Source organism: Massilia sp. LXY-5, assembly GCF_059801075.1.
Map to the genome: position 1 here is coordinate 1 of NZ_JBNNEH010000009.1, position 114,743 is coordinate 114,743.

Consider the following 114,743-nt stretch of genomic DNA (forward strand, 5'->3'; position numbering starts at 1 on the left):
CCGTGAAACGACTTTGCGCCGATGATAGTGCTGCAACCAGTGTGAAAGTAGGTTATCGTCAGGCTAGTTATAAAGAAAAAACCCGCTCAGTAATCTGAGCGGGTTTTTTTTTTGCCCGCAAAATCGCGCAATCCGGGCAGATTTTCGGCACCGCCCCACGGCAATGGACAGCTCGTCTTACAATAGCCCCATGCGCATTCTCATCGTCGAAGACCATCCCGACATCCTGGCCAACCTGTACGGTTTCCTCGAGGCGAAAGGCCATGTCCTCGACTCGGCCCGCAATGGCTATGCGGCACTCGCACTCGCCTCGGAAAACGAATACGACGTCATCGTGCTCGATATCGGCCTGCCCGGTTTGAATGGACTTGAACTGTGCGAAAAGCTGCGCGGCGAGCTGTCGATCGCCACGCCGGTCCTGATGCTGACCGCGCGCGACAGCCTCTCGGACAAGGTCGCCGGCTTCGACAGCGGCGCCGACGATTACCTGGTCAAGCCGTTTTCCCTGGTCGAACTCGACGTGCGCCTGAAGGCGCTGGTGCGGCGTTCGGAAGGGCGCAACGCGGGCAGCAGCAAACTGCGCTTCGGCGAACTCGTGTTCGATCCCGATACCCAGCAGGCCAGCCGTGCCGGCCAGGCGTTCAACCTCACCCGCACCGGCTACATCCTGCTGCACGCTTTATTGAAAGCGGCACCGCGCATCGTCCCGCGCGAGGCCCTCGAGCAGGCGGTGTGGGGCGAAGACCGTCCCGACAGCGACGCGCTGCGCACCCATATCCACGCGCTGCGCCAGGCAATCGACAAACCGTTTACCTACCCCATGCTGCTCACCGTCCCCGGCGTCGGCTACCGCCTGGCGCTCCCCGATGCGGCCCGCTGATTCCCTGCGCCGGCGCATCGTCGTCGCCTTTGTCTCCTTCGGCATCGTGCTGTCGCTGTTCTTTGCCCTGATTGCCGCGGTGGCGGTCGAAGGGGTGGAGGTGCACCTGGTCGACAACCGCCTGGCCGAGGTGGCGAAATGGGCGCTGCCGCGCCAGGCGGCCGGGCTGGCGGTCGACCTGCCGTCGGGATTGCGGTTTCAACGCGGCGAAGCGATTCCCCTGTCGCTGCGCGGCCTGCCGGAGGGCGTGTCCGAAGTCGACGTCGATGGCGTCGGCCTGCACGTGCTTTCGGGTGCCGATGCGGCCGGCCCGTATGTCGTCGTCGACCATGAAAGCGATTACGAGAAGGTCGAGCTCGTCGTGTATTCGATGTTCGCCGTCTTCTTCCTCGGCTTTCTGGTACTGGCGGGCAGCCTGGGCCGCTTCGTCGCGCGCCGGGTCGTCAACCCGATCAGCGAGCTGGCCGACGCCGTCGCCCGCGGCGGCTCGCCGCTCCCCGGGCTCGAGCGCAAGGACGAACTCGGTATCCTGGCGCGCGCACTCGAAGCGCACACCACCGAACTGCGCGCCTTCCTCGACCGCGAACGCTTCTTCACGGGCGACGTCAGCCACGAACTGCGCAGTCCGCTGACCGTGATCATGGGCGCGGCCGAGATCCTGATGGCGAATGCCGCGAACGAGGCGATGCGCGCCCCGGCCGAACGGATCTACCGCGCTGCCCACGAGGCGGCCGAATGCGTCACGGTGCTGCTGTTGCTGGCGCGCTCGCCCGAGCTCGGCCGGCTGCCGCCTGTACCCGTCGAAGCGATCGCCGCACGCGAAGTCGAACGGTACCGGCCCCTGGTGGCGGATAAGCCCGTCGAGCTCGACTACTACGACGGCCCCGTCTTCGCGATCCAGGCCCCGGCCGAACTATGCGCCGCCGCCATCGGCAACCTGGTGCGCAACGCCTGCCAGTACACGGAGCAGGGCGCCGTCACGGTCGCCCTGGCCCCGGGGCGCGTCGTGGTCGAGGACACCGGTCCCGGACTGCCGGCCGCCGTGCGCGATACCCTGGCCCGTACCGGCGCCTCCGCCGCCGGCATTCCCTCGCGCGGCTCGGCCGGCACCGGGCTCGGCCTGTCGCTCGTGCTGCGGATCTGCGAATACCTCGGCGCCACGCTCGGCTACGAAGACCGTCCCGGCGGCGGCAGCCGCTTCACCATCGATTTCGCCGGCGATTTCACGCACTCTTAACGTCCAGCTGACCGCAGCCTGACGCGTCCTTCGCTATTCTTGATGGATACGTGGCCAAGCCTGGCCGCGATGCTTCGACGGATGACCTTGGACAAATTCTTCGCCCGGCGCATCAGCGCGCCCCTTCTGACCCTGGCCGTGGCCTTGCTGCTGGCGTCCGCCGGCAACCTCACGTTCTGGTCGACCCTGACCCGCGCGACGGGCGGCCTGACGCTGAACAACCTGCCGCTGCTGCTGGGTTGCTTCGTCATCATCGTGTTGTTCTTTAACGCCTTCCTGACCCTGGCCAGTTTTCGCTTCATTGCCAAACCGGTCCTGATCGCCCTCGTCCTGATCGCCGCCAGCGCCAGCTATTTCATCGCCGCCTATGGCATCGTCATCGACAAGGCAATGATCCAGAATGTGTTCGAAACCGATACGCGCGAGGCGCTCGAACTCTTCAGCTGGAAAATGGTCCTGACCGTCGGCCTGCTCGGTTTGCTCCCTTCGTTCCTGATCGCGCGCGCGAATGTCGGCTTTCCGCAAGGCGTAAAAGGCCTGCTCAAGCGCCTGGGCATTGCCGGCGGCTCGCTGCTGGTGGCCGTGCTGCTGCTGGTGCTGTTTTTCAAAAGCCTGGCGCCGACCGTGCGCGAACACCGCGAACTGCGCTTCCTGCTGACCCCCACCAATACCATCCAGGCCGTGCATGGCTACTTGCGCGGCAGGTGGAGCACCCCGGTCGTCATCGCGCCGCTCGGCCGCGACGCCATGAAAGGGCAGACCTGGGTCGGACAAACACGCCGCACGGTAACGATCCTGGTGGTCGGCGAAACGGCGCGCGCCAAGAATTTTTCGCTCAACGGCTACCAACGCAACACCAATCCGCTGCTGGCGCGCCAGGCTGGCCTGATCAATTTCTCGCAAGTGTCATCCTGCGGGACCGCAACCGCCGTCTCGGTTCCCTGCGTGTTTTCCGCGATGGGGCGCGAGAACTATTCGGAAGCGAAGGCATCCAGCCAGGAAGGCCTGCTCGATGTCCTGGCCCATGCCGGCTTCCAGGTCCTCTGGCGCGACAACAACTCCGGCTGCAAGGGCGTGTGCGCCCGGGTCGGCTTCGAAGACCTGTCGCAAGCCAAGCCGGGCGATCCTCACTGCGCCGGCGACGAATGCTATGACGAACGCCTGCTGGCTGGCTTGCCCGAACTGATCCGCAAGAGCACCGGCAACCTGGTGGTCGTGCTGCACCAGAAGGGCAGCCACGGTCCCGCCTATTCGCGGCGCTATCCCGCAGCCTTCGGACGCTTCGGCCCGGTCTGCAATACCAACGAATTCGAAAAGTGTACGCGCGAATCGATCGAGGCCGCCTACGACAACACCATCCTGTACACCGATTATTTCCTCAGCAAGACGATCGACCTGCTGCGCCAGACCGCCTCGAACGAAGGCATCGACACGGCGATGCTGTATTTTTCCGACCACGGCGAGTCGCTGGGCGAGAACAACATGTACCTGCACGGCGCGCCCTACATGTTCGCGCCGAGCGAGCAGACCCACGTGCCGATGATGCTGTGGATGTCCGACGGGTTCAGTTCGCGCTTCCACATCGACCGCACCTGCGTGGCGGCGCGCCGCGACCAGCCGATGTCGCACGATAACGTATTCCACTCTGTGCTCGGCATGCTCGACGTGAACACGGCGGTGCTGAACCCGAAACTCGACCTGTTCCGCGCTTGTACCCGGGGCAGCTGATGAAGCGCGTGCATGCCGACATCGCACCGGCCCTGCTCGGTGCGCGCCAAATCATGTTCCTGTGCGCCGGGCTGCTGGCGACGGCATTGCTGATATTCTGGATCGGCCGCGCCACCAATGTCGACCTGATGCTCGCCGACACCATGTTCGATGCCGGCGCCAAGGTTTTCAAATGGCGCCACGCCTGGCTCACCGAGACCTTCAGCCACACCATCCTGAAAAGCCTGCTGACGCTGGCCGCCGCCTGGTTCATCGTTGCCGCAGTCTGGGATACCTGGCGCCCGCGCGCCGGACGCGCTGCCCTCGACCGGCTGCGCCTGCGCATCGTCGGATTGTCGGCTGTGCTGGTGCCCCTCGTGATCAGCATGCTCAAGCAGGCCAGCATCGCCCATTGTCCCTGGGACCTGACGCGCTATGGCGGCACGGAACCGTATTTGCGCCTGTTCGACGCCTTGCCGCTCGGCGTCCCCGCCGGGCATTGCCTGCCCGCCGGCCATGCCTCGAGCGCCCTGTGGCTGGTGTCGCTCTGCGTCTACTGGCTGCCGGGCCGGCCGCGGGGCGCGCGCCTGGTGGCCTTGTGTGCGCTGTTGCTCGGCGGCCTGGTCGGATGGATGCAGCAACTGCGCGGTGCGCACTTCCTCACCCATACGCTGTGGTCGATCTGGCTGGCCTGCGCGGTGGTGTTGACGCTTGTCGTCGTGCTGCAACGCAAACCGCGGCGCCAGGAGGAACCGGCGCCCGATTACCTGGCCGAGGCGGTCGAAGACGCAGGCTGATTGCTTCAGCTCAGCGCGGCATATTTTCCATGCGGCAAACTTCCCAGGTGATGAACACCTGGAGATGACGATGCACGCTGCGCCCGAACCATCCGCCCTGGCCGACAAGCTGGCCGCCCCCCTGAATGCGATCGTGTCACGCCACCGGGCCTCGCTGATGCCGATGCTGGGCGGCAGCGAGGCCGCGGCGCGGGCGGCGCTGGCGAACGACGAGGCCGTGCGCAAGGTCGCCGTCTTCTGCTATCCGCTGCTGCCCGGCATCCTGCGCCTGGCGGTCAAGGAGCCGGCCTTCGTCGGCTTCGTCATGCACAACCGCGAAAGGGTGCTGGCGCGGCTGACGGTTGCCCCGGCGCCCGCCACCGGTACCTGAATAAGAGCGCCTAACAAAACTGCCATGGCGGCGTTGCGCCTTGCCCTGGCGGGTTTGTTAGGCGCTCTAACGCTACTGCGCCACCGGCTCGGCCTCTTTGGCGACGGCACGGCCGCGGCTGATGCTGTCGCCATCCTTGCGGCGCAAGCGCCAGAAAATCGCCGCCGACAGTACCGTCATGACGGCCAGGGCCCAGAAGGCGTGGTGCAGGGCGCCGGTCACGAGCACCTGGTTGGTCTGCGGCACGCGGCCCAGGAACCAGGCCGTCACCAGCGATCCCGCCGCCAGGCCGAAACTCATCGACAATTGCTGGAACGAGCTCGAGATGGTACTTGCCATGCTCGTGTCGCCGGCCTCGATGTCGGCATAGGCCAGCGTGTTCATGCTGGAAAACTGCAGCGAATTGAAGAAGCCCTGCATCAGGCTGATGCAGACGATGGCGGCCAGCGGCGTTTCCCGCCCGACCAGGCCGTACAGGGCAATCGTCAGGCCGATAAACAAGGTATTGAATACCAGCACCTGGCGGTAGCCGAAGCGCGCCAGCACTTTCGGCGCGATCAGTTTCATGCCCATCGCCGCCGCTGCCGACGGCATCATCAGCAAGCCCGACTGCCAGGCCGGCAAGCCCAGGCCCAACTGGTAGAGCAGGGGCAGCAGGAAGGGCAGGCCGCCCACGCCGAGGCGGGTCACGAAGCCGCCGACCACCGAGATCCGGAAGGTGCGCACCTTGAGCAGGGCCAGGCGCAGCAGCGGGAACTTGATGCGGCTCGCATGCCAGGCATAGGCGGCAAGCAGGCCGACCGAGACCGCCAGCAGCAAGATCATCGTCGGGACGCTCTGGGTATGCTCGCCGAAGATTTCCAGCAGCCAGGACAGGATGGCGGTACCGGAACTGAACAAGATCAGGCCGAGGACGTCGAGCGGACGGCGCTCGTCGCCGTGGTAGTCCGGCATGTGGCGCCAGACCAGATACATCGCAATCAGGCCGAACGGCACGTTGATGAAGAAGATCGCGCGCCAGGAGGTCCAGTGCACCATCAGGCCGCCCACGGTCGGGCCCAGCAGGGGGCCGATCAGGGCCGGGATGATGACGAAATTCATGGCCCCGAGCAGTTCCGATTTCGGGAAGGTGCGCACGATCGCCAGGCGCCCGACCGGCATCATCATCGCTCCGCCCAGCCCCTGCAGCAGGCGCGCGGCCGTCATCATCTGCGCATTCGGCGCCAGGCCGCACAGGACCGAGGCAAGGGTAAAGATGCCGATCGCGATGAGAAACACGCGGCGCGTGCCGAAACGGTCGGCCATCCAGCCACTGACGGGAATGCCGACCGCAAGGCCGAGGATATAACTGGTGACGACCGATTTCAGGCTCAGCGGCGTGACCCCGAGGCTGAGCGCGATGCTGGGAATGGCGGTATTGACGACGGTGGCGTCGAGCTGCTCCATGAACAGGGCAGTGGCGACCAGCCAGGGCAAATAGGTTTTGACGGTGGAACTGTTCAAACGGGCCTCATCCGGTGGGTGCGCATGCCTCTCCGGATTGTCACATAAATCATGAGATGCCGATTTCAAGCGGACGCCGTCTTGACGGCATCCGCCTGTGACTGGCTGGTCAGAACTGGTAGCGGGCGCTCGCTACCAGCAAGTTGACGCCGCTGTTCGGGCGCTTGATGCTGGCGTTCGAATAATGCTGGAACTTCAGGCCGAGATCCCATTTGTTCGCGGTGACATAGCCGATGCCGATGTGGTCGCCGAACTGGAAGGCGGTCGACAGCCGGTTGTCGCTGTTGTTGTACAGCTCGGAGAACAGGTTGGCGCCGATGCCGCCTTCGGCATACCAGCCGAGCTTGTCGTCGCGCTGGTAACGCAGCACCGGCGTGATCCCGACCACGGCCAGGTTCTGGTGCTGGCCGTCCACGTTGCGGTAAGCCGTGCCGCGCCAGTAGGCAGCCGACAGGTCCCAGTAGCCCGACAGGTGGCGCCCGTTCGAGGCGAACCACTGCGCATCCCAGTTCTTCTGGACCGCCAGGCGGCCGATGCGCACTTTCGAGCCGGAGCCGAACTCGACCGAAGCAGAATCGATCCAGCCGTTGTCGGCAGCGCTTGCACGGCCCGCGAGCAGGGCGATGGCGAGTCCGGCAAGGGTGGCAATTTTTTTATTAGAGGCCATAATTGCTTTCGTAAAGGTATACGCCAGTCCACGCTGGCGAATCCAAATATTGTACTAGCGCGAACAAAAGCACGTAGCGCACATCATGAATTCGAAAGGAACCGCATGCCGCATCCCCTTGTCGCCGTCCTCGGCATTGGCCTGATGGGCCGCCCGATGGCCGCCCGCCTGGCCGAAGCCGGCTTCGCCCCGCGCGTCTGGAACCGGACCGCCGCCAAGGCGCAGCTGCTGGCCGGACTCGGCGCCGTTCCCTGTGCTTCGGTGGAAGAAGCCGTGGCCGGCGCCGCCATCGTGATCTCGATGCTGGAAGCGGGGCCCGCCGTCGGCGCGACCATCGAGGCGGCCCTGCCGGCGCTGGCGCCGGGCGCCCTCTGGATCGACATGAGTTCGACGCGCCACGACGAGGCCCTGGGCTTCCATGCGCGCCTGGGGGCCCACGGCATGCGCTTCCTGGACGCGCCGGTGTCGGGCGGCGTCGGCGGCGCCGAGGCGGGCACGCTGGCGATCATGGCCGGCGGCAGCCTGCACGATTTTCAGGAGGCCGCGCCCGTGCTCGCCGTCCTCGGCAGCGCCCAACTCGTCGGTCCGAACGGCAGCGGCCAGGTCGCCAAGCTGTGCAATCAACTGATCGTCGGCGCCACCATCAACGTCGTCGCCGAGGCCCTGCTGCTGGCGCAGGCGGCCGGCGCCGATCCGGCGGCCGTGCGCGATGCGATCCGCGGCGGCTTCGCCGGCAGCCGCATCCTCGAGGTACACGGCCAGCGCATGCTGGACCGCAATTTCATGCCCGGCGGGCAGGTGAAAAGCCAGTTAAAGGATATGCACAATGTGCTGGCGGCAGCAGCGGAGGCGGGGTTGGTGTTGCCGCTGACGAGTGCGGCGGCACGCAGTTACGAGTCGATCGAAGGAGAGTTCGGCAGTGCCGATCACGCGGCGGCTTTGTTGGCGCTGGAGCGGATCAATCCGGGGCAGCGCGTTGGCAGCGGGCCGGATTTGTTGCCGTAGCGGGTGAGCAGAGGTACAACGCGTGGGCTCGAGAGCCCACCCTACGTTACGCTGAACCCCGTGGCTGCGGTGCACCGTACGGGGTCATTGATGCCAATGGCATCAATGACGGGTTCACCGGGCTCTCGAGCCCACGCGTTTTCATCATTCGCACATCGGCGCCCCTACACCTGGCGGCAACATCAACCGACCGGCAACCCCGTCTCGACCAACTTCACCCAATAACTCGCCCCGATCGGCAGCAACTGGTCATTGAAATCATAACTCCCGTTATGCAGCTGGCACGGTCCTAAGCCATGCCCGCCCGACCGGTGCTCGCCATCGCCGTTGCCAATAAAGACATAGCACCCCGGCTTCGCCTGCAGCATGAAGGCGAAATCTTCCGCCCCCATGGTCGGTTCGACCTTGACGTTCACATTGGCGTCGCCCACCACGGCGCGCATCGCCTCGACGGCGAACGCGGTCTGCTCCGGATGGTTGACCAGCGGCGGATAGTTGCGCTTGAAGCCGAAATCGACGCCCGCATTGAAGCCGGCCGCGATCCCCTTCGCCATTTGCTCCATGCGCTGCTGGATCAAATCGAGCACCTCGGTCGAGAAGGTGCGCACGGTGCCGATCATCACGGCTTCGTCGGGAATGACATTGGTGGCGCTGCCCGCGTGGATCTGCGTGATCGACAGCACCGCGGTGTCCAGCGGATTCTTTTCGCGCGAGACGATCGTCTGCCAGGCTTGCGCAATCTGCACCGCCACCATCACCGGATCGATGCCGCGATGCGGTTGCGCCGCATGCGCGCCTTTCCCTTTGACCACCACGCGAAACTCGTTACTGGACGCCATCATCGGCCCCGGGATCACGCCGAAGCTGCCCGCCGGCAGGCCCGGCCAGTTGTGCATGCCGTAGACCGCCTCCATCGGGAATTGTTCGAACAGGCCGTCCTCGATCATGCGCCGGGCGCCGGCGCCGCCTTCTTCGGCCGGCTGGAAAATCAGGTACACCGTACCGTCAAAGTTGCGGTGACGCGACAAATAGTGGGCTGCACCCAGCAACATCGATGTATGACCGTCATGGCCGCACGCATGCATCTTGCCGGGGTGGCGCGACGCATGGTCAAATGTGTTGAGTTCCTGCATCGGCAGCGCATCCATGTCGGCGCGCAGGCCGATCGCACGGCTTGAGCTGCCGTTCTTGATGATGCCGACCACGCCGGTGCCGCCGAGCCCGCGCACGACGGGGATGCCCCAGTCGGCCAGGCGCGCGGCGACGACGTCGGAGGTGCGGTGCTCTTCGTAGCAGAGTTCCGGATGGGCGTGCAGGTCGCGGCGGATTGCTTCCAGCTCGGCCTGGAACGCGAGGATGGGTTCCACGAGTCTCATCTTGTTCTCCCTGTGTACATGGACGTAATTGCAAGGTCTGTGAACCATTGTAGCCCGCCTCAACGTGGGAAATCCATCCCCCGTCACCAGCCCCGGCGGAATCAGATAAAGTATTGGTTTATCGACGTTTTTCCCGAGAATAGTCCCCGATGTCCATCACCCAAGTCCGCGCCGCCTGTCCCCACGATTGCCCCGATACCTGCGCCTTGCTGGTCACCGTCGAAGACGGTGTCGCGACCGAGGTGCGCGGCGATCCGGAGCATCCGACCACGGCGGGCGTGCTGTGTACGAAAGTGTCGCGCTACGTCGAGCGCACCTATTCGCCGGACCGGGTGTTGTATCCGATGCGCCGCGTCGGCAAGAAGGGAGAGGGACGTTTCGAGCGCATCAGCTGGGACCAGGCGCTCGACGAGATCGCTGCGCGCCTGAAACCGATCGCGGAGCGCGATCCGGAAGCGATCCTGCCCTACAGCTATTGCGGCACCATGGGCCTGGTGCAAGGCGAGGCGATGTCGATGCGCTTCTTTAACAAGATCGGCGCTTCGCTGCTCGATCGCACGATTTGCGCCACCGCCGGTTTTACAGGCTACAAATACACGGTCGGCGCCTCGATCGGCATCGACATGGAGCAGTTCCAGGACGCGAAACTGATCATCATCTGGGGCGGCAATCCGATCGCCTCGAACCTGCACTTCTGGATGCGCGCCCAGGAAGCGAAACGCCGCGGCGCGAAACTGATCGCGATCGATCCCTACCGCTCGCTGACGGCCGAGAAGTGCCACCAGCACATCGCGCTGCTGCCCGGCACCGACGCCGCCTTTGCGCTCGGCCTGATGCACGTGCTGATCGAGGAAAACCTGATCGACCACGATTACATTGCCCGCCACACCCTCGGCTTCGAGGAACTGAAAGAGCGCGCCGCCGAGTGGACGCCGGAGCGCACTGCCGAGACCTGCGGCGTCACGGCGGCCGAGGTGGTCGACCTGGCGCGCCTGTACGGAAATACGGCGCTGCGCGGCGAACCGGTCGCGATCCGCTGCAACTATGGCGTGCAGCGTGCGCGCGGTGGCGGCATGGCGGTGCGCAACATGAGCTGCCTGCCGGCCCTGGTCGGCGCCTGGCGCCATGCGGCCGGCGGTATCCAGCTCTCGACCTCGGGTTCCTTCCCGGCGAATAAAGCCAAGTTACAGCGCCCCGATCTGCTGGCCGGCCGCAACCCGCGCACGATCAACATGACGACCATCGGCGACGATCTGTTAAAACCTGCATCGGCCGAATTCGGGCCGCAGGTCGAAGCCGTCATCGTCTACAACGCCAACCCGCTGGCGATCGCACCCGATTCGGCCAAGGTGCAGCAAGGTTTCGAGCGCGAGGATTTGTTCACTGTCGTGCTGGAACAGTTCCAGACCGACAGCGCCGACTATGCCGACATCCTGCTGCCGGCCACGACCCAACTCGAACACGTCGATGCGCACCTGGCGTATGGCCACCTGTACATGATGGCGAATAACGCGGCAATCGCGCCGATGGGCGAGGCCAAGCCGAACAGCGAAATTTTCAGGTTGCTTGCGGCACGTATGGGGCTGACGGATCCCTGCTTCCTCGAATCCGACGACGAACTCGCCGCGCAAGCCTTCGACAAGACGCATACGCGCGCGATCCACTTCGATTGGGAGTCGCTGAAACAGAAGGGCTGGCAAAAGCTGAACATGCCGGACGCGCCGTTCGCCGAAGGCGGTTTTCCTACGCCTTCGGGCAAGTGCGAATTCTATTCCGCGACGATGGCGAACGATGGCCTCGATCCGCTGCCGACCTATATTCCGCCTTACGAATCGGTGGCCTCGAATCCGGCGCTGGCCAAAAAATATCCGCTGGCGATGATTTCTCCGCCGGCCCGGAACTTCCTGAACTCAACCTTTGTCAATGTTCAGAGCCTACGTGCAACCGAGGGCGAGCCGCACCTCGACATCCACCCGAACGACGCCGCCCCACGCGGCCTCAAGCACGGTGACATGGCGCGTATTTTTAACGACCGCGGCTCTTTTGTTGCCAAGGCGCGCGTGACCGAGAAAGCGCGACCGGGCCTCGTGGTGGGCCTGTCGATCTGGTGGAAGAAGCTTTCCAAAGACGGCAAGAACGCCAATGAAGTGACCAGCCAGCGCCTGACCGACATGGGTCGGGCGCCCACTTTCTACGACACCCTGGTGCAGGTTGAAAAGGCCGCGCTCCAACCCGGACATGAAGAAACTACCCCGTAAACTCTCCCCGTTTTTCCGGCGCGCGCTCCTCGTGAGCGCCGGCGCCGGCGCCGTCTCCTTACTTGCCAGTTGTTCTACTCTGAATTACTACACCCAGGCCGCCCAGGGCCAACTCGAACTCCTCTCCGACGCACGACCCATCGATGACTGGCTGGCCGACCCGGCCACCAACACCTCCCTCCGGCACCGCCTGGAAACGGCGCGCCAGATCCGCCGCTTCGCGGTCCAGCAAATGGGCCTGCCCGACAACGACAGCTATAAAAACTACGCCGCCCTGAAACGCCAGTATGTGCTGTGGAACGTCGTCGCCACGCCCGAGCTGTCGATGAAACCGCTGCAGTGGTGCTTCCCGGTGGCCGGCTGCGTCAACTATCGCGGCTACTACAGCAAGGACGACGCCCAGGCCTATGCCAGACAATTGCGGGCCGAAGGCCGCGACGTCGAAGTCGGCGGCGTCAGCGCCTATTCGACCCTCGGCTGGTTCAGCGATCCCCTGATCTCGACTTTTATTAACTATCCCGATGCGGAACTGGCACGCCTGATTTTCCACGAGCTGGCGCACCAGGTGACTTATGTCGCGGGCGACTCGCGTTTCAATGAATCCTTCGCCAGCGCGGTGGAAGAGGCCGGCGTCGAGTTGTGGCTGGAACGCTTCGGGAACCCGGCCATGCGCGAGGGCTATGCGCGCTACACGGTGCGCAGAAAAGATTTTCTGGCGCTGCTGCTGAAGTACCGGAAAGAGCTGGAACGCACCTATGCCTCGATCGTGCCCGACGAGGATAAACGCATCGCCAAGGCGCGCCTGTTCATCGCGCTGAAGGAGGAATACCAGGTTTTAAAAGCGAACTGGGGCGGCTACGCCGGCTACGACCGCTTCTTCGCCGAGCCGCTGTCGAACGCCCACCTGGCCTCGATTGCCACCTACAACGACTACGTGCCGGCCTTCCGCGCGATGCTCAAAGGCGAAAAGGATTTCAGCGCGTTTTACCGCAAGGTGAACCGCCTGGCGAAACTCGATAAAACCGAGCGCACCCATGCCCTCAAGCTGATCGACGTCGCTGCGCCGCCGGCGAATTACATGGTGCAGCGCACCAATGCAGCCATGCCGTAGAGTGCCTGTTCCAATCGTGCCAAAAGCGCTTGCGTATGCAGGCGCTGCCCGATAGCATCACATTCAATAGCAAAGGCATAATGCACGCCAGGGTGGCTTTCGCTAGTACGCGGCGCCGTGGACGATAACGACCTATTGAGACAGAGGGCACCTGATGGACAAAATTTGGCTGAAGTCGTACCCCCCCGGCGTCCCCGCCGAGATCAATCCCGACCAGTACACCTCGCTCGTCCACTTGCTGGAAGAGTCCTTCCAGAAGTACGCACAGAACAACGCGTATGTCTGCATGGACCGCTTCCTGACTTACGCCGAGCTCGACGAGTGCTCGAAGCGCATGGCCGCCTGGCTGCAAAGCCGCGGCATGAGCAAGGGCGCGCGCGTGGCGGTGATGATGCCGAACGTGTTGCAATACCCGATCGCGATCGCCGCCATCCTGCGCGCCGGCTACACGGTGGTGAACGTCAATCCCCTGTACACCGCGCGCGAACTCGAGCACCAGTTGAAGGACTCGGGCAGCGAAGCGATCATCGTGCTCGAGAACTTCGCGCACACGGTCGAGCAGGTGCTGAAAAACACCGCGGTGCGCCACGTCGTCGTCGCCAGCATGGGAGAACTGCTCGGCGGCGCCAAGGGCATGCTGGTCAACTTCGTCGTGCGTAACGTGAAAAAGATGGTGCCGGACTTCGCGCTGCCGAACATGGTGCGCTTCAAGGACGCCCTGTCCCAGGGCGGCAAGATGCCCTTCGATAAGCCCACGATCAGCGCGTCCGACGTCGCCTTCCTGCAGTACACGGGCGGCACCACGGGCGTCTCGAAGGGCGCCACGCTCACCCACCGCAACGTGATCGCCAACGTGCTGCAGGCCGAAGCCTGGGCCGAACCGGCAAACTCGCAGCCGCCGCACGTGGAGTTCCCGACCATCGTCTGCGCGCTGCCGCTGTACCACATCTTCGCGCTGACCGCGTGTGCCATGTGGGGCATGCGCGTCGGCGCCCTGAACATCCTGATCCCGAACCCGCGCGACATCCCTGGCTTCATCAAGGAACTGGGCAAGTACAAGATCACCACGCTGCCGGCGGTGAACACGCTGTATAACGCGCTGGTCAACCATCCGGACTTCGCCAGCCTCGACTTTTCGATGCTGAAGACGGCCAATGGCGGCGGCATGGCCGTGCAGCAGGCGGTGAACGACAAGTTCAGGCAAGCGACGGGCAAGAGCATCATCGAGGGTTACGGCTTGTCGGAAACCTCGCCGGTGGCCACCTGCAACCGCGCCGACGAGCAGGGTTTTACCGGTACGATCGGCCTGCCGGTGCCCTCGACCGACATCGCCATCCTCGACGACGACGGCAATCCGGTACCGCTCGGCCAGCCGGGCGAGATCGCGATCCGCGGACCGCAGGTGATGGCCGGCTACTGGAACCGTCCGGACGAAACGGCCAAGGTCATGACGGCCGACGGCTTCTTCAAGTCGGGCGACATCGGCACCATGGACGAACGCGGCTACGTGAAAATCGTCGACCGCAAGAAGGACATGATCCTGGTCTCGGGTTTCAATGTGTACCCGAACGAACTCGAAGGCGTGATCGCCGGCCACCCGGGCGTGCTCGAATGCGCGGTCGTCGGCGTGCCGGACGAGCACTCGGGCGAGGCGGTGAAAGTGTTCGTGGTGCGCCGCGATCCGAACCTGACGGAAGCGGCGCTGATGGACTACTGCAAGCAGCAGTTCACCGGCTACAAGAAACCGAAATACATCGAATTCCGCGACGAACTGCCGAAGACCAACGTCGGCAAGATCCTGCGGCGCGCGCTGCGCGACGAACAGCAGACAACGCAAAAGCAAGCAGCCTGACACGCCGGTGTAGTTACCAGCGTGTCGGTTGGCAAAGCCGCCCGCCAAATCGGGCGGCTTTGCATTTATTGGACACACAGCATTCAAGAAGGCGAGGCATCAATGGACAAGTTTTGGCTCAAGTCGTACCAGGCGGGGGTGGCGGCGGAGATCGACCCGACGCAATACCGCTCCCTGACCCATTTGCTGGAAGAGTCCTTCCGCAAGTACGCGGCCCAGAACGCCTTCGCCTGCATGGACAAGGCCATCACCTACGCCGAGCTCGATCGCATGTCGGCCAACATGGCCGCCTGGTTCCAGAGCCGCGGCCTGCAGCCGGGCGCGCGCGTGGCGATCATGCTGCCCAACGTCCTGCAATACCCGGTGGCGATGGCCGCGGCCCTGCGCGGCGGCTACACCATCGTCAACGTCAACCCGCTGTACACCCCGCGCGAACTGCAGCACCAGTTGAAGGATTCGGGCGCCGAGGCCCTGGTGGTGCTCGAGAACTTCGCGCACACGGTGGAGCAGGTGATTGCGAATACACCCGTCAAACACGTCATCGTCGGCACCATGGGCGATTTGCTGGGCGGCGTAAAGGGAACCATCGTCAACTTCGTCGTCCGTAAAGTGAAAAAGATGGTGCCGGGCTGGTCGCTGCCGGGTTCGATCGGTTTCAACAAGGTGCTGGCCGAGGGCGCGCGCCTGACCTTCAAGCCGGTGAAACTCGGGCATGACGACATCGCCTTCCTGCAGTACACGGGCGGCACCACGGGCGTCTCGAAGGGCGCGGTCCTGCTGCACAAGAACGTGCTGGCCAACGTGCTGCAGAACGAAGCCTGGTTCGGTCCTTCTCTCGGCCGCGCACCGAGCGGCCAGCAGCTGCAGTTCATGTGCGCGCTGCCGCTGTACCACATCTATGCGCTCACCGTCTGCGCCCTGCTCGGCATGCGCCTGGGCGGAATGAACGTCCTGATCCCGAACCCGCGCGACATGGACGGTTTTATCAAGGAACTGGGCAAGTACCGCATCAACGTGTTCCCGGCCGTGAACACCCTGTATAACGGCCTGGTCAACCAGCCGGCCTTTGCGAACCTCGACCACTCGAGCTACCTGGTGTGCCCGGGCGGCGGCATGGCGGTGCAGCAGGCGGTGGCCGACAAATGGCTCAAGATTACCGGCACCCCTATCGTCGAAGGATATGGTTTGTCCGAGACGTCTCCGGTCGTCACCGCGAACCGCTGCGACATCACCGATTTCACCGGCACCATCGGCCTGCCGCTGCCCTCGACCGAAGTGGTGATCCTCGACGAAGCGGACAAACCCGTCCCCTTCGGCCAGTCCGGAGAAATCGCCGTGCGCGGCCCGCAGGTGATGGCCGGCTACTGGAAACGCGACGACGAAACGGCCAAGGTCATGACGGCGGACGGCTTCCTGAAAACGGGCGACATCGGCATCATGGACGAACGAGGCTACACCCGCATCGTCGACCGCAAGAAGGACATGATCCTGGTCTCGGGTTTCAACGTGTACCCGAACGAAGTCGAGAACGTCGTCGCTTCGCACCCGGGCGTGCTGGAAGTGGCCTGCGTCGGCGTGCCGGACAAGCATTCGGGCGAGGCGGTCAAGCTGTACGTGGTCAAAAAGGACCCGGCACTGACCGTCGAGACGCTGATGGAGTTCTGCAAGGAAGAGCTGACCGGTTATAAACGCCCGCGCCTGATCGAATTCCGCGAGACCCTGCCGAAGACCAACGTTGGCAAGATCCTGCGGCGCGAGCTACGCGACGAGAAGCAGTCGGCCTGATGGCGTAGGCATCCGTTCTGCCGAGGCACAGGCAGATCATCTTGTGAAACGCGTGGGCTCGAGAGCCCGGTGAACCCGTCATTGATGCCATTGGCATCAATGACCCCGTACGGTGCACATCAGCCAACACGTTTGTCGCAGTCCGCGGCCAGCGTGTAACGTAGGGTGGGCACTTGTGCCCACGCGTTCGCTCCACTCGCACGGAGCTAAAACCGTTTCGACCGCAACGGTCGAATCCCACGGTCAGGCGCGCGCGATCCGCGTCGTCGGACTCCCAAGGGCAAACGACGCCAGTACCGACTGCCCCGACCCCGCATCGCGCACGTCGTCGAGCGCCATGAAGCGCGCATTCGCCGCCCCCGGCGTCAGCTCGATCAGCATGTAGCCGCGCCGGTCGCTGCGCCCGTACAGCATGTGCGGATTGCGCTCGACATTCTCCTGCGTGCGCTGTTGCGGCCGAGAACTCGAGGTAACCGAAGTACCGCACAGCTCCGCCGCCGCCACCGGATTCGCCTTCGACACCGGCCGCGAAAAATCGCGGCGCAGTTCGCTCGCATAAAAGGTGTGCACGTCCCCCGCCAGCACCAGTGGATTTCTCGCGCCGCTGCTCGCCAGCGTATCGAGCAATCGTCTCCGCGCCAGCGGATAGCCATCCCAGCCATCGGTCCAGAAGCGCCCATCCTCGGGAGACTGGATCGGCACGCCGCTCGACTGCGCCATCGGCGTCTGCTGGGCCAGGATGTTCCACTGCGCGCGCGAGGACAACAAACCCTGCGCCAGCCAGGCTTCCTGCTCGGCCCCCAGCATCGTGCGGCTCGGGTCGCGCAGCGCGTCGCAGGCGCGCGCCAGCACCACGTTCGAACCGCCGCGTCCCGGCTTCGAACAGGGCAATGGAGAACGGTACTGGCGGTCGTCGAGCACGTGGAAGCGCGCCAGGCGGCCCCAGTCGTAGCGCTGGAACATGCGGATGGCGCCGAAGCGCCCGTCGCGCGGGACAGGAAGGCGCAGCGGCATGTGCTCGTAAAAGGCTTGATACGCCGCGGCCCGCCGCGCGGCGAAGTCGGGCGAGAGCCGCTCGTCGACGTCGCCGGCGTAGTCGTTGGCCACTTCGTGGTCGTCCCAGGTCACGATCCAGGGCGCGGCCAGGTGCGCCGCTTGTAAATCGCGGTCGCTCTTGTATTGCGCATAGCGCGCGCGGTACTGCGCCAGCGTGAACGATTCGTCGCTGCGGGTCGCCCGGTCCGGATGGCGCAGCCGGTAGGGCCCCCACTCGTAGATGTAGTCGCCGAGGAAGGCGACCAGGTCGGGCGCGGCAGCGGCAATATGGCGGTGCGCGGCGTAGTGTCCGAATTCCCAGTGCTGGCAGGAGGCGACGGCAAGCTTCAGTTTCGACGGCAACGCAGCGCCTGCGGGCGCCGTGCGCGTTCTCCCGACCGGACTGACGGCATCGCCCAGCATGAAGCGGTACCAGTACCAGCGGTCCGGGCGCAAGCCGGCCGGCTCGACATGGACGCTGTGCGCGAGTTCGGGAGCGGCCACGGCGCTGCCCCGCGCGACGATATTGCGGAAGGCCTCGTCCTCGGCCACTTCCCAGCGCACGCTCAAGGCCAGCGGCGGGCTTGACGCCGCATTCAGCGGATCGGGCAGGATACGGGTCCAGAGGATGACCGACTCGGGCAGCGGCGAGCCGGAGGCAACGCCGAGCGAAAACGGATACATCGCGCCCGCCGCACCGGCGCTGCTGGCGACGCCGAGACCGGTGGCGCCGGCCGCCGCCAGCCGCGCCGCATCGAGTAGAAAACCGCGGCGCGCGTTGTTCACTGCTTATGGATGCGAGATCAGCGACTCGATCGGCGGCAGCTGGCGCGGCTTGCGGTCGGGGCCGGTGGCGACATAGGTCAGCGTCGCCTCGGTCACCTTGACGATGTTCGACTGCAGGCGGTTGCGCTCGGCATAGACCTCGACATAGACCGTGATCGAGGTGTTGCCTACCTTGACGATGTCGGCGTAAAACGACAGCAGGTCGCCGACGAACACCGGGTTCTTGAACAGGAAGGAGTTGACGGCAATCGTCGCGACGCGGCCGTTGGCGCGGCGCGTGGCCGGCAGCGAACCGGCGATGTCGACCTGCGCCATGATCCAGCCGCCGAAGACGTCGCCATACACGTTCGCGTCGGGCGGGCCCGGCATCACACGCAGCTGCGGCATCTTTCCTTCCGGCAGGCGGTTGGTATGGACAGGAGCGGTGTTTTCTGGCGTGGTCATCTTGTTTTCTCGTGAAAAGCTACAATCGTCCCGAATTGAACCATAAATCCCGGACCCCTGCCATGCGACGCCATTCCACGAATCCCCCTCCGCCTCCAGACGCGAAAGGCCGACAGCGCAGCGACTGGGCGACCCTGAAAACCCTGTTCCCCTACCTGTGGGTCTATAAATGGCGCGTGATCGCCGCCCTCGGCGCGTTGATCGGCGCGAAAATGGCCAACGTCGGTGTGCCGCTGGTGCTGAAAAAGCTCATCGACCAACTCGCGATCGATCCTGCCCATCCGCAGGCACTGCTCGTTCTGCCGCTGGGCGCGCTGGTCGCCTACGGCCTGTTGCGCCTGTCGACCACGGTGTTTACGGAACTGCGCGAATTCCTGTTCGCGCGCGTGACGCAGCGCGCGGTGCGCACGATTGCCTTAAAAGTGTTCCGCCACCTGCACGCGCTGTCGCTGCGTTTTCATTTGAACCGCCAGACCGGCGGCATGACGCGAGACATTGAACGCGGCACGCGCGGCGTGAATTCGCTGATCTCGTATTCGCTCTTCAACGTGCTGCCGACCCTGGTCGAGATCACGCTGGTGCTGGGCTACCTGGTCATCAACTACGACAAGTGGTTCAGCATCATCACCGCCGTCGCGCTGGCGACCTACATCACCTTTACGGTCGTGGTCACCGAATGGCGCACCCACTTCCGGCGCACGATGAACGACCTCGATTCGAAGGCGAACACCAAGGCGATCGATTCGCTGATCAACTACGAAACGGTGAAATACTTCGGCAACGAGGATTACGAGGCCAAGCGCTACGACCAGGGTTTACAAAGCTACGAGAACGCCGCGGTGCGCTCGCAGACCTCCCTGTCCGTGCTGAACACGGGGCAGTCGCTGATCATCGCCACCGCCGTCACCCTGATCCTGTGGCGCGCGACCGAGGGCGTGATCGCCGGCACGATGTCGCTGGGCGACCTGGTGCTGGTGAACTCGTTCATGATCCAGCTGTACATCCCGCTGAATTTTTTGGGCGTGATCTACCGCGAGATCAAGCAGGCGTTGGCCGACATGGAGCGTTTATTCGGCCTGCTCGACCAGAACCGCGAAGTGGCCGATACGCCGGGCGCGCAGCCACTGGTCGCGCGCGGCGCACGTGTCGAGTTCTCGCACGTCGAATTCAGCTACGAGACCAAGCGGCAAATCCTGTTCGACGTCGACTTCGCCATCCCCGCAGGGACCACGACCGCCGTGGTCGGCCACAGCGGCTCGGGCAAATCGACGCTGTCGCGCCTGCTGTTCCGCTTCTACGACGTGAACCGCGGCGCGATCAGCATCGACGGCCAGGACATCCGCAACATCACGCAAGCCTCGCTGCGTGCGGCGATCGGCATCGTGCCGCAGGATACGGTGCTGTTCAACGACACGATCGAATACAACATCGCCTATGGTCGGCCGGGCGCAAGCAAGGAAGACATCGTCGCCGCGGCGCGTGCCGCATCGATCCACGATTTCATCGAGAGCCTGCCGGACGGCTATGCAACGATGGTCGGCGAGCGTGGCCTGAAACTGTCGGGCGGGGAGAAGCAGCGGGTGGCGATTGCACGGACCTTGCTGAAGAATCCGGCCATTTTGATTTTCGACGAGGCGACGTCGGCGCTCGATTCGAAGTCGGAGCAGGCGATCCAGGCGCAGTTAAAAGAGATCGCGAAGCACCGCACCACGCTGGTGATCGCGCACAGGTTGTCGACGATCGCGGACGCGCAGCAGATCATCGTGCTCGATCATGGGAAGATCGTCGAGCGCGGCACGCATCAGAGCTTGCTCGCGGCGCGCGGTTTATACGCGCAGATGTGGGAGCGGCAGCTGGCGCGGCCGGATGAGGAATTGGCGAGTCCGCCTTTGGAGTTGCAGGGGGAGTGATCGGCGCTGTTGCGTGAGGTGTTATCGGTATTTTTAATCCGCGTGGGCTCGAGAGCCCACCCTACGGTTACCGATAACAGCCAGATCACACGCAACCCGGATCGTTAACCTGTCCCGTAGGGTGGGCTCTCCGAGCCCACGCGGATCAAGCAAACCGGCAGCGCTTCACGCAATAGCGCCACATTCGCATAAACGCATCAATACGTATAAAACATCCGCTGGATATCGCGCGTATTGGTCGTCCTGGTCAAGGCCAGCATCAGCAGGATGCGCGCCTTCTGCGGCGACAGGTTATCCCCCGCCACGAAATCGAGCTCGTCATCGTTCGCCTCGCCATTCCTCGCCACGATGCCCTGGCCGACCCGCGACGAACGCACGATGAGCACGCCCTTTTTGCGCGCGCTCGACAATGCCGGACGCACCTTCGCCGGCAGCGAGCCGTCGCCCACGCCCGCATGCACCAGCCCCTTGGCGCCCGAAGCCACCAGCGCCTCGATCGCCACCGGCCCCACGTTCGCATGCGCGTAGGCGATCTCCACTTGCGGCAGCGCCGACAAATTCATCACGTCGAATTCGGTCTCGACCGTGTGCTTGCGGGCCGACGCCCGATAGAAGAAGGGCTTGCCGCCGACGATGTAGCCGAGCATGCCCAGCTCCGGCGTCTTGAACGTATCGAGGGAGGTCGTGTTCGTCTTGGTGACGTCGCGTGCGCCGTTGATCTGGTCGTTCAGGACGACCAGCACGCCGCGTCCCACGGCGTCCGGCGCGCCGGCCAGCAGCACCGCGTTGTACAGGTTGGCCGGGCCGTCGGCCGACATGGCGGTCGATGGACGCATCGAGCCCACCAGCACCACGGGCTTCCTGCTCTTGACCACCAGGTTCAGGAAGTATGCCGTCTCTTCCAGCGTGTCGGTGCCGTGGGTGATGACGATGCCGTCCACATTCGATTGGGCCAACAAGGTGTTGACGCGCTTGGCCAGGGTCAGCCAGTGCTCGTTGCCCATGTTTTCGCTGGCGATCTGGAACACCTGCTCGCCGCTGACGTTGGCGATCTTCGTCATCTCGGGCACGGCCTGGATCAGCGCCTGCACGCCGACGGTCGCCGCCGTGTAGCCGACGGTGGTGGTGCTGGTGGCGCCGGTGCCGGCGATGGTGCCGCCGGTGGCGAGGATGGTCACGTTCGGCAGTTTGACGGAAGCGGTCTGGGCCTGCGCCGCGAATGCAAGGCAGAACAGGAATCCGAACAGCGCGGCGGCCGAGCGGGCGGTTTGACGGAACAGCATATACATCTCCTTAAATAGGGCGTCGCAAAACTTACAGCTTCTTGTAGACGACGCCGTCCTTCATCACGAATTTCACTTGTTCGAGCAGCTTGACGTCACGCAGCGGATCGCCGTCGACCGCGACGATGTCGGCTGCGAAGCCCGGCTCGACGCGGCCGAGGCGCTGCGCCTGGTCGAGCAGGGTGGCGGCGTGCACGGTGGCGGCGCGGATCGCCTCGAGCGGCGTCATGCCCGCTTCCACCATGTAGCCGAATTCCTTGGCGTTCTCTCCGTGGGGGAAGACGCCGGCATCGGTACCAAAGGCGATTTTCACGCCGGCCTTGTGCGCGCGCGCGAACGTCGCCTGCAGCTGCGGGCCGATCGCGGCGGCCTTTGGGCGCACCAGGGCCGAGTAATAATTCGGGTCCTTCGCCTTGTCCGCGACATAGCGTCCGGCCGAAATGGTGGGAACGTACCAGCCGCCGGTCTTCCTGAACAGGGCCAGGCTCTCGTCATCCATCAGCGTGCCGTGCTCGATCGAGTCGACGCCGGCGCGCAAGGCGCGTTTGATGCCTTCGGCGCCGTGCGCGTGCGCGGCAACCCGGAAACCGTAGTCTTTCGCGGTGCTGACGATGGCGCGCAGCTCGTCCTCGGTGTACTGCGAATTCTGGCCATTCGCCGCCTGGCTCAGCACGCCGCCGGTGGCGGTAATCTTGATCAGGTCCGCGCCTTCCTTGTAGCGGGCACGCACGGCTTGCCGGCCCTGTTCGGGGCTGTCGATCACGCCTTCGACGGGTCCTGGCGTACCGATGGCCTCGCCCAGGAAGTGCGACAGGTTGTTGGTCGGGTCGGCATGGCCGCCTGTGGTGGCAATCGCTTTCCCGGCCGTGAACATGCGCGGTCCGGGAATCGATCCGGCCGCGATCGCGCGCTTCAGCGACACGTTCAGCGCCTGCTCGGCGCCGAGGTCGCGCACCGTGGTGAAACCGGCCAGCAGCGTGCGCTCGGCGTATTTCACCGAGCGGTAGGCCATGTCGGCCGGGTCGGCGGTGAGACGGTCGCGGTAGGCGTCGACGGCCGGCTGGGTCTCGCTAGTGAGATGGACGTGCATGTCGATCAGCCCCGGCAGGCAGGATTTGCCGGACAAATCGATATGGTCCGCCGCTTGCGCCATCGGGCCGACCGATTGAATGGCGCCGTTCTCGATCACGATGCTGACGCGCTCGCGCCAGGTGCCGCTTTTTACGTCGAGCAGACGGCCGCAATCGACCGTCTGCGTGGCGCCCTGGGCGCCGTTCAGTGCAAGCAGCAATCCTGCCGCGGCCAGCTGTTTCATACGCTTGTCTCCCGTCTTCTCATGATGAAAAAAAGGCCTCCCATCGCTGGAAGGCCTCATGTGCGTGCTATCTGCCGATCAGCGCAGCGGAGCGGTGGCGACATCCTTCTGCGGCACCATTTCCTCGAGGTCGCCTTCCCATTTCGCGACGACGGCGGTAGCGATGCCGTTGCCGATGACGTTGGTCGCCGAGCGCGCCATGTCGAGGAAGTGGTCGATGCCCAGCAGGAGCAGGAGGCCGGCTTCCGGGATGTTGAACTGGGCCAGCGTGGCGGCGATCACGACCAGCGAGGCGCGCGGCACGCCGGCCATGCCCTTCGAGGTCAGCATCAGCACCAGCATCATCGTGATCTGGGTCGACAGCGGCAGGTCGATGCCGTAGGCCTGGGCGATGAAGACGGCGGCGAAGGTGCAGTACATCATCGAGCCGTCCAGGTTGAACGAGTAACCGATCGGCAGCACGAAGGCGGCCAGGCGGTTCTTGACGCCGAAGCGCTCCAGGCCCTCCAGGGTTTTCGGGAAGGCCGCTTCCGACGAGGCGGTCGAGAAGGCCAGCAGGGTCGGCTCCTTCAGCAGGCCGATCAGGCGCAGCACGCGCGGGCCGAGGAAGGCCATGCCGATCAGGATCAGGATCACCCACAGCAGCACGATACCGAGGTAGAACTCGGCCATGAAGATGCCGTAGGTCTGCAGCACGCCCAGGCCGCTCTTGGCGACGATGCCGGCCACCGCCGCGAACACGGCGATCGGCGCGAAGTTCATCACATAGCCGGTCACTTTCAGCATGATGTGGGCGACGCCGTCGACCGCGTCGATCAGCGGCGTGGCGCGCGCGCCGACGGCGGCGGCGGCCGTGCCGAAGAAGATCGAGAACACGACGATTTGCAGGATCTCGTTCTTGGCCATGCCGTCGACGATCGAGGACGGCACCAGGTGGGTGATGAATTCCTTGAGGGTCAGGCCCGAAGTGACGATGTCGGTCTTGGTGCCGATTGCCGGCAGGTGGCCCGAGAGCGCCATCGCGTCGCCCGGACGGAACAGGTTCACCAGGACCAGGCCCAGCGACAGCGAAAGGATCGAGGCGATCACGAACCAGCCCAGCGCCTTGACGCCGATACGGCCGACTTCCTTGGCGTCGCCCATCTTGGCGATGCCGACCACCAGGGTCGAGAAGACCAGCGGCGCGATGATCATTTTAATCAGGCGCAGGAACAGGGTCGTCACCAGCGCCATCGTGTCGGCGAAGCCTTTCGGGTCGGCGGTGTTCGCGTTGACGAAGTAGCCGACGACGACGCCCAGCACGAGGCCGATCAGGATATAAGTGGTGAGACGGTTTCGATTGTTCATGGGCTGATTCCTGTTGTCGGCCTGCGCGTTCGGCCCGGCATGCAGGATGGGTCCTGTGCGTGCCGGGGGATCAAAATGGTGGTGGTTCCAAGAGCGAACGGGGGTTCGTTCTGAGTATATTGGCAAGTTCCGCAGTATCCTAGGGGCTGTTAGTGCTGTCAAGCACGCTTAGAGGTATGGCAGGAATGTTGAAACATGATTGAAATCGACAGGGTCAGCAAATGGTATGGCGAGGTCCAGGTGCTCGCCGATTGCAGCACGCAGGTGGCCCGGGGCGACGTCGTCGTGGTCTGTGGGCCGTCCGGTTCCGGCAAGTCGACCCTGATCAAGACCGTCAACGGTCTGGAACCGGTGCAGCAGGGCCTCATTCGGGTCGACGGCGTGACGGTCACGGACCGCAAGACCGACCTGCCGCAGCTGCGCGCGAAGATCGGCATGGTGTTCCAGAACTTCGAATTGTTCCCGCACCTGTCGGTGCGCGACAACCTGACGCTGGCGCAGATAAAAGTGCTGGGACGGACGAAAGGGGAGGCGACCGAACGCGGTTTGCGCTACCTGGACCGCGTCGGCCTGCTGGCGCACCAGGACAAGTTCCCGGCCCAGTTATCGGGCGGCCAGCAGCAGCGCGTGGCAATCGCACGGGCGCTGGCGATGGACCCGGTGGCGATGCTCTTCGACGAACCGACCTCCGCACTCGACCCGGAAATGATCGGCGAGGTGCTCGACGTGATGGTGGGTCTGGCCCAGGACGGCATGACGATGATGGTCGTGACCCACGAAATGGGCTTTGCGCGCAAGGTGGCGGACCGGATCGTCTTCATGGACCACGGCCGCATCGTGGAGGACAGTCTGGCGGACGCCTTCTTCAGCGCGCCGCGCTCGGAGCGGGCGCGGGAATTTTTGGCGAAAATTATCCACTGAATGCGATGGGCGTCACGACCCTACAAACAAGGATCGTCGCGCTGATGCCGCACCGTCGAGATTGTCGGATGGTCGAGGTTTTCATGGAAACGCCAGAAGCACATGGCCATTGCGATGCAATCTCCGATGTTCCAGGCTTGCTGCGAGTTCATACGCCATAGTTTTCGATGGCAAACCAGACGAAGGCTGCGAAAGCAACAATGAAAAGCAGCTGTTGAAGTGCGAGCAGCAGGCGCGCCATCGGAGTGTCGACATCGAACTGGCCGTGCAGATGGGCCACTGCCGCCAGCGCGCCCAGGGCAAGCAAACCCGTCAAGATACTGGCCAGGAACATGATCCAGGACGCGATTACCAGCCAGAAGCCATGAAGGGCGGAAGGGGCATCGCCTCCAATAAAGTCCATGAATGAGATCGACAGAACCAGGGCGCCGCTTGCCAGGGTAATGAGCTGTTTGGCAACTTCGACCATCAGGTCGACAGCGAATTTCTTCGGATTGTCGTCGGGCATGGTCAGCACCAGGGCCGGGGGCAGGGCCACCTGCGGAACGTCCGCACAAGAACGGCGTTCGATATTTCGGTCTCGTTTCGTTGCTCGCTTCGTACTTGGGTGATCACCTTTTCCAAAGCATCCATCACCTGCTCCCGCGTGAGATCGTCGAGTTTTTCCGTCTCGATTGCGCCGAACATGTACTCGAGCGCACGCTTCGACCAGCGTAGCGAATGTTCCTGCGCATGCATACCGAGCCGCGCTGCGACCTCGTCCTGCACCTGGTTGAGCGGTGCATGCGCGGTTTCGACATACTGTGCAATCTTTCTGGACCTGATGAAGCGTTGACGCCTACCCATGGCAGTCCCTTTCCGTATGTAGATAGAAGCCGAAAACAACAATTCCTTTCAATTTGATCGGCAAATGCCCTGGCAGTGCCCTGCACCCCGTTTTTTCAGCCGATTCCTAGTCGCTGAGGCAGACTCATGCGCCCAGGCGCCGCAGTGCTCGTGTGCGCGTCCGGAATGGGTGCAGGTACAATATCGGGGTCCGCAATCCGAGAGCCGCCATGTCCACCATCGAGACCCCCAACTCCATCACCATCACCCGTCCAGACGACTGGCACCTGCACCTGCGCGACGGCGCGGCGCTGGCCAGCGTGCTGCCGCATACGGCGCGCCAGTTCGCGCGCGCGATCGTGATGCCGAACCTGAAACCGCCGGTCACCACCGCCGCGGACGCGCTGGCCTACCGCGAGCGCATCCTGGCCGCGCTTCCTGCGGGCATGCAATTTGAGCCGCTGATGACGCTCTATCTCACCGATAACACCGACCCGGACGAGATCCGCCGCGCCCAGGACACCGGGTTCATCCATGCAGTAAAGCTGTACCCGGCAGGCGCCACCACGAATTCGGACGCCGGCGTCACCGACCTGCGCAAGTGCTACAAGACCCTGGAAGTGATGCAGGAGGTCGGCATGCCGCTGCTGGTGCATGGCGAAGTCACCGACCACGACATCGACCTGTTCGACCGCGAGGCCGTCTTCATCGAGCGCGTGATGCGTCCGCTGCGCCGCGACCTGCCGGCGCTGTCGATCGTCTTCGAGCACATCACGACCAAGGATGCGGCGCAATATGTGGCCGAAGCCGAAGGCCCGATCGCCGCGACCATCACCGCGCACCACCTGCTCTACAACCGCAACGAGATCTTCCGCGGCGGGATTCGTCCGCACTATTACTGCCTGCCGGTGCTCAAGCGCGAGGAACACCGCCTGGCGCTGGTGACGGCCGCCACCAGCGGCGACGAGCGCTTCTTCCTCGGCACCGATTCGGCGCCGCACGCGATCGGCGCGAAAGAGTCGAGCTGCGGCTGCGCCGGCTGCTACACGGCCTTGCACGCGATGGAGCTCTACACGCAGGCCTTTGCCGACGCCGGTGCGCTCGACAAGCTCGAAGCCTTCGCCAGCTTCAACGGCCCGGCCTTCTACGGCCTGCCACGTAATGAAGGCACCGTCACCCTGACGCGCGAATCGTGGACGCTGCCGGCCACCGTGCCGATGGGGGACAACGCACTGGTGCCGCTGAACGCCGGTGAGCGCATCGACTGGAAGATGCTGTAAGTGTCCGCTTTGCCGTCCGAACTTGCCCAGATCGACTGGGCGCGGCCGTGGTACGACGCCGTGCGTCCCGCCTGGGAGGCCCTGGGCCTCGAGGGCGAGGAGTTCGCCGGCGCTTTTAATCGCCACGCCGCCCTGCTGGCGCTGCGCAACCACCGGGATTTGCCGATCAGTTTCGTGCCCCAGGAGTCGCTGCCCGAGGGGATTGCGTACGAAGAGTTCATCAGCGCCACGGGGAAGGTGCCGACGCGCGACAACCTGCACGACTTTTTCAATGGCCTGGTGTGGCAGACTTTTCCGCTCATAAAACGCGAGCTGAACGCCCTGCAGGCGGCGCAGATCGCGGCGGCCGGCGGCAATAAGGCACGTGGTCCGGCGCGCGACGCCGCCACCATTTTTGATGAGAACGCGGCACTGCTGGTGGTGCGCGCATCGAGCGAGGGGCGGGCGCTGGTCGACGAACTGCGCGCGCACTGCTGGGACGCTGCGCTGTTCGAAAAGCGCGCCATGTTCGGCCCCGACGCCCAGCTGTGGCTGTTCGGCCACGCGTTGATGGAAAAGCTGGTCGCTCCGCGCAAGGCGATCACGGCGCATGTGCGCATCGTGTTCGCGCCGGATGCCTGGTTCAGCTTTGACGCCGCCGGCCAGCGCGCCTGGATCGACGACACGGTGGCGCAGCTACTGCGCGCGGAAGGGCTGACTACCTCCAGCTTTACGCCGCTGCCGGTGCTGGGCGTACCGGGCTGGTGGCCGGAGCAGGACCAGGCCTTTTATCTCGACACGACCGTATTCCGCCCAAAACGGGCGGCGTAAATAAACATAAAGGGAGTAGCCATGGTGGACACGGTTCGTTGGGGGATCCTCGGCACCGGCAAGATCGCGCGTGCGTTCGCGACCGCGCTGCAGGATGTCCCGGGCGCGGTCCTGGCCGGCGTCGCCTCGCGCAGTATCGACAAGGCCGAGGCCTTCGCCGCGGAATTCCGCGCCGCCGCCTTCGGCTCCTACGAGGCGCTTGCCGAGGCAGACGGCATCGACCTGGTCTACGTCGCCACACCCCACCCGCAGCACGCCGGGAATGCGATGCTGGCGCTGGGCGCCGGCAAGGGTGTGCTGGTCGAAAAACCGTTCACGATGAACCGGTTTGAGGCCGGGCAGGTCGTCGCCCTCGCGCGTTCCAGGCGCCTGTTCCTGATGGAGGCGATGTGGACCCGCTTCATGCCGGCCCTGGCGCAAGTAAAACGCCTGATCGCGGCGGGCGAGATCGGTTCCGTGCACCAGGTCGTCGCCGACTTCGGGTTTACCGCCACCTTCGGCCCCGAGCACCGCGTCTTCAATCCGGCGCTGGGTGGCGGCGCGCTGCTCGACCTCGGCATCTATCCGCTGTCGATCGCCGCCAGCCTGCTCGGTCCCGTGCGCGAGGTCAAGGCGCAGGCCGAGATGGGACCGACCGGCGTCGACGTGCAGACCGCGTTCACCATGAAGCACGAGGGCGGCGGCATGTCGGTCTGCAGCTGTTCCTTCCAGGCGCGCACGCCGGGCGAGCTGACGGTCTCGGGATCGCGCGGGCACATCCGCATGAACACCATGTTCCACCGCGCGCGTTCGATTACCGTGGCGCTGGAAGACGGCAGCGTGCGCACGATCGACACGCCCTATCTCGGCAATGGCTATGTGCACGAAGCGATCGAGGCGCAGCGCTGCTGGCGCGCGGGCCTTGTCGAAAGCCCCGGCATGACGCACGACGAAACGCTGGCGCTGATGGAAGTGATGGACGAAATCCGGCGCCAGATCGGGCTGCGCTACGCAGCCGACGACGCCGGCTAGGCTCCGCCGCGCCGCGCCGCGGCGTATGCATGTTGACAACATATCGCGATCGGCGAGTAGCGTAGGGTGGGCGGAGAACCCGCCCACCCTACGAACCCCGTTCAGACCTTCAGGAACTCCTCGCGTCCGCCCAGCCAGCGCGCCAGGTGCGCATCGACGATCTCCACATTCGGCCCGGTCTCGCTCTCCAATAAACTCGCCGCGATATCGCGCGCATGTTCGACTAACCACTGGTCGGTCTCCAGGTCGGCAAAACGCAGCATCGCCTGCCCCGACTGGCGCGCGCCCAGGAATTCGCCCGGTCCGCGGATCTCCAGGTCGCGCCGCGCAATTTCAAAACCGTCGGTCGTCTCGCGCATCGTCAGCAAGCGCTGTTTCGCCACCTGGCCCAGCGGGCTCTGATACAGCAGCAGGCAGACGCTGGCCGCCGATCCACGCCCGACGCGCCCGCGCAGCTGGTGCAGCTGCGACAAGCCGAAACGCTCGGCATGTTCAATGACCATCAGCGAGGCGTTCGGCACGTCGACCCCGACCTCGATCACCGTGGTCGCCACCAGCACGTGCACCTCGGCAGCCGTAAACGCATCCATCACCGCCTGCTTCTCGGCCGGCTTCATGCGTCCGTGCACCAGGCCGACCTGCAAATCGGGCAGGGCTTCGGCCAGGGTCTCGTAGGTCTCCGTCGCCGTCTGCAGCTGCAGCGCTTCCGATTCTTCGATGAGCGGACACACCCAGTACACCTGCCGCCCTTCGAGCGCGGCCGCGTGCACGCGCTCGATGACCTCGTCCCGCCGGTTCTGGTCGATGGCGCGGGTGACGATCGGGCTGCGGCCCGGCGGCAGCTCGTCGATCACCGACACCTCGAGATCGGCGTAATAGGTCATGGCCAGCGTGCGCGGGATCGGCGTGGCCGACATCATCAACTGGTGCGGCACCAGGCCCTCGCTGCCCTTGTTGCGCAGCGTGAGGCGCTGGCCGACGCCGAAGCGGTGCTGCTCGTCGACGATCACCAGGCCCAGTTTGGCGAACTGCACCGTGTCCTGGATCAGCGCGTGGGTGCCGACCACCAGCCGCGCTTCGCCCGACTCGACCATCTCGTTGGCCGCCGTCTTGTCCTTCTTTTTGAGGCTGCCGGTCAGCCAGGCGACCTTGACGCCGAGCGGCTCCATCCATGCCGCGATTTTACGAAAATGCTGTTCGGCGAGGATCTCGGTCGGCGCCATCAAGGCCGCCTGGTAGCCGGAGTCGATCGCCTGCGCGGCGGCCAGGGCCGCAACGACCGTCTTGCCGCTGCCGACGTCGCCCTGCAGCAGGCGCTGCATCGGATAGCCCTCGCGCAGGTCGGCGCGGATCTCCTGCAGGACCCGTTGCTGGGCGCCGGTGAGGGAAAACGGCAGGGCGCCCAGCAGTCCCTCGGTCATCTGGCCCAGCGCGCGCAGGTGCGGCGCGCCCTTGTCGCGGCGCGCGCGCTGGGCGCGTTTCAGCGACAGCTGCTGCGCCAGCAGTTCGTCGAACTTCATGCGCGTCCAGGCCGGATGCGACTTTTCCATCAGCGCGTATTCGTCGACATCGACCGGCGGATAGTGCAGCAGTTTCACGGCCGGCTGGAAATCCATCAGGTCCATCTGGCGGCGAATGGCCGGCGGCACGGTGTCGGTCCAGTCCACGCGCCGCATCGCCTCGGCAATCGCACGGCGCAGGATCGGCTGCGACAGGCCTTCTCCCGACGGGTACACCGGCGTCAGGGAAGTCGGCAGCGGCGCATTCTCGTTGACGACTTTATAGGTCGGATGCACCATCTCGGCGCCGAAGAAGCCGTGCTTGATTTCGGTGCGCGCGCGCACGCGCACGCCTTCGGCCAGCTGTTTCACCTGGCTGCCGTAGAAATTCATGAAGCGCAGCAGCAATTCTCCGCTGTCGTCGGCGATGGTCACCAGCAGCTGGCGCCGCGGTTTCAGCGCGATCTCGTTCTTGATGACGACGCCCTCGACCTGCGACACATGGCCGCCGCGCAGGCAGGCCTCGCGGATCGGCACGATTTTCGTCTCGTCCTCGTAGCGCAGCGGCAGGTGCAGGATCAGGTCCATGTCGCTGCGCAGGCCGAGCTTGGCGAGCCTGGTTTGTGTCGTTTTCGGAGCGGGAGGAGTCTTGGGAGCGGGCATAGATGCAGCAGTTTGGCCGTGGTCAGCGTAAAATAGAGGGTTCGCCGCACGTACTTGGGGCCATATTGTAAGGCTGCCAGCACTTATTTTCCCAGAATTGAAGACAATGTACTCGCTTTCCGATTTCGATTTCGACCTGCCGCCCGAGCGCATCGCGCAATTGCCCCTGCCTGACCGCAGCGCTTCACGCCTCCTGCAACTCGATGGCGAGCACATCACCGACCGCCATTTCGCCGACATCGTCGACCAGTTGCAAGCCGGCGACCTGCTCGTGATGAACAACACGCGCGTATTAAAAGCGCGCTTCTTCGGCGTGAAGGAGAGCGGCGGGCAAGTGGAGGTGCTGGTCGAGCGCGTGCTGGACAACCGCACCGTGCTGGCCCAGGTGCGTGCCTCGAAGTCGCCGAAGCCCGGCAACCGCATCCGCCTGGCCGACGCCTTCGACGTCACCGCCGGCGAGCGCGCCGGCGAATTCTTTACGCTTCATTTCGAGGGCGACGTGTTCGAGCTGATCGAAGCACACGGCCGCCTGCCGCTGCCGCCCTATATCGAACACACGGCCGACGAATTCGATGAGCAGCGTTACCAGACCGTGTATTCGAAGGAGCCGGGGGCGGTCGCCGCGCCGACCGCCGGCCTGCATTTCGACCAGCCGCTGCTCGATAAACTGGCGGCCAAGGGCGTGAACTTCGCCTACGTCACCCTGCACGTGGGCGCCGGAACCTTCCAACCGGTGCGCGTGGAGGACCTCTCGCAGCACAACATGCACACCGAGTGGTACACCATCGGGCAAGAGACGGTCGACGCCGTGCGCGCTGCGAAAGCGGCCGGGCGCGATGTGGTCGCCGTCGGCACCACGAGTCTGCGCGCGCTGGAATCGGCCTCGCAATCGGGTGAACTCGTCGCCGGCAGCGCCGACACGGCGCTGTTCATCACGCCGGGCTACAAGTTCAGGACGGTGACGCGCCTGATCACCAATTTTCACCTGCCGAAGTCGACCCTGCTGATGCTGGTGTCGGCCTTTGCCGGTTACGCCGAGATCCGCAAGGCCTATGCCCATGCGATCGCCAACGAATACCGTTTCTTCAGCTACGGCGACGCCATGCTGCTGACAACCCAATCACGTCTATAACACCCGATGCTCGAATTTACGCTCCTCAAAAAAGACACCAGCGGCCTGTCGCACGCGCGCCGCGGCCGTTTGAAAGTCAACCACGGCACCATCGAGACGCCGATCTTCATGCCGGTCGGGACCTACGGTTCCGTCAAGGCCATGGACCCGGTCGAGCTGAAAGAAGTCGGCTCCCAGATCATCCTCGGCAACACTTTTCACTTGTGGCTGCGTCCCGGCACGGAAGTGCTGAACAAGTTCGGCGGGCTGCATGGCTTCATGGGCTGGGATAAACCGATCCTGACCGACTCGGGCGGCTTCCAGGTGTTTTCGCTGGGCGCGATGCGCAAGATCACGGAAGAGGGCGTTACCTTCGCCTCGCCGATCGACGGTTCGCGTAAATTCCTGTCTCCGGAAGTGTCGATGCAGATCCAGCGCGCGCTCAATTCGGACATCGTGATGCAGTTCGACGAATGCACGCCCTACGAGATCGACGGCCGCGCCGCCACCGCAGAGGAAGCGGCGAAATCGATGCGCATGTCGCTGCGCTGGGCCCAGCGCTCGATGAACGAATTCAAGGGCGGAGAAAATCCGAACGCGCTGTTCGGCATCGTCCAGGGCGGCATGTACGAGCACCTGCGCGACGAATCGCTGGCGGGCTTGCAGGACATCGACTTCCCGGGCCTGGCCATCGGCGGCCTGTCGGTGGGCGAGCCGAAGGAAGACATGAAGCGCATCCTGGCCCACGTCGGCCCGCGCCTGCCGGAAAACAAGCCGCATTACCTGATGGGCGTCGGCACGCCGGAAGACCTGGTCGAAGGCGTGGCCAACGGCGTCGACATGTTCGACTGCGTGATGCCAACCCGGAATGCCCGTAACGGCTGGCTGTTCACGCGCTTCGGCGACGTCAAGATCAAGAACGCGCGTTATAAAGAAGACACGGGGCCGCTGGACGAGTCCTGCGACTGCTACTGCTGCAAGAATTTTTCGCGCGCGTATTTGCACCACCTGCACCGTTCGAACGAAATCCTGGGCGCGCGGCTGAATACGATTCACAACCTGCACTATTACCTGAAACTGATGCAGGAGATCCGCGACGCGATCGACGCCGATGGCTTCCACGGCTTCCGCCTGAAGTTCGCAGCCGATCGCGCCCGCGGGGTGTGATGTTGTAGGGTGGGCACTCCGTGCCCACGCGGTCATGCCGGGGCGGACCGTACAAAATGATCTCGCCCCCAATTTCCACCTTGCAATTTATGAATGTCATTCCCACATGGTGCGGAATGGCCGCTGGCAGTTCGCCGGTGCTAGAATACAGCGCTGTTTTTTTTATCTCACAATCGGAGTCCTTGTGTTCATTTCCAACGCGTACGCGCAAACCACCACCGCTGCCGACCCTGGCCTGATGGGCAACCTGACGACCTTCGCTCCGCTGCTCATCATGTTCGTGGTCATGTACTTCCTGATGATCCGTCCCCAGCAGAAGCGCCAGAAGGAAATGAAGTCGATGATGGAAGCGCTGGCCAAGGGCGACGAAGTCGTCACCGCCGGCGGCATCCTGGGCCGCGTGGTGCAGGTGAAAGACGCCTACGTCACCCTGGAAGTGGCGACCGGTACCGAAATGGTCGTGCAGAAGAACGCAGTCACCACGCTGCTGCCGAAGGGTACCCTGAAGTCCCTGTAAGCCTGCGCCGCGGCCCCCGGGCCGCTGTCGCTCAACACCCAACGCTGGAACACTATGAATCGCTATCCCGTCTGGAAATACATACTGATCGCTGTCGCGCTCCTGCTGGGTGCGCTGTACACGGCGCCTAATTACTTCGGCGAATCGCCGGCGTTGCAGGTTACGACCGGCAAGACCGCGGTCAAGATCACGAGCGACACCACGGCCCGCGTCGCGGATGTGCTCACACGCGAAGGTGTTCCGGCTAAACAAGTGTCTCTGGAAGGCACCGGCAACTCGACGGCCGTGCGTGCACGCTTCGACACGACCGACGCCCAGTTCAAGGCCAAGCTCGCGCTCGAGCGCCAGCTCAACCGCGACCAGGCCGACCCCGATTACATCGTCACCGTCAACCTGGTGAAGAATACCCCCGCCTGGATGCAGAAACTGCGTGCGCTGCCGATGAACCTCGGCCTCGACTTGCGCGGCGGCGTCCACTTCCTGCTGCAGGTCGATGCCAAGGCCGTGCTGGAAACCAAGATGAAGGGCACGCAAGCGAGCGTGCGCAGCATCCTGCGCGACAAGAACGTGCGCCACGCCGGCATCGAGCGTAGCGGCAACACCGTGGAAGTGACCTTCCGCGATGCCGAAACCCGCGCCGCCGCCCGCAGCGTGCTGTCGAGCCAGGTTCAGGACCTGCAACTGGCGGACGCCGCCGACGGCAGCGACCTCAAGCTCCTGGTGACGCTGAAGCCGGAAGCGCTCAAGCGCACCGTGGAAGAGGGCGTGAACCAGAACATCACGACGCTGTCCAAACGTATCAATGAACTGGGCGTGACCGAACCGGTCATCCAGCGCCAGGGCGCCGACCGTATCGTCGTGCAATTGCCGGGCGTGCAGGACGTGGCCCGCGCGAAAGACATCATCGGCCGCACCGCGACCCTGGAAATGCGCATGGTCGATCCGACCGTGACGCCAGGCACCGAACTGTCGGCCGCAGTGCCGCTGAACTCGGAACTGTTCACCGAAGGCCGCGGTGCCCCGGTCGTGGTCTCGAAAGACATTATTTTGACCGGCGACTATATCTCCAGCGCGGTCGCCACCTTTGACCAGAACCAGCAGCCTGCCGTGTCGATCGACCTGAACGGCGACGGCGGCCGCAAGATCCGCCTCGTGACCCGGGAGAACATCGGCAAGCGCATGGCGGTCCTGTTGAAAGAAAAAGGCAAGTACACCGTGCCGACGGCGCCGACCATCCAGGGCGAACTGGGCTCGACTTTCCAGATCACCGGCATCGGCAGCATCGAAGACGCGAATGAGCTGGCGCTGCTGCTGCGCTCGGGCGCCCTGTCGGCGCCGATGGAATTCATCGAAGAACGCGTGGTCGGCCCGCAGCTGGGTGCCGAAAACATCAGCCGCGGCCTGCACTCGACGGTCTGGGGCTTCCTGGCCATTACCGTCTTCATGATCATCTACTACAACATGTTCGGCGTCTTCAGTGCACTGGCGCTGGCGGCCAACGTACTGTTCCTGCTGGCGCTGCTGTCGATGCTCCAGGCCACGCTGACCCTGCCGGGTATCGCGGCAATTGCGCTGGCGCTCGGTATGGCGATCGACGCGAACGTGCTGATCAACGAGCGCATCCGTGAAGAGCTGCGTGGCGGCGCCACGCCGCAACAGGCGATCACGCATGGCTTCAGCCACGCCTGGGACACGATTTTCGACTCGAACGTCACCACCCTGATCGTCGGCCTGGCGCTGCTGATCTTCGGTTCGGGCGCCGTGCGCGGCTTTGCCGTCGTGCACACCCTGGGCATCCTGACCTCGATGTTCTCGGCCGTGTTCGTCATGCGCGGTATCGTCAACCTGTGGTACGGCCGTCGCGGCAAGAAGGTCACGAAGCTGTCCGTGGGCACCGTCTGGACCCCGGGCCTGCCCGCTGAAAAGAAATAAGGACTAGGGAATCGTCATGGAATTTTTCAAAATCAAACGGGACATCCCGTTCATGCGCCACGCCTTGATCTTCAACGTGATCTCGGCGCTGACCTTCGTTGCGGCGGTGTTCTTCCTGGTGACCAAGCACCTGAATTTCTCGGTCGAATTCACCGGCGGTACCGTGATGGAGCTGCGTTATCCGCATGCGGCCGACCAGGAAAAGATCCGCGGCACGCTGCGCGGCATCGGCTATGAAGCGCCCGAGGTGGCCAGCTTCGGTACCGCGCAGGACATCATGCTGCGCCTGCCGCCAGTCAAGAACGCCAGCGGCGCGACCGCCTCGAACCAGGCTTTCGCTGCCGTCTGCGCGTCCGAAGGCGGCACGCCCAAGCAGATCACGGTGCTCGAGAAGGGCCAGCAAGTGGCACGCACCAGCTGCGCGAATGCCGCCGGCGCAGAAGTGGTCACGCTGCAGCGCGTCGACTTCGTCGGTCCCCAGGTCGGCGACGAACTGGCCCACGACGGCTTGAACGCGCTGCTCATGGTCGTGATCGGCGTGGTGGTCTATCTCGCCGTGCGCTTCGAATGGAAATTCGCGGTCGCCGCCATCCTGGCGAACCTGCACGACGTCGTCATCATCCTGGGCTTCTTCGCCTTCTTCCAGTGGGAATTCTCGCTGACGGTCCTGGCGGCCGTGCTCGCCGTGCTGGGTTACTCGGTCAACGAATCGGTCGTCATCTTCGACCGGATCCGCGAAACCTTCCGCAAGCAGCGCAAGATGAGCGTGACCGAGGTCATCGACCACGCCATCACCAGCACCATCTCGCGGACCATCATCACCCACGCATCGACCCAGATGATGGTGCTGTCGATGCTGTTCTTCGGCGGTCCATCGCTGCACCATTTCGCGCTGGCGCTGACGATCGGTATCTGCTTCGGTATCTATTCGTCGGTGTTCGTGGCCGCGGCACTGGCCATGTGGTTCGGCGTGAAGCGCGAAGACCTGATCAAGCCGGTCAAGGAAAAGGACGAAACGGACGGCGCCGTCGTCTGATCGTCAAGGGCATGCGTGCATGCCCCGGCCAAAAAAAATGCCGCCTGACTTCAATCAGGCGGCATTTTTCATTCTCGTTGTGGCTTTTTTCACCATTTTGCCCAGTCTGCATATCGATTTTCGCAACGAAGTAGGCGAAATGTGAAATACCGGTCTCATGTGTGAGTTGTCGCACAGAGAGCCGAGATAGCGAAACCGTATAGTGGAACTGTCTCTTTCAGGACATCCCTAGTTTTGGACTTCACCCGCTCCCCCTCGGAGCGGGTTTTTTTTTGCCCCTGATGGTTTTTTCGCAACGGCCGAGAAAACGTTAAATGTGTGAAGTGGCGCACAGAGCGTGCGGGAATCGGGAACTAATATGGAGCTGTCTCTTTCAGGACATCCCTAGTTTTGGACTTTGCCCGCTCCCTGAGCGGGCATTTTTTTTAGGGAAATGAGATCCCGGGTGGTCGGGAAATATCGACGCAAATCGATTACAACGCGATTACAACAACGCCGACGTCAAACTCTGCACCTCGTGCGCCGACTCTTCCATGATGCGCGCCAGCGTCCCGTCGCCCACCGCGAAATCGATGGTCGCCGCCGCCTGCACCGTCGTCGCACCCGGACGCTCGAGCAGGGGAGAGGCCACCGGCGACAAATCGTTCGCCAGCAATAAGGTGTCACCGAGGGTTTCCGGCGGCAGGGCGCGCATGCCGTTCCACATGGCCTCGATCGCCCCCATCACCGGCGCCGGCACGCCCAGCCGCAGCAACACGCCGCGTCCGACCGCGACTTCGCCATGTTCCAGCCATTCTTCGGCATCGCCATCGAGCAAGCCCGGATACGCCTGCGCCTTCGAGAGCATATAAAAGCCGCCGACCTCGTGCACGATGCCGGCAAACATCGCCGTTTCCGGATCGACAAACGACACCCGGCGTGCGATCACCTGCGCCAGCGCGGCCACGTGGGCCGAGTGGCGCCACAGGGCATCGGCGCGCGCGCGCAGGGCGGGATCGGTAATTTCGCTGCTCAGCTGGCGCACGATGACGCTCGCCGCCAGCGCGCCCAGGGTGCGGAAACCCACGCGCTGCACGGCCGCGCGTACATTGGTCACATCGTTGCCGGAGCGGTTATAGGTAACGGAATTGGCGATCGCCACGGTGCGCGCCGCCAGCAGCGGCTCGGCCTGGACCAGGCGGGCCGCCATATCGGCGTGGCATTCGGGATCGTTCAGGGCTTGCTGCAGCCTGAGGGTGGCGTCGACATTCGTCGGGAAGCTGAGTTCGCCGCGAATGGCCTGGGCCGCGATACTTTTAAGGGCGTCGAGTCTGTCCATCGAAAAATTATACTCTGATGTACAGACGTGCCCCAGTCAATATTTGCCCGGCGGCACTTTTACAACGGCGCCGGCCTGCGCGCGGCGGGTGCTTACTCTTCGCTGAAAATCGCGTCGCAGCCGTCGCGCAGCTCTTCGGTGTCCTGCAGCTCGTCGACCAGGCCGAGGTCGATCAGCTCTTCGACGGCGTTCATGAAATTGTTCAATTTCGCTGCGCCGATCAGGCGGTAGATTTCGCCGGCTTCGTTGCGCACGCCGATCAGCATCTTGTGCTGGCGGACTTCTTCCTCGGTCGCCACGTCGAGCAGGATATTGCCAATGATGTGCTTGTCGAAATGGGCGGGCGTTTTGCCCTCGAGCAGGGTGGTTTTCAAGATTCTTCCTTTTGTTGTAGAGATAAGAGGGACGGGCGCCCGGCGTTACCAATGCGCTCACGCAGCTTCTTCAACGCGCCATCCATCTCGTCGAATTCGGCGTCGCTGTAATCGGCAAATAACTGCCTGCCGTGGGCAACTACCTTCGGGAACACTTCGCGGAACACGCTTTCTCCCGCATCGGTCAGGCGCACCTGGAACGAACGCTTGTCGTCGCTGCTGCGTTCGCGCAGCACGATGCCCTTCTGTTCGAGGCGTTCGATGACGCCCGTCAGCGTACCCTTTGTGATCAGGGTGCGCTCGCCGAGTTCCTTGTAGCTCATCCCATCCGTGTTGCCCAGCGTGGCGATGATGTCGAATTGCGCGTGCGTCAAACCGTATTGCCGCACCGTTTCGCCCGAATACCGCTCGAAGCCTTGCAGGCATTCGGCCAGCAAGCGGACGCTTGTTAAATATCGTTCCCCCATGTACTGGAATTATAGCCGTCCATGGAGTTCACTGGCCCACGGTTCGCCTTTTACTGCCGAGGCGCGTACCATAGTCGCTTTTGCCGATTTGCCACATTTATGACCCGCCACCTCCACGGCATCCTCGCCTTGCTGCTCGTCACCCTGGTCTGGGGCACGACTTTCCCGGCCATGAAAGATTTAACGGGGCATTTCTCGGCGGTGTGGATCATCCTGGTGCGCTTCGCCCTGGCAGCCTTGCTGTTGTCGCCCTTCCTGTGGCGCGCCAGGGCCCACGACCTGCGCTCGGGCGCGCTGCTGGGCGTCTTGTTATTCTTCTGCTTTATTTTCCAGGTCGAGGGCCTGGCGCTGACCAGTTCCAATCGCAACGCGTTTATTTGCGGCCTGAACGTGCTGGTCGTGCCGCTGCTGGGCGTGCTGGCCGGACGCCTGCCCGAGCGCCGCATCGTGCTGGCGCTGGCCATGTCGCTCGCCGGACTGGCCGCCCTGTGCTGGGATGGCGGCGGCTGGGGCCTCGGCGACTCGCTCGCGCTGATGTGTGCGCTCTGCTTCGGCGTGTACATCAAGGTCATGGAAGTGCACACCCAGCGTGCGACGAACCTGCTTACCGTCACTGCGGGCCAAATCACCACCGTCGCCGTCTGCGCCGCGCTCTGGCTGCTGGCGCGCGAGGTGCCGGGCGACGCCGCCGCACGCAGCGCCTGGTTCGGCGGTGTCGTGACTGCCATCGGCCAGCACGCCTGGAACTTCGCCTACCTCGGCGTGGTAGCGACTGCCGCCATTATTTCGCTGCAGACCTGGGGCCAGTCGCGCACCACGGCCAACGAGGCGGCCGTCGTCTACGCCTTCGAGCCGGCGGCTGCCGCCTTCTTCGGCTATTTCTGGCTGGGAGAAGCGATGACGGGACGCGGCTGGCTGGGCGGCTTGCTGTTGATCTCCGGTATGATAGTCAGTCAATGGAATTCCGAACGCCGGCCCGCCGCCGCGCTTGCCCCCGAGTGATGACGCCCCCAATCTGCCCCGATGCCGCAAGCTGAACTGTCCGTCATGGCGCAGGAACGGCCGCTGCGCATCCTGTTGATCAACGCGGGCGAACCGGATTCCTTGACCTGGTCCGGCCTGGTCCAGCCCTTGCGCCAGGCCGCCAAGATCCTCGGCCCCGAGCGCCTGCACGTCGACGTGCGCAGCCCCGACAAATTTACCAGCGACGCCCAGCGCCACTGGCACCTGGTGCTGCTGGCCGCCGACGAAGCGCAGGCAGGATTAAAACCCGCGAACTTCCGCGCCCTGGTCGAGCGCTGCCGCGCCGCGCCCTTCTGGGGCGGCGTCGGTGCCGGCGTGCTGTGGCTGGCGGAAGCCGGCGCCCTGAACGGCGTGCGCACCGCATTTCCGTGGTCGCTGTACGCCGACGCCGACAGCCGCGCCGACCAGGCCATCTTTACCCCGCACCTGTACGAGATCGACGGCAACCGTCTGACCTGCTGCGGCGGCGCCGCCTCCGTCGATTTTGCACTGACCCTGATCGACATGATTTTTGGATCCAACGTGCAGGCTCCCGTCAAAGAGCTGCTGTGCGTCGACCGCGTGCGCGGCCGCGAGGAGCGCCAGCGCGTGGCCCTGCAGGCGCGCTTCGGAACGCTGCAGCCGAAACTGACGGAAGCGGTGACCTTGATGGAAGCGAATATCGAAGAGCCGTTGTCGACCGACGAGATTGCCCAGCTGGCGGGCGTGTCGCGGCGGCAGCTGGAGCGCTTGTTCAAGCAGTATCTCGGCAGTCTGCCGTCACGCTATTATCTGGAACTGCGCTTGAACCGGGCGCGTCAGTTGCTGCTCGACACGAACAACTCGATCGTGCAGGTGGGGCTGATGTGCGGGTTTTCGTCGGGGTCGCACTTTTCGACGGCGTTTGGGGCCCTGTTCGGGAATACGCCGCGCGAGGAGCGGCAGCGCCGGCTGGCCGAGTAGGGTTCGCTGCACAGGCGTTGATCCGCTGGCCGATGCCCGGAGTAGACTAGGCGTATTCTTCAAGGAGATGCGCCATGAGAACCATATTGGCCGCGCTGCTTGCCGGCGTCGCCTTTTCCGCCCACGCTGATTTTGGGGCCGTGCATCAGGTCGACCTCGACACGCCCGGCGCACTCGCGCGTGTCCAGCGCGACCATCCCGAGCATCTCCGGGCGATCACCGAAATCCTGCGTGAAGCACCGCACCAGCGGCCACAGGCGCTGTCCGGCTGGGTGCGTACTGCATTCGACGCTAAGATGGCGTCGGCAATGCTGATCAAGACGAGTTATCCGCCGCAGGCGCGCCTTGAATTCGTGCTGGACGATACCGAATATCGGGCGCTGGTTACGCTGCGCAATGTCGAGCCGGCGGTGACGCCGGCCAGGCAACGATAGGGTTGCATACGGCCGTTGGAGCGCTGGCCCGGCGCAGCCGCAACTCAGCCGCCGGCGCGTTTCGGCTGATGGCCAAGCTTTGCGAGTGTTTCCATGACCAGCTCACAGTGGTCGCCCTGGATCTCGATGACACCGTCTTTTACCGTTCCGCCTGAACCGCATGCAGTGCGCAATTGCTTGCCCAGTAGCGCCAGTGCGGTGGGATCGAGCGCCAGTCCCTTGATGAGGGTCACACTTTTCCCGCCGCGGCCTTTCGTCTGGCGTGACACGCGCACCGTTCCATCGCCTGCGGTGACAGCCTTTTTCTTGCATACGCATTGCGCGACGGGTTGCCGGCATTCGGGGCACATGCGCCCGCTATCGGTGGAATACACCAGGCCGCCGTTCGAACTGCTCTTCATTTTTCTACGTGCCCTTTCGATATATGGCTGAGGTGGCGTCCGGGTGCCGGACCTGCCATGAAAACTAAACGAGATGGGAAATCTTCAATTTTCCGTTCCAGCGCGAGTTGAGATACTCGACCGCAAGCCGCCGATGGCACTGATGAGGTTTGTCCTCGCTGCATAGCAGACATCCCCCGTCGAATAAGGAAACGTCCAGATTGCTCTCCACGCGGCGCCGTGCGAGCAATTCCAGATAGGCGCTTGCATAATCGTCCCATGTCATTTCCTTCAGTTGGTAACGTTGCAGCATCTCCTTCTCAGGCGCCAGTTCACCTAGCTCGATATATTGAACACCCAGGAGTTCGGACAGTAAAAATCGCAAATCCGCTTTTTTAGCGAAACCCGCAAGCTGCGAAGTGTTGTTCAAGCGTACGTCGAGCACCGTTCGCACGTTTGCGTTTCGCAAAAGGCTGAAAAAAGTTTCTGCCGACTTTTTAGTAAAGCCGATTGTCGAAACTTCTATGTGCGTCATATGCTATTCCCTTCGGGATTCGATCAGGCTGTCGGGGCGGTAACGCCGATCCAACAGGCGATCCAATTGTAGCGAATCTCGCTTCCTGCCTGGTCTTGCTGAACTGGTAGAAGAGGTGTCACGCTACTTGCGGTACCTAACCGGAAGCAGCGGGTCAGCGACAGTACCAGCCAGTCCCGTGGGGATATCGAGGCCCACCGGGATGGTCTCATCGGCCAAAAATGAAAATCCCCGTCGCACTTCTGCAAGAACCCGCCAGCCCATCCTCCTTATAATGACCAGACTCGGCGCCCGCGTCCCGGCGCGCCTGTCACTACTTTTTGATGAGGAAAAAGTCATGAATGCAAAGCTTGATTCGGGTGTCACAACGCGGCCTGTCACTCGGCAGACCTTCGACGAAGTCCTCGTTCCGACCTACGCTCCGGCCGCGATGGTGCCGGTGCGCGCTGCGGGACTGGACGTGTGGGACCAGGAAGACAAGCATTACCTCGACTTCACCTCCGGTATCGCCGTCTCGAGCCTCGGCCACGCCAACCCGGTGCTGGTCGACGCGCTGACCAAGCAGATCAACACCCTGTGGCACCTCGGTAACGGCTACACCAACGAGCCGGTGCTGCGCCTGGCTTCGGCGCTGGTCGAAGCGACCTTTGCCGACCGCGCCTTCTTCTGCAACTCGGGCGCGGAAGCGAACGAAGCGGCCCTGAAACTGGCGCGCAAGTACGCGCACACCAAGTTCGGTCCCCATAAATCGCGCATCATCTCCTGCCTGTCGTCCTTCCACGGCCGCACGCTGTTCACGGTGTCCGTCGGCGGCCAGCCGAAGTACACCGAAGGTTTCGAGCCGCTGCCGCAAGAGATCAACCACATCCCGTACAACGACATTGAAGCCGCGCGCGCCGCGATCCTCGACGACGTCGCGGCCGTGATCGTCGAGCCGATCCAGGGCGAGGGCGGTGTCATTCCCGGCGACCATGCCTACCTGGCGGCGCTGCGCGAGTTCTGCGACAAGACCGGCGCACTGCTGATCTTCGACGAAGTGCAGTCGGGCGTGGGCCGTACCGGCGCCCTCTACGCCTACATGGACACCCCGGTCATTCCGGACATCCTCACCAGCGCGAAGGCACTCGGCAACGGCTACCCGATCGGCGCCATGCTGACCACCGAGGAGATCGCCCAGCACTTCAACGTCGGCTCGCACGGCACTACCTACGGCGGCAATCCGCTGGCCGCAACCGTCGCGCTGAACGTGGTCGAGATGATCAACCAGCCGGCCTTCCTGGCGCGTGTGAAAGAAGCCAGCGCCAAAATCTTCGCCAACCTGGAGAAGCTGACCGCCGACTATCCGCAGCTGTTCGGCAAGGCACGCGGCCTGGGCCTCTTGATCGGCCTTCCGCTGGCCGAAGGTTTTAAAGGCCGTGCCAAGGACGTCACCAAGATCGCCGAGAAGATGGGCCTGATGCTCCTGATCGCCGGTCCCGACGTGATCCGCATGGCGCCGGCGCTGATCGTGTCGGACGCGCAGATCGCGGAAGCCGATCGCATCCTGCGCGCCGCCGTCGACGAGTTCCTCGCCGCCGCTTAAGCGCCCGCGCTTGCAGTATCGTCCCGGCCCACGCGGCCGGGATTCGTTCGCACTGAACCCTTCAAGGGAGACCACATGTACGTTGTCCGTCCGGTAGAACTCGCGGATGTCGACGCGCTCGAGCGCCTGGCCGCCGTGATCACGCCCGGCGTGCACACGCTGCCGCGCACGCGCGACACGATCGGCGCCTTCGTCGAGCGTTCGATCGCGTCGTTCGCGGCGCAAGTCGATATCCCGAGCGAAGAGTCCTACCTGTTCGTGCTGGAAGAGTCGACCAGTGGCGACATCGTCGGCACGGCCGCCGTGCACGCGTCGGCCGGCTCGAACGGCACCTATTTTGCGTTCCGCAACGACGTGATCCAGCAAGTCTCGCGCGACCTGAACATCTCGCACAGCGTGCATGCGCTGACCCTGTGCTCGGAACTGACGGCCTGCTCGCAGCTGGCCGGTTTTCATTTGCGCGACCGCGAACACGCGGGTATCGAGGCGGCTTTGCTGTCGCGTGCGCGCCTGCTGTACGCGGTGCTGGCGCCGCACCGTTTCGGCGACCGCTTCTTCGTGCCGCTGGCCGGCGTCACCGATGCAGACGGCCAGTCGCCGTTCTGGAATGCGCTCGGCCGCAAGTTTTTCAAGATGGATTTCCTCGACGCCGAGCGCGTCATCGGCGGCTCACGCAATCGCACGATCATCGTCGAGCTGATGCCGCACTATCCGGTCTATGTGCCGCTGCTGCCGGGCGACGCCCAGGCGGCGATGGGCCAGATCCATCCCGGCGGCCAGCTGGCCTTCGACCTGCTGACGGCCGAAGGCTTCGAAGCGGACGAATATGTCGACATCTTCGACGGCGGCCCGATCCTGGCTGCCCATAAACTGTCGCTGCGTTCGTTCTGCGGCTCGCAGCACCGCCGCGTCGAGACTGCACAGGAGGGCGCAGCCGAGAACTTCGTCACCTATGCGGTGGCGACGAATGCCGAGCGCTTCCGCGCCATCACCGTGGCTTGCCCGCCCTGCGACACCTCCGACGTCCTGTTCCTGCCGCTCGCGGCACAGCAGGCGCTGGGCGTGGCGCCCGGCGACAACGTCATCTGCGTCAGAATCTGAGAGAGGCACCATGCTCGTCATTCGTTCCATTGCTGCATCGGACCTCGACCCGCTGATCGAGATGGCGCGCGAGGTCGGCGGCGGCATGACCACGCTGAAGCCGGACCGGCAAATGCTGGGCGACCGGGTCGCCTGCGCCGTCGCCTCGTTTCATGAAACCATTCCGCCCGAAGAGCGCGACTACATGTTCGTGCTGGAAGACACCGAGACCGGCCGCCTGGCCGGCGTCTGCGCCATCAAGGCTGCGGTCGGCATGAACGAGCCGTTCTATAACTACCGCATCGGCACCCTGGTCCACTCCAGCCGCGAACTGAACGTGTTTACGCGCATGGAGACGCTGTACCTGTCGAACGATCTCACCGGCGCCACCGAACTGTGCTCGCTGTTCCTGCAGCCGGACTACCGCAAGGGCTACAACGGCAAGTGGCTGTCCAAAAGCCGTTTCCTGTTCATCGCACAGTTCCAGCAGCTGTTCACCGAGAAGATCATCGCCGAGATGCGCGGCTACCTCACCGAAGATGGCACGAGTCCGTTCTACGAGGGACTCGGCCGCCACTTCTTCAAGATGGATTTCAACCATGTCGACGGCCTGACCGCGATGGGCAAGAAATCCTTTATCGCCGAGCTGATGCCGCGCCAGCCGCTGTACGTCGACTACCTGCCGGAGTCGGCGCGCGAAGTCATCGGCCAGGTGCACCGCTCGACCCTGCCGGCCCGGAAACTGCTGGAGCAGGAGGGCATGCACTACGAGGGCTATGTCGATATCTTTGACGCCGGTCCGGTGCTGCAGGGACGCGTAAAAGAACTGCGTTCGGTGCGCGACAGCGTGCTGCGCGTTGCCAACGAAGGCCGGCCGCAAGGCGAGACCGAATGCCTGCTGGTGTCGAACACGAAGCTCGACGATTTCCGGATGGTGCTGGCGCAGACGACGATCGACGGCGCCGAAGTCTGCCTCTCGGCGCAGGAACTGGCGCTGCTGCACGTCCAGGCGGGCGAGCCGGTACGCACGCTGTCACTCAACGTAAGGAAGAACAATGGCTAACCTGTCGAATTTTATTAACGGCGAATGGTCTGCGGGAAGTGGCGCGGAACTGGTCACGATCGACCCGTCCAGCGGCCGCCAGACCTGGACCAGCAAGGAATCGACGGCGGACGATGTGGCCCGCGCCGCCCGGGCCGCGCACGACGCCTTCGAGGACTGGGCCCTGCGCCCGCTGGAAGAGCGCATCGGCATCGCCACCCGGTTCCGCGACCTGCTGAAGGAACACGCGGAAGAGCTGGCGTCCATCATCGCCGAGGAAGTCGGCAAACCGCTGTGGGAAGCGCGCACGGAAGTGGCGACCATGGCGAATAAAATCGACATCTCGGTGCAGTCCTACGGCGCGCGCACCGGCGAATCGAATGCGAAAGTCGCCGACGGCAATGCCGTGCTGCGCCACCGTCCGCATGGCGTGTTCGCCGTCTTCGGTCCGTATAACTTCCCGGGCCACCTGCCGAACGGCCACATCGTGCCGGCCCTGATCGCAGGGAACACGGTCGTCTTCAAGCCGAGCGAATACGCGCCGCGCACCGCCGTCAAAACCGTGCAGCTGTGGGAGCAGGCCGGCTTGCCGAAGGGCGTGCTGAACCTGGTCAACGGCGGCCGCGACACCGGCATCGCCCTTGGCCAGGACCCGCTGATCGACGGCGTGCTGTTCACCGGCAGCAGCCAGACCGGCGCCGCGCTGCATAAGCAGTTCGGCGGCCAGCCGGGCAAGATGCTGGCGCTGGAAATGGGCGGCAACAACCCGCTCGTGGTCTGGGACCTCAGTTCCAACCCCCGGGATATCGACGCCGCCGTGCACCATACCGTGATGTCCGCCTTTATCTCCGCCGGCCAGCGCTGCACCTGCGCGCGCCGCTTGGTGGTGCAGGACACGCCGGAAGGCCAGGCATTCATTGACCGTCTGGTGGAAGTGGCCAGTAAGCTGCAGGTCGGCGCCTCGAAGGCCGAGCCGCAGCCCTTCATGGGTCCGGTGGTCTCCGCAGCCGTCGCGGCGCGCCTGGTGCAGGCACAGGCCGAGATGGAAGCGAAGGGCGGCAAGGTGCTGCTGCAGATGCGCCAGCTCGATCCGAACGCGGGTTTTGTTACCGCCGGCATCGTCGACGTGACCGATGCGCAGGGCATCCCGGACGAAGAGTGGTTCGGCCCGCTGCTGCAGGTCGTGCGCGTAAAAGACTTCGACCAGGCGGTGAAGGTCGCGAACGCCACCGAATTCGGCCTGGCGGCCGCGCTGCTGTCGCCGTCGGAAGAGCTGTGGAAGCGTTTTGCCGTGCGCGCCCGCGCCGGCATCGTCAACTGGAACCGTCCGACCACCGGTGCGGCCAGCTCGGCGCCGTTCGGCGGCGTCGGCAAATCCGGCAATCACCGCCCAAGCGCGTATTATGCTGCGGATTACTGCGCTTACCCGGTCGCCTCGATCGAGACGTCCGAACTCGACATGCCGGCCAAGCTGTCGCCGGGACTGGTGTTTTAATCATGCGTAACGCTCGCGAATACAATTTCGATGGCCTTGTCGGTCCGTCGCACAACTACGCCGGCCTCTCCTTCGGGAACGTCGCGTCCTTCAGCAATGTGAGGAGCGCCTCGAACCCGCGCCTGGCCGCCCTGCAGGGCCTGGCCAAGATGCGGGATTTGGCCGCACGCGGCTTCGCGCAAGCCGTGATGCCGCCGCAGGCGCGCCCGAATTTCCGCCTGCTGCGCAGCCTCGGCTTCTCGGGCACCGATGCCGATGTATTGGCCCAGGCCTGGCGCGAAGCGCCCGTGATCCTGTCCTGCGCCTGGTCGGCGGCGCCGATGTGGACCGCGAACGCGGCCACCGTCAGCCCCTCGGCCGATACCCGCGACGGCCGCGTCCACTTCACGGCCGCGAACCTGAACAACAAACTGCACCGCTCGGAAGAACACGCGCAGGCCACGCGCACGCTGCGCGCGATTTTCAGGAACCACGATCACTTCGTCGTGCACGACCCGCTGCCGTCGACGCCGGCTTTTGGGGACGAAGGCGCGGCGAACCACACCCGTTTCGCCGCCAACCACGGCGCAACCGGTGTCGAGTTTTTTGTCTATGGCCGCGTGGAGTTCGATCCGTCGGCGCCGTTCCCGAAAAAATATCCGGCGCGCCAGACCCTGGAAGCGTCGCAAGCCGTGGCGCGCCTGCACGGTCTCGATCCGGCGCGCACCGTGTTTGCGGCGCAGAACCCGGACGTGATCGACCAGGGCGTGTTCCACAACGACGTTATCGCGGTCGGCAACGGCAACGTCCTGTTCTATCATGAGGAAGCGTTTGCCGACGAGGCCTCGACCATCGACGCGCTGCGCCGCTCGGTCGCGGGCGTGGGTGCCGACTTCGTGCCGGTACGCGTGGCGGGCGCCATGGTGCCGGTCGCCGACGCGGTGGCCAGCTACCTGTTCAACAGCCAGCTGCTCACAAAAACCGATGGCAAGATGGCGCTGCTGGTGCCGCATGAATGCCGCGAGAACGCGGCGGTGTCGGCGTATCTGGCCGGTCTGGTCGCCAGCGGCGGTCCGATCGACGAGCTGCTCGAATTCGACCTGCGCCAGAGCATGCGCAACGGCGGCGGACCAGCCTGCCTGCGCTTGCGCGTGGCTCTGACCGACGACCAGGCAGCAAGCATGCACCAGGGCGTGATCATGACCGAAGCGCTGTACGCGCAGCTGGTGGGCTGGGTCGAGCGGCATTACCGGGATCGGGTGGAGCCGAAGGATCTGGCGGATCCGCAGCTCGCGCTGGAATGCACGGCGGCGCTGGAGGCGCTGGAAGGCATTCTTGGATTGCCGGGTTTGTACGATTTGAGTTAAGGCGCCGTTGATCAAGCGGTGATGACGCGTGGGCTCGAGAGCCCACCCTACGGTGCACCCGAAGCAGTCGCGTAACGTAGGGTGGGCTCTCCGAGCCCACGCGGTACGGCAGCAAAGAACGGCGGCGCCCACAACGCACCGCCAACGAACAACGAGTTACACGCTTCCGGGACAAGGAAGCCAAGGACCTGGACGGGACAACCCTGTCCACCAAACGCCGGTGCGCGCAAAGCCACAAGCCGTAGCGCGTACGGGCGACAACATCAAGCTTTGGAGAAGCAACAATGAACGACATGTCGCAAGATTTGCGTACGCAGACCCTCAACCTGGTGACCAACCAGCCCGCTCAAGGTGCGACCGAACAAGTCCGCGCCCTGATCAGCGCCTGGCTCGGATCGCTCGACGAAGAAGATCTGGCCGGCACCGCGCCGCAAGCGCTGGCCCCCGTCCTGTGGGACGGTTTCACGCAGGCCGCGAAGCGCACTTCGCAGGGCTGCCAGATCGCGCAACTGCGCTACACCGACACCAAGGGCGGCATGGCGACGGCGCTGCTGATCCTCAACGACGACATGCCTTACCTGGTCGATTCCTTCGTCATGGCACTGCGCAAGGAGCGCGTCCTGGCCGCCGGCGTGATGAACGCCGTGCTGCCGGTCCAGCGTGACGCGAACGGCGTCGTGACCGCCGTCGGCAGCGCCGGGTCTCCTCTTGAATCGTATGTGCTGGTGCTGCTGAACGACGAACTGGCCTTCGAAGAACTCGACAAGCTGACCGCGCGCATCCGCATGGTCGCCAACGATGCCGCCGTCGTGCACCGCGATGCCGTCGCCATGGGCGACCGCATGACCGCCGTCGCCGCCGCCGCGGCAGCCGGCAATACCCCGGCCGGCCAGGAAGTGGCGGCCTTCCTCGAGTGGGCGAAAAATGAAGGCTTCGAACCCTTCGGCTACGCATACTATGTCGTCCAGCCCGGCCAGACCGAGCTGGCACGCGACATCCCGAGCCGCATCGGCGTGCTGAAGGACACTGCGCACCCGGTCTACGGCACCTGCCTGGCCAACATCCCGGGCGAACTCAATACCCTGGCCGGCCGCGCCGAAACCCTGTCGATCGTGAAGGCTGACGTCGAGGGCACCCTGCACCGCGACCAGCCGCTCGATTTTATTGGCGTGCGCCACACCGACGCCCAGGGCAACATCCTCGGCGAGCACTGCTTCGTCGGCCTGTTCACCCGCGCCGCCACCTCGACCCCGCTGGCGCGCCTGCCGTTCGCGCGCGGCCGCGTGGCGAAAGTCCTGAGCCTGGCCGGCGTGCGCCAGGAAGGTTTCCGCGCCGAGAAATTCCTCGAGATCCTCGAATCCCTGCCGCGCACCGAAGCGCTGGAAGCCGATCCGGAATGGCTGGCGCAGGTGTGCAGCTCGGTCGTCTCGCTGTACAAGCAGCCGCGTCCAAAAGTCTTCGCGCGCCGCGACGTGTACGGCCGCCACCTGAACACGCTGGTCTACCTGCCGCGCGAGCGCTACAGCGCCGCCGTCGCCACCAGCCTGGCGCAAGCCCTGAAGGAAAGCTCGGGCGCGCATGACGTGCGCGTGCAGACCCTGGTGGCCGACGGTCCGCTGGCCCGTGTCTACCTGATCGCGCATGCTGCCCGCTATCCGCTCGACCTGGAAACCGACATCCAGCAGCCGCTGCTGGCGGTGCTGGACGGCTGGCACGACCGCTTTGCCGCCATGACCAACGGCGTCGAAGAACACGCACAGCGCAGCAGCCTGCGCAAGATGGGCGCCAACCTGCCGGTCTCCTTCGTCACCGCGACCGCGCCGGACGTCGCCTTCCGCGACCTGCAGGCGATGCTGAACATTGGCCAGCAGGACCGCGTTGCCGTGCGCATCGAACCGGGCAGCGGCGCCGGCAACGAAGCCCACGACGCCTCGATCCGCCTGTACTCGGGCGAGAACGTGCCTTCGCTGTCGCGCATCCTGCCGGCCCTGCAGAACGCAGGCATCGCGGTCGACCGCGAGCAGACCTGGGCTATCACGACCACCGACGGCGTGCGCCACCACGTCACCGCGCTGGCCGTGGACGACGAGAGCGGCAACAAACTGGTCAAAGCCGGCATCGCGCCGGTGGCCGAAGAGCTGTTTTCCGCGCTGTTCAACAACGAAGCCGAAGACGGTCGCCTGAACGGGCTGACCATCGAAGGCGGCCTGTCGGTGCGCGAAGTGCAGCTGGTGCGCGGCTATATCAGCTACTGGCGCCAGCTCGGCTCGAAGTTCTCGGTGCGCTACATGGCGGAAACGCTGCGCGCCCAGCCGGCATTGGTCAAAGAGTTCGTCACCGCCTTCCTGCAGCGTTTTAATCCCGCCCTGTCCGAGTCCGAACGCGGCGAAGGCACCGCGAAGCTGGCCTCGCTGAAAGCCGGCCTGTCGAGCGTGAACCACGCCGACACCGAAGAAATCATGGCCGCCCTGGTCGAGCTGGCGCTGGCGACCGTGCGCACCAACTACTTCCAGAACGACGGCGAAAAGATCATTTTCAAGTTCGACACCAGCAACCTGTCGCTGGCACCGGAACCGCGTCCTTACCGCGAGATCTATGTGTTCTCGCGCCGCTTCGAAGGCGTGCACTTGCGCGGCGGCCCGGTCGCCCGCGGCGGCCTGCGCTGGTCGGACCGCATGGAAGACTACCGCACCGAAGTCCTCGGCCTGGTGAAGGCGCAGATGGTGAAAAATGCCGTCATCGTGCCGGCCGGCTCGAAGGGCGGCTTCGTCTGCAAGCAGATGCCGAAGGACGCCGTGCGCGAAACCGTGGCGGCTGAGGGCGAGAGCGTCTACCGCCTGTTCATCGCCAGCCTGCTGGAAGTGACCGACAACCGCGTGCGCGGCGCGATCGTGGCACCGGATAACACCGTGCGCTACGACCAGGACGATCCGTACCTGGTGGTCGCCGCCGACAAGGGCACCGCGACCTTCTCCGACATCGCCAACAGCATCGCCGTCCAGCGTGGCTTCTGGCTGGGCGACGCGTTTGCCTCGGGCGGCTCGAACGGCTACGACCACAAGAAGATGGGCATCACCGCGAAGGGCGCCTTCGAAGCCGTCAAACGCCACTTCTACGAAATCGGCCACGACATGAGCACGACCCCGATCTCGATGGTCGGCGTGGGCGACATGTCGGGCGACGTGTTCGGCAACGGCGTGCTGCTGTCGCGTCAATTAAAAGTGCTGGCGGCCTTCGACCACCGCCACATCTTCCTGGATCCGACCCCGGACGTCGCGGTCTCGTTCGCCGAACGCCAGCGCATGTTCGCGCTGCCGCGTTCGTCGTGGGAAGACTACGACAAGAGCCTGATCTCCCAGGGCGGCGGCGTGTTCCCACGTAACGCCCGTTCGATCGAACTGTCGCCGCAGGTGCGTGCTGCGCTGGACATCGAAGAGACCTCGCTCGCTCCGGAAGAGCTGATGCACCGCATCCTGCTGGCACCAGTGGACCTGTTCTACAACGGCGGCATCGGTACCTATATCAAGGCCTCGACCGAAACCCATGCGCAAGTCAAAGACCGCGCCAATGACCGGATCCGCGTCAACGGCAACGAACTGCGCTGCAAGGTGGTCTCCGAAGGCGGCAACCTGGGCGCGACCCAGGCCGGCCGCATCGAATTCGCACTGGCTGGCGGCCGCATCTTCACCGATGCGATCGACAACTCGGCCGGCGTGGACTGCTCGGACCACGAAGTCAACATCAAGATCTGGCTCGATACCGAAGTCAATCTCGGCAAGCTGCCGGAAGCGGACCGTAACCGCATCCTGAACGAGATGACGGGCGACGTCGAAAAACTGGTCCTGCGCGACAACACGCAGCAGACCCATTTGCTGACCCGCGAAGTACAGGCGCAGCAGAACGGCTCGGTCGTCGACGCCTACGCTGCCCTGATCACCAGTCTGGAAGCCGAGGGCGCCGTGTCGCGCGAGCTGGAACAGCTGCCGACGGACACCGAACTGCAGCGCCGCAAAGCGCTGGGCGTCGGCCTCACCGCGCCGGAACTGGCGGTCGTCGTCGCCAACGTCAAGAACCGTTTTAAACGCATCCTGGCCGCGCTGCCGCTGACCGACGAACCCTGGGCCGAGACGGTACTGCGTCCGTACTTCCCGGCCCAGCTGGTCGCGACCCGCGACCCGCTCGATCACCCGCTGGCCAATGCAATCCTGGCCACGGTGCTGGCGAACGAAGCCGTCAACCGCTGCGGTCCGCTGATGATCCGCGACCTGGCTGCCGAACACCGCGTCGACGAAGCGGAAGTCGTGAAAGCCTGGGGCCGTGCCTGGTCGGCGCTGAACCTGGCGCCGGTGTTCGACGCGCTCGACGCCGATGCCCTGAGCGTGCCGCGCGAAGTGTCGGTCGCGGTCGACGGGCGCACCCGTGCGCTGCTGCGCGCCGTGATCGAAGGCGTGCTCTCGCTGCCGCAGGGCGCCGACGGCATGCAGGAACTGTCGCAGCTGTTCGCCAACAGCGAGCAGGTGCGCCAGCTGATGCCTGCCAAGTCGGAGGCAGACGGCCATGCGGGCCTGAACGGCCGCTTCGTGCAGGCCTGGAAGCTTGTTGAGACCATCGAGTCGCTGGCGACTTTCCTGTTCGCCGCCGTCTCCGTGCAGCGCCCAAGCGGCATGTCGCTGGCCCAGTTCCTGCAGGTCGGCATGGCGCTGCGCGAGCGCGCCGGCATCGATACGCTGGAGCGCGGCCTCAAGTTGCCGCCGCAAAGCAAGTCGCAGGAACAGCTGCGCAACTACGCGATGCAGGCATTGCGCCGCACCCAGCAGCGCCTGCTGCTGCAGGTGATCGAGCGTGCCGGCAGCGGCGATGCGCTGGCGGCGGTCGACAAGGTCACGTCGGAGATGGGCCTGACCGGTTACGCGCCGGCCACCGACCTCGAACAGGCAATGCTGGACGTCTGGTCGCTGTCGGAAGGCTCGAATCCGGAACGCCTGGCGGCTTGAGACCATGAGCGCACCGTCCCTCCATCAGGTGCCTGACGCGGTGCGCGCGCTGGCCGAAGCCGATTTCGGCACGGTCGCGCAGCGCTTCCGCAACGCCGGCTTCGTCGTCGGGTTGCCCGCGAAGGGCATCCTGACGGTGAAGGGTGTGCAGCCCGTGACCCGGCCGGCGGTGCTGCTGTCGGTCGGCGTGCATGGCGACGAGACCGGGCCGATCGAAATGGTCGCGCACGTGATCGAAGCCCTGTCACGCGCGCCGGCGGCGCTGGCGGTGGACCTGATGCTCTGCGTCGGGAATGTCGAGGCGATCGCCGCCGGCAAGCGTTTCATCGACGCCGACTTGAACCGCATGTTCAAGCCCGATCGCGGAGCGCTGGCCGGGACAGCGGAGGCTGCACGGGCGGACGAGATGATCGCCGCCACCGACGCCTTCTTCGCGGGCACCGGCCCGGTGCGCTGGCACCTGGACCTGCACACGGCGATCCGCGCTTCGCACTACCCGATGTTCGCGATCGTGCCGGACCTGATCGCCGACCACGGCAAGCAAGCATTGATCGACTGGCTGGGGCAGGCCGCGATCGGCGCGATCGTCATGAATCCGAAATCGGCCGGCACCTACAGCTATTACTCGGCCGAGCACCACGCCGCGGCGGGCAGCACCGTGGAGCTGGGACGGGTCGGCACGCTGGGGCAGAACAACATGGCCCAGTTTGTCGACGCTTCCGCAGCGCTCGATGCACTGCTGCGCGGCGAACAGGCGGCGGCGCGCACCGCGCCGCACGTGTTCAAGGTGGCGCAGGAGATCGTCAAACTGTCCGACGATTTCCGCATGGGTTTTAGTCGCGAGACGCCGAATTTCGCTTCGCTCAAGCGGGGAGAAGTGATCGCCACCGACGGGGAGACCGTGTATTCGGTGTTCCACGAGGAGGAGATGGTGGTGTTCCCGAATCCGGATGTCAGAGTCGGGTTGCGCGCCGGGTTGATGGTGGTGCGTGTGAATTGATCGAAACGCCGCGGAGTCCGCGGCGTTTTTTATTTCCGCGGTTGATCACGGGTTCCGTACGCGTGGGCATGCCCACGCGTTGCGTGCGCCTGCAGAATCCGCCCATGTTCGCTAGACTGGCCCATTCGAACAAGAATGGAGCCGCCCCATGAGCATGCTGTTCAGCCCCTACCGACTCGGGCCACTCGAACTGACCAACCGCATCGCCATCGCCCCCATGTGCCAGTACTCGGCCGACGAGGGCCTGGCCACCGACTGGCACATGATCCACCTCGGCCACCTGGCCCTGTCCGGCGCTGCCTTGTTGATCATCGAGGCTACCGCCGTCACCCCGGAAGGGCGCATCACGCCCGACGACCTGGGCCTGTGGTCCGACTCCCACCTGGAAGCCCTGAAACCGGTCATCGCCGCGATGCGCCGCCACTCACCGATTAAAATCGGCATCCAGCTGGCGCACGCCGGCCGCAAGGCCTCCAGCAACGTGCCCTGGGAAGGCGGCGCGAATATCCACCCCGGCCAGCCACGCGGCTGGCAGACGGTCGCGCCATCGAGCGTCCCGCATGCCGAAGGCGAGAGCGTGCCGCTGGCGCTGGACCACGAAGGCCTGCAGCGCATCAAGCAGGGTTTCGTCGACGCCGCCCTGCGCGCACAACAGCTCGGCCTGGATGCCATCGAACTGCACGGCGCCCACGGCTACCTGCTGCACCAGTTCCTGTCGCCGCTGGCGAACCGGCGCGAGGACGACTACGGCGGCTCGCTGGAAAACCGCATGCGCTTTCCGCTCGAGGTGTGCGAAGCGGTGCGCGCGGCGGTGCCGGATCTGTGCGTCGGAATGCGCATCTCGGCCACCGACTGGGTCGCAGGCGGCTGGGACATCGAGCAGAGCCTGCGCTTTGCCCACGAGCTGGAAAAGCGCGGCTGCCACTTCATCCACGTCTCCAGCGGCGGCGTGTCTCCGCTGCAGAAAATCCCGGTCGGTGCCGGCTACCAGATCGTCTTCGCCGAGCGCATCAAGCGCGAAACGGGTGTGCCGACCATCGGTGTCGGCCTGATCACCGAGCCGCAGCAGGCCGAGCACGTCCTGCAGTCGGGCCAGGCCGACATGGTGGCGCTGGCGCGCGCGATGCTGTACGACCCGCGCTGGCCATGGCATGCGGCCGCCGAACTCGGTGCGCAGGTGGCCGCGCCGCCGCAGTACTGGCGTTCGCAGCCGCGCCAGTACAAGACGCTGTTCGGGGAAACGCGCCTCGGCCAGCGTTGAGCGTCTTGCAGGGTGGGCGCGGGGCGCCCACCCTGCATGTTGCATCCGCCAAGGCCGCCGGTATGCAGATACAAATTACAGCAGGTGATCCAGCAGATCCGGCCCGAACACTTCGCGGTGCAGGCGCGGCGCCGGCACGCCGGCGTCCAGCAGCGCCATCCACTGCGCCTGCATGAACTTCAGCGGGCCGCACAGCCAGACGTCCGTCTGCTCCAGATCCCAGGCCGGCAGGCGCGCAATGTCCATCCGCCCGGCCATCACGCCGTCGGCGGCGCTGCCCACGTCCTCATAAAATGTCGCGACATGCAGGTTCGGCATGAGGGCCCGCGCCGCGGCGACGTCGGCCTGCAGCGGGTGGTGGGCCGCATCGCGGGCGGCGTGGGCGAAGATCACGCGGCGTTCCGGATGGACCAGGGCGATGCGGTTCAGCGCCCCGACCATCGGCGTGATGCCGACGCCGGCCGAGAGCAGCACGATCGGCGCTTCCGACTCGGTGTCCGGCGTGAATTCGCCGAACGGATGCGTCACCTGCAGCACGCTGCCGACTTTTACATTTGCATGGATCCAGTTCGAAACTTCGCCGGCCGGCGCTTCTTCAAGTGCATCCTCGCGCTTGACCGAAATGCGCAGGCTGTCCTTGCCGAAAGCGTCCGACAGGCTGTACTGGCGCAGCTGGTGGCGTCCGCCCGGCAGGTCGACGGCGACGCTGACGTACTGGCCGGCCTTGAACGGCGGCAGCGGTTTGTCGTCGTCGGCAACGAAACGGATCGACAACACATTGTCGCTCTCGCGCGTGACCTCGGTGACGCGCATCGGGCGCGTCTCTCCCGGCGCGATGCCGGCGGTGCTGTACAGCTCGGCTTCGGCGGAGATCAGCAAATTCGCCAGCGAACCGTAGGCTTCGGCCCAGGCGTCGAGCAGGGGCTGCGTGGCGGCCGCGCCCAGGGTTTCCGCAATCGCCGCCAGCAGGTGCCGGCCGACGATCGGGTAATGCTCGGCGCGGATGCCGATCGAGACGTGCTTGTGGACGATGCGTTTCACGACCGGGCCCAGCGCTTCCGGAGTGCCGATATTCGCCGCGTAGGCAAACACGGCCGATGCGAGCGATTGCTGCTGCGCGCCGCTGGCCTGGTTGCCCATGTTGAACAGGCGCGTCAATTGGGGATACTCGGCAAACATGTTGTTGTAGAACAGGGTAGTGATGGCGAGACCATGTTCGCGCAGCACGGGGACGCTGGCATCGATATACGGACGGGAAGTGGAGGAGATCATCGTGTTTCCTTTTTATGCATTTTTAATGCAACTTTAAACTTCAAAAAAAAGCCCGCAGCACGGGCCTTCCATGGGGCAGGTGTACCTATGCCGTGCCGGCGGTGGAGCCACTCCAGAACAGCTTGTGCATCCGGACGATCTGCTCGCCGGTACTGCCCGCGGTGACCTGCGCCAGCGTGTAGCGGTCCATCTCCGCGTAAAAGGCACGCATCCCGGCTTGTAACATGCCGCGCAGGTGGCAATCGAGGCTGAGGGCGCAGCGGATCGCTTCGCAGTCGACCAGTTCGTCGTCGCCTTCGAGTTCGCGCAGCACTTGCCCCACCGTCAGCAGCTGCGGATCGGCGGCCAGGCGCAGGCCGCCGTTGCGGCCGCGCAGGGCGCGCACCCAGCCGGCACGGGCCAGATGGCCGACCACCTTGACCAGGTGATTCTGCGGAATCGCGAACTGAGAGGCGATCTCGGCGACCGTCACCGGATGCGGGCGTGCGCCGGCGCGCTCGAGGTAGATCAGCACGCGCAAACCGATGTCGGAAAAGCGGGTCAGACGCATAAAATGTCTTCAGGAAAGAGCAGGTTTATTTTAAGGTACGAAATACGCATGGCCGATGCATTGTTAGGGGAAACTATTTTCTCAACAACTCGCGAACGGCCCGGAACGGCCCTATAATCGCGAACTTTGGCGGCGTTCCGTGCTCAGCCATTTCTCCATTTAGTCACAAAGGATAACCGTGAACCTGACACTGGGCCAGAAGCTGATTCGTACCAAACCGGCTGAGCGCGCGCACGAAGACAGCCAGGCGACCCATGGGGGCGGCCTGAACCGCACATTGGGCCTGTTCCCGCTGACGATGATCGGCGTCGGCGCCACCGTCGGCACCGGCATCTTCTTCACGATGGTCGAAGCGGTCCCGAAAGCCGGGCCAGCCGTCATTCTATCCTTCCTGATCGCCGCGATCACCGCCGGCCTGACCGCCCTGTGCTACGCCGAGCTGGCCGGCCGCGTGCCCGCATCGGGTTCATCCTACTCCTTTGCCTACGCGACGGTGGGCGAATTCGCCGCCTTCATCGTCGCCGCCTGCCTGCTGCTCGAATACGGCCTGGCCGGCAGCGCGGTGGCGATCGGCTGGTCCGATTACCTCAACAATTTCTTGCAGAACGCCTTTGGCTGGGAAATCCCGGCCCAGCTGCGTTCGCCGATGTTCGTCTCCGACCACAGCAATTTGACTGTCCACTCGGGCAATTTCAATTTGCCGCCAGTGCTGCTGGTGATCATGTGCTGCATCCTCCTCATTCGCGGCACCAAGGAATCGGCCACGACGAATGCCGTCATGGTCGTCATCAAGCTGGCCATCCTGGCCTTTTTCTCGGTGATCGCCTTCTCCGGTTTTGATGCGAACAATTTTCACCCCTTCTTCAATACGGACAACAGCAAGGGTTTCGCCGGCATGGCCGGCGTGACGGCCGCCGCCGGCACCGTGTTCTTCTCCTTCATCGGCCTCGACACGATCGCCACCGCCGGCGAAGAAGTGAACAACCCGCGCCGCAACGTGCCGATCGGTATCCTGGCGGCGCTGGTCATCGTCACCCTGTTCTATTTGCTGGTGGCCGTGGCCGCGATGGGCGCGCAGCCCGCGCACCTGTTCGAGGGCCAGCAGGCCGGCCTGTCGGTGATCCTGCAGAACGTGACGGGTAAAGCCTGGCCGGCGCTGGTGCTGTCGGCCGGCGCCGTTGTCTCCGTGTTCTCGGTGACCCTGGTGACGATCTACGGCCAGACGCGCATCCTGTACGCGATCAGCCGCGACGGCCTGATCCCGAAGACCTTCCAGAAGGTGAACCCGCGCACCGGCGCACCCGTCTCGAACACGCTGATCGTCTGCCTGGTGGTGGGCCTGGTGGCCGGCCTGGTCGACTCGACCTTCTTGTGGGACATGGTCAGCATGGGTACGCTGACGGCCTTTATCGTCGTCTCGATCGCGGTACCCGTGATCCGCGCCAAGCAGGGCCCGGATGCCGAGCACGGCTTCCGTGTGCCCTTCGGCCCCTATGTCGTGCCGGGCCTGTCGATCGCGGCCTGCCTGTACATCATGAAGGATTTGCCGATGCCGACCTTCCGCGTGTTCTTCATCTGGATGGCGGCGGCGGTGGCGACGTATTTCCTGTACAGCGTAAGGCATAGCAGGTTGAACAAGAAGGGTTGATTACCTGAACGCAAAACGCCGCGCCCGACGCGGCGTTTTTTTTGTGCACGCTGTACAAGCGCGTGGAGTCAGGACTCCACCCTACACGCACCTCAGATCGTAGGGTGGAGTCCTGACTCCACGCGTCTTAGCGCATTGGCACAGCGTGCATGGCAAGACGAAAAAAAAGCCACGTGCCTTCCGGGAGCGTGGCTTTTTGCCTTGAAAGGGCGCCGTAGCGCCGCTTTACGTTACAGCGCGTTCATTTCCTTCAGCAGGTTATCCGCCTTGTCCACATGCTTCATGTTCCACAGGATGTAGCGGATATCGACCTGGATGTCGCGGGTATTGGCCGCATTGAAGTCCCAGTCCGAGATGATCGAATCGAGGGTGCCATCAAAAGCCAGGCCGATCAGTTCGCCACGCTTGTTCAGCGCCGCCGAACCCGAGTTGCCGCCGGTGATGTCCAGCGTCGCAAGGTAGTTCACCGGCACCGTCTTCAGTGCAGGATCGACGAACTTGCCGAAGTCCTTGGCCTTGATGGCGGCCAGCTGGGCGGTCGGGGCGTTGAATTCGCCTTCGCCGGTGTGCTTGGCAACGACGCCTTTCACCGTGGTGAACGCGGTCCACGCACCGGTGCCGTCGGCGCCATGGTCGCGGCCGGCGATCTTGCCGAAGGTGACGCGCAGGGTGCCGTTGGCGTCCGGATAGACGGCCTGGCCCTTGCTGTTCATATAGGCGATCTTCGCCTTCATGTAGCCGGAATAGGCCTTCTGGATCTTGCCGGCGAGTTCTTCCTCTTTGGCTTCGTCCTTCAGGTCCGATTCATACATGGCGACGGCTGCCTTGATGAAGCTGTCGTTGCTGGCCTTGAACTCGGCCGGCGACTTTTTGAGCCACGCGGTGCGCTCTTCCTTGTTGGCCAGTTTCGAACCGGCATAGGCCTTGTCGATGGCGGCCTTCAGTTCGTCCTGGCTCATGCCCGAACGGATGCCGAGGGCGACGTTGAAGGCCGTGTCCTGCTCCTTGGCCGGCTGGGCCAGATACTTGCTCAGGAAGTGCAGGACCAGCGCCTTGTCGACTTTTTCGTCGTAGGTGCGGTCCTGGCCCGTGATGACCGAGGTCATGCGCGCCATGTCGCGTTCCTGGTAGCCCGACTTGCGTGCGGCGTCCGGCTTGGTGCGCTCGTTGGCCAGGCGGTACAGGGTACGTGCCGAGCCCAGGAAGCGCGGCTGGGCATAGCTCTGGTAGAAGCCTTCCTTGGTGTGGCTGTCGCGCTCGGCGATCAGTTTTTCGACGGCGTCGATGTCGCCCGCGAACTGTTTTTTACGCGCGGCGTCGCTGTTGACCCAGGCCTTCATTGCATTGTGCTCGGCGGTCTTGCGCGCCAGGAAGTCGCTGTCCCCGTAGGAGGTCAGCATGCCCTTGCGGTTCTTGTAGTAATTGTTGACGTTGGCGATCTGGCCGGCGTACTTCAGCTTGGCAGCCGGATCGTTCTTGGTTTCGCGCTCGATGATGGACAATACGTCACCCGAGGCTTGCACGAAGGCCGGATAGTTCCAGTCGAAGGTGTACTGCACTTCCGACGGCAGGCGGTGGCGGTTGGTGCGGCCGGGATAGCCGACGACCATGATGAAATCGCCTTCCTTCGAGCCTTCGGTCGCCACTTTCAGGAAGTGCTTCGGCACATAAGGGACGTTGTCGCTCGCGTAGTCGGCGGCCTTGCCGTCCTTGCTCACGTAGGCGCGATAAAAACCGTAGTCGCCGGTGTGGCGCGGCCACATCCAGTTATCGGTGTCGCCGCCGAATTTGCCGACGCCGGCCGGCGGCGCGTGCACCAGTCGCACGTCGCGGATTTCCAGCTGTTTCAGGCGATAGAACTCGAGGCCGCCGTAGTAGCTGGCCACGGTGCAGCGGTAGCCCGGCGTTTTTTCGCAGGCGGCCACCATTTCTTTCTGGTTCTTTTCGATCGCGTCGATCCGTGCCTTGCCGGTCAAGCGCGCCACTTTGGCGTCGATGATCTGATCGGTGACCTTGGTCACCTCTTCCGTCACGAACACGCGGCTGCCTGGCGCTGCCGGCACTTCCTCGGCCAGGGTTTTGGCGAGGAAGCCATTCGCCAGCAGGTCCTTCTGCGGCGTCGAGTTGACGGCGACGCTGTTGTAGACGCAGTGGTGGTTGGTGACGACCAGGCCTTGCGGCGAGACGAACGATGCCGAGCAGCCGCCCAGGCTCACCACCGCGCCCATCGGGAATTCGGTCAGTTTGGTCAGCGTTGCCGGGTCGAGTTCGAGGCCGGCGGCCTTCAGTTGCTGGGCTACTTGTGGCAGCTGCTGCGGCATCCACATGCCTTCGTCCGCTTGTGCGGCGAAGCTGGTCAGGATGGCCAGCGAGAGGAGAGTCTTTTTCATTCGCGATCGATCAGGAGGGGTTATCGGATACGTCTGGCTCCCACGGAGCAGCCAAGAGTATCCGTAATCCCGCCTCGGCTCGTCAACCGTTATTTCCGGCCCGGCAAGGCCGGTATTTACAGCTGCGAGCCCAGCAGCGAGGCAACTTCGCCGCTCAGTTTTTCGGTCCACGAGCGGTTCTGCCAGGCAGCGTAGGTCATGCGCCGCGCGCGCTGCCAGTCCTGGTCGAAGACCGCATCCTGGGCGCGCGCGAAATCGGCGTCGAGCACGTTCAGGTTTGCCTCGTCGTTGATGGAAAACGAGCGGTTGTCGAAATTGGTCGAGCCGACCGAGACCATCAGGGAGTCGACGATGAGCGCCTTCACGTGGTACATCGTCGGCTGGTATTCGGCGATCTCGACCCCGGCTTTCAACATGTCGCCCCAGCGTTCGCGCGAGGCCAGGCGCACGATGTCCGAATCGATTTCCTTGCCCGGCGTGATGATGCGCACCTTGACGCCGCGCTTGGCGGCGGCGGCGAGCGCGCGCAGCGTCAGGTCGTCGGGCACGAAATACGAGGCCGACATGTTGATCGACTTGCGCGCGGCGGTGATCGCCATCAGGTACATCAGGTGCATGCTTTCGCTGCCGCCGGTCGGCGAGCTGGAAAACATCTGCGCCGGCATGTCGCCCGCCGCTTTCAGGGCCGGGAAATAATCGTCGCCATCGAGCACGACACCGGTGGCCTTGATCCAGTTATCGGTAAACACGGCCTGCATCTGGCCGACGACGGGGCCTTCGACGCGGAAATGGGTATCGCGCCAGTGATTTTCATCCTGGGCGTTTCCTCGCCACTGGTCGGCGATGCCGACGCCGCCCGTAAAGCCGACGCTGCCGTCGACAATCAACAATTTCCGGTGCGTGCGGTTGTTCAGGCGCGCGAGTTTCCACCAGGCCGGCTTGTGATAGCGCTGCAATTGCACGCCGGCGTCGCGCATTTTCTGCATGGCGTCTTCCTTCATCTTCATGCTGCCGATGAAGTCGAGCATCACGTGTACTTTCACGCCGGCGCGCGCGCGCTCGGCCAGGGCATTCGAAAATTCCTCGCCGATCGTTTCCGACCAGTAGATATAGGTTTCGAAAGTGATCGTTTTCCGGGCGCCGCGGATGGCGGCCAGCATGGCGGGGAAGATCTGGTCGCCGTTGAGCAAGGTCTCGACCTTGTTGCCTTCAATGATGGGAGGGCCGAGCAGTACCCCCATCGAACGCCGGAACTGGGCGTCGTGGATATCGTACATGCGCGGCAGTTGCGTCTCGATCTGCTTTTCGCTCGGCATGAAATTGAGAGCGAGAAAGCCGACGATGAGCGTCAGGATGCAGCTGGTTATCGAAACAGTGACTCTACTAACGCGCATAGGGAACCTTCAGACGAAAAAAAACCAACGCGTGGAAGCGTTGGTTATGTGGGGCAAACCACTGATTAACGCACGCGGCCGCGACGCAGCAGGTTGACGATAGCCAGCAGGATAACAGCACCCAGGAACGAAACCAGCAGCGACGACACGCTGAAGTCATCCGAATTGATAGTGCCAGAACCGAACAGTGGGGAGAGCAACCAGCCGCCCAGGAAGGCGCCGATGATACCGACCACAACGTTCAGAATCATGCCTTGCTCGGCATCGGTCTTCATGACCATGCTTGCAAGCCAGCCCAGGATACCACCGACGACGATCCAGATGATGAATAGCATTTTAGTTCCTCCTCATAGTAAAAAAAACCTACCCGAGGCCAATTGATTGCGGTGGCCATGTGAAAAAGTCTACGGAATGTCGACATAGCGGGTCGGTGCGGCAACGAACGTTAGACGACGAATCTGTAAATCCTGTTCCGGGCCGCGTTTTTTTTCATGAAAATGTTGCCGTTTTGGAATCTGGTGAAGTGAGTGCGTCAGCGAACAGAAGGGGTGATAGCCGGGGCATATTGTTCGGCTACTGGCAACCGAATTGTTGCAAGACCTGACCGCACTACCACAACACCTTTGAAAGGGATACATCATGAGCTACGACACCAATAAGCAGAATTCGCGCATGGTCACCGGCCTGTTCCCGGACCGCGCCAGCGCAGAGCGCGCTTACGATACCGTTTCCACCCGCGGCTACAGCAAGGACGACGTCAACCTGATGATGTCGGATTCGACCCGCAGCACCCACTTCGCCGACACCGATACCGAACTCGGTAGCAAGGCAGCCGAAGGCGCCGGCATCGGCGCCGGTATCGGCGGCACCATCGGCGCCGTCCTGGCAGGCATTGCCGCCGTCGGCACCACCCTCGTGTTGCCAGGCTTTGGCCTGGTCGTGGCCGGCCCGCTGGCCGCAGCACTGGCCGGCGCCGGCGCCGGCGGCATCACCGGCGGCCTGATCGGCGCGCTGATCGGTGCCGGTATCCCTGAAGAACGCGCAGCACACTACGAAGAAGGCATCAAGCAGGGCGGCATCCTGATGGGCGTGCACGCCCGTAACGACGAAGACGCTGCCCACATCGAGCGTTCGTGGACCGAACAAGGCGGTTCGCACGTGATCGGCACCGGCGTCGGCGCCGTCGGCGGCGCGCTCGCTGGTGCCGCCATCGGTTCCGCAGCCGGTCCGATCGGTACCGTCGCTGGTGCCGCCATCGGCGGCATCACCGGCGGCATGGCCGGCAAGGGCGTGGGCGAAGTCGTCAATCCGAAAGCCGGTGACGACCTGAACGAACACCACCTGGCCAAGGGCGCCGGCGCCACCGCCGGTGCAGCCACCGGTGCCGCACTCGGCGCCGTGGGCGGCCCGATCGGCATGGCCGCCGGTGCGGTCGTCGGCGGCCTGGCGGGCGGCGCAGCCGGCCGTGGCGCTGGCGAAGTCGTGAATCCGAAAGGCGATGACCGTCTGGACGAACATAACCTGGCGCAAGGCGTCGGTGGCGCCGGTGGCGCAGCGGCAGGCGCAGCGATCGGCGCCGTCGGCGGCCCGGTCGGCATGGCCGCGGGTGCCGTGATCGGCGGCCTGGCAGGTGGCGCAACCGGCAAGGGTGCCGGCGAAGTCGTCAACTCCAAGCCGGGCGACGACCTGCACGACCATAACCTGGCCAAGGGCGTCGGCGCAGGCGGCGGTGCAGCAGCGGGCGCCACGATCGGCGCCGTGGGCGGCCCGATCGGCATGGTGGCCGGTGCGGCAGTCGGCGCAGCGGTCGGCGGCATGGCCGGCAAGGGCGTCGGCGGCATGGTCAATCCAGCCCAGGAAGATGCGCACTGGCGTAACACCTATCAAACCGAGTCGTATTACACCCCTGGCTACACCTACGACGATTACGCTCCGGCCTACGCGCTGGGCTATAACGGCAAGGGCCGCTACACCGGCAGCTACGACCAGAACGAGCACTACCTGGCCGACGAATGGAACACCAGCCGCGGCAACTCGCGCCTGTCGTGGGACCAGGCCAAGGCAGCCAGCCGTGCCGCATGGCACAAGGTCGAGCGCGCCATTCCGGGCGACCTGGATCGTGACGGCCGTTAATCAGCCTTAGTCGGTTCTGTCATGTAAAAAGCCCCGCTGCCGACAGGTAGCGGGGCTTTTGTTTTACAGCGGGGAATTACTGCTTGACGGCTTCGACCTGGATCGCCAGTTTCACTTCAGGCGAAAAATTCGGCAGGCCGGCGTTCACGCCGTAATCGCTGCGCAGGAAAAAGCCGTGTGCGTCGGCACCGCAGACTTCGCGTTTCAGCATCGGGTGCTGGATGCACTTGAACTTGGCGATGTTCAGGGTCAGTGGTTTGGTCACGCCATGCAGGGTGAAGTCGCCCTCGACGGCTACCAGGTTCTCGCCTTCGAAGCGCAGTTTATTGCCTTTGAACGTGGCGGTCGGGTATTGGGCGACGTCGAAAATGTCCGGCTTCTTCGCGTGTGCATTCATCTTTTCGTGGCCGAAATCGATGCTGTTCATGTCGACCGTGATGTCGACGCTGCCGGTTTTCGCGGCGCGGTCGAGCGTAATGGTGCCGTCGGTTTTGGTGAATTTGCCGCGCCATACCGAGATGCCCATGTGGTCGGCTTCGAAGCTCGGGTAGGTGTGGTTCGGCTCGATCTTGTAGGTGTCGGCTGCTGCGCAGGCGAAGCCGGCGCTGGTGGCAAGGGTGGCGGCAATCAGGAGGTGCAGTTTCATTTATTGGTCTCTCGGTAGTGAATTATTGGCCCGCAGTGACGCGGAATTTGATGACAACTTCGTCGGCGACCATGCTGGTGTCTTTCCACTCGCCTTCGCCGATATTAAAAGCAAGCCGTTTGATCGGCAACTGCCCTTCAAAAACCTGTTTGCCGGCTTCGGTTTTCACCGTCAGCGGGAAATTCACGTCGGCGGTCTTGCCCTTGATGGTCAGCTTGCCGGCCACGTTCAATATGCCGGGAGCGGCCGGCTTGATCGAGGTCGAGACAAAACTCGCTTTCGGAAATTGCGCCGTGTTGAACCACTCTTTCTTGGCAACCTCTTTATTGTATTCGGGGTCGCCCAGGTCCATGCTGGCGGTCTGGATGTCGACGCTCGCCTTCGATGCTTCGGGGCGGGCGGCGTCGTAGTCGATCGATGCCGTAAACGTCTTGAATTTCGCTTCGACCGGCACGTTCATCTGCTTGAACACGGCGGCGACGCTGCTTTTCGCGGGATCGGTTTTTAAAACAGCCGCAGTGGACAGAGAGGCGGCAAGGGCGCTGGCGAACAGCGAAGCAAGCGCAAGGGCGCGCACGGGTTTCATTTATAAACTCCTTGTTTTGGTCGAAAAGGGCAGCATGCGCCCCATGATGCCGTCGCGGTCGATCAGCACATGTTTTAAAGCGGCCAGCACGTGGATCGCCACCAGGGCGGCTAGGCCCATGTTGAGCCAGTAGTGCAGGGCGCCGAGCACGGGTTTTAACACCGGATCGGCTTCGATCAGGACCGGCAGGGGGAGCAGGCCGAAATACACGACCGGCACGCCGGCCGCCAGGCTGTAGAAATAGCCGGACAGCGGCACGGCAAACATCAGCACATACAGCAGGCCGTGCAGTCCGTGCGCGGCGCGGCTTTGCCAGGCGGCCATGCCGGCGGGATAGGCGGGCGGCTTGCTGCGCAGGCGCCACAGCAGGCGCAGGGTCGCCAGCGCCAGCACGGTGACACCCGCCCATTTGTGCCAGGAAAAATAGCGCAGCTTGGTCGGCGTCAGCCCGGGAATGTCGGTCATCACCAGGCCCAGCGTGAAGGTACCGATGATCAGGAGGGCGATCAGCCAGTGCAGCACGATCGCGGGGAGAGAGTAACGCTGCATGCTTGTTGTCGCCTTGGTACTGACCAGAACGAAAACTATAGCAAAAAAGGGCATGCGTGGTTCGGCACTGCATGTTTCTTTTCGTACACTTGCATGAATTGTTAAACGTGCACAGCCACGGCACAGTCGAATGTAAAATCGGAGCCAGCGCGTATTGAGAATAAAAGAGGCAAAGTTCCCTTTCGAGGAGTCGTATGTACAATGTTCCCCCAAGCCGGCCACGCCCACGGGTGCTGGTCCTGCTGCTCGCCGCCGCGCTGGCCAGTAGTGCTCATGCAAATGCCCATGCCGCCGATCCGCAGGGAGCCGATTTTGCCGACCTGTCGATCGAGGAACTGGCGAATATCCAGGTGACCTCGGTGTCGAAAAAGCCGGAGCGCCTGCTCGAGGCCCCGGCCGCGGTGTTTGTCATCACGGCCGACGACATACGCCGCTCGGGTGCCGCAAGCCTGCCCGAAGCCCTGCGCCTGGCGCCCAACCTGCAAGTGGCGCGTGTCAACGGTGCGAACTATGCAATCACGGCGCGCGGCCTGAACGGCGGCGGCAACAGCGCCCCGAATAAACTGCTGGTGCTGATCGACGGGCGTTCGGTGTACACGCCGCTGTTTTCCGGCGTGTTCTGGGATGTGCAGGATTTGCTGCTCGAAGACATCGAACGGATCGAGGTGGTCAGCGGCCCGGGCGGTACGCTGTGGGGCGTGAACGCCGTGAACGGCGTCATCAACATCACCACCCGCTCGGCGCACGACACCCATGGCAGTCTCGCCGTGCTGCGCGGCGCCACCGAAGGCGGCGACATCGCGTTTCGCCAGGGCGGACGCACGAACGACATTGGCTGGCGCGTCTATGGCAAGGCGCAGGGACGCTCGCATACGGAACTGGCCAGCGGCGCCGCAATCGACGATGCCTGGCATGCGGGGCAGGTGGGTTTTCGGGCCGACTGGGAGCGCGGCGCCGACCGCTTCAGCCTGAACGGCAACGTGAACCGCGGGATGTTCGGGCAGCCGGCGCCGGGGACGATTGCCATTTCCGGCGCCAATCCGGGCCTGGGCACGGTCGACACCCACGGCGCCAACCTGACGGGCGGCTGGCAGCATGCGCTGCAGGATGGCGGCAGCGTCAACGTCCAGCTGTATTACGACTACACCAGGCGCGAAGTGCCGCCGACCTTTACCGAGTCGCTCGACATCGTCGACCTGCAGGTCCAGCACACGCTGGCGCCGATCGGGGCGCACAACGCGGCCTGGGGTGCGAATGCGCGCTACGGCCGGGACCATGTGCAGGGCAGCCAGTATGTCGCCTTCCTGCCGGAACGCCTGAACCAGACGTGGCTGAGCCTGTTTGCCCAGGACGAGATCACGCTGGCGCCGACGCTGCGCGCCACGCTCGGTGCCCGGGTCGAGCGCAACGATTACACGGGCACCGAATTCCTGCCGAGCGCGCGCCTGTCGTGGAGCCTGGCGCCAGGCCACGCCTTCTGGGCGGCAGCCTCGCGTGCGGTGCGTGCCCCCTCGCGGCTCGACGCCGATACCTATATCCCGGGACGGCCGCCCTACATCCTCGCGGGCAGCCCCGGCGTGCGCTCGGAGGTGGCCAAGGTGTTCGAACTGGGCTATCGCGGGCAGCCGCTGCCGCGTCTGTCGTATTCGGCCACGCTGTTCTACAACGATTACGATGACCTGCGCACTCAGGAACTGCGGCCGAGCCGCACGATGGTCGATTTCGCGAACCTGGGCGAAGGGCACGGCTACGGCATCGAAATGTGGGGCAGTTTCCAGGCAACGAAATCGTGGCGCCTGTCGGCCGGACTGACGGCCATGCGTGAGCGTTTTCAGCTGAAACCCGGCAGCAACGACGCCGGCAGCCTGCGGCGGGCGGGCTTCGATCCCTCGCATAACCTGCAGCTGCGCTCGACCTACAGCATCGACGCGGCGCGCGAACTCGAGCTCGCCGTGCGCAAGGTGGGGGCGCTCGATATCGGCCAGGTGCCGGGCTATGCCGCCCTCGATGCGCGTTTCGGCTGGCGCCTGCGACCGGATCTGGACCTGTCGGTCGCCGCGACCAACCTGAACGGCAGCCACGCCGAGTACAGCGGAATCGCCACGCGTTCGGAAGTGCCGCGCACGGTGGCGGTCAGAGTGGTGTGGCAGAACTGACGGGCGTAAATAAAAACAGCCCGCGCCATGTCCGGCGCGGGCTGTTGACTCACTGGAGCGCGAACGCTTAAATCGCCTTCGCCAGCTCCGCCGCCAGGCCGATGTAATTCGCCGGCGTCATCTGCAACATCAAATCCTTCGCTTCCTGCGGCACGGCCAGCGTCCCGATGAACTCGCGCAGCGCTTCCTTGGTGATGCCCTTGCCGCGGGTCAGTTCCTTCAGCTGCTCGTACGGATTCTCGATGCCGTAACGGCGCATCACGGTCTGCACCGGCTCGGCCAGCACTTCCCAGTTCGCATCGAGGTCCGCTTCCAGCCTGGCCGCGTTGACTTCCAGCTTGTTCAGGCCGCGCAGGCAGCTGTCGTAGGCGAGCAGGGCGTAGCCGAAGCCGACGCCGATGTTGCGCAAAACCGTCGAGTCGGTCAGGTCGCGCTGCATGCGCGAGACCGGCAGCTTGTCGGCCATGTGGCGCAGCACGGCATTCGCCAGGCCCAGGTTGCCTTCCGAATTCTCGAAGTCGATCGGGTTGACCTTGTGCGGCATGGTCGACGAACCGATCTCGCCCGCCTTCAGCTTCTGCTTGAAATAGCCCAGCGAGACGTAGGTCCAGATGTCGCGGTTCAGGTCGAGCAGGATGGTGTTCGCGCGGGCAATCGCATCGAACATCTCGGCCATGTAGTCGTGCGGCTCGATCTGGATGGTGTACGGATTGAAGGTCAGGCCAAGCCGCGACTCGATCACGTCCTTCGAGAAAGCCGGCCAGTCGAAGCCGGGGTAGGCCGACAGGTGGGCGTTGTAGTTGCCGACCGCGCCGTTCATCTTGCCGAGGATGTCGACGTCGGCGATCCGTTTTACTGCACGCTGCAGGCGCGCGACGACGTTGGCAAATTCTTTACCAAGGGTGGTCGGGCTGGCCGTCTGGCCGTGGGTGCGCGAGAGCATCGGCAGCGCCGCGTTGGTGTGCGCGATCTCGGTGAGCTTGGCGATGATCGCCTGCAGGGCCGGCAGCATCACGGTATCGCGCGCGGCTTTCAGCATCATGCCGTGGCTGGTGTTGTTGATGTCTTCCGAGGTGCAGCCGAAGTGGATGAATTCGCTTGCCGCCACCAGCTCCGGCACATCCTTGACTTGCTCCTTGAGCCAGTACTCGACCGCCTTCACGTCGTGGTTGGTGACCGCCTCGATTTCCTTGATGCGGGCGGCGTCGCTTTCGCTGAAATTCGCCGCCATGGCGTCAAGGTGAGCGCTCGCTTCTGCGGAGAACGGCTTGATCTCGCTAAAACCTGCCTGCGCCAGCGCCTGCAGCCAGGCGATTTCAACTTTGACGCGGTGGTGCATGAAGCCGGCTTCGGACAGGATCGGGCGCAGCTTGTCGGTCTTGGCCGCGTAACGGCCGTCGAGCGGCGACAGGGCCGACAGGGAGGAGAGTGGGGCGGTAGCGGTCATGGCGGGCGGTCCGTGCAAAAACGCGGATTTTACCACCGGAGCCGATATCGGTCTTTGTGGCCGCGACAGCGAAACGGGCCCCCACGGCCGTTTTTGCCAGCCGGGCCGATGTTATACTCATATTAAATTCCTCTTTCCGAGCATCTATGAAACTCATCGGTTCGAACACCAGTCCCTATGTGCGCAAGGTCCGCATCGTCATGGCGGAAAAGAAGCTCGATTATTCCTTTGAGCTCGACAACGTGTGGGCCGCCGAGACCCAGGTCCACCTTTCCAACCCGCTGGGCAAGGTGCCCTGCCTGGTCATGGAAGACGGCAGCGCCCTCTACGATTCGCGCGTGATCGCCGAATACCTCGATACGCTCACGCCCGTGTGCAAGCTGCTGCCGGCCAACGGCAACGGACGCGACCGCGCCGACGTCAAAGTGTGGGAGGCGCTGGCCGACGGCGTACTCGACGCGGCCGTGCTGGTGCGCCTGGAAAAGACGCTGCGCCCGCAAGAGCAGCAGAGCCCGCAGTGGATGGCACGCCAGCTGGGCAAGGTGCATGCGGGCCTGGCCGTGATGGCGGAAAAGCTCGGCGAGCAGCCTTTCTGCATGGGCAAGTCGTATACGCTGGCCGACGTCGCCGTCGGCTGCGCACTCGGCTGGCTGGCCTTCCGCTTCCCGGACATCGCCTGGCGCGACGACTATCCAAACCTGGCGAAGCTGCACGACAAGCTGGCCGAACGCGCCTCCTTCCGCGACACGGCGCCGTTCGAAGGATGAGCGGCGCGCTGACGACGCTCGTCTTCGGCGAGTCCCTGGTCGACGATTTCGCGACCGAACAGATCGTCGGCGGCGCGCCCTTCAATGTCGCGCGCCACCTGGCCGCCTTCATGGCGCCGCAACTGATGATCACCCGCATCGGCGCCGACCACAATGGCGAGACGATCCGGGCCGAATTCGAGCGCTTCGCGATGTCGCAGGCCGGCCTGCAGCGTGACACGATCGAGGAAACCGGCCGCGTCATCGTCGAGCGCGGCGCGAAAGGGCACCGCTTCGTCATCGTGCCCAACCAGGCCTATGACTACATCGCGCGCGAAGAAGCGCTGGCGGCCGTCAAAACGGTCGACGCCGGCATCCTGTATTTCGGCACCCTGGCCCAGCGCGGCGAGCGTTCGCGCGGCACCCTCAAAGCCTTGCTGTCGGCGACAAGCGCCACCCGCTACCTCGACCTGAACCTGCGCGACGGCCAGGTCGACGAAAAAATCGTCGCCGACGCGCTGCACGCGGCCGACATCGTCAAACTCAACGAAGACGAGCTGCAGGCCCTGTTCGGCTGGTATTTTCAATTGGGGCCGAACGACCCGCCGATGGCGGCCGGCGAAACGCGCTCCGCCTGCGCGGCGCTGCTGCAGATGTTCGGGTTGGAGGCGCTGATCGTCACGCTGGGCCACCGCGGCTCGGTCTACTTCGGCGCCGGCGGCGTCACGCTCGACACCCGCGACGCGCCTTCTCCCCCCTTCGTCATCGACACGGTCGGCGCAGGGGATGCGTTCTCGGCGATCTTCCTGTTGGGGCGCGCGCGCGGCTGGCCGCTCGAGCTGACGCTGGCGCGCGCCAACGAATTCGCCGGCGCGATCTGCGCGATCCCCGGCGCGGTGCCGCGCGATTTGGGGTTCTACGATCAGTGGATGACGCGCTGGCGGTAAGGGTTTTCATGCGTCCGTCAACGCGTGGGCTCGAGAGGCCACCCTACGTTAGTTGACACGTTGGCAGTTGCGTAACGTAGGGTGGGCACTCGTGCCCACGCGCTGATACGCACCAGATCCGCTTTAGAACGCGCTGATCTTGCCACAGGTTTTACTACAGCTAAAACCCGTAGCCATTACCCGCCCCCATCAGCGTGGCCATCCCCAGCCCCATGAAGATGACGGCCGCGATCCCATGCACCAGCCCGAGCGGAATCTTGTTCGCGATCCGCTCTCCGAACAGCACCGCCGGCACGTTCGCGATCATCATCCCCAGCGTGGTCCCGGCCACCACCGCCGCGATTTCCGTATAACGCGCCGCCAGTGCCACGGTCGCCACCTGCGTCTTGTCGCCCATCTCGGCCAGGAAAAAGGCGAGCAGGGTCGTCATGAACACGCCCAGTTTCGGCAGCGCCGCCTCGGCTTCGTCGACGTGATCGGGGATCAGGGCCCAGATCGCCATGGCGAGGAAGGACAGGCCCAGCACCCAGCGCATCACGGATGGTCCCAGCAGTTCGCTCACCAGTGCGCCGACGGCAGCGGCAAAGGCGTGGTTCAGCAGGGTGGCGACGAAGATGCCGAGGATGATCGGCAGCGGGCGGCGGAAACGAGCGGCGAGCAGGAAGGCGAGGAGCTGCGTCTTGTCGCCGATTTCGGCGAGGGCGACGATGCCGGTGGCGACAAGAAAGGCATCCATAGGGAGCAGCGGATAAGGCAGATTAAGCAGAGCGCGGATCATAGCAGAGTCCACACATCCGCAGCGCGTCAATACAAACAACGGCCGTCAGTAAAGGCGCGCTTTCGCGGCCTCTATGAAAGTGCTATTCTGCTCGCGCCTCTCCGCTCAGCCATTCATCACATGCACACTCTTACCCTCCTGCGCGCCGCCGCCTGCGCCATCCTCGGCCTGCACGGCGCCACAGCTCATGCGCTCAACTCTGCCCTCGACCCGCTGAGCTACGCCAACTACGACCAGGTAAAAACGCGCGCGCTGCACCTCGACCTGAAAGCCGATTTTACGAAAAAGACGCTGGCCGGCCACGCCGTCCTGACGCTCGACTGGCTGGATAAAGCGGCGCGCCGCCTCGACCTCGACACGCGCGAGCTGGCGATCTCGAAGATCGAAGCCATCGATGCGCGCGGACGCTGGGCGCCCGTCAAATACACGCTCGACAAGTTCGACGCCGAAAAGGGCCAGGCCCTGCACATCGACCTGCCACGGCAGGCGCCGCAGGTCCGCATCTACTATCGTACCGCGCCCACCGCCAGCGCCCTGCAGTGGCTCACGCCGGCGCAGACCCTGTCCGGCAAGCGTCCTTTCATGTTCAGCCAGTCGGAAACGATCAACGCCCGTTCCTGGGCGCCGGTGCAGGACACGCCCTCGGTGCGTTTTACTTACACGGCGCGCATCGAGGCACCCGAGGGCCTGCGCGTGGTCATGAGCGCCGATAACGATCCGAAGGCAACGGGTAAAGGTGGCTGGAAGTTCAGCATGCCGCAGCCGATTCCCTCGTATCTGCTGGCGATCGGCATCGGCGAACTGGAAGCGCGCACGCTGGGCGGACGCACCGGCGTCTACGCCGAACCGAAACGCATCGAGGCCGCGGCCTATGAGCTGGCCGACACCGAAAAGATGGTCGCCGCCGCCGAATCGCTGTATGGCCCGTATCGCTGGGGGCGCTACGACATGCTGGTGCTGCCGCCTTCCTTCCCGATCGGCGGCATGGAGAACCCGCGCCTGACCTTCCTGACGCCCACCATGATCGCGGGCGACCGCAGCCTGGTCGACCTGATCGCCCACGAACTGGCGCACAGCTGGTCGGGCAACCTGGTCACCAACGCCTCGTGGAAGCACTGGTGGCTGAACGAAGGGTTCACGACCTATGTGACGACGCGCATCCTGGAAAAGCTCTATGGTCAGGAGGTCGCGACCATGAACCTGCAGCTCGAGCAGGAAGAGGCGATCGAGTCGCTCAAGGAGATCCCGGTCGACAAGCAGGCGCTGCTCGCGCGCGACCCGGACACCACCTCCAGCACCTATACCGACGAAGGCCTGGCCTATCCGAAGGGCGCCTGGCTGCTGCGCACCCTCGAAGAACGCGCCGGCCGTGCCGTCTTCGATCCTTTTCTCCGCGGCTGGTTCGACGGCCATGCCTTCCAGAGCGTGACGACCGAACAGTTCGTCGACTACCTGCGCACCGAGCTGCTGGCGAAGCACCCGCAGGTGATGAGCGAGGCGGAGCTGGACGAGTGGTTGCATGGCGCCGGCATCCCGGCCAGCGCGCGGCATGCGAAGTCGCAGCGCCTGGTGGCGCTCGATGCGACCACGGCAAGCTGGCTGAAAGGCGATCTGCCGACGTCGAAACTCGACACCAGGGACTGGACCGCGCTCGAGTGGATGAAATTCTTGAACGACATCGACAGCAAGGCCGACGCCGCCAGGTTGAAAGAACTCGACGCCGCCTACGGCCTGGCGAAGAGCGGCAACAACGAAGTCGCTTTCCGCTTCTACCGCGCCGCCGCGCACGCCGGCTACCGCGAGGTGCGCCCGCACATGCAGGCCTTCCTGATGAGCGTCGGCCGCCAGAAGTTCGTGGTGCCCCTGTACACGGCGCTGCGCGCGAATGACGAGGACCGTGCCTGGGCGGAGAACGTGTACAAGGCGGCGCGCGAGCGCTACCATCCAGAGACGCAAAGCAGTGTCGACAAGCAGATGGTCAAACAGTAAAGGAACCGAAGAGTGCAACAGATGAAACGCATTGCAGCCGCGATCCTGATCGCGTTTTCCGCCAGCGCGGCCTACGCCTCCGAGGCGCCCGCCGCGGTGCCGACCGCGGCGCCTGTCGCCGTCCCTGCCTTCGACCTCGAACAGGACGTCACGCGCGTCATGAAAGCCTTCGACGTGCCGGGCATCGCGATCGCCGTCGTCAAGGACGGCAAGGTCGTCGCCGCGCAGGGCTTCGGTGTCCGTAAACTCGGCGCGCCGACAAAAGTCGACGGCCAGACCCTGTTCGAGATCGCCTCCAACTCGAAAGCATTTACGGCCGCCGCACTGGCGATGCTGGTCGACGAAGGCAAACTGAAATGGGACGACCCGGTCGTCAAACACCTCCCGGACTTCCAGATGTGGGACCCGTATGTCACGCGCGAGATGACCGTGCGCGACCTGCTGACCCACCGCAGCGGCCTGGGACTCGGCGCGGGCGACCTGCTGTGGTGGCCGACCACGAATTTTACGACCGACGAAATCATCGAGCGCCTGCGCTACGTAAAACCGGCGACCAGCTTCCGCAGCAGCTACGCCTACGACAACCTCCTGTATATCGTGGCCGGCAAGATCATCGCCCAGAAGTCGGGTAAATCCTGGGGCGACACGGTGCGCGAGCGTATTTTGAAACCGGTCGGCATGAACACGACCACCACCAGCCTGGCGGAGAGCGCGGCCAACCCGAACGCCTCGAACGCGCACAGCAAGATCAACGACAAGATCGCCGCCGTGAAGTCGATGCCGGTGAATAATGCAGTCGGCGCGGTCGGCATCAACACCAGCGCCGAAGACATCGCGAAGTGGATGAAGGTGCTGCTCGACGGCGGCCGTGTCGAGGGAGTGAAAGGCGCGGACGGCAAGGAGCTGCGCCTGTTCAGCGAAGCGCAGTCGCGCGAGATGTGGACCGCGCAGACGCCGATCAAGATCGGCCAGCCGAAGGGGCCATTGGCGCCGGTGAAACCAAATTTCCTGGCCTATGGCCTGGGCTTCCAGCTGCGCGACTACAAGGGCCAACTGGTGGCGAACCACGGCGGTGCGCTGCAGGGCTTTTATTCGCGCGTACTGCTGGTGCCGGAATCGAAACTGGGCATCGCCATCCTGACCAATGCGGAGAGCGGCGGCGCCCTCAACGCGCTGCAATACCGCCTGCTCGACCAGTACATGACCGGCAGCGCGCCGATCGACTGGATCAAGCTGATCGCCGACGACGAAGACCGCAAGCACGCCGAAGAACTGGCGCGCCTGAAGAAGACCTCGGCCACGCGCGTCGCCGCGTCGAAACCTTCGCTGGCGCTGGACGCCTACGAAGGCCAGTACAGCGATCCGTGGTACGGCCCGATGACGATCAAGCGCGAGGGCAGGAAGCTCATCATGTCGTTTGCGCGCACGCCTGATTTGACGGGCGAAATGGAGCACTACCAGCACGACACCTTCATCGTGCGCTGGAAGGAGCGCAACTTCAACGCGGACGCCTACGTCACCTTCGCGCTCGACTACGACGGCAGCATCGAGCACGTCAAAATGAAGGCGGTGTCCACCGAGACCGACTTCAGCTACGATTTTCACGACTTGCTGTTCACGCCGGTGAAGCAGAAGGCGAAGCTGTAAAAGAAAACGGGCCGCTCGACGCGGCCCGTTTTGCATGGTGGGCGCCCCATGCCCACCATGACGATTACTGCTTCACAAACTTGAGCGTCATCCGGTCGCTCTCGCCGATCGCCAGATTCTTCTCGCGGTCCTTGTCCTTGTTCGCCAACACCGGCGGCAGCGTCCAAACGCCTTTTTCGTGATCCGCCTTGTCCTTCGGATTGGCGTTCACCTCGGATTTACCGGCCAGTTTGAAACCTGCGCTCTCGGCCATCTTGATCACATAGGCCTCGTGCACATAGCCGCTCGAGGCCTTCTCGTCCTGCTTCATGGAGACGGGCAGGCGATGGTCGACCAGGCCCAGCACGCCGCCCGGCTTCAGCACCTTGTAGATCTCCTTGAAGGTGGTGCGCACCGCTTCGTCGCCGTCGCCGACCCAGTTGTGCAGGTTGCGGAAGGTGAGGACCATGTCGACGCTGCCCGCCGGCGCAATCTCGTAACGGCTCGGCGGCTCGAACACGGCGGTGGCGGCCTTGCCGTACAAGCCCGGATTCGCATCGAGTTTGGCGCGCAAGGCCAGGCCGCCCTTCTTGTCGGGCGCCTGGCCGGCGCCGATGTACTTGCCCTTGTCGCGCAGGTAGGGCGCAAGGATCTCGGTGTACCAGCCGCCGCCCGGCACCAGTTCCACCACCGTCATCGTCGGCTTGATGCCGAAGAAGGTCAGGGTCTCGTACGGATGGCGGTACACGTCGCGTTTGGCGTTGTCCGCGCGGTGTTCGGCGGCGATGGCGGCTTTCAGGGCGTCGTCGGCCGGGGCTGCACTGGCTGCGCCTGCTGCGCTCACGGCCAACAAGGCGGCGAGGATCAGTCGTTTCATGGAATCTCCGTTGTGGTAAGGGGCCGCCGGCCGGTGCCGTTGCCGCCGCGCCGATGATCGAACAAGCAACCCTTGCAGTCAAGCGAATCCAGTGGCTTGTCCCGCGTATGTACTGTCCGCCGCGTGTCCGCGGCGGACAGCCGGACACCCTGCGGACGCTGTCAATACGCGCAAAGACCGCCTGCTGTGCAGCACTGCGGCTGGTATGAAGATTGCCTATTCAAACGCTTGAGTTACTGATAATGTTGAACGGTTTGCCGCGCGTTCCAGCGCGTGGAAGTACCGAGGAATACATATACATACGCGGCAGTGCCGGTGTGCGCGCCGCCCCAAGACGCAGGTTGAATTCAGGAGACAGAATGGAACGTCGTACCTTCCTCAACATCAGCACCCTGGCATTCGGTTCGATGCTCATCCCGGTTGCCGGGCGTGCGATCGCGGCCGAAGAACTGCTCAGTCCCATGGCCGTCGCGGCCAAGAAAGCGCTGGCCGACACCGCGCTCAACGCCGCCACCAAGGCCGGCGCGTCCTACTGCGACGTGCGCATCGGGCGCTACCTGAACCAGTTCGTCACCACGCGCGACCTGAACGTCGAAAATGTCGTCAACACGGAATCGGCCGGCGTCGGCGTGCGCGTGATCTGCAACGGCGCCTACGGCTTCGCCGCCACCTCCGACATGACGCCGGACGGCATCGCCAACGCGGCGCGCCAGGCCGTCGCGATCGCCAAGGCCAACGCCAAACTGCAGACCGAACCGGTGCAGCTGGCGCCGGTGAAGGGCGTGGGCGAGGTAAGCTGGGCGACGCCGTACAAAAAGGACTGGCGCACGGTGCCGATCAAGGACAAGGCCGAGCTGCTGATCGCCGCGAACAAGGCCGGCATGGACAACGGCGCCAACTTCATGCAGTCGATGCTGTTCCAGGTGAACCAGCAGAAGTATTTCGCGTCGACCGACGGTTCCTACATCGACCAGGACCTGCACCGCCTGTGGGCACCCTTCAACGCGACCGCCGTCGACAAGGCGAGCGGCAAGTTCCGCTCGCGTAACGGCTTGGGTAGCCCGGTCGGCATGGGCTACGAATACCTGGACGCGCGTCCCGAGCACAAGATCAAGGCCGCCGGCGGCGTCGCCACGCTCTACACGCAGTCTTACGACATGATCGAGGATGCGCGCGCGGCCGGGCGCGACGCCAAGCGTAAACTCACCGCGAAATCGGTCACCCCTGGCAAGTACGACCTGATGCTCTCGCCGGAACACCTGTTCCTGACGATCCACGAATCGGTCGGCCACCCCACGGAGCTGGACCGCGTGCTCGGCTACGAAGCCAACTACGCCGGCACCAGTTTCGCCACGCTCGATAAATGGCAGTCGAAGAATTTCAAGTACGGCTCGCCGCTGGTGAACATCGTCGCCGACAAGACGACCCCGGGTTCGCTCGGCGCGGTCGGCTACGACGACGAAGGCGTGCGCTGCAAAGAGTGGAACATCATCAAGGACGGCATCCTGGTCAACTACCAGGCCACGCGCGACCAGGCCCACATCATCGGCGAGAAGGAATCGCACGGCTGCTCGTACGCTGACTCGTGGAGCAATGTGCAGTTCCAGCGCATGCCGAACGTCTCGCTGAAGGCGGGTACGAAGAAGATGAGCCCGGACGAGATGGTCAAGGGGATCAAGAAGGGCATCTATATCGTCGGCGACGGTTCCTTCTCGATCGACCAGCAGCGCTACAACTTCCAGTTCGGCGGCCAGCTGTTCTACGAAATCAAGGACGGCAAGATCGGGCAGATGCTGGAAGACGTGGCCTACCAGGCCAACACCCAGGAATTCTGGAGCGCCTGCGCCGGCATCTGCGACGAGAAGGACTGGCGCATGGGCGGCTCCTTCTTCGACGGCAAGGGCCAGCCGCCGCAGATCAGCATCGTCTCGCACGGTTCCTCGACCGCGCGCTTCAACGGCATCAACGTGATCAACACCGCCCGCAAGATCGGCTAAGGACATTCATGACCATCCTGACCCAGGACCAAACGAAACGCATCTGCGACCGCGTGCTGTCGCTGTCGAAAGCGGACGAGTGCATCGTCACCATCGGCGGCAAGCGCAACGGCAACATCCGCTTCGCGCGCAACGCCGTGTCGACGGCCGGCCTGATCGACGACACGGCGATTACCGTGCGCGTTGCCTTCGGCAAGCGCCAGGGCACGGCGACCATCAACGAGTTCGACGACAAGTCGCTGGAAAAAGTCGTGCGCCGCGCGGAAGACCTGGCGCGCCTGGCGCCGGAAAACCCGGAATTCATGCCGGCCGTCGCCAGGTCGCCATTCAAGACCTCGAACACCTTCGTCCAGAAGACCGCCGACATCGACCCCGAGATCCGCGCCCAGGCGGCCGCCTACAGCATCGAGGCCTGCCGCAAGAAGGGCCTGGTCGCCGCCGGCTTCCTCACCGACTCGACCTCGTTCGAGACCATCGCCAATTCGAACGGCGTGTTCGGCCACCAGGCCCTGACTTCGCTCGATTTCACCTGCACCATCCGCACCGAAGACGGCCGCGGTTCGGGCTGGGTCAAGCGCTCGGCGCGCGACCTGGCGCGTTTCGACCCGCGCGAAGCGGCAGATGTCGCCATCGAAAAGGCGCTGCGCTCGGTCGATGCGAAAGCGCTGGAACCGGGCCGTTATACCGTCATCCTCGAGCCGGCCGCCACCAGCGACCTGCTGAACTACATGATGAACGGTTTTGATGCACGCCGCGCCGATGAGGGCCGCAGCTTCCTGTCGAAGGCCGGCGGCAAGAACCGCCTGGGAGATAAACTGTTCGACCAGCAGGTGAATATCTGGGCCGACCCCTGGAACCCGGACGTGCCGGTGCTGCCATGGGACGACACCATGCTGCCGCGCGAACGCCAGGACCTGATCAAGGACGGCCGCATCGCCGCACTCGACTACTCGCTGTTCTGGGCCAAACAGAAGGGGGTACGTCCGGTCGGCAGCCCGGGCAACATCATCATGGGCGGCACGAATAAATCGACGGCGGAGCTGATCGCGAATACCAAGAAGGGCGTGCTGGTCACCCGCACCTGGTACATCCGCATGGTCGACCCGCAATCGGTCCTGCTGACGGGCCTGACGCGCGACGGCACCTTCTATATCGAGAACGGCAATATCAAGCACCCCATTAAAAACTTCCGCTTCAACGAGAGTCCGGTCACGATGCTCAACAATATCGAGGAGATCGGCACGCCGGTGGTGCTCGGTGGCGACGAGGGGCCGAATCCGATGGTGATTCCGGCGATGAAGGTCAGGGATTTTAATTTCACGTCGCTGTCGGACGCGGTGTAAAGAAACGGCCCGCGGCCGACGGCATATGCGTTGGCCGGTGTGCACCGTAGGGTGGGCACTCCGTGCCCACGCGTATTCCGGTACGTGAATCGTCGGGATGGTTTTCGACCCGCACACGCCGCACCGCGTGGGCACGGAGTGCCCACCCTACGTTATACACACGTGCATAGTAATTGGAGACAGAATGGAACGACGTAGCTTCCTCAAAATCGGCGCCGGCACGGCGGGCGCCATGCTCGTGCCGGTCTTCGGCAACGCGATCGCCGCCGAAGAGCTGCTGAACCCGATGGCGCTCAGCTTCAAGAAGGCCCTGGCCGACGCCGCCCTGAACGCGGCGACGCAGGCCGGCGCCTCCTACTGCGACGTGCGCATCGGCCGCTACCTGAACCAGTTCATCACGACGCGCGACCTGAACGTCGAGAACATCACGAACACCGAATCGACCGGCATCGGCGTGCGCGTGATCGCCGGCGGCGCCTATGGTTTTGCCGCTACCAACAGCATGAACCCGGACGCCGTGGCAGCCGCGGCACGCCAGGCCGTGGCGATTGCGAAAGCCAACGCGAAGCTGCAGACCGAACCCGTGCAGCTCGCCCCTGTAAAAGGCGTGGGCGAAGTGGCATGGGCCACGCCGATCAGGAAGGACTGGCGCGCCGTGCCGGTGAAGGACAAGGCCGAGATGCTGATCGCCGCGAACAAGGCCGGCCTGGAGGCGGGCGCCAGCTTCATGACGGCAAACCTGTTCCAGATTAATCAACAAAAATATTTCGCCTCGACCGACGGCTCCTACATCGACCAGGACATCCACCGCCTGTGGGCGCCGATCAACGCCACCGCCGTCGACAAGGCAACCGGTAAATTCCGCTCGCGCGGCGGACTCGGCGCACCGGTGAGCATGGGCTACGAATACTTCGACGTGCGCGCGCAGGACAAAGTAAAAGCCGCCGGCAGCGTGACCACGCTCTACACGAAATCGTACGACGTGATCGAGGACGCGCGCCTGGCCGGCAAGCAGGCACGCGAGAAGCTGAGCGCGAAATCGGTCGAGCCGGGCAAATACGACCTGGTGCTGGCGCCGGAACACCTGTTCCTGACCATCCACGAAGCCGTCGGCCACCCGACGGAACTGGACCGCGTGCTCGGCTTTGAGGCCAACTACGCCGGCACCAGTTTCGCCACGCTCGACAAATGGCAGTCAAAGAATTTCAAGTTCGGCTCCGAGCGCGTGAATTTCATCGCCGACCGCACGACGCCGGGTTCGCTCGGCCTGATCGGATACGACGACGAAGGCGTGCGCGCCAAACAATGGGACATCATCAGGGACGGCGTGCTGGTGAATTACCAGGCCACGCGCGACCAGGCCCACATCATCGGCGAGAAGGAATCGCATGGTTGCTCCTACGCGGACTCGTGGAGCAACGTGCAGTTCCAGCGCATGCCGAACGTGTCGCTGGCCGCGGGCAAGGCACGCCTGACGCCCGACGAGATGGTCAAGGATGTCAAGAAGGGCATCTATATCGTCGGCCGCGGGTCGTATTCGATCGACCAGCAGCGCTACAACTTCCAGTTCGGCGGCACGCTGTTCTACGAAATCAGGAACGGCAAGATCACCAATCCGCTGGAGGATGTGGCCTACCAGTCGAACACCCAGGAATTCTGGAACGCCTGCAGCGCCATCTGCGACGAGCGCGACTGGCGCATGGGCGGCTCCTTCTTCGACGGCAAAGGCCAGCCGAGCCAGGTCAGCGCGGTTTCGCATGGCTCGAGCACGACGCGCTTCAACGGCATCAACGTGATCAACACCGCCCGCAAGATCGGTTAAGGAAAAAGACGATGAAACAGCTGAACCAGGAAGAAGCAAAACGCATCTGCGACCGCGTGATCGGATTCTCGAAGGCCGACGAATGCAGCGTCTCGATCGAAGGCAAGCGCGAGGGCAACGTGCGCTTCGCGCGCAACAGCATCTCGACCGCGGGCCTGAACGAGGACATGCAATTGACGGTGCGCGTCGCCTTCGGCAAGAAGGCCGGCATCGCGCGCCTGAACGAGTTCGACGACAAGTCGCTCGAAAAGGCGGTGCGCCGCGCCGAGGAGCTGGCGCGCCTGGCGCCGGAAAACCCGGAATTCATGCCGGCCGTGGGCAAGCAGGAATACAAGGCGACGCCGACATTTGCGCGCGCCACCGCCGACATCGATCCCGAGTACCGCGCGCAAGTCGCGGCCTACAGCATCGAGGCGGCGAAGAAGGCTGGCCTGGTCGCGGCCGGCTTCTTCAACGACGGCAAGCGCTTCGAAGCGATCGCCAATTCGAACGGCGTGTTCGGCTTCCAGGAGTCGACCGATCTCGCCTACACCTGCACCGTGCGCACCGAAGACGGACGCGGCTCGGGCTGGGTCACGCGCTCGGCCACCGATGCGCGCCGTTTCGACGCGCGCGAAGCGGCCGGCGTCGCCATCGAAAAGGCGCTGCGCTCGGTCGATGCGAAAGCGCTGGAGCCGGGCCGCTACACGGTGATCCTGGAGCCGGCCGCCACCTCCGAAGTGCTGGGCAATATGTTCGGCAGCTTCGAGGCGCGCGACGCCGACGAGGGCCGCAGTTTCCTGACCAAGGCCGGCGGCAAGAACCGGCTGGGCGATAAACTGTTCGACGAACAGATCAACGTCTGGGCCGACCCGTGGAATCCGGACGTGCCGGTCGCGCCCTGGGACGGCCAGTCGGGCCTGGCGCGCCAGCGTACCGACATCATCAAGAACGGCCGCATCGCCTCGCTCGACTATTCGCGCTACTGGGCGCAGAAGAAGGGCGTCGCCCCGACGGCCGGCCACGGCAACATGATCATGGCCGGCGGTTCGAAGTCGCTGGAAGAGCTGATCGCCTCGACCAAAAAGGGCGTGGTCGTGACCCGCACCTGGTACATCCGCATGGTCGACCCGCAATCGCTGCTGCTGACGGGCCTGACGCGCGACGGCACCTTCTATGTCGAGAACGGCAAGATCAAGTACCCGATCAAGAACTTCCGTTTCAACGAGAGCCCGGTGACGATCCTGAACAACGTCGAGGAACTCGGCAAGCCGGTCGTGATCGGCGGCGACGAGGTGCCCTACCAGATGGTGCTGCCGCCGATGAAGGTGCGCGACTTTAACTTTACTTCGCTGTCCGACGCGGTGTAGATGGCGGCTCGGTGATGGCACGTTATGATTTTTACTTCACCCGCCTGCTGTACGAGTCGGGCGACTGGGATGTGGACATCCGCATGCCCAGCAACGTGCTCAATTCGCTGGTCGAGTACACCACCCTGAAGGTGGATCCGGCCGAGCGGATGATCGCGCTGTCCGATCCGAAGGTGCTGGAGGCGCCGTTCTGCTACCTGGCCGGACACAAGCTGGTGCAGTTCACGCCCGCCGAGCGCAAGAACTTCGAGCGCTACGTGCGCGGCGGCGGCTTCGTTTTTGTGGACGACTGCAACCACGATATCGACGGCCTGTTCGCGAAATCCTTCGAGGCCGAGATGGCGAAGATCTTCGGCGGCTCGGCGCTGCGCAAGATCCCGAATAACCATCCCGTGTATTCGAGCTTCTTCAAATTCGACGGTCCGCCGAACACCTCGGTGGAGCTGAACGGCTGGGGCGACGACCTGGTGCACGAATATCTAAAAGCGATCGAGATCGGCGGCAGGGTGCGGGTGCTGTACTCGAACAAGGACTACGGCTGCGAGTGGGATTACGACTTCCGGAACAAACGGTTTCTCGCGGTCGACAATACCCGTTTTGCGGTGAACATCATTCAGTATGCGTTGGGAGCCTAAGTGGCAGAACATCAAGTGGCAGAGCAAGCAGCAGTGGCGTGGAGCGAGTCGGAAGTGGCCGACCTGGTGGCGAAGGTAGGGGCGCTGAAGACCAGCATGGCGCGCGTGATCATCGGCCAGGAACAGGTAGTGGACCTGCTGGTCACCTGCCTGCTGGCCGGCGGCCATGCCCTGGTCGAAGGCGTACCGGGACTCGGTAAAACGCTGCTCGTAAAATCGCTGGCACAGGCGACCGACATGCGGTTCCGCCGCGTGCAGTTCACGCCTGACCTGATGCCCTCGGATATCATCGGCACCGAAATCCTGGAAGAAGACCAGGCCACGCGCCAGCGCTCCTTCCGTTTCCAGCCCGGCCCCGTGTTCACGCAGGTGCTGCTGGCCGACGAGATCAACCGTGCGCCGCCGAAGACGCAATCGGCGTTGCTGGAAGCGATGCAGGAGCGCTCGGTCACCTTTGCCGGCCACACCCATGTGCTGCCAAAACCCTTTTTTGTGCTGGCCACGCAGAACCCGATCGAGCAAAGCGGCACCTATCCGCTGCCCGAGGCCCAGCTCGACCGTTTCCTGCTGCGCATCGACGTCGTCTACCCGACCGAAGACGAAGAAGTCATGATGGTGTCGAGGACCACGCAATCGGGCCTGCAGGATGCCGAACCGGCGATGGATTTGAAAACGCTGCTGCGCCTGCAGCAGCTGGTGCGCGACATCGCCATCGGCGAACACCTGCTGCGCTACGCGACGCGCCTGGTACGTGCGACGCGGCCGCAAGAGACCACGGTCGCGGCCGTGAAAAAGCACGTCGGCTGGGGCGCGGGGCCGCGCGCCGGCCAGGCGCTGGTGCTGGCGGCCAAGGCGCGCGCGCTGATGGCAGGGCGCCTGGCGGTCACGCGCGACGACATCGCGGCGATGCTGCTGCCGGTGCTGGCGCACCGGGTATTGCGCAATTTCGAGGCCGAAGCCGATAAGGTCGCGATGGCCGACATCCTGCAGGCGATCCGCGCCGAGATCAGGGTCGATTAATTGGTTCTTGCTAGCTCCGCGCTCATTGCGCACACGACCGACCTCGAACTCGTCATCCGCCACGTGCTGGCGGGACTGGGGCAGGGCGTGCACGCCGGCCGCGAGCGCGGAGCCGGCGTCGAGTTCTCCGAGTACCGGGCCTATGCGCCTGGCGACGAGTGGCGCCGCGTCGACTGGAAGCTGCTGGCGCGCGCCGACCGGTATTACGTGCGCGAGGCCGAACGCGACAGCCACGTCGCCGTCTGGCTGCTGCTGGACGCCAGCGCCTCGATGCTGGAACCGAGCCGCAGTATCGAGGGACTCGACAAGCTGGGCTATGCGCGTACGCTGCTGGCCTGCATTGCCGCGATCGCGCAGCGCCAGGGCGACGCCTTCGGCCTGGCCGTGCTCTCGAACGGACGCGCGCAGTTGGTGCCGGCCGCGCGCGGACCGCGCCAGTTACAGAGGGTGCTGGCCAAACTGACACAGGTGCAGGCCGCGGGCATGCTGCCCGATGCGGACGTGCTGCGCAGCGGCTTGCGTTTCGCCGGTGCGCCGTCCCTCATCTTTGCCGCCACCGATTTCCTCGACTGGCCATCAAGCCTGTCGGAAGCGCTGGTGCGCCTGCGCCACATGCGCCATGACGTGCGAGCCGTCTGCCTGCAGACCGAGGCCGAGTGCACGGGCGGCTTCAGCAGCGGTCCCGCCTACCGCGATCCCGAGCGCGAGGCAGGCGTGTTCCGTTTCGGCGCAGACCTGCGCGCGGGCTATCTGCGCAAGCGCGAGCAGCATTTTTCGGAGGTGACTGCCGGCTTGCGTGCGCACGACGTGCTGCAGGTAGCGGCGCGCATCGAACAGGCACCCGGTGAGGTGCTGCGCCAGATGCTGCGCCAGGGAGGCCGCCGATGAACAGCCTGTGGTGGCTGGCGCTGCCGACGCTGCTTTTGCCGGTCTGGTGGCACCGCAAGAAACGCGTGCAGGTAAAGGCCGAACCGCTCGCCAGCGCGCGCTTCCTGCCGTCTACCCAACCGAAGCAGATGCGGGTCTGGCGCTGGTCGGACATCGTTTTATTGATCGTGCGCTGCCTGCTGCTGGCCTGCGCGATCGCCTGGCTGGCCGACCCGGTCTTCCCGTGGCGCGGCAATACGGTCGTCGTGGCCGACGGCACCGACGGCGGCTGGGCCGAACGCGAAGTGAAAGCCGCAGGCTACCAGGAGGCGGCGCGCCTGCCGTTGCCGGCGAATGCGGCGCTGGCCTGGATCCGCGCCCACGAGCGCGAGTTCAAGCCTGATGCGCGCCTGCTGGTGCTGGGCGATGTCCCGATGCCGGCAACGCTGCCGCAGTTCGGCCGTTCCGTCGAACTGCGCACCCTGGCGAAGCCGGCGCCGCAGGTCGAGGCGCACGTGGCGATCTTCAGTACCCGCGCCGGCGAATGGCGCCGCCTGTTCGGCGCGCAGGACGGACCCCTGCGCGTTGTGGTCGACGACGGGCCGAATCCGAAAACGGAGCTGATCGTCTGGGACCGGCCAGATGCGCCGCCGGCCACGCTGCGCGCACCGCTGTGGTGGGCCACGGACGCCGGCGCCTTTGTCGAACTGGCGCAATCGAAGGCGGCCGCGGGCATCCGGTATGCCGATGGCGCGCGCGGCCGCGTGTGGGTCTCGAACGCCTGGCCGCCGGGCGATCCGGATAGCGCCAGGTCGCTGCTCGAAACCTGGCGCGAACTGCACTACGCGCCGCTTCCCTACACCGCGCCGGCGCTCGCCTTCGCACGCACGGAGGTTCCGGCGCGCGCCTACGCCAGCGGCGCCCTGCGCGATGTGTCGATGCTGGCGCTGGTCGCCCTGTTTGCGCTCGAGAGGATCCTGGCCCATGCACGGCGACGCTGACATCCTGCGCCGCCTGTGGCGTGCGGCCCTGTTGCGGCGCCTGCCGCTGTGGGTGCTGGGCACCTTGCCCTGGCTGAGCCTGCGCCTGCTGCCCGGCGTGCTTGCCTGGGTTGCCTGGTGCATGTGGGATGGCGCGCGCCTGCGCCGGCAGGTGACCTATGGCTGGACCGGCTGGCTGGACGCAGCAGTCCCGGACATGGAAGACAGCAGCGCCTTGCTGGTCGAGGCGGACACGCCGCTGGCGCAGATGCAGCGCCGGCGCCTGCTGGCGCGGCTGGATGCGGCGCTCGATGGAGCGGCCGTGCGCCGCACCGTGCGCGCGCATGTCGGTACCGGTTTGATCTGGCTGCTGCCCTGGCTGGCGCTGGCGGCACTGGCGTGGTTCTTCGGCCAGCAGCCCGCCGCCGGCGCGCACACGGCCAGGCCGGCGGCGCAGGCCGCGGCCGCCGCGCCGGCTATTGCGCAACTGACGGTGACGGCCACGCCGCCCGCCTACACGGGCGCGGCACGCACGACGGGCGCGCCGCGCGATATCGGCCTGCCTGAAGGCGGTACCGTGTCCTGGTGCTTGAAAAATCCCGAGGCGGGCGCGACGACGCTCGAACTGAGCGACGGCCGCAAGCTGGAAGTGGGTGAACGATGCGCGGCCCTGGTCGCCACCGAATCCCTGTTCTGGCGCTGGCGCGGCGCGCGCTATACGGTCAAAGTGACGCCGGATGCACCGCCGACGATCACGGTCACGCAGCCGGCGCAAATGGTGCAGGAACTGAAGACTGGCGCGTCGACCGCCGCGATGGCCCTGTCGGTGCAGGACGACTATCGCGTCCAGCGCGCCACCCTGCACCTGACGCTGGCGCGCGGCAGCGGAGAAAACATCAAATTCACCGACCGCGAGATGCCGCTGCCGGCCTCGAACAATCCGCGCCTGCGCAACTGGGCTAAAACCTGGACGCTGGCGGAACTGGGCATGGAGCCCGGCGATGAACTTTATTTTTTCGTGCGCGCGGCCGACAACGCGGCGCGTCCGCACACGGTGCAGTCGCCTGCATACACACTGCGCCTGCCCGCGCCGGAACCCGAGGACGAGGAAGAGACCTCGGCCATGCCGGTGCTGGTCAAACCGCAAAGCCTGCGCAGCCAGCGCCAGATCATCATCGATACCGAGCAGCTCATTGCCGACATGAAGTCGACCCGCATGAGCGCGGAGACGGTGCGCGAACGCAGCGAGGCGATAGCGGCGGACCAGGGCCAGCTGCGCCGCCGCTACGGCCAGTTCCTGGGCGAAGAGTCGAGCCTGTTCGGCGCCGAAGAACACGAAGAACACGAAGCGAGCGAAAAAAAGGGCGGCGAGATGGACGTGCTGCACCAGTTCGGCCACGCCCACGACGAGGTGGAAAACGCGACGCTGTACGACGAGGGCACGAAAAAGGTCCTGCGGCGTGCGCTGGCGGCGATGTGGGACGCCGAAAAGTCGCTGCGCGCCATTCAACCCAAGACGGCGCTCGCTCCCGAACACAAGGCGCTTGCCGCCATCAAGGAGCTGCAGCAGGCCGACCGCATCTACCTCCACAAGACCGCCTTCGTGCCGCCGCCGATCAAGGAAGCCATCCGCATGACGGGCGACGTCGTCGGCGCCGCCAGCTATGCGCGCGAGCAGGGCGGCTCGAACGAGGCGATTCCAGCTGAACTGCGCGAACTGGTGGCGGCACTCTCCAACGAAGGTGCGCTGCCGGCCCTGTGGACACGCACCGCGCACGACTGGGTACGCGCGCGCCTGAAGGACGACGAACAGCGCCTGGCGGCCCAGCGCGCGATCCAGGACGTGCTCGACGGCTGCCTGCACTGCCGTCCCGCGCTGCGGGCCTGGCTGCGTGCCGGCATCGAACAGGCGCCGGTGCTGCTCCAGGCGCAACCGGTCACGCACACACCGTTTACGCGCGCCTGGCGTGAAGGAAGCAACAAATGATCCTGGCGATCGTCCTCATCGGCGCGGCCAGCGTGCTCCTGTACCTGTGGCGGCGGCGCTTCCTCGACGCGCTGCTGGCTTTGGTCGCCGCCGCGGCGCTGGCGCTGCTCGCCTCCAACCTGGACATGCCGGGCGAGTCCGGCACCACGCTGGCGATCGACCCGCGCGATCCGCCGGCATCGCTCATTGGCGTGCGCAGCCTGCGCATCGAAGGCGATGGCCTGCGCGCGGCGCAGTGGGCGGATTTGCCCGCGCGCCCGCTGGCATGGACCGTCCCGGAGAAGGAGGTGCTGCATCTGGACTTCCCGCGCCGGCTGGCGCTGGGCCGCCTGTTTGCGCTGACGGTGAGGCGCGGCGGCGAGGCGCCGGCGCGCCTACAGCTGCTGGCCGAAAACGGGCAGCTACTGGCGGAGACGCGCGGTGCCGGCGACCTGACCGTCTCCTGGCTGCCGCCGCTGGCCGAGACGCTGGTGCTGAAAGCGCGCCTGCTGGGCGAGAAGGACGCAGTGCTGGCCGAGGGACCGGTGCCGGTGGTGGTCGACGACACCCGTCCGCTGTCCGTGCGCGGCCGCTTCAGCGCACCCTCGTTCGACCTGCGCGTGCTGAACGATCTGCTGGTGCAAAGCCGCGCCCTGGTCGATTGGCAGGTCGCGCTCGGCAAAACCGTCACCCGCAGCGAGCGCGCGCGCGAAACGGTCGATTCGCCCGATCTGCTGGTGATCGATGCCGCCTGGTTCGAGCGCGCTGCGCCAGGCGCGCGCGCGGCGCTGCTGGAGCAGGCGGCCGAAGGCGCGGCGTTGCTGGTGCTGGGCGCGAATGCGAACGACGCCGGCGTCTGGTCGCGCAGCCTGCAGCTGCCGCTGCGGGCCCAGGCGGACGGCAAGCTGAGCGGCGGCGCGCTGCCGCTGCCGCTGGCGCCACTGGCGCCCGCCACGCGCGTGGCCGGCGCCTGGACCGGCGACGGCAACGCGGTCTGGGCCCGCCAGTGGGGCAAAGGACGTATCGGCTGGCTGGCCGCCGCCGACTGGCACCGCCTGGCCATCACCGAGCCGCGTGCGCTCGCCCTGTGGTGGCAAGGGGTGCTCGACACGCTGCGCGTCGAGCGTGCGGAAGAGGTGAACTGGCTGGTGCCGCGCGAGATGCCGCTGCCCGGCCAGCGCCTGGAGGTGTGCGCACTCGGCGTGCGCGGCAAGGTCCGTTTCCGGGATTTGAACCAGATCCTCGACTGGCAGCGCCGGCTTGAGCGCGTCGATGCGTCCTGCGTGGCGGTCTGGCCGCGTGCGCCCGGCTGGCTGAGGATGGAAACCGGGGGAACGAAGCCGGCCGCCGGCCAGATCTACGTGTTCGCGCCGCAGGATTGGCCGCAGTGGCAAGCTGCCGAGCGGCGCGATGCGACCGCGCGCTATGCGGCGCGCACCCCGGTCCCCGCCGCAGCGACGCGGCGGCCGCTGCTCCAATGGCCGTTCGCCGTGCTGTTCGCACTCGCCATGCTGGCGCTGTGGTGGCGCGAACGGCGCGCGTTACCAGACTGACAAAGGCGAACGCGATCGTTGTCATATGGCAACGACACTATCCACGGCGATTCGTTACCTCAAGTAAACATCTCGACTTTCCCAACTGTGTTCAGTAAAGTCTGAACGCTCGCACGCATGCATCCGTCCACAGCTCGGCAAGGCCAGTCGGCCGCTCACGAACCACGATGACATCACAGACCTTTCAGGATTGGCCGCTTTGCCTAGCCGGGAGCCTGGCCGCAGCGGCCGCGCGGGGGAGGCTGCCGTGAACGCGCTGCGCCGGCTGGCGGCCCTCCTGTGCGGTACCGATCCCGGCATGCGCCGCATGCTCCAGTACTGGGCCGCGACCTGGGTGCTGTATGTCATCTGCATCGTTCTGCTGTCGTTGCAAGTCGCGCATGGCTTGAGCGATCCCGACGCGGCGCGCGGCCTGATGGCATTCGGCGCCTGCGGCGCCCTGTCCTTTTATGGGCTGATCCGCGCAAACGGCGTGTTCAAGCTCGCACCCGACCAGCTGGCGGTGGCGCAGGCTGCGTTTTCGCTGGTGTGCGCCATCTGGGCCTATGCCATTTCCGGGCCGCTGCGTGCGGCCATGCTGACCATGACGGTGGTGATCATCGTGTTCTGCATGTTTGCCCTGCGCCCGCGCCAGACCCTGATGCTGTCGGCCACTGCCATCGCCGGCATGGGGACGGCCATGTGGTGGCTGCAGGCGCACGACCCGCTGCGCTTTCCGCCGATCACCGAGCTGCTGACCTTCGGCTACCTGGCCGGCGCACTGGTGTCGACCGCGCTCCTGAGCGGCGAGATGAGCAAACTCCGCTCGCGCACCAAGCGCCAGAAGCGCGAACTGTCCGACGCCCTCGAGACCATCAAGGTGCTGGCCACCGTCGATGAGCTGACTTCCCTGATCAACCGGCGCCACATGAACGAAGTGCTCGAACGCGAAGAGCGGCGCCATGCGCCGGGCGCCGACACCTGCATCGCCCTGCTCGACATCGACTTCTTCAAACAAGTGAACGACCGCTACGGCCACGCGACCGGCGATGCCGTCCTGCGCGTGTTCTCGGCCACCGCACGGGCAGCGCTGCGCGCCAACGACGTGCTGGCGCGCTGGGGCGGCGAGGAATTCCTGTTGCTGCTGCCGGACGCCGCGCCGGACGATGCGCGCGCGGTGCTGCAGCGGATGGCCGAGCAGGTGCGTGCGATGACGGTGCCGGGGCTCGACGGCCGGCAGATCACCTTCTCCGCCGGGCTGGCCAAACGGCGTGCCGACGAACCGTTTGCCGACACCATCAGCCGCGCCGACAAGGCGCTCTACCAGGCGAAGGAGGCCGGCCGCGACCGCATCGCGCTGGCCCCAGCGGACATCGCGCCGGAGCGCCGCTACGGATCGCGTTGACCGCTCCGGAAGCGCAAACCCGGCCGCGCCTGCACTCGAAAGTGGGAGACCGGACGCAGCACCATGCCCATGCTGGCGCTGCGCGAAGTCTCATCGAATCTTGCCCGCCGTTACTCCTGAAGACTTGTGTTGGGTCAAGGCGCCCGGGAACACGCCAATCACACGTATCTACTCGGCAACACCTAGTCAGGATGATGGTATGTTTCCCGCCAACAATAAGTTATAGTTGTTATTTTGAAATAACAAACAATCTATTGGACGGGGCGACATGGACTTGGTTTACAAGAATGAAAAGACGCTGTTCGCGCTGATGCTCGTGCTCTCCCTGCTGGTCTGGGCTGTCCTGATTACAGGCGCCGGCTGGATCGCCCTCGCTTATGGCCTGGCCTTCTTCCTGTTTTACTGTTTCGCGCAGTCGGCCCTGATTTCCTGGATCAAGGGCACCGGCGTGCGCATCACGCACGAACAGTTCCCCGACCTCGAGCGCCAGATCGCGGCCTGCTGCGCCAAGCTCGGTCTGGAGCGCGAACCCGACGCCTACCTGCTGCAGATGGGCGGCTCGCTGAACGCCTTCGCCACCCGTTTTCTCGGCCGCGACTTCCTGGTGCTGTATTCGGATGTGGTCGATGGACTGCACGACAACCCGGATGCACTGAATTTTTATATCGGCCACGAGATCGGCCACATCAAGCGCAAGCACCTGAACTGGGCCACGGTGCTGCTGCCGGCCTCGCTGCTGCCACTGGTGGGCGCGGCCTATTCGCGGGCGCGCGAGTACACCTGCGACCGCCACGGCCTGGCCGCCTGCGAGCAGCCCCTGAATGCCGAATTCGGCCTCGCCGCGCTGGCGGCCGGCGGACGCCGCTGGCGCACCATGAACAAGAGCGCCTACATCGAGCAGGCGCGCGAAACCGAAGGCTTCTGGATGTCCTTCCATGAACTGGTCGGCGACTATCCGTGGCTAGTCAAACGTATGGCCGCCGTGCGCGCGCTGGCCGCCGGGCGCGAAGCCGAACAGCCGCGGCGCCACCTGCTGGCCACCTTGCTGGCGCTGTTCGTGCCGCGCCTGGGCGTGGCGGGCGGCGCCGGCGGCGCGGTGGTCACGCTGGCGATCGCCGGCATGCTGGCGGCGGTGGCGATTCCTGCCTACCAGGGCTACCAGCAAAAGGCGGCGGTTGCCGGCGCCTACTCGGCCGGCCTCGACGCGAGCACCAGGGTGGAGCGTTACCTGAAGGAACACGGCAAGGTTCCGACGCTGGCGCAGGCCGGCGTCGCTGTCGGCGGGGGCGCGCTGACCATCGATCCGGAAACGGCCGTGCTGCGCGTCACGGCGGGTGTCCAGGGCGCGCAAGGCGCCGGCGTGCTGTTGTTCGAACCCTCGATGGACGAGCACAAGCGCATCGCCTGGGCCTGCTCGGCGGAGGGCATCCTGCCGCAGGCGCTGCCGCAGGGGTGCCACTAGCTTGCATGCCTGTTCGCCGGGTGACAATGTGCGCATTTTCAAGGCAAAACACGCTATAAACTACGCCGCCATGAAACCACAAAACAAACTGCGGGTCGCCAACGTTCTCATGGGATTGGGGCTCGTGCCGCTGCTGATCGGCAGCTGCTGGATGTTCTCCACGCTGGCCGGCATCGACTACCAGAAGCAGAGCCAGATCGGCCTTGCCTTCCTGGCGATCGGCAAAGTCGTTTTCGCTTACGTCTTTGCCCTCATCGTCAGCGGCAGCAGCGCCGTATGGTCGGTCGCTGTCGAAAAAGGCAATGCCGGACCAGGCGTCGGCTCCTCCCGAACGATGCGCATACTGGTCGCGATGGTGCTGGTGGTGCCCCTGGTGTTGACCAGCCTGGCGCGGATTTGAACGCGCTTTCCTCAGCCTCCATGCTGGTCGCGCATCCACTCCTTTAGCCCTTCGACCCAGTTTTTCGCAGGCAGGTTCAGGCGCCGCTTGATGCCGCCCGCGCGCTCATGGAGCACCGAGAAATCGATCTGCGGCGCGCTTTTGAAGGCGATGACGACGATGTTCGCGTCGTGCACCTCGGGCAGCCAGACGACGGCGTCGAATACCTCCGTCATCGCTTCCAGGTTCTTGTCGTAGTTGCCGAACTCCCCGAACACGTTGGCGGTCATGATGCCGCCTGGCGTCAGGCAGTCGAAGCAGCCCTGGTAAAACTCGGGGGTATCGAGCACCGGGCCGCGTGCTTCCTCGTCGTATAGATCGACCTGCAAGGCGTCGACCGTGCCGTGGTTTTTCTTGTCCAGCACGAACTCCAAGGCGTTCATTTCGCGCACCTGCAAGCGCTCGTCGTCCGGCGGCAGTTCGAACAGGGCGCGGCAGATCGCGATCACGTTCGGATTGAGTTCGACCGCGGTGACGCGCGCGTCGGGAAAGCGGCGGTAGCAGAATTTGGTCAGCGCCGCGCTGCCCAGGCCCAGCTGCACGATGTGCTTCGGCGCCGACTGGAACAGCAGCCAGGCCATCATCATCTGCACGTATTCGAGTTCGATCGCATCCGGGCGAGACAGGCGCATCGCGCCCTGCTCCCATGAGGTGCCCAGGTGCAGCGAGCGCACGCCCTCGAATTCGGTGGTCGTGGCCGGCGGATGGCCGGGCTGGCTGAAGCGGGGATCGGAGGAAGAATGGTCGGACATGGTCAGGGGCGATCTTACCAGAGGCCCTTGCTACGGCACGCCGTTCGCGCACCATGCACGGTAGCCCGGCCTTTCCACGAGACGCGCCAGGTAGGCGGCCACATGCGGATTATCGGGGCGCGCCATCGGCGTCATCGACCAGCGGTTGAGAGACAGGCCGATCACGACATCTGCCAGCGTGAAGCGCTCGCCCGCGACATACGCGCCGGTGGCGGCCAGCTGCGCCTCGAGGATGCCGACGTGGCGGTTCCAGCTGGCGACGCCTGCTTCGATCTGCGCGGGATCCGTGTGTGCCGGGCTGGCGCGCACCAGCGCCATGAAGGGGTAGCGCCAGGCATTGTTCAGCTCCGTCGCCTGCCAGTCCATCCATTGCTCGACCCGGGCGCGCGCGTGCGCGTCGCGCGGCAGCAGCGCATCGCTCCCCGCGCGCGCACACAGGTAGCGGCAGATCGCGTTCGACTCCCACAGCGTGAAATCGCCATCGACCAGCACCGGCACCATGCGGTTGGGATTGAGCGCCGCGTGTTCCTCGCGCCAGTCCTCGCGCGTAAAAGGCAGGCCCAGTTCGACGCAGGTCCACAGCACCTTGCGCACGTTGATCGAAGTCGGTTTGCCGATGATGGTGAGCATGCGTTCCCTTTCAGTGTGGGGTCAGTGCCGGCAGGATCATGGTGACGGCCAGGCCGCCGCCTTCGCGGTTCGACAGCAGGATGCGTCCGCCGTGGGCTTCGGCGATCTCGCGCGCGAGCGCCAGTCCCAGGCCGGTGCCGCTGCGCTTGGTCGAATAGAAGGGCACCAGGGCATTCGTCAGCACCGCTTCGTTCATGCCGCTGCCGCGGTCGACCACCTCGACGCGTAATACGTCCTGCACGCGCCGTACCTGCAAGGCGACATGTTCGGGCGCGGAACCCGATTCGTGCGCATTTTTGAGGAGGTTGAGTAAAGCCTGTTCGAGCTGGGCCTGGTCCAGCAGGGCTGGTTCCGGCGGCAGCTCGCCCTCCAGGCGGAAGGGAATCTGCGAGGCGAGGCGGGCAATGAAGGCTTGCCAGTTGCAGCGCTCCAGGCGCGGCGTCGGCAGCTTCGCGAAGCGCGCGTAGCCCAGAATGAAACTCTCGAGGTGGCGCGTGCGCTCGCCGATGGTCTCCAGGATTTGCGGCAGCCGTTCGGTCTGGCCGCGCCGCACCAGTTCCGCGCCCGAGTGGGCGAGCGAAGCCAGCGGCGCGAGCGAATTGTTCAATTCGTGGCTGATCACGCGGATCACCTTCTTCCAGGTCTGCACTTCCTGGCGCCGCAGTTCTGCCGTCAGGTGACGCAGCAGCAGCAGCTCGTGCCTGCGCCCGTTCAGGCTGAAACTGCTGCGCGCCAGGTGGTAGACCTGTTCTTCTTCTCCTTCGCCGGCGGTGAACAGGCCGTCGCCGCCGCGCGCCAGGGCTTCGCCGAGGGCCGGCGAGGCCTGCGCCAGTAAATCGTCGAGCGCATGGCCCTCGAGTTTCCTGCCGTCGGCCAGCAGTTGGCGCGCGGCCAGGTTGGCGTAGACGACGGCGCCGGCGCCGGCCTGGTTGGGCACGGCGGCCACCAGCAGCATCGCCACCGGGGTGTTCTGGACCATGGTATCGAGCAGCAGTTCGCGCTGCACCAGGTCGCGCCGCTGTTCGCGCAGCACGTTGCCCAGTTCATTGTGGGCGCGGATCAGGTCGGCCAGTTCGTCGTTCTGCGGCCAGTGCAGGCTGAACGAAAAATCGCCGTCGCGGTAGCTCGTCACCGTGCCCTCCAGGGCCCGGAACAGAGAGAGGATCGGCTGCACCTGCGAGCGGATGGTGATGATGGCGATCGGGACGACGCAGGCCAGGCACAGGACCGCCGTCAGCAGCGGTCGCCCGGGGAGCAGGTGGTCGAGCGCGAGGGCGATGATGATGCCGACCGTGAGCAGGGTGCCGACCAGCGCGGAAAAACGGGTGACGAGAGAGAGGCGCATCGCGGTCGTTTGTTACGCGCGACCGATACCCAAACGCTCCATGCGCCGGTACAGCGCCTGGCGCGACAGGCCGAGTTCGGCGGCCGCCTGCGAGACGACGCCGCCGGCGCGCGCCAGGGCCGCAACGATGGTCTCGCGGTCCGGCTCGGCCTCGAGCGCCGGCGCCGGTGCGGAAACCGCCGCCGGCAGGCCGAGGTCGGGCGCGCGGATGACTGCGCCCTGGGCCAGCAGGTTGGCGCGCGCCATCACGTTTTTGAGTTCGCGCACATTGCCGGGCCAGGCGTGGGCGAGCAGGGCGCTCTCCGCGCTCCGATCGAGCTGCTTGCCGGGGGCGAGGAAACCCAGCGCCAGCGGCAGGATATCGCCCGGGCGGGCCGCCAGCGGCGGCAGCCGCAGTTCGATCACGTTCAACCGGTAAAACAGGTCTTCGCGGAAGGTGCCGGCGCGGATCATCGCGGATAAATCCGCATTCGTGGCACTGATCACCCGCACTTTGACCTGGCGCTCGCGGTTCGACCCCAGTCGCTCGAAGCGGCCGGTCTCTAACACGCGCAACAGCTTCATCTGGCCGGCCGGCGGCAGGTTCCCGATCTCGTCGAGGAACAGGGTGCCGCCGTCGGCCGCCTCGAATTTGCCCTCTCGCGCACGCGAGGCGCCGGTGTAGGCGCCGGCCTCGGCCCCGAACAGCTCGGCCTCGATCAGCTCCGAGGGCAGGGCGCCGCAGTTCAGCACCACGAAGGGGCCCCTGCTCACTTGCGAATTCGCCTGAATGATCTCGGCGATGCGTTCTTTACCCGTGCCGTTCGGTCCCGTGATCAGGACCGGCACGTCGGCGCGCGCGACCTGGCAGGCCAGTTGCAGCACGCGTTCGGTGGCCGGGTCGGCCCAGACCAGGTTACGTAAATCGTATTGCTGTTCCAGCTCGCGCCGTTCGCGCCGCTCGCGGCCCACGCGTTGGGCCAGCGCGCGATTGGCCTGGCCGAGTTCGACCAGGTTCGTTACCGTCGCCAGCAGGCGCTCGTCGTTCCAGGGTTTCGGTAAATAGTCGGCGGCGCCCGCTTTCACCAGGTCGACCGCCGCGTCGAGGTGGGTCCAGGCCGTCAGCAGGATCACCGGCAAATCCGGATACCGGGAACGGATCTGCCGGAACAAGGCCACCCCTTCCTCGCCCGAGGTGGTGTCGGCCGTAAAATTCATGTCCTGGATCACCAGGTCGACCGGCTCGCGCTGCAGGAGCGCGAGCCCTTCTTCCGGGGACGCCGCATGCAGGGCCGCGATGTCGTGCAGGGAGAACAGCACGTCGAGGGCGATCCCGACGGCGGCGTTGTCGTCAATGATGAGTACGGTAGGCATGGCCGTCAGGATAACATTGCTGCATTGCAAATCAAGCAGCTTCAAGCACTGCGGGTGGCCAGCGCCGGCGAAATGCTCGCCGCGCGCCAGGCCGGCCCGTACACCGCGATCACGCCCAGCAGCCAGAACACCACGCCCCCCGTCACCAGGTAGGCGAGCGGCAGGCGCGCCATCTGGAGTTTGCTGACCAGCAGCTGGTTCAGCGCCACCCCGAGCAGGATTCCGCCCACCACGCCGGCGCTGGTAATCATGAAGTTCTCGGTGATGAAGTAACGCAGGATATCGGCCTTTCGCGCACCGAGCGCGCGGCGCACGCCGATCTGTTTACGGCGCTGCGTGACCCACAGGCTGGCCATGCCGACGATGCCGCTGGCCGTAATCAGCAGCAGCAGCACGCTGACGGTGACCAGCATCCACGACAGCGCCATGTCGGCACGGTAGCGGTCCTTGCGGTACTTGTCGAGCGTGGTCGATTCCAGGATCACCGGCGTCGGCGAAGCCTTGCGCAGTGCCGCCTCGACTTCGCGGATCACGCGCTCGCGCTGGCCCGCTTCGGCGCGCACGGTGTACAGCGCGCCCGGATAGTTCCCGTAGATGCGCATCGGTGCGATGCTGGAGTATTCGCCGCGCGGCGTGACCTGCCCGCTCTGGGTCTGCAGGCGTTCGACCACGCCGACCACGCGCACTTCGATCGCGTCTTCCCCGGTACCGAAGTACATGTTCTTGCCGGTCGCCGGCACGCCTGGCCACATCTTCTCGGCCAGTGCCTTGGTGATGATCACGTGGCGCGGATAGACCTCGGTATTGGCGTCGACGTCGATGTATTCGCCCGGCAGGAAGTCGCGTCCTTCGACCAGTTTCAAGCCCCAGGTCTTGACCAGCGAATCCGGGGAAAAGTAGAACGAGGACGGCGCCGTTTCGTCGACCTGCTTGCGGTCGACGGCGACGCTGTTGTTCCAGCCCGATTGCGACAGCGGGATCTGGTTGACGTTGGCAACCGAGACGACGCCCGGTACGGCGCGAATCACCTCGGCTTCGCGTTTTTGCGTGGCGAGCATCTGCTCGGGGCCGCCGGCGGACAGGTTGCGCACGCTGATCGAGAACACGGCGTGTTCGTCGGCCACGCCGCTCGGACGGCTTGATGCCTGGCGCCGTTCGCTGACGATGTGCAGCGCGTTGGCAAGGATGGCGAGGCTGAGCGCGACCTGCAGCGCGACCAGGATCGCGCCGGTCTTGTTGCGCAGCAGCGCGGACAGGATAGGACGGATTTCCATGATGGTTCTCTCTGTTCGTATCGAGGTTATTGCGATTTGAGCTGGATGGCTGGCGTCACCTGGCAGGCGCGCCAGGTCGGCAGCAGGCCGGCCAGGATCGCGGCCAGCACCGACATCGCGAAGGTAAAGGCGAGCATGGTCAAATCCATATGCGCAATCGAGGCCACTTCGCTGCTCTGCATGGCGATCAGGGCCAGCGCGCCGAAGGCCAGCACCAGGCCCAGCACGCCGCCGGCGAGGCCGACCACCGCGCTCTCGATCAGGAACTGGCGGAAGATCTCGCGGCGCGAGGCGCCCAGCGCGCGGCGGATGCCGACTTCGGCGGCGCGCACCGAGAACTTCGCCAGCAAGAGGCCGATCGTGTTCACGAGGCACAGCAGCAGGAAGCCGAAGGCGAGCCAGGCCGACAGTTTCGTGTCCTTGTCCACCACTTCGCGCTCTTCCATCCATTCCTTCACGTTGAACAGCTTATTCGGCGCGGCGCGCTTCATGCGTCCGAGTTTGCGCTGCTCGGCGGCGTAGCTGTCGATGTAGGTCTGCAGCCCCGCGCGGTCGGCGCTGGAGGCGGTCTCGAACCAGAACTGGATCCAGGTGCAGTTCGAACGCAGGATGCCCTGGAAGCCCGGTTCCGAGCGCTCCGAGCAGTTCATGCCGCCGTTGTGCGTGGTCTCGTGGCGGATCGCGCTCCCCAGGGGAATGAAGAAGTCCTCGCCGTCGCCGAACTGTTCGCCGCCGACCAGCTTGTAGTAGCGCGGTTTCGGCGCCCACTTGTCGGTCACGCCGACGACCGTGAACGGAAAGCCCATGATGTTGATGCGCTGGCCGACCGGGTTGGCTTCGCCGTACAGCTTTTCGGCGATCTTGCGGCTGAGGACGACGACGTCGGCGCCGCGCTCGTCATCCTGCACGCTCCAGGTCTGGCCGCGCAGGAAGGGCACGTCGAACATGGCGAAGAAGTCGCGCGTGGGCGCCACGCCGGAGGCGGAGAAGGCCGGCAAGTCCTTGCGCGGCGGCTCGATCGGCGAGGCGATGCCGTACAGGGCCACGCGGCGCTCGCCCTGGCCGCTTTTCAGGAGGTTCATCGCGTCCTGGTAGGTCACCTGGTTCTCGCGCAGCTTTTCCCCAGGGTTGTAGTTGTCGACCGGCGCCACGTCGAAGATCGGCACGAACAGGCGCTCGCTCTTCTGCGGGATCGGGTCGCCCGACATCATGTGCAGGATGGTCAGCGTCGAGACGCTGGCGGCCACGCCGATGGCGAGCGTGAGCACCATCAGCGCGGTCAGCGCGGGATTGCGGCGCAGGCTGCGCAGGCCGAGCTTGAAGTAATAGCTGAACATGGTCGCTCCCCGATCAAACCGACGCCACGCTGGCGGCCAGGGTCGGCCCCTTGCGCACCAGGTCCGACACCTGGCCGTCGATGATGTGCACGTTGCGCGTGGTGCGCACGGCCAGTTCCGGATCGTGGGTCACCATCAGGATCGTGGTGCCGGCCGCGTTGATCTCTTCCAGCAGTTCCATGACGCCGCGCGCCATCTGCGTGTCGAGGTTACCGGTCGGCTCGTCGGCCAGCAGCAGCTTCGGCGAGCCGGCCAGTGCGCGCGCGATCGCCACGCGCTGCTGCTGGCCGCCCGACAGCTCGGCCGGGAAGTGCTTCATGCGCGAGGCCAGGCCGACCTTGGCCAGCGCGTCCTCGATCCGTTCCTTGCGCTCGGCCGCATTGAAGCCGCGGTAGCGCAGCGGGACGTCGACGTTGTCGAACAGGCTCAAATCGGGGATCAGATTGAAACCCTGGAAGATGAAGCCCAGCTTCTCGTTGCGCAGGCGCGAACGGGCGTCGTCGTCCATGCCCTTCACGTTGACGCCGTCGAGCACATATTCTCCGCTGGTGAATTCCTCCAGCAGGCCGGCGATGTTGAGAAAACTGGTTTTGCCCGAGCCTGAAGGACCGGTGACGGTCACGAATTCGCCCTGGTTGACCTGGATCTCGAAGCCGCGCAGCGCGTGGGTTTCGATCATGTGGGTGCGGTACACCTTGGAGAGGTTGGTCATGCGCAGCATGGGATGTCCTTTCAGGAGAGGTTTTACTTATTAATGGTTGATCGAGATGCGGTTCGCGTTCTCGAAGGTGTCGGTGCCGGCGACGACGACCTTGTCGCCCGGTTTCAGGCCTTTGACGATTTCGACGGCGGAGATGCTGGTGGCGCCCAGCTGGATCGGGGTACGGGTCGCGATGCCGTCCTGGACCACGTAGGCGAAGCGTCCGCCTTCGCTTTCGACGAAGGGCCCGCGCGGCAGCATCAGGACGTTCGGCTTTTCTTCGATCAGGAGGCGCGCCGTGACGCGCTGGCTCTGGCGCAGGCCTTTTGGTTGCTCGCCGTCGAAACGGACCCGGGCCAGCACCTGGTTTTTCACGACTTCCGGCGACAGGGCGACCAGCTTGCCGCTGGCGGTACCGGAGGGCAGGGTGATTTCGGCCGTCATGCCCAGGCCCATGTCGGACACATAGGTTTCCGGTACCTCGAGTTCGACTTCGAGGCGAGACAGGTCGACCAGGGTCATCAGGGGCGCATTGGCCGCGACCACCATCCGGTTCTGCACGTTCAGGGTGCCGATGAAGCCGTCGACCGGGGCGCGCACCGTCAGTTCGTCGACGCGGCGCTGGGCGTTCGCCATCGACAGGCGGGCGCGCTCCATCTCGTTGGTCTTGGTGCGGATGGCGAGCGCCACGTCGTCGCCTTCCAGCGTGGCCGCTTGCGTGGCGTGTCTGGCGCGGATGCCGGCCGAGTTCAGGGCGTCCTTGGCTTTCTGGTAGTCGATCTTGGCGATGACGCCGACCTGCGCCACGCTCTCGTAGCGCTCCAGCGTGCGCTGGGCCGACAGGCGCTCGATCTCGGCGACGTCGGCTTCGCGCTGGGCGAGGAGCTTCTGCTTGCGCGACAGGATCTGCTGGCGCGCGACCTCGGCTTTCAATTGTTCGTAAGTGGATTGTTCGCGTTTCAGGGCGTCGGACAGGTCGGGCGATTCGAGCACGGCGAGGACGTCGCCCCGTTTGACGGTGTCGCCGGCCGCGACTTTCAAATTGACGGTGGCCGGCGCGGTCGAGAACAGGGTCGGGCTGACGGCGGCAACGACACGGCCGTTGACGGAAGCGTCGCGCACCAGGGTGCCGCGGCTGACTTCGGCGATGCGCAGGCGGCTGGCGCTGACCGAATGCTCGCTGTCGCGCCAGCTTTTCAGCAGCAGGGTGGACACGGCGATCAATGCGAGGGCGCCGCCGATCAGCAGGGCGCGACGTTTCGTTTTCTGGCCCGGCGGGGCGGTGACGACGGTGTCTTGATGGGATGTATCGCGGATCATGATGGTTTCGATAACGACGTGAATGCTGTCGTTATTGCACGATCCGTGCCAGGCCTTAAGTCATTGATTCCATTGGTGACCGGGCGCGCGGACGGGGTGTCCGGCCTGTCCGTACAGGGGCGTCCGTACGTACGCGGACACGGGCGTGTCCGTTCGAATGGCGTGCGGAGGTGGGGCTGTTGCCTGCGGCGCTCTCGGTGTGTTCAATCCGCATGGGCAAGCCCGTCCTACGGGCACCGCTGTCGGCGAGCGCATTCGAAACCTGGCTACGCGTGTCCGAGGAGGGCATGCCCTGCTCGGCGCGCAGGGTTTTGCGACTATCCGCAAACGGCGGGCGGAACTGCAGAAAAAGCGTAAACGCGCGAAAATGGTGCATTCCGTTTCTGGCCACCATCAGGCCCTTCCACCATGTCCATCGCTACTACTCCTTCGTCCCTGCCGGGCCGCGCCGACATCAATGCGCGCCCGCTCGGTATCGCCCTCCTGCTGATCGTACTCGGCGCCCTGTACCTGTCGCAGGCCGTCAGCGCGAAGATCGCCGCCCTGTTCGTGGTCGGCGCGCTGCTCGGCATCTCGCTGTACCACGCCGCCTTCGGCTTTACTTCCGCCTGGCGCGTCTTCATTGCCGACGGCCGCGGCGCCGGCCTGCGCGCGCAAATGCTCATGCTCGCCGTCGGCGTGGCGCTGTTCTTCCCGGCGCTTGCCAACGGCAGCCTGTTCGGCAATCCCGTTACCGGCCTGGTGTCGCCGGCCGGCACCTCGGTGATCGTCGGCGCCTTCATCTTCGGCATCGGCATGCAGCTCGGCGGCGGCTGCGCTTCCGGCACCCTGTACACGGTCGGCGGCGGCAGCACGCGCATGCTGGTGACCCTGTTCTTCTTCATCGTCGGCTCCGTGGTCGCCACCGCCTACATGCCGTTCTGGACCTCGCTGCCGCAATTGCAGCCGATCTCCCTCGTCAAGACACTGGGCCTGGCGCCGGCGCTGCTGCTCAACTGGATCGTGTTCGCGGCGATCGCGGCCATCACGGTGGTCGTCGAAAAGCGCCGCCACGGCCGGCTGGTGGTGCCGGAGGCGCAGCGCGCACCGCGTTCGCCCTGGCTGCGCGGCCCGTGGCCGCTAGTGGCAGGCGCGCTGGCGCTGGTGCTGCTCAATTTCGCCACGCTGGCGCTGTCGGGCCGGCCCTGGGGCGTGACCTCGGCCTTTGCCCTGTGGGGCGCGAAGGGCGCGGCGCTGATCGGCATCGACACGCCGAGCTGGGCCTACTGGTCGACCAAGGCGAATGCCGCCGCGCTGGCGGCGCCGGTCTCACATGACGTGACCTCGATGATGGACCTCGGCATCGTGCTCGGCGCGATGCTGGCGGCGGCGCTGGCCGGCCGCTATGCTCCGGTCTGGCGCCTGCCGCTGCGCTCCTTGATTGCGGCAGCCGTCGGCGGCCTGATGCTCGGCTTCGGCGCGCGCCTGGCCTATGGCTGCAACATCGGCGCCTATTTCAGCGGCATCGTCTCGGGCAGCCTGCACGGCTGGCTGTGGCTGGTCGCCGCGTTTGCCGGCAACGTGTTCGGGACGCGCCTGCGCCCGCTGTTCGGCCTGGAAGTCGAGCGCGTCAAGCTGGCTGCCTGCTGAACACAAAGAAACGGGTTTCTGAATTTAACAATCGAAATCTTTTTTGCAACAAATATTATTGTCGAGAAACTTTACAAGCCGGTCTGCGTATTGACGACCGGCTATTTTATTTCCTTATAGATCAATAAGTTGCAATACAGGCACGGTAATTGCTAACTCAGCATGGGTAACTGAAAAGTCCGACATTCATACGGACGCGTCCAAACCTACTGAAAGCGAACCATGTCGAAAAACCTGCTGCGTTCCACCCTGATCACCGCCTTTGGCGCCATGCTGTCGGCCCCGATGTTTGCACATGCCGCCGTCATTCCGAACTCGACCACCACCGCCAAGGTCGGCTTCGACCTGTCCGACTCCGTGTCGGACAAGCTCGTTGGCGGCGCAAGGACCAATGGTCCTACCACTTCTTCGGTGACCCTCGGCACCACCCAGGTCGCCAAATTCAACCCCAACACCGGTGTCCTGACCGGCGTGACGGTGAATCTCACCGAGTCCGTACACAAGCAGACGACGGCGGTCACCTCGGCCGGCACGACGGCCGGTTCGAACAACACCAGTGAAACCGCATCGGGCTCCGGCAGCAGCACGGTCAAGGCCGTGGTGACGGGTGCGTCGACCACCTCGAGCACGCTCATCAAGACCGATTCCTGTGCAGCGAAACGGAAAGATGCCTGTTCCGACGGCGCGGCGACGCAAACGGCGAACTACAATTTCTCGGTCGCTTCGAGCGCACTGGATGCGTACGCCGGCAGCGGCACCTTCGGCGTGACGCAGACGGCAGCGCTGTCGGCCGAGACGACCGCGAACAGCTTCCCAAGCGAGGCAACCACGACGTCGACCGTCAACTGGACCGGCAATCTGAGCGCAACTTACGAGTACCTGCTGCACGCAGCGCAATCGTTCGACGGCAGCTCGGCACTGACCCTGAATCTGGACTTCGGTTCGGTCTACCTGGGCGACAGCGTCGGCGACCAGGCTTTTTCGATCTTTAATGGCGGCGGCAACCGTGTCGGCCTGCAATTGACCGGCGTGAACCAGACCGGTACCGGCAACGGCATGTTCTCGACCAACCTGAACACCTACAGCAACATCGCTGCAGGCGCCAGCCAGGCCTTCATGGCCTCCTTCCTCGCCAACCAGCTGGGCAGCTACAGCACCAGCTACCAGCTGACCCTGGCGGACCTGGCCCCATCGGGCAGCTACGCGGCCAGCACGCTGTACTCGGGCTATAACCTGACCCTGAACCTGGCCGGTAATGTCATCGCACGTCCGGCCCAGAACGATGTGCCGGAACCGGCAACCCTGATGCTGCTGGGCCTGGGCGCCGCAGCGTTCGGCGTCAGCCGCAAGCGCAAGGCCTGAGTCGTTCGAAGGTAAAAAATAAAAGGCCAACTGCACTCAGTTGGCCTTTTTTCGTTAACCCGGCTTTGTCTTCGCGCCGCGCGCCGGCCGCTCTGGCGGCCCCTGGAAATGCTCGACCAGGAAATCGATGAAGGCACGCGCGCGGAGCGTCTGGTTTCTCTGGCTCGGGTAGTAGACGAACAGGTCGGCCGCCGGCAGGGCAAACTCGGGCAGTACGATCCTGAGCCTGCCGCTGTCGAGGTAGCGGGCCAGGTCCCATTCCGAGCGGATCAGGATGCCGTGGCCGTCCAGCGCCCAGCCGAGGACAATGTCGCCGTCGTTGCTTGACAACATGCTGTGAACCTTGACGACTTCGGTGTCCTCCCCTTGCAGGAAGCGCCAGATCCCGTAGGCATCGTCGTTCTGGCGGTGGATGATGCAGCGGTGATCGGCGAGTTCGGCCAGGCTGCGCGGGCTGCCGTGGCGCTCGAGGTAGGCCGGCGAAGCACATAGAAAGCGCCGGTTCGACAGGATGCGGCGCGCGTTCAGGCGTTTATCCGGCAGCGCGCCGAAGCGGATCGCCAGGTCGAAGCCGCTTTCCACCAGGTCGACCGGCCGGTCCGTCACTTCCATCTGCACTTCCACCTCCGGATAGCGCGCCGCAAAGTGCGATACCAGCGGCGCGATCGTCGTGCGTCCGAACCCCAGCGTCGCGTTCACCCGCAGCAGCCCGCGCGGCGTGGCGCGTCCCTGCGCCACTTCGTCTTCCATTTCCGTGATCTCGGCCAGGATGCGCGTCGCGTGGCGCAGGTAGGTCTCGCCCTCGCTCGTCAGGCTGACGCTGCGCGTGCTGCGGTTCAAGAGGCGCACGCCGAGCCGGCTTTCCAGGGCCGCGAGGCGTTTGGTGGCCGCGGGCGGGGTCAGGTCGATGGCACGCGCCGCCGCGGCCAGGCTGCCGAGGCGCGCGACCAGCACGAAGAAACGCATGTCGGACGTGGGTTCAGTCTTCACTTTAGTTCAGTTAATAATTGAATTGAAGTGAATTATAGGGCGGTCCGCACGATTTACTCTATCGCTTTCCATGCCCCAGACCACACCAGGAGACAGCCGTGAGAATCGTAGAAATCCGTGAACAAACTTTGCCCATCAGCTCGCCGATCCGGAATGCGTATATCGACTTCAGCAAGATGACGCTGAGCCTGGTCGCCGTGATCACCGACGTGGTCAGGGACGGCAAGCCGGTGGTCGGCTACGGCTTCAATTCGAACGGCCGTTACGGCCAGGGCAAGCTGATGCGCGAGCGTTTCATTCCGCGCATCATGGAAGCCGACCCGGCCTCGCTGGTCGATGACGCCGGGACCAACCTCGACCCGCACAAGATCTGGAACTGCATGTTCACCAACGAAAAGCCGGGCGGCCACGGCGAGCGTTCGGTTGCCATCGGCACGATCGACATGGCGGTCTGGGATGCGGTGGCGAAAATCGAGGGCAAACCCCTGTTCCAGCTGCTGGCCGACCGCTACGGCAACGGTCAGCCGGAGCGCAAGATCTTCGTCTACGCGGCCGGCGGCTATTACTATCCGGGCCAGGACCACAACAAGCTCAAGGACGAGATGCGCAGCTACATCGACCGCGGCTACACGGTGGTGAAAAAGAAGATCGGCGGCGCCTCGCTCGACGAGGACCTGCGCCGCATCGACAGCGTCTTGTCCGTGCTGCAGGACGGCCAGAAGCTGGCGGTGGACGCCAACGGCCGCTTCGACCTCGATACCGCGATCCAGTACGCCAAGGCGCTGTCGCAGTACGACCTGTTCTGGTACGAAGAGCCGGGTGACCCGCTTGACTTCGAGCTGCAGGCGACCCTGCGCAATTACTACAAGAATCCGATGGCGACCGGCGAGGACCTGTTCTCGATGCAGGACGCGCGCAACCTGATCCGCTACGGCGGCATGCGCGCCGACCGCGACTGGCTGCAGTTCGACTGCGCCCTGTCGTACGGCCTGGTCGAATACCTGCGTACCCTCGACATGCTGCGCGAGCACGGCTGGTCCCCGCGCCGCTGCATCCCGCACGGCGGGCACCAGATGTCGCTGAATATCGCGGCCGGCCTGGGCCTGGGCGGCAACGAGTCCTATCCGGACCTGTTCCAGCCCTTCGGCGGTTTCCCGGACGGGGTCAGGGTCGACAACGGCTACATCACCATGCCGGACCTGCCCGGCATCGGCTTCGAAGGCAAGGCGGACCTGTACGCCGAGATGCAGAAGCTGTCGGCCTGAACGCCCGGCCGCTATCTGGAGCGCGGCAGCGGCGTTCCCTTGTCGATCACCTCGTGGCAATCGCCGCGGATTCTCGCGTTGTCGTAATCGGTCCAGCCATAGCTGTCGACATAGCGGGTATGCCGCTTCAACCGGGCGCTGGCGATGCTGCGGTCCAGCGTCTCGCCCGGATAGCGGATGTCGCCCAAATCGACCAGCGTATGGAACACGTTCTCGGTGGAGAGGGGCGCTTGCCGGTGCGCGCGCAGCTGCGCGACCTTGTCGGGGAAGCGCGCGCCATAGCTGTCCGAATACCAGGCAAAGGCGGGCACGTGGAATTCGTACTGCGTATTATGGCCATGGAAAACCTGGCGGCAGCTGCCGTCGAACAGGGTCTGGCCGTGATCGGCCACGTACATCAGCGCCGCCGCCTTGTTCGACACTTTCAGGTTGCCGATCAGCTGGGCCAGGAACCAGTCCGTATATAAAATCGAATTGTCGTAGCTGTTGTTCAGCTGCGGCTTGATCGCGGTATCGGTGACCACCGGTTTCAATACTCCGGCCAGCGAAGGTTTCCACTGGTCGAAGCGGGCCGGATAGCGCTGCGCGTAATTCCAGTGGCTGCCCAGGGTGTGCAGGACGATCAGCTTTTTTGCGGCCGGGTCGCCCAGCGCGCGCGCGAACGGCTTGAGCAGCGCCTCGTCGTAATTCGAGTTATCCCGGAAGCCGCCCAGGTTCAGGAATTCGACCTGGTCCGCTTCCTTGGCGAAGACGGAGACCGGCGTGTCGAATTTACCGAAGGACATCTGGTTCGACAGCCAGAAGGTTTTATAACCCGCTTCCTTGAAGGCTGTAATAAAGGATTTTTCGGTAAAGCCGTCCTTTAGACTCTGCATCGCGGGTTTGCGCGAAATGATGACCGGCACCGACAGGCGCGTGGCCGAGACCGAGGTGATCAGGTCCTGCAGGGCCACCAGATTTTCTTCCTGCGACAGCAGCGGATTGGTCGGGCGTGCGTAGCCGTTCAGGCTCCAGCGGTCGAAGCGCGCCGATTCTCCCAGCACCATCACGATCACGTCCGGAGAATGGGCCGGATCGGCCTGGCGGGCGCCGAAGCGGAACGCGGCGCTTCTCCGGTTCAGGTCCGCCAGATACACCCGTTCCTTGTAAAAATCGAGTCCGCGCGCCACCACGCCGAAGGGCCAGGACTGGGCAAAGGCTTTGATGTCGAAGGGCGGCTGCGCCCAGGAAGGCAGGCGCGGCAGGGTGAAGGCGGACGGGGCGCTCCCCTTGGCCGCGGCGACATTCGTTTTGTGCCCGTAGGCGAACAGGGCGAGGGCGACGAGCAGCAGACCCAGCACGAGCGGGCGCGAGCGGTCGTTCCAGTCGAAGTCGCGCGTCGCCAGCGCGATGCGCCAGGTCGCCGCCCACCAGGCGACCACGCCCACCATCACGCCCAGCAGCAGCCAGGCACGCGCGCCCAGGAATTCCAGTGCCTCCATCGGGCTGGTCTCGGCCATGATGCCCAGGTGGTGGGTCGAGATGCCCTGGCCATAGTAGAGATACAAATACAGTTCGGCCGGCAGCGCGATAAAGGCCGGCAGCAACAGCCAGTGGAACCAGGCCGGGCGCTTGAACAGGGCCCAGACGGCGATCCAGGCGAACACGGCCATGCCGGCCAGCTGGGCCGGGCGCGTGACGGGCAGGCCCAGCGCCAGCGGAAACAGGGGCACCACCGACAGCACCAGGTAAGTGAGGACGAGGGTCAGGTTGGCGGGGCGCAGCAAAGGTCGCATGGAGAACGGGGACGATAAAGGTCGGCTATTATCCGGCCTTTGGCGCAGGAAATGCGGCCGGAAAAGCGATTTCTCTGCCGCCAAGCAGGCAGGGAGTCGCTGCTCTGTGTGTCAGGACTACCACAGCCGTTTGCGTCTTCGGCCGCGGGGCTGCCCATCAAATCAGCAAATCGGTTGACCGCAGATTGCGACAAGTCTATACTCGCGAGTTCTCGATTTATTCTGCACATCGCTTACGCATTCGCAGCCGCTCCTTCGGTGAGTGGCTTTCGTCGCCGTAGCTAGTAGTCATTCGGGACTAGGTTTCAGTCCCCGGACCTCATGTTCGGGTCATCAACTGTAGTACTTTGTTGGATTAGGAACGATGCCAACCATCAATCAACTGATTCGCAAGCCGCGCGTTGCCGCGGTTGTGAAGAGCAAGTCGCCGGCACTTGAAAACTGCCCGCAAAAGCGCGGTGTCTGCACCCGTGTGTACACCACGACCCCGAAGAAGCCTAACTCGGCTCTGCGTAAAGTCGCCAAAGTTCGCCTGACCAACGGTTTCGAAGTCATTTCGTACATCGGCGGTGAAGGCCACAACCTGCAAGAGCACAGCGTTGTCCTGCTGCGCGGCGGTCGTGTGAAAGACTTGCCGGGTGTGCGTTACCACATGGTCCGCGGTGCACTGGATACCCAGGGCGTGAAAGACCGTAAGCAAGCTCGCTCGAAGTACGGTGCGAAGCGCGCCAAGGCCGGCGCCAAGAAGTAATATTCTGCGGTCCTGGTCACATCGGGGTCACATTTAAAAGTTAAGTTGAGCCGGCCGTAAGGTCGAGTAAGTGAGTGGTCATGATGGCCCTCGCGAGTGCTGGATCAGCACTCAACTGAAGATAGGAAGGAATTGAAATGCCACGTCGTCGTGAAGTACCCAAGCGCGAGATCCTGCCAGATCCAAAATTCGGCAATACGGATGTCGCCAAGTTCGTCAACGTTCTGATGTTGTCCGGCAAGAAGTCGGTCGCTGAAAACATCATCTACGGTGCGTTTGAACATATCCAGACCAAATCGGGCAAGGACCCGCTGGAAGTGTTCGCGGCCGCGATCAACAACTGCAAGCCGATGGTCGAGGTGAAATCCCGCCGCGTCGGCGGCGCCAACTACCAGGTGCCAGTGGAAGTTCGTCCGGTCCGTCGTATGGCGCTGTCCATGCGTTGGTTGCGCGAAGCCGCAAACAAGCGCAGCGAAAAATCCATGCCACAACGCCTCGGCGGTGAACTGATGGAAGCGGCTGAAATGCGCGGTGGCGCCATGAAGCGTCGTGACGAAGTGCACCGTATGGCTGAAGCGAACAAGGCGTTCTCGCACTTCCGCTTCTAAGCACAAAGCAGCATCTGTTGTTCAGGCCGGGCACATTTTGATAACAAGATGCCGCCCGGTTTTGTCCATTCAAAGATTTAGGAAAAATTATGGCACGCAAGACCCCCATTGAGCGCTACCGCAATATCGGTATCTCCGCTCACATCGATGCTGGTAAAACCACCACCACCGAACGCGTCCTGTTCTACACCGGCGTGAACCACAAGATCGGCGAAGTGCACGACGGCGCCGCGACCATGGACTGGATGGAGCAGGAGCAGGAACGCGGCATTACCATTACCTCGGCAGCGACGACCTGCTTCTGGAAGGGTATGGCCAACAACTTCGAGCCGCACCACATCAACATCATCGACACCCCGGGCCACGTCGACTTCACCATTGAAGTCGAGCGCTCGATGCGCGTGCTGGACGGCGCCTGCATGGTTTACTGCGCAGTCGGCGGCGTGCAGCCACAGTCGGAAACCGTGTGGCGCCAGGCTAACAAGTACAAAGTGCCACGTCTGGCCTTCGTCAACAAGATGGACCGTACCGGTGCGAACTTCTTCAAGGTCTACGAGCAGATGCGCGCTCGCCTGAAGGCAAACCCGATCCCTCTGCAGATCCCGATCGGCGCGGAAGAGAACTTCCTGGGCGTGGTCGACCTGGTCAAGATGAAAGCAATCATCTGGGACGACGCTTCGCAAGGCATGAAGTTCGACTACCGCGACATCCCGGCCGAACTGGTTGATCAAGCCAACGAATGGCGCGAGAAGCTGGTCGAGACCGCTGCTGAAGCGACCGAAGAGCTGATGAACAAGTACCTGGAAGAAGGCGACCTGTCGGAAGCCGACATCAAGGCAGCCCTGCGCCAGCGTACCATCGCGTCGGAAATCGTCCCGATGATGTGCGGCACCGCGTTCAAGAACAAGGGCGTGCAAGCCATGCTCGACGCCGTCATCGAATACCTGCCATCGCCAGTGGACATTCCACCAGTCGGCGGCACGGACGAAGACGACCAGCCGACCACCCGCCGCGCTGCCGACGACGAGAAATTCTCGGCGCTGGCATTCAAGATCATGACCGACCCGTTCGTCGGCCAGCTGATCTTCTTCCGCGTCTACTCGGGCATGGTCAATTCGGGCGACACCGTCTACAACCCGGTCAAGGGCAAGAAGGAACGCCTGGGTCGTATTCTGCAGATGCACGCGAACCAGCGCGAAGAAATCAAGGAAGTCCGCGCCGGCGACATCGCCGCTGCAGTCGGCCTGAAAGAAGCGACCACGGGCGAAACCCTGTGCGATCCTTCGTCGATCATCACGCTGGAAAAGATGGTCTTCCCTGAGCCGGTCATTCAGCAGGCTGTCGAGCCGAAGACCAAGGCCGACCAGGAAAAGATGGGCCTGGCCCTGAACCGCCTGGCACAGGAAGATCCGTCGTTCCGCGTGCGTACCGACGAAGAGTCGGGCCAGACCATCATCGGTGGTATGGGCGAGCTGCACCTGGAAATTATCGTTGACCGCATGAAGCGCGAATTCGGCGTCGAAGCCACCGTCGGCAAGCCACAGGTTGCCTACCGCGAAACGATCCGCAAGTCGGTGTCGGACGTCGAAGGCAAGTTCGTCAAGCAGTCGGGTGGTCGCGGCCAGTACGGTCACGCAGTCCTGACCATCGAGCCGCAAGAGCCGGGCAAGGGCTTCGAGTTCGTCGACGCCATCAAGGGCGGTGTGATTCCTCGCGAATACATCCCTGCGGTCGAAAAAGGTGTGCGCGAGACCCTGACCGCCGGCGTGCTGGCTGGTTACCCGGTCGTCGACGTGAAAGTCACCGTCACCTTCGGTTCGTACCACGACGTCGACTCGAACGAGAACGCGTTCCGTATGGCCGGTTCGATGGCATTCAAGGACGGCTGCCGCAAAGCATCGCCAGTCATCCTCGAGCCAATGATGGCCGTGGAAGTGGAAACGCCGGAAGACTACGCCGGTTCCGTGATGGGCGACCTGTCGTCCCGCCGCGGCATGGTGCAGGGCATGGACGAAATCCCAGGCGGCGGTGGCAAGATCATCAAAGCCGAAGTGCCTCTGTCGGAAATGTTTGGTTACTCGACCTCGCTGCGTTCGGCGACCCAAGGCCGTGCAACCTACACGATGGAATTCAAGCACTATTCGGAAGCGCCTAAGCACGTGATCGACGCGATCGTCACGGCCAAGTCGAAGTAATAGCAATATCCGCCTGCCGGGGCCAGTCCTCGGCAGGCTGAACAACAAAACACAAATAAATCGTTCTTTTAAAGGAAGATCAAAATGGCAAAAGGTAAATTCGAGCGGACCAAGCCGCACGTCAACGTCGGTACCATCGGACACGTTGACCACGGCAAGACCACGCTGACCGCAGCAATCGCAACCGTCCTGT

The 114,743-nt window shown here is 64.4% G+C and carries 95 protein-coding genes; 58 read left to right on the forward strand and 37 right to left on the reverse strand.

The genetic code is table 11. The features are described 5' to 3' along the window. Window positions 1-190: 190 nt before the first annotated feature. The 5 genes from ACI48I_RS23455 (at window position 191) to ACI48I_RS23475 (ending at window position 4,991) form a co-directional block, all read left to right on the forward strand. Complete coding sequence (locus ACI48I_RS23455; protein ID WP_498575643.1) at window positions 191-880, forward strand: response regulator transcription factor; 690 nt, start codon at window positions 191-193, stop codon at window positions 878-880. Next, window positions 867-2,117 (forward strand): sensor histidine kinase, encoded by a 1,251-nt coding sequence (locus ACI48I_RS23460; protein ID WP_498575644.1) that lies wholly within the window; start codon window positions 867-869, stop codon window positions 2,115-2,117. Before ACI48I_RS23455 ends, ACI48I_RS23460 begins: the two co-directional genes overlap by 14 nt. A gap of 81 nt (window positions 2,118-2,198) precedes the next feature. Further along, complete coding sequence (locus ACI48I_RS23465) at window positions 2,199-3,845, forward strand: phosphoethanolamine transferase (RefSeq protein WP_498575645.1); 1,647 nt, start codon at window positions 2,199-2,201, stop codon at window positions 3,843-3,845. Beyond that, window positions 3,845-4,621 carry a phosphatase PAP2 family protein gene (locus ACI48I_RS23470; protein WP_498575646.1) on the forward strand — a complete coding sequence of 259 codons (777 nt, stop codon included), beginning with the start codon at window positions 3,845-3,847 and terminating at the stop codon, window positions 4,619-4,621. The genes ACI48I_RS23465 and ACI48I_RS23470 overlap by 1 nt, the downstream gene beginning before the upstream one ends. A gap of 70 nt (window positions 4,622-4,691) precedes the next feature. Beyond that, on the forward strand, window positions 4,692-4,991 hold the full coding sequence (locus tag ACI48I_RS23475; protein WP_498575647.1) for a hypothetical protein: 300 nt from the start codon (window positions 4,692-4,694) through the stop codon (window positions 4,989-4,991). 72 nt (window positions 4,992-5,063) lie between these two features. Here ACI48I_RS23475 and ACI48I_RS23480 read toward each other — a convergent pair whose 3' ends face one another. Next, window positions 5,064-6,494, reverse strand: coding sequence for a DHA2 family efflux MFS transporter permease subunit (locus tag ACI48I_RS23480; protein ID WP_267878247.1), 1,431 nt, complete (start codon window positions 6,492-6,494; stop codon window positions 5,064-5,066). Window positions 6,495-6,603: 109 nt separating this feature from the next. Then, the gene (locus ACI48I_RS23485; RefSeq protein WP_193687555.1) at window positions 6,604-7,161 is read right to left on the reverse strand and encodes an acyloxyacyl hydrolase; all 558 of its coding nucleotides are present in this window, start codon (window positions 7,159-7,161) and stop codon (window positions 6,604-6,606) included. 105 nt (window positions 7,162-7,266) lie between these two features. Between ACI48I_RS23485 and ACI48I_RS23490 the strand changes: the two genes are divergently transcribed. Then, window positions 7,267-8,166, forward strand: coding sequence for an NAD(P)-dependent oxidoreductase (locus ACI48I_RS23490; RefSeq protein WP_193687554.1), 900 nt, complete (start codon window positions 7,267-7,269; stop codon window positions 8,164-8,166). A gap of 182 nt (window positions 8,167-8,348) precedes the next feature. Here ACI48I_RS23490 and ACI48I_RS23495 read toward each other — a convergent pair whose 3' ends face one another. After that, entirely contained in the window at window positions 8,349-9,542 is a 1,194-nt protein-coding gene (locus ACI48I_RS23495) for a M20 aminoacylase family protein (RefSeq protein WP_193687553.1), read from the reverse strand. A gap of 149 nt (window positions 9,543-9,691) precedes the next feature. On the opposite strand from ACI48I_RS23495, the gene ACI48I_RS23500 reads away from it, so the two are divergent. From ACI48I_RS23500 to ACI48I_RS23515, 4 genes are all read left to right on the forward strand, one after another. Then, window positions 9,692-11,800, forward strand: a complete 2,109-nt coding sequence (locus ACI48I_RS23500) for a molybdopterin-containing oxidoreductase family protein (protein WP_498575648.1) — start codon at window positions 9,692-9,694, stop codon at window positions 11,798-11,800. Continuing rightward, the gene (locus ACI48I_RS23505; RefSeq protein WP_498575649.1) at window positions 11,781-12,911 is read left to right on the forward strand and encodes an aminopeptidase; all 1,131 of its coding nucleotides are present in this window, start codon (window positions 11,781-11,783) and stop codon (window positions 12,909-12,911) included. Before ACI48I_RS23500 ends, ACI48I_RS23505 begins: the two co-directional genes overlap by 20 nt. 154 nt (window positions 12,912-13,065) lie before the next feature. Continuing rightward, window positions 13,066-14,763 carry a long-chain-fatty-acid--CoA ligase gene (locus ACI48I_RS23510; protein WP_193687550.1) on the forward strand — a complete coding sequence of 566 codons (1,698 nt, stop codon included), beginning with the start codon at window positions 13,066-13,068 and terminating at the stop codon, window positions 14,761-14,763. Window positions 14,764-14,865: 102 nt separating this feature from the next. Next, window positions 14,866-16,548, forward strand: coding sequence for a long-chain-fatty-acid--CoA ligase (locus ACI48I_RS23515; RefSeq protein ID WP_498575650.1), 1,683 nt, complete (start codon window positions 14,866-14,868; stop codon window positions 16,546-16,548). Between the two features lie 243 nt (window positions 16,549-16,791). Here the strand turns inward: ACI48I_RS23515 and ACI48I_RS23520 are convergent, their stop codons facing one another. Together ACI48I_RS23520 and ACI48I_RS23525 are read right to left on the reverse strand one after the other, a co-directional pair. After that, window positions 16,792-18,369, reverse strand: coding sequence for an alkaline phosphatase D family protein (locus tag ACI48I_RS23520; protein WP_498575651.1), 1,578 nt, complete (start codon window positions 18,367-18,369; stop codon window positions 16,792-16,794). Window positions 18,370-18,372: 3 nt separating this feature from the next. Then, window positions 18,373-18,813, reverse strand: coding sequence for an acyl-CoA thioesterase (locus ACI48I_RS23525; protein WP_136221782.1), 441 nt, complete (start codon window positions 18,811-18,813; stop codon window positions 18,373-18,375). Window positions 18,814-18,875: 62 nt separating this feature from the next. Here ACI48I_RS23525 and ACI48I_RS23530 point away from each other — a divergent pair, with 62 nt between their 5' ends. Beyond that, a complete protein-coding gene (locus ACI48I_RS23530; protein ID WP_498575652.1) occupies window positions 18,876-20,723 on the forward strand; it encodes an ABCB family ABC transporter ATP-binding protein/permease in 1,848 nt (615 codons plus the stop codon). Window positions 20,724-20,920: 197 nt separating this feature from the next. On the opposite strand, the gene ACI48I_RS23535 is transcribed toward ACI48I_RS23530, so the two are convergent. The 3 genes from ACI48I_RS23535 to ACI48I_RS23545 form a co-directional block, all read right to left on the reverse strand. Beyond that, window positions 20,921-22,006: a type II asparaginase gene (locus ACI48I_RS23535; RefSeq protein ID WP_193687547.1), complete on the reverse strand. Its 1,086-nt coding sequence runs from the start codon at window positions 22,004-22,006 to the stop codon at window positions 20,921-20,923. Window positions 22,007-22,037: 31 nt separating this feature from the next. Next, a complete protein-coding gene (locus ACI48I_RS23540; RefSeq protein WP_193687546.1) occupies window positions 22,038-23,321 on the reverse strand; it encodes a metal-dependent hydrolase family protein in 1,284 nt (427 codons plus the stop codon). Window positions 23,322-23,399: 78 nt separating this feature from the next. Then, window positions 23,400-24,668, reverse strand: a complete 1,269-nt coding sequence (locus tag ACI48I_RS23545; protein WP_193687545.1) for a dicarboxylate/amino acid:cation symporter — start codon at window positions 24,666-24,668, stop codon at window positions 23,400-23,402. Between the two features lie 195 nt (window positions 24,669-24,863). Between ACI48I_RS23545 and ACI48I_RS23550 the strand changes: the two genes are divergently transcribed. Next, on the forward strand, window positions 24,864-25,589 hold the full coding sequence (locus ACI48I_RS23550) for an amino acid ABC transporter ATP-binding protein (protein ID WP_498575653.1): 726 nt from the start codon (window positions 24,864-24,866) through the stop codon (window positions 25,587-25,589). A 148-nt stretch (window positions 25,590-25,737) separates the two neighbouring features. Here the strand turns inward: ACI48I_RS23550 and ACI48I_RS23555 are convergent, their stop codons facing one another. Then, entirely contained in the window at window positions 25,738-26,097 is a 360-nt protein-coding gene (locus ACI48I_RS23555) for a hypothetical protein (RefSeq protein ID WP_193687543.1), read from the reverse strand. A 2-nt stretch (window positions 26,098-26,099) separates the two neighbouring features. Beyond that, window positions 26,100-26,435 (reverse strand): hypothetical protein, encoded by a 336-nt coding sequence (locus tag ACI48I_RS23560; protein WP_193687542.1) that lies wholly within the window; start codon window positions 26,433-26,435, stop codon window positions 26,100-26,102. Between the two features lie 209 nt (window positions 26,436-26,644). On the opposite strand from ACI48I_RS23560, the gene pyrC reads away from it, so the two are divergent. Genes pyrC through ACI48I_RS23575 form a run of 3 tightly spaced genes read left to right on the forward strand, consistent with a single transcriptional unit; the run spans window position 26,645 to window position 29,515 of the window. Then, entirely contained in the window at window positions 26,645-27,694 is a 1,050-nt protein-coding gene (gene pyrC / locus ACI48I_RS23565; protein WP_498575654.1) for a dihydroorotase, read from the forward strand. Next, the gene (locus tag ACI48I_RS23570; protein WP_498575655.1) at window positions 27,695-28,504 is read left to right on the forward strand and encodes a DUF3025 domain-containing protein; all 810 of its coding nucleotides are present in this window, start codon (window positions 27,695-27,697) and stop codon (window positions 28,502-28,504) included. It begins immediately after the preceding gene. Window positions 28,505-28,525: 21 nt separating this feature from the next. Next, on the forward strand, window positions 28,526-29,515 hold the full coding sequence (locus tag ACI48I_RS23575; RefSeq protein ID WP_193687539.1) for a Gfo/Idh/MocA family protein: 990 nt from the start codon (window positions 28,526-28,528) through the stop codon (window positions 29,513-29,515). A gap of 101 nt (window positions 29,516-29,616) precedes the next feature. Here ACI48I_RS23575 and recG read toward each other — a convergent pair whose 3' ends face one another. Next, entirely contained in the window at window positions 29,617-31,677 is a 2,061-nt protein-coding gene (gene recG / locus ACI48I_RS23580) for an ATP-dependent DNA helicase RecG (RefSeq protein ID WP_498575656.1), read from the reverse strand. Between the two features lie 106 nt (window positions 31,678-31,783). Between recG and queA the strand changes: the two genes are divergently transcribed. The 5 genes from queA to secF all read left to right on the forward strand — a co-directional run bounded on the left by queA (window position 31,784) and on the right by secF (window position 37,440). Continuing rightward, complete coding sequence (queA, locus tag ACI48I_RS23585) at window positions 31,784-32,809, forward strand: tRNA preQ1(34) S-adenosylmethionine ribosyltransferase-isomerase QueA (RefSeq protein WP_498575657.1); 1,026 nt, start codon at window positions 31,784-31,786, stop codon at window positions 32,807-32,809. 6 nt (window positions 32,810-32,815) lie between these two features. Then, window positions 32,816-33,955 (forward strand): tRNA guanosine(34) transglycosylase Tgt, encoded by a 1,140-nt coding sequence (tgt, locus tag ACI48I_RS23590; protein WP_193687536.1) that lies wholly within the window; start codon window positions 32,816-32,818, stop codon window positions 33,953-33,955. 184 nt (window positions 33,956-34,139) lie between these two features. After that, window positions 34,140-34,472, forward strand: coding sequence for a preprotein translocase subunit YajC (yajC, locus tag ACI48I_RS23595; protein WP_193687535.1), 333 nt, complete (start codon window positions 34,140-34,142; stop codon window positions 34,470-34,472). Window positions 34,473-34,526: 54 nt separating this feature from the next. Then, the gene (gene secD, locus ACI48I_RS23600) at window positions 34,527-36,404 is read left to right on the forward strand and encodes a protein translocase subunit SecD (RefSeq protein WP_193687534.1); all 1,878 of its coding nucleotides are present in this window, start codon (window positions 34,527-34,529) and stop codon (window positions 36,402-36,404) included. A gap of 16 nt (window positions 36,405-36,420) precedes the next feature. Further along, on the forward strand, window positions 36,421-37,440 hold the full coding sequence (secF, locus tag ACI48I_RS23605; RefSeq protein WP_193687533.1) for a protein translocase subunit SecF: 1,020 nt from the start codon (window positions 36,421-36,423) through the stop codon (window positions 37,438-37,440). Window positions 37,441-37,924: 484 nt separating this feature from the next. Here secF and ACI48I_RS23610 read toward each other — a convergent pair whose 3' ends face one another. From ACI48I_RS23610 to ACI48I_RS23620, 3 genes are all read right to left on the reverse strand, one after another. Then, window positions 37,925-38,758 (reverse strand): HDOD domain-containing protein, encoded by an 834-nt coding sequence (locus tag ACI48I_RS23610; protein ID WP_193687532.1) that lies wholly within the window; start codon window positions 38,756-38,758, stop codon window positions 37,925-37,927. 92 nt (window positions 38,759-38,850) lie between these two features. Continuing rightward, window positions 38,851-39,132, reverse strand: coding sequence for a hypothetical protein (locus ACI48I_RS23615; protein WP_193687531.1), 282 nt, complete (start codon window positions 39,130-39,132; stop codon window positions 38,851-38,853). Next, window positions 39,129-39,599: a MarR family winged helix-turn-helix transcriptional regulator gene (locus tag ACI48I_RS23620; protein WP_193687530.1), complete on the reverse strand. Its 471-nt coding sequence runs from the start codon at window positions 39,597-39,599 to the stop codon at window positions 39,129-39,131. Before ACI48I_RS23620 ends, ACI48I_RS23615 begins: the two co-directional genes overlap by 4 nt. Window positions 39,600-39,698: 99 nt before the next feature. Here ACI48I_RS23620 and ACI48I_RS23625 point away from each other — a divergent pair, with 99 nt between their 5' ends. The 3 genes from ACI48I_RS23625 to ACI48I_RS23635 all read left to right on the forward strand — a co-directional run bounded on the left by ACI48I_RS23625 (window position 39,699) and on the right by ACI48I_RS23635 (window position 41,998). Further along, window positions 39,699-40,601: a DMT family transporter gene (locus ACI48I_RS23625; protein WP_193687529.1), complete on the forward strand. Its 903-nt coding sequence runs from the start codon at window positions 39,699-39,701 to the stop codon at window positions 40,599-40,601. A 21-nt stretch (window positions 40,602-40,622) separates the two neighbouring features. After that, window positions 40,623-41,564 (forward strand): GlxA family transcriptional regulator, encoded by a 942-nt coding sequence (locus tag ACI48I_RS23630; protein WP_498575658.1) that lies wholly within the window; start codon window positions 40,623-40,625, stop codon window positions 41,562-41,564. A 74-nt stretch (window positions 41,565-41,638) separates the two neighbouring features. Continuing rightward, complete coding sequence (locus ACI48I_RS23635) at window positions 41,639-41,998, forward strand: hypothetical protein (protein WP_498575659.1); 360 nt, start codon at window positions 41,639-41,641, stop codon at window positions 41,996-41,998. A 44-nt stretch (window positions 41,999-42,042) separates the two neighbouring features. On the opposite strand, the gene ACI48I_RS23640 is transcribed toward ACI48I_RS23635, so the two are convergent. Both ACI48I_RS23640 and ACI48I_RS23645 read right to left on the reverse strand, forming a co-directional pair. Then, window positions 42,043-42,399 carry a translation initiation factor Sui1 gene (locus tag ACI48I_RS23640; RefSeq protein WP_498575660.1) on the reverse strand — a complete coding sequence of 119 codons (357 nt, stop codon included), beginning with the start codon at window positions 42,397-42,399 and terminating at the stop codon, window positions 42,043-42,045. Window positions 42,400-42,463: 64 nt separating this feature from the next. Next, entirely contained in the window at window positions 42,464-42,913 is a 450-nt protein-coding gene (locus ACI48I_RS23645; RefSeq protein ID WP_193687525.1) for a DUF488 domain-containing protein, read from the reverse strand. Between the two features lie 337 nt (window positions 42,914-43,250). Between ACI48I_RS23645 and astC the strand changes: the two genes are divergently transcribed. The 8 genes from astC to ACI48I_RS23685 all read left to right on the forward strand — a co-directional run bounded on the left by astC (window position 43,251) and on the right by ACI48I_RS23685 (window position 56,713). Continuing rightward, window positions 43,251-44,495 carry an acetylornithine/succinylornithine family transaminase gene (gene astC / locus ACI48I_RS23650; RefSeq protein ID WP_498575661.1) on the forward strand — a complete coding sequence of 415 codons (1,245 nt, stop codon included), beginning with the start codon at window positions 43,251-43,253 and terminating at the stop codon, window positions 44,493-44,495. A gap of 75 nt (window positions 44,496-44,570) precedes the next feature. Next, a complete protein-coding gene (locus ACI48I_RS23655) occupies window positions 44,571-45,596 on the forward strand; it encodes an arginine N-succinyltransferase (RefSeq protein ID WP_498575662.1) in 1,026 nt (341 codons plus the stop codon). Between the two features lie 10 nt (window positions 45,597-45,606). Then, the gene (gene astA / locus ACI48I_RS23660) at window positions 45,607-46,638 is read left to right on the forward strand and encodes an arginine N-succinyltransferase (protein ID WP_193687522.1); all 1,032 of its coding nucleotides are present in this window, start codon (window positions 45,607-45,609) and stop codon (window positions 46,636-46,638) included. Beyond that, a complete protein-coding gene (gene astD, locus ACI48I_RS23665) occupies window positions 46,631-48,112 on the forward strand; it encodes a succinylglutamate-semialdehyde dehydrogenase (protein WP_498575663.1) in 1,482 nt (493 codons plus the stop codon). Before astA ends, astD begins: the two co-directional genes overlap by 8 nt. A 2-nt stretch (window positions 48,113-48,114) precedes the next feature. Beyond that, window positions 48,115-49,458, forward strand: coding sequence for an N-succinylarginine dihydrolase (gene astB, locus ACI48I_RS23670; RefSeq protein WP_498575664.1), 1,344 nt, complete (start codon window positions 48,115-48,117; stop codon window positions 49,456-49,458). Between the two features lie 284 nt (window positions 49,459-49,742). Continuing rightward, on the forward strand, window positions 49,743-54,452 hold the full coding sequence (locus ACI48I_RS23675) for an NAD-glutamate dehydrogenase domain-containing protein (RefSeq protein ID WP_498575665.1): 4,710 nt from the start codon (window positions 49,743-49,745) through the stop codon (window positions 54,450-54,452). Window positions 54,453-54,456: 4 nt separating this feature from the next. Next, complete coding sequence (locus ACI48I_RS23680; protein WP_498575666.1) at window positions 54,457-55,452, forward strand: succinylglutamate desuccinylase; 996 nt, start codon at window positions 54,457-54,459, stop codon at window positions 55,450-55,452. Window positions 55,453-55,600: 148 nt separating this feature from the next. Next, window positions 55,601-56,713 carry an NADH:flavin oxidoreductase/NADH oxidase gene (locus ACI48I_RS23685; protein ID WP_498575667.1) on the forward strand — a complete coding sequence of 371 codons (1,113 nt, stop codon included), beginning with the start codon at window positions 55,601-55,603 and terminating at the stop codon, window positions 56,711-56,713. A 75-nt stretch (window positions 56,714-56,788) separates the two neighbouring features. Here ACI48I_RS23685 and ACI48I_RS23690 read toward each other — a convergent pair whose 3' ends face one another. Continuing rightward, window positions 56,789-57,985 (reverse strand): globin domain-containing protein, encoded by a 1,197-nt coding sequence (locus ACI48I_RS23690; protein WP_193687516.1) that lies wholly within the window; start codon window positions 57,983-57,985, stop codon window positions 56,789-56,791. 85 nt (window positions 57,986-58,070) lie between these two features. Next, the gene (locus tag ACI48I_RS23695) at window positions 58,071-58,535 is read right to left on the reverse strand and encodes an RrF2 family transcriptional regulator (RefSeq protein WP_498575668.1); all 465 of its coding nucleotides are present in this window, start codon (window positions 58,533-58,535) and stop codon (window positions 58,071-58,073) included. A 178-nt stretch (window positions 58,536-58,713) separates the two neighbouring features. On the opposite strand from ACI48I_RS23695, the gene ACI48I_RS23700 reads away from it, so the two are divergent. After that, window positions 58,714-60,183: an APC family permease gene (locus ACI48I_RS23700; RefSeq protein ID WP_498575669.1), complete on the forward strand. Its 1,470-nt coding sequence runs from the start codon at window positions 58,714-58,716 to the stop codon at window positions 60,181-60,183. A gap of 230 nt (window positions 60,184-60,413) precedes the next feature. Here the strand turns inward: ACI48I_RS23700 and ACI48I_RS23705 are convergent, their stop codons facing one another. The 3 genes from ACI48I_RS23705 to ACI48I_RS23715 form a co-directional block, all read right to left on the reverse strand. Next, window positions 60,414-62,573, reverse strand: coding sequence for a S46 family peptidase (locus tag ACI48I_RS23705; RefSeq protein WP_498575670.1), 2,160 nt, complete (start codon window positions 62,571-62,573; stop codon window positions 60,414-60,416). 116 nt (window positions 62,574-62,689) lie between these two features. Beyond that, a complete protein-coding gene (cls, locus tag ACI48I_RS23710; protein ID WP_498575671.1) occupies window positions 62,690-63,967 on the reverse strand; it encodes a cardiolipin synthase in 1,278 nt (425 codons plus the stop codon). Between the two features lie 65 nt (window positions 63,968-64,032). Beyond that, entirely contained in the window at window positions 64,033-64,302 is a 270-nt protein-coding gene (locus tag ACI48I_RS23715) for a GlsB/YeaQ/YmgE family stress response membrane protein (protein ID WP_091876165.1), read from the reverse strand. A 304-nt stretch (window positions 64,303-64,606) separates the two neighbouring features. Here ACI48I_RS23715 and ACI48I_RS23720 point away from each other — a divergent pair, with 304 nt between their 5' ends. Further along, window positions 64,607-66,100: a hypothetical protein gene (locus tag ACI48I_RS23720; protein ID WP_227496609.1), complete on the forward strand. Its 1,494-nt coding sequence runs from the start codon at window positions 64,607-64,609 to the stop codon at window positions 66,098-66,100. A 76-nt stretch (window positions 66,101-66,176) separates the two neighbouring features. On the opposite strand, the gene ACI48I_RS23725 is transcribed toward ACI48I_RS23720, so the two are convergent. The 3 genes from ACI48I_RS23725 to ACI48I_RS23735 are packed head-to-tail and all read right to left on the reverse strand — an operon-like array spanning window position 66,177 to window position 67,881. After that, window positions 66,177-66,746 carry a YceI family protein gene (locus ACI48I_RS23725; protein ID WP_193687511.1) on the reverse strand — a complete coding sequence of 190 codons (570 nt, stop codon included), beginning with the start codon at window positions 66,744-66,746 and terminating at the stop codon, window positions 66,177-66,179. 22 nt (window positions 66,747-66,768) lie between these two features. Continuing rightward, window positions 66,769-67,332: a YceI family protein gene (locus tag ACI48I_RS23730; protein ID WP_498575672.1), complete on the reverse strand. Its 564-nt coding sequence runs from the start codon at window positions 67,330-67,332 to the stop codon at window positions 66,769-66,771. Then, window positions 67,333-67,881: a cytochrome b gene (locus ACI48I_RS23735; protein WP_498575673.1), complete on the reverse strand. Its 549-nt coding sequence runs from the start codon at window positions 67,879-67,881 to the stop codon at window positions 67,333-67,335. A gap of 194 nt (window positions 67,882-68,075) precedes the next feature. Between ACI48I_RS23735 and ACI48I_RS23740 the strand changes: the two genes are divergently transcribed. Next, complete coding sequence (locus ACI48I_RS23740) at window positions 68,076-70,037, forward strand: TOL_0244 family TonB-dependent receptor (RefSeq protein WP_498575674.1); 1,962 nt, start codon at window positions 68,076-68,078, stop codon at window positions 70,035-70,037. Window positions 70,038-70,104: 67 nt separating this feature from the next. Here ACI48I_RS23740 and purB read toward each other — a convergent pair whose 3' ends face one another. Continuing rightward, a complete protein-coding gene (gene purB / locus ACI48I_RS23745) occupies window positions 70,105-71,484 on the reverse strand; it encodes an adenylosuccinate lyase (protein ID WP_498575675.1) in 1,380 nt (459 codons plus the stop codon). 146 nt (window positions 71,485-71,630) lie between these two features. On the opposite strand from purB, the gene ACI48I_RS23750 reads away from it, so the two are divergent. Continuing rightward, the gene (locus ACI48I_RS23750; protein ID WP_498575676.1) at window positions 71,631-72,251 is read left to right on the forward strand and encodes a glutathione S-transferase C-terminal domain-containing protein; all 621 of its coding nucleotides are present in this window, start codon (window positions 71,631-71,633) and stop codon (window positions 72,249-72,251) included. Further along, on the forward strand, window positions 72,248-73,177 hold the full coding sequence (locus tag ACI48I_RS23755) for a PfkB family carbohydrate kinase (RefSeq protein ID WP_498575677.1): 930 nt from the start codon (window positions 72,248-72,250) through the stop codon (window positions 73,175-73,177). Before ACI48I_RS23750 ends, ACI48I_RS23755 begins: the two co-directional genes overlap by 4 nt. A gap of 160 nt (window positions 73,178-73,337) precedes the next feature. Here the strand turns inward: ACI48I_RS23755 and ACI48I_RS23760 are convergent, their stop codons facing one another. Then, window positions 73,338-73,913, reverse strand: a complete 576-nt coding sequence (locus ACI48I_RS23760; RefSeq protein ID WP_498575678.1) for a TMEM165/GDT1 family protein — start codon at window positions 73,911-73,913, stop codon at window positions 73,338-73,340. A 162-nt stretch (window positions 73,914-74,075) separates the two neighbouring features. Between ACI48I_RS23760 and ACI48I_RS23765 the strand changes: the two genes are divergently transcribed. Together ACI48I_RS23765 and ACI48I_RS23770 are read left to right on the forward strand one after the other, a co-directional pair. Beyond that, window positions 74,076-75,944, forward strand: a complete 1,869-nt coding sequence (locus ACI48I_RS23765) for a M1 family metallopeptidase (RefSeq protein ID WP_498575679.1) — start codon at window positions 74,076-74,078, stop codon at window positions 75,942-75,944. Between the two features lie 21 nt (window positions 75,945-75,965). Beyond that, window positions 75,966-77,591 (forward strand): serine hydrolase, encoded by a 1,626-nt coding sequence (locus tag ACI48I_RS23770; RefSeq protein ID WP_498575680.1) that lies wholly within the window; start codon window positions 75,966-75,968, stop codon window positions 77,589-77,591. A gap of 64 nt (window positions 77,592-77,655) precedes the next feature. Here ACI48I_RS23770 and ACI48I_RS23775 read toward each other — a convergent pair whose 3' ends face one another. Continuing rightward, complete coding sequence (locus ACI48I_RS23775; protein ID WP_498575681.1) at window positions 77,656-78,447, reverse strand: class I SAM-dependent methyltransferase; 792 nt, start codon at window positions 78,445-78,447, stop codon at window positions 77,656-77,658. A 359-nt stretch (window positions 78,448-78,806) separates the two neighbouring features. Here ACI48I_RS23775 and ACI48I_RS23780 point away from each other — a divergent pair, with 359 nt between their 5' ends. The 13 genes from ACI48I_RS23780 to ACI48I_RS23840 all read left to right on the forward strand — a co-directional run bounded on the left by ACI48I_RS23780 (window position 78,807) and on the right by ACI48I_RS23840 (window position 95,225). After that, window positions 78,807-80,444, forward strand: a complete 1,638-nt coding sequence (locus tag ACI48I_RS23780; RefSeq protein ID WP_498575682.1) for a TldD/PmbA family protein — start codon at window positions 78,807-78,809, stop codon at window positions 80,442-80,444. An 8-nt stretch (window positions 80,445-80,452) separates the two neighbouring features. Continuing rightward, the gene (locus ACI48I_RS23785; RefSeq protein WP_498575683.1) at window positions 80,453-81,787 is read left to right on the forward strand and encodes a TldD/PmbA family protein; all 1,335 of its coding nucleotides are present in this window, start codon (window positions 80,453-80,455) and stop codon (window positions 81,785-81,787) included. A gap of 184 nt (window positions 81,788-81,971) precedes the next feature. Next, a complete protein-coding gene (locus ACI48I_RS23790) occupies window positions 81,972-83,609 on the forward strand; it encodes a TldD/PmbA family protein (protein ID WP_498575684.1) in 1,638 nt (545 codons plus the stop codon). An 11-nt stretch (window positions 83,610-83,620) separates the two neighbouring features. After that, the gene (locus ACI48I_RS23795; protein ID WP_498575685.1) at window positions 83,621-84,958 is read left to right on the forward strand and encodes a TldD/PmbA family protein; all 1,338 of its coding nucleotides are present in this window, start codon (window positions 83,621-83,623) and stop codon (window positions 84,956-84,958) included. Between the two features lie 14 nt (window positions 84,959-84,972). Continuing rightward, complete coding sequence (locus ACI48I_RS23800; RefSeq protein WP_193687496.1) at window positions 84,973-85,593, forward strand: DUF4159 domain-containing protein; 621 nt, start codon at window positions 84,973-84,975, stop codon at window positions 85,591-85,593. 15 nt (window positions 85,594-85,608) lie between these two features. Then, a complete protein-coding gene (locus ACI48I_RS23805; protein ID WP_498575702.1) occupies window positions 85,609-86,613 on the forward strand; it encodes an AAA family ATPase in 1,005 nt (334 codons plus the stop codon). Further along, window positions 86,614-87,501, forward strand: a complete 888-nt coding sequence (locus ACI48I_RS23810) for a DUF58 domain-containing protein (RefSeq protein ID WP_193687494.1) — start codon at window positions 86,614-86,616, stop codon at window positions 87,499-87,501. Further along, window positions 87,498-88,481, forward strand: coding sequence for a BatA domain-containing protein (locus ACI48I_RS23815; RefSeq protein WP_498575686.1), 984 nt, complete (start codon window positions 87,498-87,500; stop codon window positions 88,479-88,481). The genes ACI48I_RS23810 and ACI48I_RS23815 overlap by 4 nt, the downstream gene beginning before the upstream one ends. After that, entirely contained in the window at window positions 88,465-90,447 is a 1,983-nt protein-coding gene (locus ACI48I_RS23820) for a hypothetical protein (protein ID WP_498575687.1), read from the forward strand. Before ACI48I_RS23815 ends, ACI48I_RS23820 begins: the two co-directional genes overlap by 17 nt. After that, window positions 90,444-91,979, forward strand: a complete 1,536-nt coding sequence (locus tag ACI48I_RS23825) for a hypothetical protein (RefSeq protein ID WP_498575688.1) — start codon at window positions 90,444-90,446, stop codon at window positions 91,977-91,979. Before ACI48I_RS23820 ends, ACI48I_RS23825 begins: the two co-directional genes overlap by 4 nt. A gap of 247 nt (window positions 91,980-92,226) precedes the next feature. After that, entirely contained in the window at window positions 92,227-93,363 is a 1,137-nt protein-coding gene (locus ACI48I_RS23830) for a diguanylate cyclase (RefSeq protein ID WP_498575689.1), read from the forward strand. Between the two features lie 268 nt (window positions 93,364-93,631). Next, window positions 93,632-94,825 carry a M48 family metalloprotease gene (locus ACI48I_RS23835; protein WP_498575690.1) on the forward strand — a complete coding sequence of 398 codons (1,194 nt, stop codon included), beginning with the start codon at window positions 93,632-93,634 and terminating at the stop codon, window positions 94,823-94,825. 70 nt (window positions 94,826-94,895) lie between these two features. After that, complete coding sequence (locus ACI48I_RS23840; RefSeq protein WP_498575691.1) at window positions 94,896-95,225, forward strand: hypothetical protein; 330 nt, start codon at window positions 94,896-94,898, stop codon at window positions 95,223-95,225. Between the two features lie 11 nt (window positions 95,226-95,236). Here ACI48I_RS23840 and ACI48I_RS23845 read toward each other — a convergent pair whose 3' ends face one another. From ACI48I_RS23845 to ACI48I_RS23880, 8 genes are read right to left on the reverse strand one after another with little or no spacing between them, the layout of a single operon-like run. Then, the gene (locus ACI48I_RS23845; protein WP_498575692.1) at window positions 95,237-96,016 is read right to left on the reverse strand and encodes a spermine/spermidine synthase domain-containing protein; all 780 of its coding nucleotides are present in this window, start codon (window positions 96,014-96,016) and stop codon (window positions 95,237-95,239) included. 30 nt (window positions 96,017-96,046) lie between these two features. Beyond that, window positions 96,047-96,646 (reverse strand): glutathione S-transferase family protein, encoded by a 600-nt coding sequence (locus ACI48I_RS23850; protein ID WP_498575693.1) that lies wholly within the window; start codon window positions 96,644-96,646, stop codon window positions 96,047-96,049. Between the two features lie 10 nt (window positions 96,647-96,656). Beyond that, window positions 96,657-97,991 carry a sensor histidine kinase gene (locus ACI48I_RS23855; RefSeq protein ID WP_193687485.1) on the reverse strand — a complete coding sequence of 445 codons (1,335 nt, stop codon included), beginning with the start codon at window positions 97,989-97,991 and terminating at the stop codon, window positions 96,657-96,659. Between the two features lie 12 nt (window positions 97,992-98,003). Beyond that, window positions 98,004-99,344 carry a sigma-54-dependent transcriptional regulator gene (locus ACI48I_RS23860; RefSeq protein ID WP_193687484.1) on the reverse strand — a complete coding sequence of 447 codons (1,341 nt, stop codon included), beginning with the start codon at window positions 99,342-99,344 and terminating at the stop codon, window positions 98,004-98,006. 41 nt (window positions 99,345-99,385) lie between these two features. Further along, window positions 99,386-100,618, reverse strand: a complete 1,233-nt coding sequence (locus ACI48I_RS23865) for an ABC transporter permease (protein WP_498575694.1) — start codon at window positions 100,616-100,618, stop codon at window positions 99,386-99,388. A 26-nt stretch (window positions 100,619-100,644) separates the two neighbouring features. After that, entirely contained in the window at window positions 100,645-101,955 is a 1,311-nt protein-coding gene (locus tag ACI48I_RS23870) for an ABC transporter permease (RefSeq protein ID WP_498575695.1), read from the reverse strand. A gap of 13 nt (window positions 101,956-101,968) precedes the next feature. Beyond that, window positions 101,969-102,676, reverse strand: a complete 708-nt coding sequence (locus ACI48I_RS23875) for an ABC transporter ATP-binding protein (RefSeq protein WP_193687481.1) — start codon at window positions 102,674-102,676, stop codon at window positions 101,969-101,971. Window positions 102,677-102,706: 30 nt separating this feature from the next. Beyond that, window positions 102,707-103,975, reverse strand: a complete 1,269-nt coding sequence (locus ACI48I_RS23880) for an efflux RND transporter periplasmic adaptor subunit (protein WP_498575696.1) — start codon at window positions 103,973-103,975, stop codon at window positions 102,707-102,709. Between the two features lie 408 nt (window positions 103,976-104,383). On the opposite strand from ACI48I_RS23880, the gene ACI48I_RS23885 reads away from it, so the two are divergent. Together ACI48I_RS23885 and ACI48I_RS23890 are read left to right on the forward strand one after the other, a co-directional pair. Beyond that, window positions 104,384-105,604, forward strand: a complete 1,221-nt coding sequence (locus tag ACI48I_RS23885; RefSeq protein ID WP_498575697.1) for a YeeE/YedE family protein — start codon at window positions 104,384-104,386, stop codon at window positions 105,602-105,604. Between the two features lie 222 nt (window positions 105,605-105,826). Continuing rightward, on the forward strand, window positions 105,827-106,966 hold the full coding sequence (locus tag ACI48I_RS23890; protein ID WP_498575698.1) for a PEP-CTERM sorting domain-containing protein: 1,140 nt from the start codon (window positions 105,827-105,829) through the stop codon (window positions 106,964-106,966). A 54-nt stretch (window positions 106,967-107,020) separates the two neighbouring features. On the opposite strand, the gene ACI48I_RS23895 is transcribed toward ACI48I_RS23890, so the two are convergent. Then, complete coding sequence (locus tag ACI48I_RS23895) at window positions 107,021-107,956, reverse strand: LysR family transcriptional regulator (RefSeq protein ID WP_498575699.1); 936 nt, start codon at window positions 107,954-107,956, stop codon at window positions 107,021-107,023. 98 nt (window positions 107,957-108,054) lie between these two features. Between ACI48I_RS23895 and ACI48I_RS23900 the strand changes: the two genes are divergently transcribed. Further along, window positions 108,055-109,221, forward strand: a complete 1,167-nt coding sequence (locus ACI48I_RS23900) for a mandelate racemase/muconate lactonizing enzyme family protein (protein WP_498575700.1) — start codon at window positions 108,055-108,057, stop codon at window positions 109,219-109,221. A gap of 11 nt (window positions 109,222-109,232) precedes the next feature. Here ACI48I_RS23900 and ACI48I_RS23905 read toward each other — a convergent pair whose 3' ends face one another. Then, window positions 109,233-110,996 (reverse strand): phosphoethanolamine transferase, encoded by a 1,764-nt coding sequence (locus ACI48I_RS23905; RefSeq protein WP_498575701.1) that lies wholly within the window; start codon window positions 110,994-110,996, stop codon window positions 109,233-109,235. A gap of 364 nt (window positions 110,997-111,360) precedes the next feature. Between ACI48I_RS23905 and rpsL the strand changes: the two genes are divergently transcribed. The 4 genes from rpsL to ACI48I_RS23925 form a co-directional block, all read left to right on the forward strand. After that, a complete protein-coding gene (gene rpsL, locus ACI48I_RS23910; RefSeq protein ID WP_056336781.1) occupies window positions 111,361-111,747 on the forward strand; it encodes a 30S ribosomal protein S12 in 387 nt (128 codons plus the stop codon). Window positions 111,748-111,884: 137 nt separating this feature from the next. Next, window positions 111,885-112,355, forward strand: coding sequence for a 30S ribosomal protein S7 (gene rpsG, locus ACI48I_RS23915; protein ID WP_056336784.1), 471 nt, complete (start codon window positions 111,885-111,887; stop codon window positions 112,353-112,355). 89 nt (window positions 112,356-112,444) lie between these two features. Next, window positions 112,445-114,550 carry an elongation factor G gene (gene fusA, locus ACI48I_RS23920; RefSeq protein WP_193687474.1) on the forward strand — a complete coding sequence of 702 codons (2,106 nt, stop codon included), beginning with the start codon at window positions 112,445-112,447 and terminating at the stop codon, window positions 114,548-114,550. Between the two features lie 84 nt (window positions 114,551-114,634). Continuing rightward, window positions 114,635-114,743, forward strand: a 109-nt coding sequence (locus ACI48I_RS23925; protein WP_038204084.1) for a GTP-binding protein, incomplete at its 3' end; no start/stop codon positions are given.

Excerpts from the sequence above, each read along its gene's own strand:
- ACI48I_RS23455 (WP_498575643.1), top strand. The coding sequence starts at position 191 with ATGCGCATTCTCATCGTCGAAGACCATCCCGACATCCTGGCCAACCTG.
- ACI48I_RS23460 (WP_498575644.1), top strand. The coding sequence starts at position 867 with ATGCGGCCCGCTGATTCCCTGCGCCGGCGCATCGTCGTCGCCTTTGTC.
- ACI48I_RS23465 (WP_498575645.1), top strand. The coding sequence starts at position 2,199 with ATGACCTTGGACAAATTCTTCGCCCGGCGCATCAGCGCGCCCCTTCTG.
- ACI48I_RS23470 (WP_498575646.1), top strand. The coding sequence starts at position 3,845 with ATGAAGCGCGTGCATGCCGACATCGCACCGGCCCTGCTCGGTGCGCGC.
- ACI48I_RS23475 (WP_498575647.1), top strand. The coding sequence starts at position 4,692 with ATGCACGCTGCGCCCGAACCATCCGCCCTGGCCGACAAGCTGGCCGCC.
- ACI48I_RS23485 (WP_193687555.1), bottom strand. The coding sequence starts at position 7,161 with ATGGCCTCTAATAAAAAAATTGCCACCCTTGCCGGACTCGCCATCGCC.
- ACI48I_RS23490 (WP_193687554.1), top strand. The coding sequence starts at position 7,267 with ATGCCGCATCCCCTTGTCGCCGTCCTCGGCATTGGCCTGATGGGCCGC.
- ACI48I_RS23495 (WP_193687553.1), bottom strand. The coding sequence starts at position 9,542 with ATGAGACTCGTGGAACCCATCCTCGCGTTCCAGGCCGAGCTGGAAGCA.
- ACI48I_RS23500 (WP_498575648.1), top strand. The coding sequence starts at position 9,692 with ATGTCCATCACCCAAGTCCGCGCCGCCTGTCCCCACGATTGCCCCGAT.
- ACI48I_RS23505 (WP_498575649.1), top strand. The coding sequence starts at position 11,781 with ATGAAGAAACTACCCCGTAAACTCTCCCCGTTTTTCCGGCGCGCGCTC.
- ACI48I_RS23510 (WP_193687550.1), top strand. The coding sequence starts at position 13,066 with ATGGACAAAATTTGGCTGAAGTCGTACCCCCCCGGCGTCCCCGCCGAG.
- ACI48I_RS23515 (WP_498575650.1), top strand. The coding sequence starts at position 14,866 with ATGGACAAGTTTTGGCTCAAGTCGTACCAGGCGGGGGTGGCGGCGGAG.
- ACI48I_RS23525 (WP_136221782.1), bottom strand. The coding sequence starts at position 18,813 with ATGACCACGCCAGAAAACACCGCTCCTGTCCATACCAACCGCCTGCCG.
- ACI48I_RS23530 (WP_498575652.1), top strand. The coding sequence starts at position 18,876 with ATGCGACGCCATTCCACGAATCCCCCTCCGCCTCCAGACGCGAAAGGC.
- ACI48I_RS23535 (WP_193687547.1), bottom strand. The coding sequence starts at position 22,006 with ATGCTGTTCCGTCAAACCGCCCGCTCGGCCGCCGCGCTGTTCGGATTC.
- ACI48I_RS23540 (WP_193687546.1), bottom strand. The coding sequence starts at position 23,321 with ATGAAACAGCTGGCCGCGGCAGGATTGCTGCTTGCACTGAACGGCGCC.
- ACI48I_RS23545 (WP_193687545.1), bottom strand. The coding sequence starts at position 24,668 with ATGAACAATCGAAACCGTCTCACCACTTATATCCTGATCGGCCTCGTG.
- ACI48I_RS23550 (WP_498575653.1), top strand. The coding sequence starts at position 24,864 with ATGATTGAAATCGACAGGGTCAGCAAATGGTATGGCGAGGTCCAGGTG.
- ACI48I_RS23555 (WP_193687543.1), bottom strand. The coding sequence starts at position 26,097 with ATGCCCGACGACAATCCGAAGAAATTCGCTGTCGACCTGATGGTCGAA.
- ACI48I_RS23560 (WP_193687542.1), bottom strand. The coding sequence starts at position 26,435 with ATGGGTAGGCGTCAACGCTTCATCAGGTCCAGAAAGATTGCACAGTAT.
- pyrC (WP_498575654.1), top strand. The coding sequence starts at position 26,645 with ATGTCCACCATCGAGACCCCCAACTCCATCACCATCACCCGTCCAGAC.
- ACI48I_RS23575 (WP_193687539.1), top strand. The coding sequence starts at position 28,526 with ATGGTGGACACGGTTCGTTGGGGGATCCTCGGCACCGGCAAGATCGCG.
- recG (WP_498575656.1), bottom strand. The coding sequence starts at position 31,677 with ATGCCCGCTCCCAAGACTCCTCCCGCTCCGAAAACGACACAAACCAGG.
- queA (WP_498575657.1), top strand. The coding sequence starts at position 31,784 with ATGTACTCGCTTTCCGATTTCGATTTCGACCTGCCGCCCGAGCGCATC.
- tgt (WP_193687536.1), top strand. The coding sequence starts at position 32,816 with ATGCTCGAATTTACGCTCCTCAAAAAAGACACCAGCGGCCTGTCGCAC.
- secD (WP_193687534.1), top strand. The coding sequence starts at position 34,527 with ATGAATCGCTATCCCGTCTGGAAATACATACTGATCGCTGTCGCGCTC.
- secF (WP_193687533.1), top strand. The coding sequence starts at position 36,421 with ATGGAATTTTTCAAAATCAAACGGGACATCCCGTTCATGCGCCACGCC.
- ACI48I_RS23610 (WP_193687532.1), bottom strand. The coding sequence starts at position 38,758 with ATGGACAGACTCGACGCCCTTAAAAGTATCGCGGCCCAGGCCATTCGC.
- ACI48I_RS23620 (WP_193687530.1), bottom strand. The coding sequence starts at position 39,599 with ATGGGGGAACGATATTTAACAAGCGTCCGCTTGCTGGCCGAATGCCTG.
- ACI48I_RS23625 (WP_193687529.1), top strand. The coding sequence starts at position 39,699 with ATGACCCGCCACCTCCACGGCATCCTCGCCTTGCTGCTCGTCACCCTG.
- ACI48I_RS23630 (WP_498575658.1), top strand. The coding sequence starts at position 40,623 with ATGCCGCAAGCTGAACTGTCCGTCATGGCGCAGGAACGGCCGCTGCGC.
- ACI48I_RS23635 (WP_498575659.1), top strand. The coding sequence starts at position 41,639 with ATGAGAACCATATTGGCCGCGCTGCTTGCCGGCGTCGCCTTTTCCGCC.
- ACI48I_RS23640 (WP_498575660.1), bottom strand. The coding sequence starts at position 42,399 with ATGAAGAGCAGTTCGAACGGCGGCCTGGTGTATTCCACCGATAGCGGG.
- ACI48I_RS23645 (WP_193687525.1), bottom strand. The coding sequence starts at position 42,913 with ATGACGCACATAGAAGTTTCGACAATCGGCTTTACTAAAAAGTCGGCA.
- astC (WP_498575661.1), top strand. The coding sequence starts at position 43,251 with ATGAATGCAAAGCTTGATTCGGGTGTCACAACGCGGCCTGTCACTCGG.
- ACI48I_RS23655 (WP_498575662.1), top strand. The coding sequence starts at position 44,571 with ATGTACGTTGTCCGTCCGGTAGAACTCGCGGATGTCGACGCGCTCGAG.
- astA (WP_193687522.1), top strand. The coding sequence starts at position 45,607 with ATGCTCGTCATTCGTTCCATTGCTGCATCGGACCTCGACCCGCTGATC.
- astD (WP_498575663.1), top strand. The coding sequence starts at position 46,631 with ATGGCTAACCTGTCGAATTTTATTAACGGCGAATGGTCTGCGGGAAGT.
- astB (WP_498575664.1), top strand. The coding sequence starts at position 48,115 with ATGCGTAACGCTCGCGAATACAATTTCGATGGCCTTGTCGGTCCGTCG.
- ACI48I_RS23675 (WP_498575665.1), top strand. The coding sequence starts at position 49,743 with ATGAACGACATGTCGCAAGATTTGCGTACGCAGACCCTCAACCTGGTG.
- ACI48I_RS23680 (WP_498575666.1), top strand. The coding sequence starts at position 54,457 with ATGAGCGCACCGTCCCTCCATCAGGTGCCTGACGCGGTGCGCGCGCTG.
- ACI48I_RS23685 (WP_498575667.1), top strand. The coding sequence starts at position 55,601 with ATGAGCATGCTGTTCAGCCCCTACCGACTCGGGCCACTCGAACTGACC.
- ACI48I_RS23690 (WP_193687516.1), bottom strand. The coding sequence starts at position 57,985 with ATGATCTCCTCCACTTCCCGTCCGTATATCGATGCCAGCGTCCCCGTG.
- ACI48I_RS23695 (WP_498575668.1), bottom strand. The coding sequence starts at position 58,535 with ATGCGTCTGACCCGCTTTTCCGACATCGGTTTGCGCGTGCTGATCTAC.
- ACI48I_RS23705 (WP_498575670.1), bottom strand. The coding sequence starts at position 62,573 with ATGAAAAAGACTCTCCTCTCGCTGGCCATCCTGACCAGCTTCGCCGCA.
- cls (WP_498575671.1), bottom strand. The coding sequence starts at position 63,967 with ATGCGCGTTAGTAGAGTCACTGTTTCGATAACCAGCTGCATCCTGACG.
- ACI48I_RS23715 (WP_091876165.1), bottom strand. The coding sequence starts at position 64,302 with ATGCTATTCATCATCTGGATCGTCGTCGGTGGTATCCTGGGCTGGCTT.
- ACI48I_RS23720 (WP_227496609.1), top strand. The coding sequence starts at position 64,607 with ATGAGCTACGACACCAATAAGCAGAATTCGCGCATGGTCACCGGCCTG.
- ACI48I_RS23725 (WP_193687511.1), bottom strand. The coding sequence starts at position 66,746 with ATGAAACTGCACCTCCTGATTGCCGCCACCCTTGCCACCAGCGCCGGC.
- ACI48I_RS23730 (WP_498575672.1), bottom strand. The coding sequence starts at position 67,332 with ATGAAACCCGTGCGCGCCCTTGCGCTTGCTTCGCTGTTCGCCAGCGCC.
- ACI48I_RS23735 (WP_498575673.1), bottom strand. The coding sequence starts at position 67,881 with ATGCAGCGTTACTCTCTCCCCGCGATCGTGCTGCACTGGCTGATCGCC.
- ACI48I_RS23740 (WP_498575674.1), top strand. The coding sequence starts at position 68,076 with ATGTACAATGTTCCCCCAAGCCGGCCACGCCCACGGGTGCTGGTCCTG.
- purB (WP_498575675.1), bottom strand. The coding sequence starts at position 71,484 with ATGACCGCTACCGCCCCACTCTCCTCCCTGTCGGCCCTGTCGCCGCTC.
- ACI48I_RS23750 (WP_498575676.1), top strand. The coding sequence starts at position 71,631 with ATGAAACTCATCGGTTCGAACACCAGTCCCTATGTGCGCAAGGTCCGC.
- ACI48I_RS23755 (WP_498575677.1), top strand. The coding sequence starts at position 72,248 with ATGAGCGGCGCGCTGACGACGCTCGTCTTCGGCGAGTCCCTGGTCGAC.
- ACI48I_RS23760 (WP_498575678.1), bottom strand. The coding sequence starts at position 73,913 with ATGGATGCCTTTCTTGTCGCCACCGGCATCGTCGCCCTCGCCGAAATC.
- ACI48I_RS23765 (WP_498575679.1), top strand. The coding sequence starts at position 74,076 with ATGCACACTCTTACCCTCCTGCGCGCCGCCGCCTGCGCCATCCTCGGC.
- ACI48I_RS23770 (WP_498575680.1), top strand. The coding sequence starts at position 75,966 with ATGAAACGCATTGCAGCCGCGATCCTGATCGCGTTTTCCGCCAGCGCG.
- ACI48I_RS23775 (WP_498575681.1), bottom strand. The coding sequence starts at position 78,447 with ATGAAACGACTGATCCTCGCCGCCTTGTTGGCCGTGAGCGCAGCAGGC.
- ACI48I_RS23780 (WP_498575682.1), top strand. The coding sequence starts at position 78,807 with ATGGAACGTCGTACCTTCCTCAACATCAGCACCCTGGCATTCGGTTCG.
- ACI48I_RS23785 (WP_498575683.1), top strand. The coding sequence starts at position 80,453 with ATGACCATCCTGACCCAGGACCAAACGAAACGCATCTGCGACCGCGTG.
- ACI48I_RS23790 (WP_498575684.1), top strand. The coding sequence starts at position 81,972 with ATGGAACGACGTAGCTTCCTCAAAATCGGCGCCGGCACGGCGGGCGCC.
- ACI48I_RS23795 (WP_498575685.1), top strand. The coding sequence starts at position 83,621 with ATGAAACAGCTGAACCAGGAAGAAGCAAAACGCATCTGCGACCGCGTG.
- ACI48I_RS23800 (WP_193687496.1), top strand. The coding sequence starts at position 84,973 with ATGGCACGTTATGATTTTTACTTCACCCGCCTGCTGTACGAGTCGGGC.
- ACI48I_RS23815 (WP_498575686.1), top strand. The coding sequence starts at position 87,498 with ATGAACAGCCTGTGGTGGCTGGCGCTGCCGACGCTGCTTTTGCCGGTC.
- ACI48I_RS23820 (WP_498575687.1), top strand. The coding sequence starts at position 88,465 with ATGCACGGCGACGCTGACATCCTGCGCCGCCTGTGGCGTGCGGCCCTG.
- ACI48I_RS23825 (WP_498575688.1), top strand. The coding sequence starts at position 90,444 with ATGATCCTGGCGATCGTCCTCATCGGCGCGGCCAGCGTGCTCCTGTAC.
- ACI48I_RS23835 (WP_498575690.1), top strand. The coding sequence starts at position 93,632 with ATGGACTTGGTTTACAAGAATGAAAAGACGCTGTTCGCGCTGATGCTC.
- ACI48I_RS23840 (WP_498575691.1), top strand. The coding sequence starts at position 94,896 with ATGAAACCACAAAACAAACTGCGGGTCGCCAACGTTCTCATGGGATTG.
- ACI48I_RS23845 (WP_498575692.1), bottom strand. The coding sequence starts at position 96,016 with ATGTCCGACCATTCTTCCTCCGATCCCCGCTTCAGCCAGCCCGGCCAT.
- ACI48I_RS23850 (WP_498575693.1), bottom strand. The coding sequence starts at position 96,646 with ATGCTCACCATCATCGGCAAACCGACTTCGATCAACGTGCGCAAGGTG.
- ACI48I_RS23855 (WP_193687485.1), bottom strand. The coding sequence starts at position 97,991 with ATGCGCCTCTCTCTCGTCACCCGTTTTTCCGCGCTGGTCGGCACCCTG.
- ACI48I_RS23860 (WP_193687484.1), bottom strand. The coding sequence starts at position 99,344 with ATGCCTACCGTACTCATCATTGACGACAACGCCGCCGTCGGGATCGCC.
- ACI48I_RS23865 (WP_498575694.1), bottom strand. The coding sequence starts at position 100,618 with ATGGAAATCCGTCCTATCCTGTCCGCGCTGCTGCGCAACAAGACCGGC.
- ACI48I_RS23870 (WP_498575695.1), bottom strand. The coding sequence starts at position 101,955 with ATGTTCAGCTATTACTTCAAGCTCGGCCTGCGCAGCCTGCGCCGCAAT.
- ACI48I_RS23875 (WP_193687481.1), bottom strand. The coding sequence starts at position 102,676 with ATGCTGCGCATGACCAACCTCTCCAAGGTGTACCGCACCCACATGATC.
- ACI48I_RS23880 (WP_498575696.1), bottom strand. The coding sequence starts at position 103,975 with ATGATCCGCGATACATCCCATCAAGACACCGTCGTCACCGCCCCGCCG.
- ACI48I_RS23885 (WP_498575697.1), top strand. The coding sequence starts at position 104,384 with ATGTCCATCGCTACTACTCCTTCGTCCCTGCCGGGCCGCGCCGACATC.
- ACI48I_RS23890 (WP_498575698.1), top strand. The coding sequence starts at position 105,827 with ATGTCGAAAAACCTGCTGCGTTCCACCCTGATCACCGCCTTTGGCGCC.
- ACI48I_RS23905 (WP_498575701.1), bottom strand. The coding sequence starts at position 110,996 with ATGCGACCTTTGCTGCGCCCCGCCAACCTGACCCTCGTCCTCACTTAC.
- rpsL (WP_056336781.1), top strand. The coding sequence starts at position 111,361 with ATGCCAACCATCAATCAACTGATTCGCAAGCCGCGCGTTGCCGCGGTT.
- rpsG (WP_056336784.1), top strand. The coding sequence starts at position 111,885 with ATGCCACGTCGTCGTGAAGTACCCAAGCGCGAGATCCTGCCAGATCCA.
- fusA (WP_193687474.1), top strand. The coding sequence starts at position 112,445 with ATGGCACGCAAGACCCCCATTGAGCGCTACCGCAATATCGGTATCTCC.